Annotated in this window: 107 protein-coding genes and 3 tRNA genes (1 of these 110 only partly in view); 63 read left to right on the top strand and 47 right to left on the bottom strand. The window is 67.0% G+C overall.

Annotated features, from left to right (window positions below; translation table 11 throughout):
• Positions 1 to 36 precede the first annotated feature (36 nt).
• The 3 genes from ILP92_RS01675 to leuC form a co-directional block, all read right to left on the bottom strand.
• Positions 37 to 831 (bottom strand): hypothetical protein, encoded by a 795-nt coding sequence (locus tag ILP92_RS01675; RefSeq protein WP_214649914.1) that lies wholly within the window; start codon positions 829 to 831, stop codon positions 37 to 39.
• A 323-nt stretch (positions 832 to 1,154) separates the two neighbouring features.
• Positions 1,155 to 1,760: a 3-isopropylmalate dehydratase small subunit gene (leuD, locus tag ILP92_RS01670; RefSeq protein ID WP_198914622.1), complete on the bottom strand. Its 606-nt coding sequence runs from the start codon at positions 1,758 to 1,760 to the stop codon at positions 1,155 to 1,157.
• A gap of 12 nt (positions 1,761 to 1,772) precedes the next feature.
• Positions 1,773 to 3,197, bottom strand: a complete 1,425-nt coding sequence (leuC, locus tag ILP92_RS01665) for a 3-isopropylmalate dehydratase large subunit (RefSeq protein ID WP_198914621.1) — start codon at positions 3,195 to 3,197, stop codon at positions 1,773 to 1,775.
• A 256-nt stretch (positions 3,198 to 3,453) separates the two neighbouring features.
• On the opposite strand from leuC, the gene ILP92_RS01660 reads away from it, so the two are divergent.
• The 3 genes from ILP92_RS01660 (at position 3,454) to tspO (ending at position 5,760) form a co-directional block, all read left to right on the top strand.
• Positions 3,454 to 4,782, top strand: a complete 1,329-nt coding sequence (locus ILP92_RS01660; RefSeq protein ID WP_198914620.1) for a mechanosensitive ion channel family protein — start codon at positions 3,454 to 3,456, stop codon at positions 4,780 to 4,782.
• Positions 4,783 to 4,928: 146 nt separating this feature from the next.
• Entirely contained in the window at positions 4,929 to 5,249 is a 321-nt protein-coding gene (locus tag ILP92_RS01655) for a DnaJ family domain-containing protein (protein ID WP_198914619.1), read from the top strand.
• 43 nt (positions 5,250 to 5,292) lie between these two features.
• Positions 5,293 to 5,760 (top strand): tryptophan-rich sensory protein TspO, encoded by a 468-nt coding sequence (gene tspO, locus ILP92_RS01650; RefSeq protein ID WP_198914618.1) that lies wholly within the window; start codon positions 5,293 to 5,295, stop codon positions 5,758 to 5,760.
• Here the strand turns inward: tspO and crtC are convergent.
• Both crtC and crtD read right to left on the bottom strand, forming a co-directional pair.
• Positions 5,757 to 6,623 carry a carotenoid 1,2-hydratase gene (gene crtC, locus ILP92_RS01645; RefSeq protein ID WP_198914861.1) on the bottom strand — a complete coding sequence of 289 codons (867 nt, stop codon included), beginning with the start codon at positions 6,621 to 6,623 and terminating at the stop codon, positions 5,757 to 5,759. The two genes, tspO and crtC, sit on opposite strands and share 4 nt — an antisense overlap.
• The gene (gene crtD / locus ILP92_RS01640; protein WP_198914617.1) at positions 6,578 to 8,134 is read right to left on the bottom strand and encodes a 1-hydroxycarotenoid 3,4-desaturase CrtD; all 1,557 of its coding nucleotides are present in this window, start codon (positions 8,132 to 8,134) and stop codon (positions 6,578 to 6,580) included. The genes crtC and crtD overlap by 46 nt, the downstream gene beginning before the upstream one ends.
• Positions 8,135 to 8,219: 85 nt before the next feature.
• Between crtD and ILP92_RS01635 the strand changes: the two genes are divergently transcribed.
• The 12 genes from ILP92_RS01635 to pufX all read left to right on the top strand — a co-directional run bounded on the left by ILP92_RS01635 (position 8,220) and on the right by pufX (position 18,313).
• Positions 8,220 to 9,089 (top strand): polyprenyl synthetase family protein, encoded by an 870-nt coding sequence (locus tag ILP92_RS01635; RefSeq protein WP_198914616.1) that lies wholly within the window; start codon positions 8,220 to 8,222, stop codon positions 9,087 to 9,089.
• 34 nt (positions 9,090 to 9,123) lie between these two features.
• On the top strand, positions 9,124 to 10,254 hold the full coding sequence (locus ILP92_RS01630; RefSeq protein WP_198914615.1) for a methyltransferase: 1,131 nt from the start codon (positions 9,124 to 9,126) through the stop codon (positions 10,252 to 10,254).
• A 113-nt stretch (positions 10,255 to 10,367) separates the two neighbouring features.
• Positions 10,368 to 11,309, top strand: coding sequence for a chlorophyll synthesis pathway protein BchC (gene bchC, locus ILP92_RS01625; protein WP_198914614.1), 942 nt, complete (start codon positions 10,368 to 10,370; stop codon positions 11,307 to 11,309).
• On the top strand, positions 11,306 to 12,310 hold the full coding sequence (locus tag ILP92_RS01620) for a chlorophyllide a reductase iron protein subunit X (protein WP_198914613.1): 1,005 nt from the start codon (positions 11,306 to 11,308) through the stop codon (positions 12,308 to 12,310). The genes bchC and ILP92_RS01620 overlap by 4 nt, the downstream gene beginning before the upstream one ends.
• A gap of 70 nt (positions 12,311 to 12,380) precedes the next feature.
• The gene (bchY, locus tag ILP92_RS01615; RefSeq protein WP_198914860.1) at positions 12,381 to 13,958 is read left to right on the top strand and encodes a chlorophyllide a reductase subunit Y; all 1,578 of its coding nucleotides are present in this window, start codon (positions 12,381 to 12,383) and stop codon (positions 13,956 to 13,958) included.
• Positions 13,958 to 15,433, top strand: a complete 1,476-nt coding sequence (gene bchZ / locus ILP92_RS01610; RefSeq protein WP_198914612.1) for a chlorophyllide a reductase subunit Z — start codon at positions 13,958 to 13,960, stop codon at positions 15,431 to 15,433. The genes bchY and bchZ overlap by 1 nt, the downstream gene beginning before the upstream one ends.
• Positions 15,430 to 15,657, top strand: a complete 228-nt coding sequence (gene pufQ, locus ILP92_RS01605) for a cytochrome PufQ (protein WP_198914611.1) — start codon at positions 15,430 to 15,432, stop codon at positions 15,655 to 15,657. Before bchZ ends, pufQ begins: the two co-directional genes overlap by 4 nt.
• Before the next feature lie 148 nt (positions 15,658 to 15,805).
• On the top strand, positions 15,806 to 15,955 hold the full coding sequence (pufB, locus tag ILP92_RS01600) for a light-harvesting antenna LH1, beta subunit (protein WP_127772051.1): 150 nt from the start codon (positions 15,806 to 15,808) through the stop codon (positions 15,953 to 15,955).
• A 14-nt stretch (positions 15,956 to 15,969) separates the two neighbouring features.
• A complete protein-coding gene (gene pufA, locus ILP92_RS01595) occupies positions 15,970 to 16,149 on the top strand; it encodes a light-harvesting antenna LH1, alpha subunit (RefSeq protein WP_198914610.1) in 180 nt (59 codons plus the stop codon).
• Between the two features lie 114 nt (positions 16,150 to 16,263).
• Positions 16,264 to 17,094 carry a photosynthetic reaction center subunit L gene (pufL, locus tag ILP92_RS01590; RefSeq protein ID WP_198914609.1) on the top strand — a complete coding sequence of 277 codons (831 nt, stop codon included), beginning with the start codon at positions 16,264 to 16,266 and terminating at the stop codon, positions 17,092 to 17,094.
• Positions 17,095 to 17,111: 17 nt separating this feature from the next.
• Positions 17,112 to 18,092, top strand: coding sequence for a photosynthetic reaction center subunit M (gene pufM / locus ILP92_RS01585; RefSeq protein WP_198914608.1), 981 nt, complete (start codon positions 17,112 to 17,114; stop codon positions 18,090 to 18,092).
• Positions 18,093 to 18,097: 5 nt separating this feature from the next.
• Positions 18,098 to 18,313 (top strand): RC-LH1 core complex protein PufX, encoded by a 216-nt coding sequence (pufX, locus tag ILP92_RS01580; RefSeq protein ID WP_198914607.1) that lies wholly within the window; start codon positions 18,098 to 18,100, stop codon positions 18,311 to 18,313.
• Positions 18,314 to 18,784: 471 nt separating this feature from the next.
• Here the strand turns inward: pufX and ILP92_RS01575 are convergent, their stop codons facing one another.
• The 10 genes from ILP92_RS01575 to chlG form a co-directional block, all read right to left on the bottom strand.
• Positions 18,785 to 19,534: a lysozyme family protein gene (locus ILP92_RS01575; RefSeq protein ID WP_198914606.1), complete on the bottom strand. Its 750-nt coding sequence runs from the start codon at positions 19,532 to 19,534 to the stop codon at positions 18,785 to 18,787.
• A 63-nt stretch (positions 19,535 to 19,597) separates the two neighbouring features.
• The gene (locus ILP92_RS01570; RefSeq protein WP_198914605.1) at positions 19,598 to 21,133 is read right to left on the bottom strand and encodes a tripartite tricarboxylate transporter permease; all 1,536 of its coding nucleotides are present in this window, start codon (positions 21,131 to 21,133) and stop codon (positions 19,598 to 19,600) included.
• Positions 21,134 to 21,136: 3 nt separating this feature from the next.
• Positions 21,137 to 21,568: a tripartite tricarboxylate transporter TctB family protein gene (locus ILP92_RS01565; protein ID WP_198914604.1), complete on the bottom strand. Its 432-nt coding sequence runs from the start codon at positions 21,566 to 21,568 to the stop codon at positions 21,137 to 21,139.
• The gene (locus tag ILP92_RS01560; protein ID WP_198914603.1) at positions 21,565 to 22,113 is read right to left on the bottom strand and encodes a GNAT family N-acetyltransferase; all 549 of its coding nucleotides are present in this window, start codon (positions 22,111 to 22,113) and stop codon (positions 21,565 to 21,567) included. Before ILP92_RS01560 ends, ILP92_RS01565 begins: the two co-directional genes overlap by 4 nt.
• Before the next feature lie 63 nt (positions 22,114 to 22,176).
• The gene (locus ILP92_RS01555) at positions 22,177 to 23,169 is read right to left on the bottom strand and encodes a Bug family tripartite tricarboxylate transporter substrate binding protein (RefSeq protein ID WP_198914602.1); all 993 of its coding nucleotides are present in this window, start codon (positions 23,167 to 23,169) and stop codon (positions 22,177 to 22,179) included.
• 78 nt (positions 23,170 to 23,247) lie between these two features.
• Positions 23,248 to 23,814: a L,D-transpeptidase gene (locus tag ILP92_RS01550; protein WP_198914601.1), complete on the bottom strand. Its 567-nt coding sequence runs from the start codon at positions 23,812 to 23,814 to the stop codon at positions 23,248 to 23,250.
• A gap of 134 nt (positions 23,815 to 23,948) precedes the next feature.
• Positions 23,949 to 24,506, bottom strand: a complete 558-nt coding sequence (idi, locus tag ILP92_RS01545; protein WP_198914600.1) for an isopentenyl-diphosphate Delta-isomerase — start codon at positions 24,504 to 24,506, stop codon at positions 23,949 to 23,951.
• A 7-nt stretch (positions 24,507 to 24,513) separates the two neighbouring features.
• Positions 24,514 to 25,689 carry a geranylgeranyl diphosphate reductase gene (locus ILP92_RS01540; RefSeq protein WP_198914599.1) on the bottom strand — a complete coding sequence of 392 codons (1,176 nt, stop codon included), beginning with the start codon at positions 25,687 to 25,689 and terminating at the stop codon, positions 24,514 to 24,516.
• A gap of 4 nt (positions 25,690 to 25,693) precedes the next feature.
• Positions 25,694 to 26,974, bottom strand: coding sequence for a BCD family MFS transporter (locus tag ILP92_RS01535; protein WP_198914859.1), 1,281 nt, complete (start codon positions 26,972 to 26,974; stop codon positions 25,694 to 25,696).
• Entirely contained in the window at positions 26,971 to 27,876 is a 906-nt protein-coding gene (gene chlG / locus ILP92_RS01530; protein WP_198914598.1) for a chlorophyll synthase ChlG, read from the bottom strand. The genes ILP92_RS01535 and chlG overlap by 4 nt, the downstream gene beginning before the upstream one ends.
• Before the next feature lie 192 nt (positions 27,877 to 28,068).
• Here chlG and ILP92_RS01525 point away from each other — a divergent pair, with 192 nt between their 5' ends.
• Genes ILP92_RS01525 through ILP92_RS01510 form a run of 4 tightly spaced genes read left to right on the top strand, consistent with a single transcriptional unit; the run spans position 28,069 to position 29,921 of the window.
• The gene (locus tag ILP92_RS01525) at positions 28,069 to 28,503 is read left to right on the top strand and encodes an EF-hand domain-containing protein (protein ID WP_198914597.1); all 435 of its coding nucleotides are present in this window, start codon (positions 28,069 to 28,071) and stop codon (positions 28,501 to 28,503) included.
• A gap of 51 nt (positions 28,504 to 28,554) precedes the next feature.
• Positions 28,555 to 29,124, top strand: a complete 570-nt coding sequence (locus tag ILP92_RS01520) for a sigma-70 family RNA polymerase sigma factor (protein WP_198914596.1) — start codon at positions 28,555 to 28,557, stop codon at positions 29,122 to 29,124.
• Positions 29,117 to 29,485, top strand: a complete 369-nt coding sequence (locus tag ILP92_RS01515) for a hypothetical protein (protein ID WP_198914595.1) — start codon at positions 29,117 to 29,119, stop codon at positions 29,483 to 29,485. Before ILP92_RS01520 ends, ILP92_RS01515 begins: the two co-directional genes overlap by 8 nt.
• 4 nt (positions 29,486 to 29,489) lie before the next feature.
• Positions 29,490 to 29,921, top strand: coding sequence for a periplasmic heavy metal sensor (locus tag ILP92_RS01510; protein ID WP_198914594.1), 432 nt, complete (start codon positions 29,490 to 29,492; stop codon positions 29,919 to 29,921).
• A gap of 97 nt (positions 29,922 to 30,018) precedes the next feature.
• Here the strand turns inward: ILP92_RS01510 and ILP92_RS01505 are convergent, their stop codons facing one another.
• Positions 30,019 to 30,540, bottom strand: coding sequence for a YybH family protein (locus tag ILP92_RS01505; RefSeq protein WP_198914593.1), 522 nt, complete (start codon positions 30,538 to 30,540; stop codon positions 30,019 to 30,021).
• A gap of 98 nt (positions 30,541 to 30,638) precedes the next feature.
• Between ILP92_RS01505 and ILP92_RS01500 the strand changes: the two genes are divergently transcribed.
• The 3 genes from ILP92_RS01500 (at position 30,639) to ILP92_RS01490 (ending at position 33,580) form a co-directional block, all read left to right on the top strand.
• Complete coding sequence (locus tag ILP92_RS01500; protein WP_198914592.1) at positions 30,639 to 31,580, top strand: LysR family transcriptional regulator; 942 nt, start codon at positions 30,639 to 30,641, stop codon at positions 31,578 to 31,580.
• Positions 31,581 to 31,971: 391 nt separating this feature from the next.
• Entirely contained in the window at positions 31,972 to 32,544 is a 573-nt protein-coding gene (locus tag ILP92_RS01495; RefSeq protein WP_198914591.1) for a hypothetical protein, read from the top strand.
• A complete protein-coding gene (locus ILP92_RS01490; RefSeq protein ID WP_198914590.1) occupies positions 32,447 to 33,580 on the top strand; it encodes a calcium-binding protein in 1,134 nt (377 codons plus the stop codon). Before ILP92_RS01495 ends, ILP92_RS01490 begins: the two co-directional genes overlap by 98 nt.
• Before the next feature lie 82 nt (positions 33,581 to 33,662).
• On the opposite strand, the gene ILP92_RS01485 is transcribed toward ILP92_RS01490, so the two are convergent.
• Entirely contained in the window at positions 33,663 to 34,028 is a 366-nt protein-coding gene (locus tag ILP92_RS01485; protein WP_198914589.1) for a hypothetical protein, read from the bottom strand.
• 270 nt (positions 34,029 to 34,298) lie between these two features.
• Between ILP92_RS01485 and ILP92_RS01480 the strand changes: the two genes are divergently transcribed.
• Positions 34,299 to 35,336, top strand: coding sequence for a Hint domain-containing protein (locus ILP92_RS01480; protein WP_198914588.1), 1,038 nt, complete (start codon positions 34,299 to 34,301; stop codon positions 35,334 to 35,336).
• A gap of 119 nt (positions 35,337 to 35,455) precedes the next feature.
• Here ILP92_RS01480 and ILP92_RS01475 read toward each other — a convergent pair whose 3' ends face one another.
• From ILP92_RS01475 to pncB, 4 genes are all read right to left on the bottom strand, one after another.
• Positions 35,456 to 36,871 carry a DUF2252 domain-containing protein gene (locus tag ILP92_RS01475; protein ID WP_198914587.1) on the bottom strand — a complete coding sequence of 472 codons (1,416 nt, stop codon included), beginning with the start codon at positions 36,869 to 36,871 and terminating at the stop codon, positions 35,456 to 35,458.
• 88 nt (positions 36,872 to 36,959) lie between these two features.
• Positions 36,960 to 38,195: a chromate efflux transporter gene (gene chrA / locus ILP92_RS01470; RefSeq protein ID WP_198914586.1), complete on the bottom strand. Its 1,236-nt coding sequence runs from the start codon at positions 38,193 to 38,195 to the stop codon at positions 36,960 to 36,962.
• Positions 38,192 to 38,983: a chromate resistance protein ChrB domain-containing protein gene (locus ILP92_RS01465; protein ID WP_198914585.1), complete on the bottom strand. Its 792-nt coding sequence runs from the start codon at positions 38,981 to 38,983 to the stop codon at positions 38,192 to 38,194. The genes chrA and ILP92_RS01465 overlap by 4 nt, the downstream gene beginning before the upstream one ends.
• A 173-nt stretch (positions 38,984 to 39,156) precedes the next feature.
• Complete coding sequence (pncB, locus tag ILP92_RS01460) at positions 39,157 to 40,449, bottom strand: nicotinate phosphoribosyltransferase (RefSeq protein ID WP_198914584.1); 1,293 nt, start codon at positions 40,447 to 40,449, stop codon at positions 39,157 to 39,159.
• 132 nt (positions 40,450 to 40,581) lie between these two features.
• Between pncB and ILP92_RS01455 the strand changes: the two genes are divergently transcribed.
• Entirely contained in the window at positions 40,582 to 41,760 is a 1,179-nt protein-coding gene (locus tag ILP92_RS01455) for a GAF domain-containing sensor histidine kinase (RefSeq protein ID WP_198914583.1), read from the top strand.
• Here the strand turns inward: ILP92_RS01455 and arfB are convergent.
• The 6 genes from arfB to ILP92_RS01425 all read right to left on the bottom strand — a co-directional run bounded on the left by arfB (position 41,757) and on the right by ILP92_RS01425 (position 46,856).
• A complete protein-coding gene (gene arfB, locus ILP92_RS01450; protein ID WP_198914582.1) occupies positions 41,757 to 42,179 on the bottom strand; it encodes an alternative ribosome rescue aminoacyl-tRNA hydrolase ArfB in 423 nt (140 codons plus the stop codon). The two genes, ILP92_RS01455 and arfB, sit on opposite strands and share 4 nt — an antisense overlap.
• A gap of 260 nt (positions 42,180 to 42,439) precedes the next feature.
• Entirely contained in the window at positions 42,440 to 43,060 is a 621-nt protein-coding gene (locus ILP92_RS01445; protein ID WP_198914581.1) for a queuosine precursor transporter, read from the bottom strand.
• 104 nt (positions 43,061 to 43,164) lie between these two features.
• Positions 43,165 to 44,034, bottom strand: coding sequence for an esterase-like activity of phytase family protein (locus ILP92_RS01440; protein WP_368667819.1), 870 nt, complete (start codon positions 44,032 to 44,034; stop codon positions 43,165 to 43,167).
• Positions 44,010 to 44,924: a penicillin-insensitive murein endopeptidase gene (mepA, locus tag ILP92_RS01435; RefSeq protein ID WP_438361537.1), complete on the bottom strand. Its 915-nt coding sequence runs from the start codon at positions 44,922 to 44,924 to the stop codon at positions 44,010 to 44,012. Before mepA ends, ILP92_RS01440 begins: the two co-directional genes overlap by 25 nt.
• Positions 44,921 to 46,261: an MFS transporter gene (locus tag ILP92_RS01430; protein ID WP_198914580.1), complete on the bottom strand. Its 1,341-nt coding sequence runs from the start codon at positions 46,259 to 46,261 to the stop codon at positions 44,921 to 44,923. The genes mepA and ILP92_RS01430 overlap by 4 nt, the downstream gene beginning before the upstream one ends.
• 58 nt (positions 46,262 to 46,319) lie before the next feature.
• Positions 46,320 to 46,856 (bottom strand): acyl-CoA thioesterase, encoded by a 537-nt coding sequence (locus ILP92_RS01425; RefSeq protein WP_198914579.1) that lies wholly within the window; start codon positions 46,854 to 46,856, stop codon positions 46,320 to 46,322.
• 117 nt (positions 46,857 to 46,973) lie between these two features.
• Between ILP92_RS01425 and ILP92_RS01420 the strand changes: the two genes are divergently transcribed.
• The 4 genes from ILP92_RS01420 to ILP92_RS01405 all read left to right on the top strand — a co-directional run bounded on the left by ILP92_RS01420 (position 46,974) and on the right by ILP92_RS01405 (position 50,790).
• On the top strand, positions 46,974 to 47,261 hold the full coding sequence (locus tag ILP92_RS01420; RefSeq protein ID WP_198914578.1) for a YggT family protein: 288 nt from the start codon (positions 46,974 to 46,976) through the stop codon (positions 47,259 to 47,261).
• 146 nt (positions 47,262 to 47,407) lie between these two features.
• Positions 47,408 to 49,450, top strand: a complete 2,043-nt coding sequence (gene recQ, locus ILP92_RS01415) for a DNA helicase RecQ (protein ID WP_198914577.1) — start codon at positions 47,408 to 47,410, stop codon at positions 49,448 to 49,450.
• Between the two features lie 105 nt (positions 49,451 to 49,555).
• The gene (locus ILP92_RS01410; protein ID WP_198914576.1) at positions 49,556 to 50,311 is read left to right on the top strand and encodes a YaaA family protein; all 756 of its coding nucleotides are present in this window, start codon (positions 49,556 to 49,558) and stop codon (positions 50,309 to 50,311) included.
• Between the two features lie 119 nt (positions 50,312 to 50,430).
• On the top strand, positions 50,431 to 50,790 hold the full coding sequence (locus ILP92_RS01405; RefSeq protein ID WP_198914575.1) for a response regulator: 360 nt from the start codon (positions 50,431 to 50,433) through the stop codon (positions 50,788 to 50,790).
• On the opposite strand, the gene ILP92_RS01400 is transcribed toward ILP92_RS01405, so the two are convergent.
• Together ILP92_RS01400 and ILP92_RS01395 are read right to left on the bottom strand one after the other, a co-directional pair.
• A complete protein-coding gene (locus ILP92_RS01400; RefSeq protein ID WP_198914574.1) occupies positions 50,757 to 54,206 on the bottom strand; it encodes a chemotaxis protein CheB in 3,450 nt (1,149 codons plus the stop codon). The two genes, ILP92_RS01405 and ILP92_RS01400, sit on opposite strands and share 34 nt — an antisense overlap.
• Positions 54,199 to 54,744, bottom strand: coding sequence for a PAS domain-containing protein (locus ILP92_RS01395; protein ID WP_198914573.1), 546 nt, complete (start codon positions 54,742 to 54,744; stop codon positions 54,199 to 54,201). Before ILP92_RS01395 ends, ILP92_RS01400 begins: the two co-directional genes overlap by 8 nt.
• Before the next feature lie 130 nt (positions 54,745 to 54,874).
• Between ILP92_RS01395 and ILP92_RS01390 the strand changes: the two genes are divergently transcribed.
• Entirely contained in the window at positions 54,875 to 56,197 is a 1,323-nt protein-coding gene (locus ILP92_RS01390; protein WP_198914572.1) for an efflux RND transporter periplasmic adaptor subunit, read from the top strand.
• Positions 56,194 to 59,349 carry an efflux RND transporter permease subunit gene (locus ILP92_RS01385; RefSeq protein ID WP_198914571.1) on the top strand — a complete coding sequence of 1,052 codons (3,156 nt, stop codon included), beginning with the start codon at positions 56,194 to 56,196 and terminating at the stop codon, positions 59,347 to 59,349. The genes ILP92_RS01390 and ILP92_RS01385 overlap by 4 nt, the downstream gene beginning before the upstream one ends.
• A 25-nt stretch (positions 59,350 to 59,374) precedes the next feature.
• On the opposite strand, the gene ILP92_RS01380 is transcribed toward ILP92_RS01385, so the two are convergent.
• Positions 59,375 to 59,460, bottom strand: a tRNA-Leu gene (locus ILP92_RS01380).
• 136 nt (positions 59,461 to 59,596) lie between these two features.
• Here ILP92_RS01380 and ILP92_RS01375 point away from each other — a divergent pair.
• Positions 59,597 to 60,574: a complex I NDUFA9 subunit family protein gene (locus ILP92_RS01375; RefSeq protein ID WP_198914570.1), complete on the top strand. Its 978-nt coding sequence runs from the start codon at positions 59,597 to 59,599 to the stop codon at positions 60,572 to 60,574.
• Here ILP92_RS01375 and ILP92_RS01370 read toward each other — a convergent pair.
• A complete protein-coding gene (locus ILP92_RS01370) occupies positions 60,571 to 61,374 on the bottom strand; it encodes an undecaprenyl-diphosphate phosphatase (protein WP_198914569.1) in 804 nt (267 codons plus the stop codon). The two genes, ILP92_RS01375 and ILP92_RS01370, sit on opposite strands and share 4 nt — an antisense overlap.
• 206 nt (positions 61,375 to 61,580) lie before the next feature.
• On the opposite strand from ILP92_RS01370, the gene ILP92_RS01365 reads away from it, so the two are divergent.
• Together ILP92_RS01365 and gltB are read left to right on the top strand one after the other, a co-directional pair.
• Positions 61,581 to 63,014: an NAD(P)-dependent oxidoreductase gene (locus ILP92_RS01365; RefSeq protein ID WP_198914568.1), complete on the top strand. Its 1,434-nt coding sequence runs from the start codon at positions 61,581 to 61,583 to the stop codon at positions 63,012 to 63,014.
• Positions 63,015 to 63,185: 171 nt separating this feature from the next.
• Positions 63,186 to 67,724 carry a glutamate synthase large subunit gene (gene gltB, locus ILP92_RS01360; RefSeq protein WP_198914567.1) on the top strand — a complete coding sequence of 1,513 codons (4,539 nt, stop codon included), beginning with the start codon at positions 63,186 to 63,188 and terminating at the stop codon, positions 67,722 to 67,724.
• Positions 67,725 to 67,821: 97 nt separating this feature from the next.
• Here gltB and ILP92_RS01355 read toward each other — a convergent pair whose 3' ends face one another.
• The 4 genes from ILP92_RS01355 to ILP92_RS01340 form a co-directional block, all read right to left on the bottom strand.
• Complete coding sequence (locus tag ILP92_RS01355) at positions 67,822 to 69,129, bottom strand: cytochrome-c peroxidase (protein WP_198914566.1); 1,308 nt, start codon at positions 69,127 to 69,129, stop codon at positions 67,822 to 67,824.
• Positions 69,130 to 69,309: 180 nt separating this feature from the next.
• A complete protein-coding gene (locus tag ILP92_RS01350) occupies positions 69,310 to 70,401 on the bottom strand; it encodes a site-specific DNA-methyltransferase (protein WP_198914565.1) in 1,092 nt (363 codons plus the stop codon).
• A gap of 104 nt (positions 70,402 to 70,505) precedes the next feature.
• A complete protein-coding gene (rnhB, locus tag ILP92_RS01345) occupies positions 70,506 to 71,126 on the bottom strand; it encodes a ribonuclease HII (protein ID WP_198914564.1) in 621 nt (206 codons plus the stop codon).
• A 219-nt stretch (positions 71,127 to 71,345) separates the two neighbouring features.
• The gene (locus ILP92_RS01340) at positions 71,346 to 71,819 is read right to left on the bottom strand and encodes a hypothetical protein (RefSeq protein WP_198914563.1); all 474 of its coding nucleotides are present in this window, start codon (positions 71,817 to 71,819) and stop codon (positions 71,346 to 71,348) included.
• 206 nt (positions 71,820 to 72,025) lie between these two features.
• On the opposite strand from ILP92_RS01340, the gene ILP92_RS01335 reads away from it, so the two are divergent.
• From ILP92_RS01335 to ILP92_RS01290, 10 genes are all read left to right on the top strand, one after another.
• Entirely contained in the window at positions 72,026 to 72,313 is a 288-nt protein-coding gene (locus ILP92_RS01335; protein ID WP_198914562.1) for a hypothetical protein, read from the top strand.
• Positions 72,285 to 72,986 (top strand): winged helix-turn-helix domain-containing protein, encoded by a 702-nt coding sequence (locus ILP92_RS01330; protein WP_198914561.1) that lies wholly within the window; start codon positions 72,285 to 72,287, stop codon positions 72,984 to 72,986. Before ILP92_RS01335 ends, ILP92_RS01330 begins: the two co-directional genes overlap by 29 nt.
• A gap of 536 nt (positions 72,987 to 73,522) precedes the next feature.
• Positions 73,523 to 74,461, top strand: coding sequence for a transaldolase (tal, locus tag ILP92_RS01325; protein ID WP_198914560.1), 939 nt, complete (start codon positions 73,523 to 73,525; stop codon positions 74,459 to 74,461).
• 174 nt (positions 74,462 to 74,635) lie between these two features.
• Entirely contained in the window at positions 74,636 to 75,670 is a 1,035-nt protein-coding gene (locus ILP92_RS01320) for a LacI family DNA-binding transcriptional regulator (protein WP_198914559.1), read from the top strand.
• 92 nt (positions 75,671 to 75,762) lie between these two features.
• The gene (locus tag ILP92_RS01315) at positions 75,763 to 77,067 is read left to right on the top strand and encodes an ABC transporter substrate-binding protein (RefSeq protein WP_198914558.1); all 1,305 of its coding nucleotides are present in this window, start codon (positions 75,763 to 75,765) and stop codon (positions 77,065 to 77,067) included.
• A gap of 113 nt (positions 77,068 to 77,180) precedes the next feature.
• The gene (locus ILP92_RS01310; protein WP_198914557.1) at positions 77,181 to 78,047 is read left to right on the top strand and encodes a carbohydrate ABC transporter permease; all 867 of its coding nucleotides are present in this window, start codon (positions 77,181 to 77,183) and stop codon (positions 78,045 to 78,047) included.
• A 13-nt stretch (positions 78,048 to 78,060) separates the two neighbouring features.
• The gene (locus ILP92_RS01305; RefSeq protein ID WP_198914556.1) at positions 78,061 to 78,891 is read left to right on the top strand and encodes a carbohydrate ABC transporter permease; all 831 of its coding nucleotides are present in this window, start codon (positions 78,061 to 78,063) and stop codon (positions 78,889 to 78,891) included.
• 11 nt (positions 78,892 to 78,902) lie between these two features.
• Positions 78,903 to 79,907, top strand: coding sequence for an ABC transporter ATP-binding protein (locus tag ILP92_RS01300; protein WP_198914555.1), 1,005 nt, complete (start codon positions 78,903 to 78,905; stop codon positions 79,905 to 79,907).
• Positions 79,904 to 80,671 carry an L-iditol 2-dehydrogenase gene (locus ILP92_RS01295; RefSeq protein ID WP_198914554.1) on the top strand — a complete coding sequence of 256 codons (768 nt, stop codon included), beginning with the start codon at positions 79,904 to 79,906 and terminating at the stop codon, positions 80,669 to 80,671. Before ILP92_RS01300 ends, ILP92_RS01295 begins: the two co-directional genes overlap by 4 nt.
• Before the next feature lie 16 nt (positions 80,672 to 80,687).
• A complete protein-coding gene (locus ILP92_RS01290; RefSeq protein WP_198914553.1) occupies positions 80,688 to 82,160 on the top strand; it encodes a mannitol dehydrogenase family protein in 1,473 nt (490 codons plus the stop codon).
• A gap of 3 nt (positions 82,161 to 82,163) precedes the next feature.
• On the opposite strand, the gene ILP92_RS01285 is transcribed toward ILP92_RS01290, so the two are convergent.
• Positions 82,164 to 82,240 (bottom strand) — tRNA-Arg (locus tag ILP92_RS01285).
• A gap of 42 nt (positions 82,241 to 82,282) precedes the next feature.
• Entirely contained in the window at positions 82,283 to 82,978 is a 696-nt protein-coding gene (pyrF, locus tag ILP92_RS01280; RefSeq protein WP_198914552.1) for an orotidine-5'-phosphate decarboxylase, read from the bottom strand.
• Positions 82,979 to 83,094: 116 nt separating this feature from the next.
• Between pyrF and ILP92_RS01275 the strand changes: the two genes are divergently transcribed.
• Positions 83,095 to 83,805 (top strand): hypothetical protein, encoded by a 711-nt coding sequence (locus ILP92_RS01275; protein WP_198914551.1) that lies wholly within the window; start codon positions 83,095 to 83,097, stop codon positions 83,803 to 83,805.
• Between the two features lie 116 nt (positions 83,806 to 83,921).
• Here ILP92_RS01275 and ILP92_RS01270 read toward each other — a convergent pair whose 3' ends face one another.
• Positions 83,922 to 84,158: a hypothetical protein gene (locus tag ILP92_RS01270; RefSeq protein ID WP_198914550.1), complete on the bottom strand. Its 237-nt coding sequence runs from the start codon at positions 84,156 to 84,158 to the stop codon at positions 83,922 to 83,924.
• Positions 84,155 to 84,355, bottom strand: a complete 201-nt coding sequence (locus tag ILP92_RS01265; RefSeq protein ID WP_198914549.1) for a hypothetical protein — start codon at positions 84,353 to 84,355, stop codon at positions 84,155 to 84,157. The genes ILP92_RS01270 and ILP92_RS01265 overlap by 4 nt, the downstream gene beginning before the upstream one ends.
• A gap of 229 nt (positions 84,356 to 84,584) precedes the next feature.
• Between ILP92_RS01265 and clpB the strand changes: the two genes are divergently transcribed.
• The 6 genes from clpB to ILP92_RS01235 all read left to right on the top strand — a co-directional run bounded on the left by clpB (position 84,585) and on the right by ILP92_RS01235 (position 91,622).
• A complete protein-coding gene (clpB, locus tag ILP92_RS01260; protein WP_198914548.1) occupies positions 84,585 to 87,200 on the top strand; it encodes an ATP-dependent chaperone ClpB in 2,616 nt (871 codons plus the stop codon).
• A gap of 166 nt (positions 87,201 to 87,366) precedes the next feature.
• Positions 87,367 to 88,308 carry an aspartate carbamoyltransferase catalytic subunit gene (locus ILP92_RS01255; RefSeq protein ID WP_198914547.1) on the top strand — a complete coding sequence of 314 codons (942 nt, stop codon included), beginning with the start codon at positions 87,367 to 87,369 and terminating at the stop codon, positions 88,306 to 88,308.
• The gene (locus tag ILP92_RS01250; RefSeq protein ID WP_198914546.1) at positions 88,305 to 88,814 is read left to right on the top strand and encodes a hypothetical protein; all 510 of its coding nucleotides are present in this window, start codon (positions 88,305 to 88,307) and stop codon (positions 88,812 to 88,814) included. The genes ILP92_RS01255 and ILP92_RS01250 overlap by 4 nt, the downstream gene beginning before the upstream one ends.
• An 87-nt stretch (positions 88,815 to 88,901) precedes the next feature.
• The gene (locus ILP92_RS01245; RefSeq protein ID WP_198914545.1) at positions 88,902 to 89,423 is read left to right on the top strand and encodes a hypothetical protein; all 522 of its coding nucleotides are present in this window, start codon (positions 88,902 to 88,904) and stop codon (positions 89,421 to 89,423) included.
• 95 nt (positions 89,424 to 89,518) lie between these two features.
• Entirely contained in the window at positions 89,519 to 90,790 is a 1,272-nt protein-coding gene (pyrC, locus tag ILP92_RS01240; RefSeq protein ID WP_198914544.1) for a dihydroorotase, read from the top strand.
• Between the two features lie 64 nt (positions 90,791 to 90,854).
• Positions 90,855 to 91,622, top strand: a complete 768-nt coding sequence (locus tag ILP92_RS01235; protein ID WP_198914543.1) for a glycoside hydrolase family 25 protein — start codon at positions 90,855 to 90,857, stop codon at positions 91,620 to 91,622.
• Positions 91,623 to 91,633: 11 nt separating this feature from the next.
• Here the strand turns inward: ILP92_RS01235 and ILP92_RS01230 are convergent, their stop codons facing one another.
• Complete coding sequence (locus ILP92_RS01230; RefSeq protein WP_198914542.1) at positions 91,634 to 92,371, bottom strand: M48 family metallopeptidase; 738 nt, start codon at positions 92,369 to 92,371, stop codon at positions 91,634 to 91,636.
• Between the two features lie 159 nt (positions 92,372 to 92,530).
• On the opposite strand from ILP92_RS01230, the gene ILP92_RS01225 reads away from it, so the two are divergent.
• The 6 genes from ILP92_RS01225 (at position 92,531) to ILP92_RS01200 (ending at position 100,382) form a co-directional block, all read left to right on the top strand.
• Complete coding sequence (locus ILP92_RS01225) at positions 92,531 to 93,286, top strand: uracil-DNA glycosylase (protein ID WP_198914856.1); 756 nt, start codon at positions 92,531 to 92,533, stop codon at positions 93,284 to 93,286.
• Complete coding sequence (locus ILP92_RS01220) at positions 93,283 to 93,873, top strand: metallophosphoesterase family protein (RefSeq protein WP_198914541.1); 591 nt, start codon at positions 93,283 to 93,285, stop codon at positions 93,871 to 93,873. Before ILP92_RS01225 ends, ILP92_RS01220 begins: the two co-directional genes overlap by 4 nt.
• Before the next feature lie 111 nt (positions 93,874 to 93,984).
• Entirely contained in the window at positions 93,985 to 94,848 is an 864-nt protein-coding gene (gene yghU, locus ILP92_RS01215) for a glutathione-dependent disulfide-bond oxidoreductase (RefSeq protein ID WP_198914540.1), read from the top strand.
• A complete protein-coding gene (gene moaB, locus ILP92_RS01210) occupies positions 94,845 to 95,387 on the top strand; it encodes a molybdenum cofactor biosynthesis protein B (protein ID WP_198914539.1) in 543 nt (180 codons plus the stop codon). Before yghU ends, moaB begins: the two co-directional genes overlap by 4 nt.
• 95 nt (positions 95,388 to 95,482) lie before the next feature.
• Positions 95,483 to 96,943: an efflux RND transporter periplasmic adaptor subunit gene (locus ILP92_RS01205; RefSeq protein ID WP_198914538.1), complete on the top strand. Its 1,461-nt coding sequence runs from the start codon at positions 95,483 to 95,485 to the stop codon at positions 96,941 to 96,943.
• Positions 96,944 to 97,019: 76 nt separating this feature from the next.
• The gene (locus tag ILP92_RS01200; RefSeq protein WP_198914537.1) at positions 97,020 to 100,382 is read left to right on the top strand and encodes an efflux RND transporter permease subunit; all 3,363 of its coding nucleotides are present in this window, start codon (positions 97,020 to 97,022) and stop codon (positions 100,380 to 100,382) included.
• Here the strand turns inward: ILP92_RS01200 and ILP92_RS01195 are convergent.
• Entirely contained in the window at positions 100,379 to 101,152 is a 774-nt protein-coding gene (locus tag ILP92_RS01195; RefSeq protein ID WP_198914536.1) for a protein-disulfide reductase DsbD domain-containing protein, read from the bottom strand. The two genes, ILP92_RS01200 and ILP92_RS01195, sit on opposite strands and share 4 nt — an antisense overlap.
• 105 nt (positions 101,153 to 101,257) lie before the next feature.
• Here ILP92_RS01195 and ILP92_RS01190 point away from each other — a divergent pair, with 105 nt between their 5' ends.
• Positions 101,258 to 101,818, top strand: a complete 561-nt coding sequence (locus ILP92_RS01190; protein ID WP_235970974.1) for a YqgE/AlgH family protein — start codon at positions 101,258 to 101,260, stop codon at positions 101,816 to 101,818.
• On the opposite strand, the gene ILP92_RS01185 is transcribed toward ILP92_RS01190, so the two are convergent.
• Positions 101,815 to 102,759, bottom strand: a complete 945-nt coding sequence (locus tag ILP92_RS01185) for an L-threonylcarbamoyladenylate synthase (RefSeq protein ID WP_198914534.1) — start codon at positions 102,757 to 102,759, stop codon at positions 101,815 to 101,817. The genes ILP92_RS01190 and ILP92_RS01185 overlap by 4 nt on opposite strands.
• Positions 102,760 to 102,959: 200 nt before the next feature.
• On the opposite strand from ILP92_RS01185, the gene ILP92_RS01180 reads away from it, so the two are divergent.
• Together ILP92_RS01180 and ILP92_RS01175 are read left to right on the top strand one after the other, a co-directional pair.
• Positions 102,960 to 104,663 carry an acyl-CoA dehydrogenase gene (locus tag ILP92_RS01180; protein WP_198914533.1) on the top strand — a complete coding sequence of 568 codons (1,704 nt, stop codon included), beginning with the start codon at positions 102,960 to 102,962 and terminating at the stop codon, positions 104,661 to 104,663.
• A 120-nt stretch (positions 104,664 to 104,783) separates the two neighbouring features.
• Entirely contained in the window at positions 104,784 to 105,803 is a 1,020-nt protein-coding gene (locus tag ILP92_RS01175) for an MBL fold metallo-hydrolase (RefSeq protein ID WP_198914532.1), read from the top strand.
• Positions 105,804 to 105,806: 3 nt separating this feature from the next.
• Here ILP92_RS01175 and ILP92_RS01170 read toward each other — a convergent pair whose 3' ends face one another.
• The 3 genes from ILP92_RS01170 to ILP92_RS01160 form a co-directional block, all read right to left on the bottom strand.
• Positions 105,807 to 106,583 carry an SDR family NAD(P)-dependent oxidoreductase gene (locus ILP92_RS01170; RefSeq protein WP_198914531.1) on the bottom strand — a complete coding sequence of 259 codons (777 nt, stop codon included), beginning with the start codon at positions 106,581 to 106,583 and terminating at the stop codon, positions 105,807 to 105,809.
• Between the two features lie 110 nt (positions 106,584 to 106,693).
• Complete coding sequence (gene ykgO, locus ILP92_RS01165) at positions 106,694 to 106,819, bottom strand: type B 50S ribosomal protein L36 (RefSeq protein WP_005850168.1); 126 nt, start codon at positions 106,817 to 106,819, stop codon at positions 106,694 to 106,696.
• 89 nt (positions 106,820 to 106,908) lie between these two features.
• Positions 106,909 to 106,983, bottom strand: a tRNA-Val gene (locus ILP92_RS01160).
• A gap of 169 nt (positions 106,984 to 107,152) precedes the next feature.
• On the opposite strand from ILP92_RS01160, the gene ILP92_RS01155 reads away from it, so the two are divergent.
• A complete protein-coding gene (locus ILP92_RS01155; RefSeq protein ID WP_198914530.1) occupies positions 107,153 to 108,013 on the top strand; it encodes an N-formylglutamate amidohydrolase in 861 nt (286 codons plus the stop codon).
• A gap of 2 nt (positions 108,014 to 108,015) precedes the next feature.
• On the opposite strand, the gene ILP92_RS01150 is transcribed toward ILP92_RS01155, so the two are convergent.
• Positions 108,016 to 109,269: a DNA polymerase IV gene (locus ILP92_RS01150; RefSeq protein ID WP_198914529.1), complete on the bottom strand. Its 1,254-nt coding sequence runs from the start codon at positions 109,267 to 109,269 to the stop codon at positions 108,016 to 108,018.
• Positions 109,270 to 109,298: 29 nt separating this feature from the next.
• On the opposite strand from ILP92_RS01150, the gene ILP92_RS01145 reads away from it, so the two are divergent.
• Positions 109,299 to 109,727, top strand: coding sequence for an NUDIX domain-containing protein (locus ILP92_RS01145; protein WP_198914528.1), 429 nt, complete (start codon positions 109,299 to 109,301; stop codon positions 109,725 to 109,727).
• 31 nt (positions 109,728 to 109,758) lie between these two features.
• On the top strand, positions 109,759 to 110,793 hold the full coding sequence (locus ILP92_RS01140) for a LacI family DNA-binding transcriptional regulator (RefSeq protein WP_198914527.1): 1,035 nt from the start codon (positions 109,759 to 109,761) through the stop codon (positions 110,791 to 110,793).
• Between the two features lie 69 nt (positions 110,794 to 110,862).
• Here the strand turns inward: ILP92_RS01140 and mnmC2 are convergent, their stop codons facing one another.
• Positions 110,863 to 111,528, bottom strand: a complete 666-nt coding sequence (gene mnmC2 / locus ILP92_RS01135; RefSeq protein WP_198914526.1) for a tRNA (5-methylaminomethyl-2-thiouridine)(34)-methyltransferase MnmC2 — start codon at positions 111,526 to 111,528, stop codon at positions 110,863 to 110,865.
• 70 nt (positions 111,529 to 111,598) lie between these two features.
• Between mnmC2 and ILP92_RS01130 the strand changes: the two genes are divergently transcribed.
• Positions 111,599 to 111,705: the beginning of an NAD(P)/FAD-dependent oxidoreductase gene (locus tag ILP92_RS01130; protein ID WP_198914525.1), read on the top strand. 931 nt of this gene lie beyond the right edge of the window; the window shows 107 of its 1,038 coding nt (coding positions 1-107); its start codon is at positions 111,599 to 111,601; its stop codon lies off the right edge, out of view.

Raw genomic sequence — 111,705 nt, 5'->3', positions numbered from 1 at the left:
GCGCCCACAGCAGGCACGCTATGCAAACGGCGCGGATCAGGCGGTCACCAGGTCCGACCGATTGACCGAGGACAGGCGTCGCCGCTCGTCGATCATCGCCGCGATGCGGGTCATGGCGATGCCGCGCATGAACAGGGATGCGGGCAGGAACGCCCAGGCGGCCACGATCCAGACCATGGTCTGCGGATTGTCCATCGTGACCTGTCCGAAATGCTCGGACGCCTTGTTGATCGCCACCGGCATCAGGAATGGCAGCAGCAGGCCGACCAGCACGTTGATCCGCCCGTCGCGCTCGAGCCGCATCACCACGTCGCCGCCGCCGGTGGGATCGAAGGTCGGCAGGTTCACCCAGACATTGAAGCTGCCGCCCTTCAGCGGCCAGCTGCGGCGGCCCAGCAGAAGCACGAAGACCGACAGCGACAGAAGCGACACGATGATCGAAAGGCCCACCGCGCTGCGCACCAGCAAAAGCTCACGCACGCTTGCGTCCTCGGGCATCATCAGCACCAGCAGGCGGACCGGCGAATAGGGCACGTCGATGGCGCGGCCGATGACATGGCCCACGATTTCAAGCAGCACGGTCAGGGAATTCGGCTCGGTCATCCCGCGCGAGATCAGGCTGGTCGCCAGCACGGTGACGAACAGCATCATGAAGCGGATGCGGTTGAAGGGCGCGGCGTCGCGGAATTCGAACAGGCACGGATAGCTCGAGCCGTATTCGAAGACCGTCAGAAGCCCCGCGCAGATCGCCAGGAACGCCATGGCTTGCGCGGCGTCGGGGCTGATCTGCGGCAGCACCATCGCCGGGGTCGCGATGAGCAACGCGACCATCACACCCCTTAGCAGGGCGCCTGGAATACGTGAGATCACTGTCTCTCTACCTCAACCCGGACGCGCCAGATACGATGCCTGACGCTTGTCCCTTCTTGATCCCGCCTATGCTGACGGTTTGCCTCAATCTTGCCCAATTTTTGCCCCACTTCTTTCACTCAAATCAATCCCCGAGGGCAAATTAACCAATAATTTCGGGCGGTTTCGTGAAGGAAGTGGTGCGACTTTGCATCAAATGCGGCACGAAAAAGGGGCCGCACAATGGTGCGACCCCTCATCTAGTGGTTGATTGCGTCCGGGCTACAATTGCTGGACCAAGCAGCTCAGACCCAGGGACGCGCCTGTTCGGCCTGCTTTTCGAAGCTGCCGATGGCGTCGACCTTGGCCATGGTCAGCCCGATATCGTCCAGACCTTCCATCAGGCAGTGCTTGCGGAAGCTGTCGACCTCGAAGCTTATCGTCTCGCCGTCGGACGTGGTGATGGTCTGCGATGCCAGATCCACCTCCATGCGCGCATTGGCGCCCCGTTCGGCGTCCTGCATCAGCAGATCGACCTGCTCTTGCGGCAGCACGATGGGCAGGATGCCGTTCTTGAAGCAGTTGTTGAAGAAGATGTCGGCGAAGCTGGTGGACACGATGCAGCGGATGCCGAAATCCTTGATCGCCCAGGGCGCGTGCTCGCGGGATGATCCGCAGCCGAAATTGTCCCCCGCGATCAGGATTTCGGCGTCGCGGTAGGCGGGCTGGTTCAGAACGAAATCGGGGTTTTCCGACCCGTCATCCAGATACCGCATCTCGTCGAACAGGTTCACGCCCAGACCCGACCGCTTGATGGTCTTCAGGAACTGCTTGGGGATGATCATGTCGGTGTCGATGTTGATCAGCGGCAGCGGCGCGGCGATCCCCGTGAGCTTTTCGAATTTTTCCATGGGTCTCGCTCCTCAGGCCGGTTCGTTTTCGGGCTGCATCATCTCGCGCACGTCGGTCAGGTGCCCGGTGATCGCGGCGGCGGCGGCCATGGCAGGGCTCATCAAATGGGTGCGTCCGCCGCGGCCCTGGCGGCCTTCGAAGTTGCGGTTCGACGTGGCCGCGCAGCGCTCGCCCGGGGCCAGCTGGTCGGGGTTCATGGCCAGGCACATGGAACAACCCGCCATGCGCCATTCGAACCCGGCCTCCTTGAAGATGTCGGCCAAGCCTTCTTCTTCGGCCTGCGCGCGGACAAGGCCCGAGCCGGGCACGACCATGGCGCGCAGCCCGTCCTTCACCTTCTTGCCCATCAGGATCGCGGCGGCGGCGCGCAGATCCTCGATCCGGCCATTGGTGCAGGACCCGATGAAGACCGTGTCGATCTTGATCTCGGAGAGCGGCGTGCCCGCCTTCAGCCCCATGTAATCGAGCGCGCGCTTCGCCGCGTCGACCTTGCCGCCCTGGAAGCTTTCGGGCGCGGGCACGGAGGCGGTGATCGGCAGCACGTCCTCGGGCGAGGTGCCCCAGGTGACGACCGGCGCGATGTCTTCGCCGCGGATCGTCACGACCTTGTCCCAATGGGCGTCGTCGTCGGACTTCAGCGTCTTCCACCAGTTCAGCGCGGCTTCCCACTGGGCGCCCTTGGGGGCGTGGGGGCGGCCTTTGACATATTCAAAGGTCTTCTCGTCCGGCGCGATCAGGCCCGCGCGCGCGCCGCCTTCGATCGCCATGTTGCAGACGGTCATGCGTCCTTCCATCGACAGATCGCGGATGGCCTCGCCCATGTATTCGATGACGTAGCCGGTGCCGCCCGCGGTGCCGGTCTTGCCGATCACCGACAGGGTGATGTCCTTGGCGGTCACACCGGGCATCAGCTTGCCCGTGATCTCGACCTTCATGTTCTTGCCCTTGCGCTGGATCAGCGTCTGGGTGGCCAGCACATGCTCGACCTCGGACGTGCCGATCCCGTGGGCGAGCGAGCCGAAGGCGCCATGGGTGGCGGTGTGGCTGTCGCCGCAGACCACGGTCATGCCGGGCAGGGTCCAGCCCTGTTCGGGACCGATGATGTGGACGATGCCCTGGCGCACGTCGCTGACGGGATAGTAGTGGATCCCGAAATCCTTGGCGTTCTTGTCCAGCGCCTCGACCTGGATGCGGGATTCCTCGTTCTCGATCCCCTTGGCGCGGTCCAGCGTGGTGGGCACGTTGTGGTCCGGCACGGCGATGGTCTTGTCGGGTGCGCGCACAGTGCGGCCCGTCATGCGCAGCCCTTCGAAGGCCTGCGGGCTGGTGACCTCGTGGACCAGGTGGCGGTCGATATAAAGCAGGCTGGTGCCATCCTCGGCCTCGTGGACCAGGTGGGCATCCCAGATCTTGTCATAAAGCGTCTTGGGGGACATGGCGGTCCTCTCCTTGCGGCTGATGTTCGAATTTGGAGCGGATTTGGGCGCGGCTCAGGCGGATAGGCGCGCCAGCACCGTGAAGCTCGCTCCGAAAAAGCGTTCGCGCAGGCGCGCGTGGTCGCAGATGATGAATTCCGGATCCATGCACGGGCGTATAGCCGATCGCAGGCCGCGATAAAAGGGGATTGGCGCAACCGTGAGCGGGCCAAGGGGGCGCTTGTGCAAGCCCCGGCACCCGGTCCATGCTGCGCCCATGGATACCGAGTTCTCTCTTCTTTTCGACGAAATCATCCAGCTTTGGAACCTGGCCAAGCTGCAATTCCAGAATCTGCTGCTGCCGTCGCGGCTGTGGCAGCTGGCGATCCTGGCGGGTCTGGTCATTCTGGTGGTTCTGCTGAACGCCTGGGCGCAGCCGCGCATGCGCGAATGGATGCGCGGGCTCGAGAACCGGCCGAAATGGCAGTTGCGCCTGTTGCTGACGGTGAACCGGCGGCTGAAGCTGATCTTCTTCACCGCGGGCGTCTGGATCGCGCTGTGGATCATGCGCGGGATCACGTCCTTTCCGTCGCGCAGCTATATCCTGTCGTTGGCCGCGTCGCTGGCGCTGGCGTGGCTGGCGGTGGTCTTCGCGGCGCGGCTGGTGCGCAATCCGATGGTGCGCACGATCGTCCGCTGGGGGCTTTGGATCTACGTCACGCTGTACCTGCTGGGCATCACCGACGAGGTCGGTCGCGCCCTGGACCAGGTCGCGTTCGAGATGGGCAGCTTCCGGCTGAGCGTCCTGACGCTGGTGCAGGCCGCCATCCTGATCGCGGTGCTGTTCACGCTGGCGCGGATCGTGTCGTCGTCCTCGGCCGAGCAGATCCGCCGGAACGAGGCGATCAGCCCGTCCATGCGCGTTCTGGCCGTGAAAGTGATGCAGATCCTGCTCTACGGTGCGGCGTTCTTCATCGGGCTGAAGGCGGTGGGCGTGGACCTGACCGGCCTTGCGGTGCTGTCGGGCGCCATCGGCGTGGGCCTGGGCTTCGGCCTGCAGAAGGTGGTGTCCAACCTGGTGTCGGGCGTCATCATCCTGCTCGACAAGTCGATCAAGCCCGGCGACGTGATCTCGCTTGGCGATACCTTCGGCTGGATCAACACCTTGGGCGCGCGCTATGCGTCGATCACCACGCGCGACGGCAAGGAATACCTGATTCCGAACGAGGACCTGATCACCGGTCAGGTGGTGAACTGGTCGCATTCCAACAATTTCGTGCGGCTCGACATCTATTTCGGCACCGCCTACGGCGACGATCCGCACCTTGTGCGCAAGATCGCCATCGAGGCCGCGTCGGGGGTCGAGCGTGTGCTGACCACGCGGCCCGCCGTCTGTCACATCGTGGGCTTCGGCGACAGCTCGGTGGACTATATCCTGCGTTTCTGGATCACCGATCCCGTCGGCGGGCTGACCAACATCCGCGGCAATGTCTACCTGGCGCTTTGGGATGCGTTCCAGGAGCACGGCATCTCGATCCCGTTCCCCCAGCGCGAGGTCCGGGTGATGAACGACGCCGTCCAGGTCGAGACGCGGGCGCTGGACTGAGGGCACGCGCGAGTGGCGCGGCTGCGCTCAGGTATTTGCAGACCAGTGATGCAGGGGATGGCGCCATGTTCCGAGCGTCCCGCCAGTCCCGCGGCGCGACGTCCGGACGCCTTGCACGGCGTGCGCGGGCGCGGCACAAGTGAAGCATGAGCTGGCTTTCCCGCATCGCCGAACGTATGATCGAGGCCGCCCGCGACGCGGGCGATCTGTCCGGGTTGAAGGGCGAATGCCAGCCGCTGTCGCTCGAGCAGACCGGGCTCGATCCCATGGACGAGGCCGGGATGAAGATGATGAAGTCCGAAGGCGTCGTGCCGCCCGAGGTCACGCTTTACAAGCGCGCGGCCGAGCAGCGCGCAGCACTCGCGGCAGCGGTCACCGAGGACGAGCGCCGCGCGGCCATGTCCGCCTGGTCTGAAACCCAGATGCGCCTGAACATGATGTCCGAGCGCAGGCGCGGATTGCGCTGACGCCGCTCTGGATAAGCGGCGCCGACGGCCTAGCTCAAACGTCATGGACTGGACCCTTTTTCTGATCTTCCTGGCCGCCTGTGGCGGTTCCGCCGCGACCGGCGCGATGTTCCAACCCGGCCAGTGGTACGACGCGCTGGCCAAGCCGTCGTGGAACCCGCCCAACTGGGTCTTCCCGGTGACGTGGACGGTGCTGTACCTGTGCATCGCCAATGCCGGGGCGCGCGTTGCGCAGGAGGACGGCAACGCTTACGCCATGGGCTTTTTCGCCGTGCAGATCGCGTTCAACACGCTCTGGACCCCGGTCTTTTTCGGGCTGCACCGGATGAAGGCCGCGATGGTCGTCATCATCTGCCTGTGGCTGGCCGTGGCGGCCACCACGATCGCGTTCTGGCAGCTGAACCTGATCGCCGGGATCCTGTTCATACCCTATCTGGTCTGGGTCAGCATCGCCGCGGCGCTGAATTTCGAGGTCTGGCGGCTGAACCGTCACACCCCGATCGTTACCTAGAACCGCCAGCCGGGGCGCCTGGGTACCCGCACCGCTAGCATGGGCATGAGCCAGGGGCCGCGGAAGCGGTCGAGATCCAGCGCCTCGTGGACGCCGGTCGTCGGCTCGCCCTCGATCCGGGTCGACACGGCCGTTCGCGTGTAGAACGGCGCGTCCAGCATGGACATTTCCTGTTTCGGCGCGTGTCCCGCATCTGCCCGCGTCTCGCGCCGCACGGCCCAGAGCGAGCGCTTCAGCCGCGCCTTGGGCGGAGCCTGCATCGGCGCGACCTGGCCGTCGCCGTCCATGCGCAGCGCCGTGCCCGTCCCGGACCCATCCCGCAACACCGCATCGTAGAACAGCGCCGCGCCGTCCTTTAGCGGGTAGCGGCCCCAGGTCCAGTAGCTGAAATCGGCCTCGAGCGCGCGGGTGCCGAAATTGGCGTCGAAATACCCGTGACCCGACCAGTGTCCGCGACGGCCCAGATCCACGTCGATCCGGGCGGAGGGGGCGAAGGGCCGCCACACATGGGCGCCATCGGGGGTCAGCGCCACCTCGACCCCGGTCACCGCATCGGGCGTCAGGGTGATCGTGCCGCGCACGCGGCTGACGAGCGGCAGCGACGACACCTCGTCCACGTGGATCACCAGCTTGCCGTCCTGCCAGCGCATGGACGACGGGCCCACGGTGAATTGCGACGGCGTTTGCCTGAGCGCGTCGCGCCCCCGGTCCGTCATCGTGAAGCGCCCGCCGGGGCCGTAGGTCGCCACGTTGATGCAGACGTGGTTGTCGGGCGCGCGGCGGCCGGACCAGCGGTACCAGGGCGAAAAGACCGACCCTATGAACCCGATGACCGAGACGGCGTGCCGACCATTGTCGCTGATCCCGTCGACATACCACCAGGCATATCCGTCCGGCGGGACGGTGAGGTCGAAGTTCGGTCGCTCAGAATCGTCGCGGCCGCGTGCTGGCCGGAGAGCGTCGCCATCGGCACCCCCGCCCCCGGATGCGCCCCGCCCCCCGCCAGATACAGGCCCGGCACCGCCGTGCGCGCCGTCGGCCGCGCGAAGGCCGCCATCGTCGCGTCGGGGGATCGGCCGTACAGCGCACCGGCGCTGGCCGGAAACAGCCGATCGAAGCCCTGCGGCGTCGTCAGGGCGTCCGGTCCCGGCGTCGGCGTGAAGCTCAGGCCGCGATCGGCCAGGGTCTGAAACGTCCTTTGGTGACATGGGGGAAACTCCTGTTCGGCACTGCCCGCGGAGGCGTTGACGATGATCTCGAACCGCTCGGTCTGGGGCGGCGTGCGTCCCGACCCGCGATCCTGTGCGCAGACGTAGATCGTGGGATCAACCGGCACGTCGCCGCGCGCGATCGGGATGAACTCCGTGGTCGGGTCGCGCCCGAAAAACACGTTGTGATGCGCAAGGTCCGCGCCATCGGGTGTCGCGGCGAAGGCCCAGACCTCGGCGGACAGGCTGCGCGGCTCGGTCGCTTGCGGCGGCACGGCGCCCAGCGTGTCGGTTCCCAGGACACCGTGCGACAGCGCGCGCGGATCACCGTTGAACACCACCGTATCGGCCGCGATCCGGCTGCCATCGGCCAGCTCGATACCGCTGACCCGGCCCCCGGTCGTGGCGATCCGGGTCACGGATGCGTCGTAACGCAGGGCCACATCCTTCGATTTGGCCAACTTGGCCAGGCCTTCTGCCAGCGCATGCATGCCGCCTTGCACGCGCCAGACGCCCGCCGCCTCGGCCCGCCAGATCAGCGCGAGCAAGGCGGGCGCCGCATAGGGCGAGCCGCCGACATAGGTGGCGTAGCGACCGAAGAGCTGGCGCAAGCGCGGATCGGTGAAGTCGCGCGCCAGTTGCGCGGCCAGCGTCCGTCCCGGAGCCATCGACGCGATCAGGCGCGGGTTGCGCAACACGACCTTGGCCATGGCCCACGGGGTCGGCGCGACGGACTGCATCATCGGCGCCTCGAAGGCGTCGAAAAGCGCGCGCGCCCGGTCCGAGAATCGCGTGAACTCGTGCGCCGCCCGCGCGCCCGCGAAGGCGCGCACGGCATCGACGCTGGCGTCGTGGTCCGAGAACAGGTCCAACCGGCTGCCGTCGGGCCAGAAGTGCCGCGCCAGAAGCGGCTCGGCCTCGAGCGTGACGTAATCCTGCATCCGCGCGTCCACGTCGCGGAACAGGGCGTCGGACACGCTGCGCATGGTCAGAACCGTCGGCCCGGCATCCACCGGTCCGGCCGCGCTGGGCAGGCAGCGCATTTTCCCGCCAGGGGTGCTTGCGGATTCGTAGAGGGACACCCGAGCGCCGGCATGGGCCAGCCGGATTGCCGCCGCCAATCCGCCGACGCCCGCGCCGATCACGATGATCTGGTTGTCCACCATGGGCGATTGTTGACTCGGTCGGCGCAATGTGTCCAGATAAGTTGACACATTACTGTAGATTATTTCTGACAAGCGCGAGGGATCCATGCCGCTGACCACCCGTATCGAAGCGGCCATCACCGCCGCCATCCGCCAGGGTCAGGGGGGTATCGCGCCCGCCAAGCTGGCCGCCGCCCTGCATTATGCCACCACGCCTGGCGGCGCGCGGATCCGGCCCACCATCTGCACCAGCGTGGCGCTGGCCTGCGGCGACGACCGTCCCGCCCTGACCGACGCCGCGGCGACCGCGCTTGAGCTCATCCATTGCGCGTCGCTGGTCCATGACGATCTGCCCTGTTTCGACGACGCCGAAATCCGGCGCGGCAAGCCGTCGGTCCATCGTGCCTATTCCGAACCTCTGGCGGTCCTTGCCGGTGACAGCCTGATCGTGATGGCATTCGACACGCTGGCCCGCGCAGCACCGCAGGACGCGATGCGCGCCGTCGAGCTGATCCGCATCCTGGCTGCCCGAACCGGCATGCCGCACGGAATCTGCGCGGGGCAGGGATGGGAAAGCGAGCCGAAGATCGACCTGTCGGCCTATCACCGCGCGAAGACCGGCGCACTGTTCATCGCGGCCACGCAGATGGGGGCGGTTGCGGCAGGCCAGGATGCCGAGCCCTGGGAAGAGCTGGGCGCGCGCATCGGCGAAGCGTTCCAGGTCGCCGACGATCTGCGCGACGCGCTGCTGGACGAAGACGCGCTGGGCAAGCCCGCGGGGCAGGACGGCTTGCACGGCCGTCCCAACGCCGTGGCGCAGCTGGGCGTCGATGGCGCGGTGAAGCGGCTGACCGATATCCTGGGCGGTGCGATCGCGTCGATCCCGTCCTGTCCCGGCGAAGCAGCGCTGGCGGCGATGGTGCGCCAATACGCCGAGCGGCTGACGCCGCTCACCCAAACCGCGCGCGCCCGCTGAGCGGTGAGGAACTTGCGTCACACATTCCCGACCGATGGCTGACGTTCCGATGGACAGCCCCCCGCCGCGCGGCCGTCGGGGGCAGGGCTGGCTGAACCGTCTCGCCGCGTCGCCCGGCTTCCAGCGCTGGGCCGCGCGCTTTCCGTTCACCCGCCGCCATGTCCGCGCCGAGGGCGAAGCGATCTTCGACCTGGTCGCCGGTTTTGCCCATAGCCAGGTGCTGCGCGCCCTGATCGAACTCGATCTGCTGGTCTTCCTGCGCGACGACGCGCTGCCCGCCCGCACCATCGCGGCCCGCCTGTCGATGCCCGAGGACCGTGCCGAGATCCTGCTGCGCGCGGGCGTGGCGCTGGGCCTCCTGCGGCTGAAGGGCGGTCGCTACCAGACCTCGACCCGCGGCGCGGCCCTTCTGGGGGTGCCGGGATTGCCGCAGATGATCCGCCACCACGAGATCCTGTATCGCGACCTGTCGGATCCGGTAGCCTTCTTCCGGGGGGATACCGAAACCGAGCTGGCCCGATTCTGGCCCTATGTCTTCGGCGCGGGCACGGGTGCGTCGCCGGACGAAGCGGCGCGCTATTCGCAGCTGATGGCCGACAGCCAGGGGCTTGTGGCGCAGGATGCGCTGGACCAGATCGACCTGCGCCGTGTGGACCACCTGATGGATGTGGGCGGTGGCACCGGCGTTTTCCTGTCGCAAGTGGCCGCCGCCGCGCCCGCCCTGGATCTGACGCTGTTCGATCTGCCCCAGGTCATGCCCGCGGCCCGCGATGCACTGGCCCAGGCGGGCCTTGCCGACCGCATCACGCTGGCCGAGGGCAGCTTCAAGACCGATCCGCTGCCGGGCGGCGCCGACGCCATTTCCCTGATTCGGGTGCTCTACGATCACGACGATGCCCAGGTCGCGCAGCTCCTGTCGAAATGCTTCGACGCGCTGCCGAAGGGCGGACGGCTGATCATCTCGGAGCCCATGACCGGCGGAGAGGCACCGCACCGGGCGGGCGATGTCTATTTCGCGCTCTACTGCATGGCCATGCGCACCGGTCGTGCGCGGTCCCAGCACAGGATCGCCGGACTGGCCCAGGCGGCGGGTTTCATCCAGCCCGCCACGCCGCGCGCGCGACGGCCTTTCGTGACCAGCACGGTGCTGGCCACGCGACCATAGTGCAGAACCTGTCGTGATAGATTGACACGCCCAAGTGTAAGGTTAAACTGACAGTCTAGCGACGAGGTCGGACCAAGCGACCGTGCCCCTCTAACGGGAGAGCCCAAACCACCGTGCCAGATACCGCTGCCATCATCCTTGAAGGGCCCCGCGCCCTGGACATCGGAACCCTTCCGATCGCCGATCCGCAGGACGGGGACGTCGTTGTCGAGATCAGCCATTCCGGCATATCGACCGGCACCGAAAAGCTGTTCTGGACGGGCGAAATGCCGCCCTTTCCGGGCATGGGGTACCCGTTGGTTCCGGGCTACGAATCCTTGGGCGAAGTGGTCGAAGCGCGTCCGGGCGCCAAGCTGAAGCCCGGCACCCATGTCTTCGTGCCCGGCGCCGATTGCTACGGCGACGTGCGCGGCCTGTTCGGTGGCGCGTCCCGGCGAATCGTCACCCCTGCCAAGCGCGTGACACCGGTCGATGCGGCCCTCGGCGCGTCCGGCACGCTGCTGGCGCTGGCCGCGACCGCACGCCACGCCATGGCCGGGCTGCACACCGAGCTGCCCGACCTGATCGTGGGCCACGGTGTCCTGGGCCGTCTGTTGGCGCGCCTGACCGTGGCCGCGGGCGGTCGCCCGACCGTCTGGGAAATCGATCCCGACCGCAGCACGGGCGCGCGCGGCTACGAGGTTCTGCACCCCGACAACGACACGCGTCACGACTACGCCACCATTTTCGACGCCAGCGGCCGCGCCGAGCTGCTGCCGCAGCTGATCGGGCGCATCGCCAAGGGCGGCGAGATCGTGCTGGCCGGCTTCTATACCGACCCGATCAGCTTCGCCTATCCGCCCGCCTTCATGAAGGAAGCGCGGCTGCGGGTCGCCGCGGAATGGACGCCGCTCGACATGGCGGTGACCACCCAGATGACCGCGTCCGGCGCCTTGTCGCTGGACGGACTCGTGACCCACAGCGCGTCGGCGAAAGACGCAAAACAGGCCTATGAAACCGCGTTCAGCGATCCGGCCTGCCTGAAAATGATTCTCGACTGGAAGGACGTGGCATGAGCCTCGACGAAGTCCCCAATCTGAAACGCTACGACGCGGACCTCAAGGCCGAGGCCGCCGAGCCGACGCTGGAAGTCCCGCAGGCCGAGCCCACGTCCAAGACCCAGATTATCGCGATCTACGGCAAGGGCGGGATCGGCAAGTCCTTCACGCTGGCCAATCTCAGCCACATGATGGCCGAGCAGGGCAAGCGCGTGCTGCTGATCGGCTGCGATCCGAAATCCGACACCACGTCGCTGCTGTTCGGCGGCAAGGCGTGCCCGACGATCATCGAGACCTCGACCCAGAAGAAGCTGGCGGGCGAAGAAGTCGCCATCGGCGACGTGTGTTTCAAGCGCGGCGGCGTGTTCGCCATGGAGCTGGGCGGGCCGGAAGTGGGCCGCGGCTGTGGCGGGCGCGGCATCATCCACGGCTTCGAGCTGCTGGAAAAGCTGGGCTTCCACGATTGGGACTTCGACTACGTCCTGCTGGATTTCCTGGGCGACGTGGTCTGCGGCGGCTTCGGCCTGCCCATCGCGCGCGACATGGCGCAGAAGGTGATCCTGGTCGCGTCGAACGATTTGCAAAGCCTCTATGTCGCCAACAACGTCTGCTCGGCGGTAGAGTATTTCCGCAAACTGGGCGGCAACGTGGGCGTCGCGGGCCTGGTCATCAACAAGGACGACGGGTCTGGCGAGGCGCAGGCCTTCGCCAAGGCCGTGGACATCCCCGTGCTGGCCGCGATCCCGCAGGATGACGACCTGCGCAAGAAATCCGCCAACTACCAGATCGTCGGCACGTCCGAATCGCACTGGGGATCGCTGTTCGCCGGTCTGGGCGAAGCGGTGGGCCTCGCCCCCGGCGTGCGCCCCGCGCCGCTGACCCAGGACGAGCTTCTGGCGCTCTTCGACAGCAAGGACACCGGCGGCGATGTGGTGCTGGTGCCCGCGACCGATGTCGACATGCGCGGCAAGAAGGGCACGCCGAAGGCGTCGCTCGAGGTGATCTACGACGACGTGTGACGGCCGACGGCCGGGGGGGCCAGCCCCCCGGACCCCCCGAGGTATTTCTGGAAAGATGAAGACAGGCAGCATGGACCGCGAAGTGACAAATGACCCATCGGACGAGGTCGAGGTGATCGAGGGCCCCGCGCGCGGCGACGCGCCGGAGCTGGCCGTCGATCCGTCGGCGGGAGACGGTCACGGCTGTCACGCGGGCGCGGACGCCATGGAAGCCGCCGCGCGAGCCGCGGGGCAAAGCGAATTGCTGGACGGCTATGCCGCCGACTACCCGCAAGGCCCCCACGACAAGCCGCAAAGCATGTGCCCCGCCTTCGGGTCGCTGCGCGTGGGCCTGCGGATGCGGCGCGTTGGCACGATCCTGTCGGGCTCGGCCTGTTGCGTCTATGGGCTGACCTTCGTGAGCCATTTCTACGGCGCGCGGCGGTCGGTGGGCTACGTGCCGTTCAACTCCGAGTCCCTCGTGACCGGAAAGCTGTTCGAGGACATCCGGGAGTCGGTCCACGACATGGCCGATCCGGACCGCTACGACGCGATCGTTGTGACGAACCTGTGCGTGCCGACGGCGTCGGGCGTGCCGCTGCGGCTGCTGCCCAAGGAAATCAACGGCGTGCGGATCATCGGCATCGACGTGCCGGGCTTCGGCATCCCCACCCATGCCGAGGCCAAGGACGTTCTGGCGGGTGCGATGCTGAACTACGCTCGGGCCGAGGTGGCCGCGGGCCCGGTGCCTGCGCCAGCCACGGGGCGCGACGATCGACCCACGGTAAGCCTGCTGGGCGAGATGTTCCCGGCCGATCCGATGATGATCGGCGCGATGCTGGCGCCCATGGGCCTGGCCGCCGGACCGGTGGTGCCCTGTCGCGAGTGGCGCGAGCTTTACGCCGCACTCGATTGCGGCGCGGTCGCCGCGATCCATCCGTTCTATACCGCCGCCATGCGCGAATTCACCGCCGCGGGCCGTCCCATCGTGGGCAGCGCGCCGGTGGGCCATGACGGCACCGCCGCGTGGCTGGCCGGGATCGGCGACGCGTTCGGGCTGGCCGCCGACAAGGTCGCCGCCGCGCAAAACGCCTTCCTGCCCGCGATCAAGGCCGCGCTGCAGGGCAGCCGGATCGACGGCACCATCACCCTGTCGGGCTACGAGGGCAGCGAGTTGCTGGTCGCGCGGCTGCTGATCGAAAGCGGCGCGCGGGTGCCTTACGTGGGCACCGCCTGCCCCAAGACATTGCAAAGTTCCGCCGACCGCGAGTGGCTGGAAGCCCACGGTGCGAAGGTGAAATTCCGCGCGTCGCTGGAAGACGACCTGGCGGCGATGGAGGCCGTGAAGCCGGACCTCGCCATCGGCACCACGCCCGTCGTCCAGAAGGGCAAGGAGCTGGGCATCCCGTCGCTTTACTTCACCAACCTGATCTCGGCGCGGCCGCTGATGGGCCCCGCCGGGGCCGGATCGTTGCAGCAGGTGGTGAACGCCGCCATGGGCAACCGCGACCGCATGTCGAAGATGAAGGCGTTCTTCGAGGGCGTGGGCGGTGGCGACACGGCGGGCGTCTGGGAAGGCAAGCCGAACATCCGCGAAGATTTCCGGGCGCAGAACCTCAAGAAGCTGGAAAAGCAGGCGCGCGCGAAAAAAGCGCAGGAGATGATCTGATGCTGGTGCAGGATCACGACCGCGCGGGCGGATATTGGGGCGCAATCTACGCCTTCTGCGCCGTGAAGGGCCTGCAGGTCGTCATCGACGGCCCGGTGGGTTGCGAAAACCTGCCGGTCACCTCCGTCCTGCACTACACCGACGCGCTGCCGCCGCACGAGCTGCCCATCGTCGTCACCGGCCTGGGCGAAGGCGAAATGGGTGCGGGCACCGAAGAATCCATGAAACGCGCCTGGGATACGCTGGATCCGGCGCTGCCCGCGGTCGTCGTCACCGGCTCGATCGCCGAGATGATCGGCGGCGGTGTCACGCCGCAGGGCACCAACATCCAGCGGTTCCTGCCGCGCACGATCGATGAAGACCAGTGGGAATGCGCCGACCGGGCGATGACGTGGCTGTTCACCGAGTTCGGCCAGACCAAGGGCCGCATGCCGCCCGAGAAGAAGCGCGCCGAGGGCGACACGCCCCGCGTCAACATCCTTGGCCCCATGTACGGCACCTTCAACATGCCGTCGGACCTGGCCGAGATCCGGCGCCTGGTCGAAGGGATCGGCGCCGAGGTCAACATGGTCATGCCCCTGGGCGCGCACCTGGCCGAAATGCGCAACCTGGTGAATGCCGACGTCAACATCTGCATGTACCGCGAATTCGGGCGCGGCCTGAGCGAGGTGCTGGGCAAGCCCTACTTGCAGGCCCCCATCGGCGTCGAAAGCACGACCACCTTCCTGCGCACGCTGGGCGACCTGCTGGGCCTCGACCCCGAGCCGTTCATCGAGACCGAAAAGCATTCCACGCTGAAGCCCGTCTGGGATCTCTGGCGCTCGGTCACGCAGGATTTCTTCGCCACCGCCGAATTCGCCATCGTGGCCAACGAAACCTATACCCGCGGCATCCGGCACTTCATGGAAGACGAGCTTGGGTTTCCCTGCGCCTTCGCCATCCCGCGGCTGGCGGGCAAGAAGACCGACAACGACGCCGTGCGCGCCCTGATGCACGCCAAGCGGCCGCTGGTCGTCATGGGGTCGATCAACGAAAAGATGTACCTGGCCGAGATGAAATCGGGCCACGGCCCGTCGCCGTCCTTCATCCCAGCGAGCTTCCCCGGCGCCGCCATCCGGCGGGCCACCGGCACGCCCTTCATGGGCTACGCGGGCGCGACCTACCTGCTGCAGGAGGTCTGCAATGGCCTGTTCGACGCGCTGTTCCACATCCTGCCGCTGGGCAGCGAGATGGACGCCGCCGACGCGACGCCCGCGACCCTGAAACACGACTTCCCATGGGACACCGACGCGCAGGCCGAGCTTGACCGCATCGTGTCCGAGCACCCGGTGCTCACCCGCATTTCCGCCGCCCGCACCTTGCGCGACGCCGCCGAAAAGGCAGCGCTCGCGACGGGTGCAGACAGGGTGGTCCGCGAAACCGTCGCGGCATTGCAGCCCGCGACACAGAAATCCAACCCGGAGGACGCCACATGAGCGACATGACCACACAATTCAGTGCCGAGGCGCCGCGCGCACGCGCCAATCCCAAGGCCGAGTTCTACGCCTATTTCGCTCTGATCTTCGCGGCGACGCTGCCGCTGGCGATCCTGACCTGGGCGCTGACCGCCGCGCGGCAGATGACCCTGCCCGAGAAGGGACCGATCAAGCGGGCCTGGAGCCAGGCGCGCATCATCACGCCGATGATCTTCTCGGCGTGACGACCTGATCCCGCCCCGGGCTTGCACCGGGGTGGGAGCCACAGAATTCTTCCGGCAGCCTTAGGGTCGTCGGGCGAAGTCCGGATTGTTCCGGAACCCGGCCGCGGGGCCCCGCGGCGTCAGCTTTACGATCCTAAGGAGAGTAATAATGGCTGATAGAACCGACCTGTCATTCACAGGTCTTACCGACGAGCAGGCGCAGGAATTGCACTCTGTCTACATGAGCGGGCTCTGGCTGTTCTCAGCCGTGGCTGTCGTCGCTCACCTGGCAGTGTTCATCTGGAAGCCCTGGTTCTGAGGAAGGACTGAATAATGGCAAAATTCTACAAAATCTGGCTGGTCTTCGACCCGCGTCGCGTGTTCGTGGCGCAGGGCGTGTTCCTGTTCCTGCTGGCGGCGATGATTCACCTCGTCCTGCTCAGCACGGACCGGTACAACTGGTTCGAGCAATCCGCTGCCAAATACGGCACCGGTGCAGTCGCGGCCGAATAAGACCACTTGCACAGCTGTTGCGGGCGGTCGGACCACCGCCCGCCCGCAACAAACCCCCGAGCGAATTGACAAGACGGCCCGCTAACGGACGCCGCCAGACAACGGAGTAAGAAGATGGCATTGCTCAGCTTCGAACGAAAATACCGCGTGCCGGGCGGCACGCTCATCGGCGGCGACCTGTTCGATTTCTGGGTCGGGCCTTTCTTTGTGGGCTTCTTCGGGATCACGACCGTCTTCTTTGCCGGTCTGGGCACGATCCTGATCTTCTATACCGCCGCGATCCAGGGGGTCTGGAACCCCTGGCTGATCTCGGTCAACCCGCCGCCGATCTCGATGGGATTGGGCGCGGCCCCGCTCGAGATGGGGGGCTTGTGGCAAATCATCACGATCTGCGCGCATGGCGCCTTCATCAGCTGGGCCCTGCGCGAGGTCGAGATCTGCCGCAAGCTGGGCATCGGGTTCCACGTGCCCGTCGCCTTCGGTGCGGCCATCGTCGCCTACACGACGCTTCAGGTGATCCGGCCCGTGCTGATGGGCGCCTGGGGGCATGCGTTTCCCTATGGCATCTGGAGCCACCTCGATTGGGTCAGCTACACCGGCTACCTCTATGGCAACTTCCACTACAACCCGGCCCACATGGTCGCCGTGTCGCTGTTCTTCACCACGACGCTGGCGCTGGCCCTGCACGGATCGCTGATCCTGTCGGCGTCGAACCCCGCCAAGGGCAAGGAAATGCGCAACCCCGAGCATGAGGACACGTTCTTCCGCGACTTCATCGGCTACTCGATCGGGCCGCTCGGCATCCACCGCCTTGGATTGCTTCTGGCGATCAACGCGGGCCTCTGGAGCGCGCTGTGCATCGTGATCTCGGGCACCATCTGGTTCGATCAGTGGATCGCCTGGTGGGATTGGTACATCGAACTGCCCTGGTGGGCAGACCTGTAAGAAGAAAGGGCACGGATATGCCGCATTATCAAAACATCTTCACGCAGGTCCAGGTTCAGGGCCCGCCCGAAATGGGCATGGTCGAGGACACCGATCTGCGTGACCGCACCAACAATGCCAGCTTCAGCCAGCTTGCGGGCTGGCTGGGCAACGCGCAGCTGGGGCCGATCTACCTTGGCCCGTTCGGCGTGGTGTCGCTGCTGACCGGGGGGCTATGGTTCTTCCTGGTGGGCATCAGCTTCTGGGTCCAGGTGGACTTCTCGCCGGGCCTGTTCTTCCGCGACCTCTTCTACCTGGCGCTCGAGCCGCCCGCGCCGGAATACGGCCTGGGCATGGCGCCGATCTGGGACGGCGGGCTGTGGCTGATCTCGTCGTTCTTCCTGCTGGTGGCGGTCATCAGCTGGTGGATCCGGTCCTACGTCCTGGCCGACCAGCTGGGCATGGGCAAGCATGTCTGCTGGGCCTTCGCGTCTGCCATCTGGCTGTTCCTGGTGCTGGGCCTCATCCGCCCGGTCCTGATGGGCAGCTGGTCGGAAGCCGTGCCCTATGGCATCTTCCCGCATCTCGACTGGACCAACCTGTTCTCGCTGACCTACGGCAACCTGTTCTACAACCCGTTCCATGCGCTGAGCATCGTGTTCCTGTATGGCTCGACCCTGCTCTTCGCCATGCATGGCGGCACCATCCTTGCGGTGGGCCGCTACGGCGGCGACCGGGAACTGGAGCAGATCGTCGACCGCGGCACGGCATCCGAGCGGGCGGGCCTGTTCTGGCGCTGGACCATGGGCTTCAACGCCACCATGGAAGGCATCCACCGCTGGGCGTGGTGGTTCGCGGTGCTGACGACCCTCACGGGCGGCATCGGCATCCTGTTGACCGGAACGGTCGTGGATAACTGGTTCGTCTGGGCGCAGGAACACGGTTACGGCGCGGCGCAGAACTACGTCCCCGCCCGCACGCCGGAAGAGTTCATGATCTACAGCCCGTATCAGGAGTGATCGACATGAGTGACGACAAGAAAACCTGGTTCCTGGAAGACAGCATTCAGCCGTCGCTCCGGATGTGGGTATTCACCCAGATGTGCCTGGGGGCGGTCTATGCGGGCGTTGTGTTCTTCGGGGTGATCGGTTTCGTGCTGATCCTGCGGGCGATCAGCTACCTGCTGCCCGAAGATCCCTACGCGGCGATCCAGGTCCTGCAGCTATCGGGCTTCGCCTGATCCAACGAATTGAGCGGCAGCCTTGGTGCCGCCGCTCACGCCAGGTCGCGGCCCCCTGCAGGGGGATGTGACGTCGGGGTCTCCATACCCCGGTTCCCTTCCTGTTGGCTACAGGAACGCACCCCGAAGGCATGCCTTCGGGGTGCACTACTTTCCGGATCCCCCGACCGCCGCCATCCCGCGTCACGCCCGCGCATGTGCTGGTGGCCGACGGCAGGGCCATGGCGGTGAGCCGATCGTCCGGCGCGGCGTTGAAGAGCGTCGGTCGTCCGTGCCGTCGCCGATTGCGCTAGGGAGGGTTCGCACAGCCCAATCTTCGTTGGCCGCGGGGCGTGACCCACGGTCGGTATCGCAGACCCGCAGACTGATGGTGGCGGAGAGGAGTTATAGGTGCATCTGGCTTCCCCCGATTGATTGAGCCCTGCAACCTGAACGGAAACCGGGCCAAAAGCGTGAGCCCGGGGTCGGCCTTTACCCAAGTCCCGGGAACGCGCGGGCCATTTCCGCGTCGAACCGGGCGTAGGTCATGGTGGCCTTGTTGCCCGCGTAACCCTGGTAGTAGGACTTGCCGGACGCCGTGGGCAGCCCGGCCCAGATCTTGGCAAGGTTGTGCATGAAGGTCCGGCGCGGCATCAGGCCGTCGCGAAAGGCCAGAAGCCCGGCTTCCTTCAGCAACTCGTCGGCCAGGCGGTCCTGCAAGGCGGGCGAGAAGCGCATCTCGCCGTGGGCGCCGATCTTGCGGACCAGGCGCGCCAGCGTCTTCGGGATGAACTGGTAGCGGCCGATGGCGTGGGGCTGGCCGGGCGTGGCGCGGATCCACAGCACGATCTCTTCCAGCGTCATCTGCGTGGGCGGCTTGCGCGGCTTCACCTTCGCCCCGTGCTGCACGGCGTCATAGCCCATGCGCCCGGCTTCCGCCGAGGCGATGACCGCGCGCAGATGGGTCAGCGAATCGCCGGACATCGGACCCAGGGCGCGTTGCCCCAGATCCACCGGACGGTCCGGCAGGGGCGCGAACAGGCCGGCCGCGGCCGTGTCCATGAACAGGCTGGCCGCCTGCACCTTTGCCTCGGGCGCATCCGTGGGTGTGCGGGTGTCGAACATGGGCGCGCGCGGCGTGAAGATCGACCCGCGCGGCGCCATCAGCGAGCCGTCCGCGTAAAGACTGCCGGGCAGCATCACGCCCGCAAGCACCATCATCACGCCTTGCCTGAACCGCATCCGTACCTCGCATCTTTCGTTTGGATGCGAAGCTGCCCGATCAGGGTGAAGATTTCGTTGCGATCAGTCGCCCACGCCTTCGGATGTGCCGCGCATCTTGCGGCGCACCACGCCACCCACCAGGATCGGCAGCACGAAGCCGGTGAAGGCGATGATCCACAGCCCGATCGCCAGGGGCGAGCCCAAGAGCACCCAGTAATCGCCGTCCGAGATGTTGACCGCGCGGCGCAGGTTCACCTCCATCTCGTTGCCCAGAAGGGTGCCCAGGATCACCGGCACCAGCGGCACGTCGAGCTTTCGCAGCACCCAGCCCAGCACACCGAAGCCCACCATCACCATCAGGTCGAACGACGACCCCGAGATCCCGTAGATCCCCACGAAGCTGACCATCGCCACAACCGGCATCAGGATGCGCGGCGGCACCAGCAGCACCCGCGTGAACAGCCCCACCAGCGGGATGTTCATGGCCAGCAGCATGAAGTTGCCGATGAAGAGCGCCGCGATCAGGCCCCAGACCACGTCGGGGTTCTGGGTGAAGAGCAGCGGACCGGGCGTGATGTTCAGCGCCAGCAGCACCGCCAGCAGAACGGCCGTGGTGCCAGACCCGGGCACGCCCAGCGCCAGCATCGGCACCAGCGCGCCCCCGGCGGCGGCGTTGTTGCCGGCCTCGGGCGCCGCCACGCCGCGCGGGTCGCCCTTGCCGAAGGTCTCGCCCTTGGGATCGACCATCTTCTTTTCCATGGAATAGCTGATGAACGATCCCAGCGACGCCCCCGCGCCGGGCAGCACGCCCGCGATGAAGCCCAGCACGGTCGTGCGGCCCATGGTCGGGATGCAGGACTTGACCAGCGCCCAGCTTGGAATGATCCGGCCCACCTTGGTCGGCGGCTTTTGCGAGATATCCTTGTCGGTGCCCCGGTGTTCGAGGAAGACGAAAACCTCGCTCAGCGCGAACAATCCGACGATGGCCACCAGGAAGTCGATCCCGTCGTAAAGATGCACCTCGCCGAAGGTGAAGCGCGGCACGCCGGTCTGGGTGTCGACGCCGACCATCGCCAGCGCCAGGCCCAGCGCCGCGGCGAAGGCGGCCTTGGCCTGGTTGTTGGACGCGATGCCGCCCAACGTGGCGAAGGCCAGCGTGAACAGCGCGAAATACTCGGCCGGGCCGAACAGAAGCGCGACCTTCACCAGCTGCGGCGCCAGCAGAACCAGCCCCCAGGTGGCGAAGAAGGCGCCCACGAAGGACGCGATGCCCGACAGCGCCAGCGCTTCGCCCGCGCGGCCGGCCTGCGCCATGGGATAGCCGTCGAGGCACGTCATCATGGCAGGCTCGTCGCCGGGGATGTTCAGCAGGATCGAACTGATGCGCCCGCCATACATCGCCCCGTAATAGACCGATGTCAGCAGGATCAGCGACGGCGTCGCCCCCAGTCCCAGCGTGAAGGCCAGCGGGATCAGAATCGCCACGCCGTTCGACGGGCCAAGGCCGGGCAGGGCGCCCATCACGGTGCCCAGGAAGCAGCCCAGCAGCGCCAGGCCGATATTCTGCCAGGTCAGCGCGACGGCGAAACCGCCCGCAAGGTCGGACATCAGCTCCATCGCTCAGAACCCCCAGGGGCCGCGGGCCAGGCTCAGGCCCAGCACCATGCGGAAGATGACGTAGATGCCCGCCGACGTGCAGACGCCGATCACCACGCTTTGCAGCGGCTTCGATCCCAGCCGCCATGTCAGGTATCCGCTGGCCACGGCGGTCGCGGCGACGAAGCCGACCTCGGGCAAAGCCAGCGCGTAGGCGATCATCACCAGCGCGGCCAGCGCGATCTCGGCCAGGCGACCGGCGCGGGGCCAGGACGGCTCGGGGTCGGGCTTCAGAAGGAAATAGAGGCACGAGGCCGCCATCACGGCGGCGATGATGTAGGGAAAGACCTTGGGGCCGACCACGTCCGACAGGAAGCTTTCCTGGATCACGCTGGCCTGCCACGCAAAGAAGATCGCCAGAAGCAGCCCGATGCCGCCGAAGATGCGGTCGCTCACGCCGTGTCCTCCATCAGGTCGATGCCCGTCGCCGCGCGCCACTGGTCGGGGGTCAGGGTGTAGGCCTTCATCGGCACGCCCATATCCAGCGCCTCGTCGTATTGGTATTCCGCCCCCAGCCGCGTGGTCGCGATCTGCGAGCGCAGGTTGTCCTGCGCGATGTGGAACCAGACCCGCGGCAGTGACGCGAAGGCATGACGCAGCATCAGGGTCTTCATCTCGCGATTCCACGCGCCGCCCCAATGGGCGCGGTCGAGAAACGTGTATCCGATCCCCCATTCGCCGGGATGGGCTGGCACCGGGTAATAGCGCGAACATCCGATCACTGTGCCGTCCGTGCGCACGCATAGCGTGCCCTTCGACGCCAGAAGCTCGTCGAAATAGGGGTCGAACACGTCGCGCTGGTGGCGGGTGCTGGCGGGGTGCTGTTCCCAGACCAAGGGATCACTGGCCGCGTGGTAGAGCCCGTCGCGGTCGCTGGCGCGCAGCGGGCGCAGGCTCAGCCGTTCGCCGGTCAGCACCGGTTGTGGATCGAAATCTAGCATGGACTCCCCGCGATATCGAAAAGCAGACCCCGGCCAGATGGCCGGGGTCACCCGGACGGGGGCTTATTGAAGGATGCCGATTTCCTTCGACAGCGCCGTGATGCTGTCCACCGATTCGGCCACGAAGGCCTGGAACGCGTCGCCCTGCAGGTCCAGCGGCGCCAGGCCGTTGGCTTCCATCACGGCCTTCCATTCGTCGCTGGCGTAGAGCGTGCCGATCTGCTCGACCCAGTAATCATAGGCCATGTCGTCCATGTTGCCGGGCGCGTAGAAGCCACGCCAGTTGGCGCCGATGGCGTCGATGCCCTGCTCGGCGGCGGTCGGGATCTCGCTGAACTCGCCGCCCAGCCGTTCGGGCGCCAAGACGGCCAGGACCTTGATGTCACCGGATTCGACGAAGCCCTTGGCCTCGGACAGGTCGCCCGAAAACGCCTGAAGCGAGCCTGCCAGAAGCTGCGTCACCGCTTCGCCACCGCCCGCGAAGGCGATGTATTTCACGGCGCGCACGTCCTCGATCCCGGCCTCCTGGGCGGCGATCAGGACCTTCAGGTGATCCCAGCCGCCCACGGCCGAGCCGCCGCCGATGGCGATGGAACTGGGGTCCGCCTTCATGGCGTCCATCAGGCCGGTCAGGTCCTGGATCTCGCTGTCGGCGGCCACCGCGATGACGCCATAATCGGCGCCGATGGCGCCCAGCCAGCGGACCTGGTCCATGTTGTTGCCCGGATAGGCGCCCTGCGCCAGCCGCGTCGCCGTCGCGGACGAGGCCGCGACGATCAGGTCGTTGTCGTCGGCGCGCTTGTTGACGACCTCGGCGAAGGCCACGCCACCGCCGCCGCCCGACAGGTTCACGACCTGCATGGTGGACGGGATCAGCCCGAGATCCTGCAGCGACTTGCCCACCTGGCGGCAAGTGAAGTCCCAGCCGCCGCCGGGATTGGCGGGGGCGATGCATTCGGGGTTTTCGGGGGTGAAGCCGTGGCCTTCGGCCAGAAGCGGCCCCGCGGCGAAGACGGCGGCTGCCAGAACGGCGTTCCGAAGCGAAATCAGTTTCATAAGGTATCCTCCCTTGGTCCCGGATTCGTTGCTCCGGGTCCCGCGAAGGCTACGCGCGATGCAAGCGACCGCGCAACCTTACAGATAGGACGTGACGCGCGTGCCCAGTTTCACGTTGGGATAAAGCTCGATCACGTCGGAATTGGTCAGCCGGATGCAGCCCGAGCTGACGGCCTGGCCGATGGTCCAGGGCTGCGGCGTTCCATGGATGCGATAGAGCGTGTCGCGGCCGCCGCGATAAAGATAGAGCGCCCGCGCCCCCAGCGGATTGTCACCGCCGCCGGGCATCCCGCCGGCCCATTCCGCGTAAACCTCGGGCTCGCGCCGGATCATGTTGCTGGTCGGTGTCCAGCGCGGCCATTCTTCCTTGCGCTTGATGACGGTGTTGCCCGACAGGTTGCGGCCCTCGTCGCCCACGGCGATGTGGTATTCGCGGGCGCGGCCCGGCGCACGCACATGGTAAAGCGAGAAATACCCGGGGAAGATGTGGATCGTGTCCACATCCACGTCGGGCCGGATATCCACGTTGCGGGCAGACATGGTCGCGCGCGAGGTGTGCGGAAGGCCGGCGTGGCCCAGAACGGCGGACGGGCAGGCGGCCAGCGCAAGGCCGCTGGCAATGAAATGGCGTCTGGTCAGGGTCATGGCGGTCTCGGGGTTTGGCAGGCTTGGGGTTCGTGCTGTCATCGACGGTCAACCGAGTAAACGCACGGCTGCGTGATTGGTTTCCATTGTGGCAGCAAAACCCCAGATGCGGCGGCGCGCGGGACGGGCCCGGCTCAGATCGCTTCGGACGATCTAAGCTGCGCGGGATCGGACCGGTCCGCCAATTGCCCGAAGATCGAAGTGGCGTGGCGGTCCAGGTAGATCCGCAGCCAGGGCGTGAAGTGATCGGGGTGATCGGCGACCTCGGCCCGCAGGGCAGGCAGCGACACCCAGCGCACGGCCGCAACCTCGTCCGGGTTCAGCGACAGCGTCAGGTCCCGGTCGGCGGGTGCGGTGTAGATCTCGACCACTTCATGCTCGATCAGGCCGCCGCCCACCGGCGCGCGATACTCGGCGGTCAGCTGAAATTCGGGCGTGACACCGACGATCCCCAGTTCCTCGGACAGGCGCCGAACGGCACAATCAAGCCCATCTTCGCCCCAATGCGGGTGGGTGCAGCAGGTGTTCGTCCAAAGCCCCGGCGTGTGGTACTTGCCCAAGGCGCGCTGTTGCAACAGCACCGCGTCGCCATCCATCACGAAGACCGAGATCGCCCGGTGCCGCAGCCCGCGCTGGTGCGCCTTAAGCTTCTCGACCGGTGTCAGGACCCCGTCGATCCATGCCGGGATCATCACCGGCTCAGGCATAGGTTTGCGGCACCAGCCTGAGCAGATGGGCCACGTTCTTCACCCCGATGCGCAGATGCGCCATGGGCCGGGCGCGGACCAGTTTCTTGTTCATGTAAGCCTCGAAGGTCAGGCGTTGCACGTCGATGTCGTGGCACAGCGACACGAACCGTTCGCGCCGCTCGTCGGACTTGTAATAAGCGTCCTGCATGGTGCGCAGAACCCGGAACACCATCTTGTGCTCTTTCATGAAGAGCTTGCGCGCGATCTTCAGGTCGGACGCGCGGCCGGACACCAAGGCGGCCTGCGCCGCCGTCGCGGCCACCCGGCCCCCGGCCATCGCATAATAGATGCCCTCGCCCGAGCTTGGCGCCACGACGCCCGCCGCATCGCCCGCCAGCACCACGTCGCGCCCATTGTCCCAGCGGTCCAGCGGCTTCAGCGGGATCGGCGCGCCTTCCTTGCGGATGGTTTCGCATTCGCTGAGGCCGGAGGCCGCGCGCAGGTCGGCGGTCGCCTTCTTCAGGTCCACCCCGTCGATGCCGGTGCCCATGCCGACGCTGGCCTGGTCGCCGTGCGGGAAAACCCAGCCATAGAAATCTGGCGAGATCGCCCCGTCATAGATCACGTCGCAGCGCAGCGGGTCGTAGTTGCCCCCCTTGGCCGGTGCCTTGATGATCTCGTGATAGGCGATCACGTAGGGGATCTTGTCGCCGCCCGGCACCTCGCCGCGCGCCACGTTCGACCGCGCGCCGTCCGCGCCGACGATCAGCCGCGTGGGCAGGTAACGTTCCTCGCCGCTGGCCTTGTCGCGATAGACAACCGCCGTGGTATCGCCGCGTTCGATTCGCAGGAAGGTGCCGGTCAGCCGCTCGGCCCCGGCCTCGACGGCTCGCGCGCGCAGGAACTCGTCGAAATGCTCGCGGTCGACCATGCCGACGAAGCCGTTCTCGATGGGGATGTCCACCGCCCGCTGCGTGGGCGAGATCATCCGCGCCGTGTTCACCTTTGCCACGATCTGGCTGTCCGGGATGGCGAAATCGGCGATCAGCCGGGGCGGGATCGCGCCGCCGCAGGGCTTGATGCGCCCCGCCTTGTCCAGCATGGCGACCTTGCGGCCCGCCCGGGCCAGATCCTCGGCCGCGGTGGCCCCCGACGGCCCGCCGCCCACGACAACGACATCATACATGCGATTACTCTCCCGGTACGAGGGACGCTGGCATCCGCCGCCGCCCCTCCATGATGCGCGCGGCCATGAGGGCCGCGGCGATGAAGATGCAGGCTTCGCCCGCGAACACTATTCCGAAAGCAGGCGCATCGCCCAGGGCCACGCGCAGCAGGTCCACGCAGGCCGCACCCAGCAGCCCGCCGAAGCCCGCGGCGATGGCTTGCGCCGCGCCCCAAAGACCCATCCGCGTGCCTTCGCGCGCCTCGCGGCCCTCGCCCGCCAGCGCCATCATCGACCCGATGGCGGCGACCGCGAACATGCCGTTGAAAAAGCCCAGCGCGACGGTGGCGGGGACCAGCAGCGGCAGGCCCACCTGGCCCAGCGCCGCGATCGCCAGCAGCGCGCAGGCCGAGCCCATGCAGCCCGCGATCACCCAGTCCCGAAGCGCGCCCAGCCGCAGTCCCGTGGCCGCGATGCCCACCAGCAGCATGCCCACGAACACGCCGCCGTTCTGCGCGCCCGACAGCTGCGTGGACTGGCCGGGTGTGAAGGCGAAGACGAGGCCCGCGTAGGGTTCCAGGATCAGCTCCTGCAGGAAATAGGCGGTCATGCTGAGGAACACGAATATGGTGAAGGCGCGCGCCTTGGGCTCGGCCCAGATCTCGGCCAGACCGTCGCGGAACGGCATCGGCTCGGGGGCCGGGCGGGCAACGACGCCGCGCTCGATCCCCCAGGTGGCCACGACGCTCAGGAGCACGGCGCCGCCGCAGACGATGCCCACCAGCTTCAGCAGCAGCGCGGGCGAATAGGGCTGCAACAGCGCGCCCACGACGCCCGCCGTCACCGCGATCCCGGCGATCATCATCAGCCAGGTGATCGTGGCCGCCGCCGCGCGCCGGTGCTCGGCCGTGGCGGTCGCCAGCAGCGCCAGCAGCGACGTGCCCGAGGCGCCCACGCCCAGCCCGATCAGCGCATAGGCCACCACCGAGATCGCAAGGCCCAGCGCGAAAGCGCCGTCCAGCACCACCACGCCGTAAGCCGCCAGCATCCCGCCTGCCGCCAGCGCCACCATCCCGCCGATGATCCAGCGCGTCCGGTTGCCGCCGCTGTCGCTGAGGAACCCCCAGTTGGGCCGCGTGATCTGGATGCCGTAATGCAGCGCCACCAGCAGCCCGGGCAGCACGGCCAGCAGCCCAAGCTCGACCACCATCAGGCGATTGAGCGTCGACGTCGTCAGCACCACGATCGCGCCCAGCGCCATCTGCACCAGGCCCAACCGCACGATGGAGAGCCACGACAGCATCAGACCGCCATCCCCCGGATCGCGATGGCGGTGACCATCATGCCGCTCACGTAAAGCGACACGCCCACCGCGTTGTACCACGGCGCGAGGCCCTCGGGGTCGCGCAGCAGGACGCGCATTGCGGCGAACTGACCGAGCAGCGCGGCCGTCACGGCCAGCGCGAACCAAGGCTTGCCCCAGACCAGCAGCATCGCGATGACCAGCGCCTGCGGCAGCGCCATGACCACGCAGGCGATCCGGGCCGCGACCTCGGGGCCCTTGACCACGGGCAGGGACTTGATGCCCATGGCCCGGTCGCCCTCGATCGCCTTGAAGTCGTTCAGTGTCATGATCCCGTGCGCACCGATGGCATAAAGCAGCGCTACCAGGATCACGAAGAACGACGGTGCGCCCGCCGACAAAACGGCGGCGCCGGTGAACCACGGCAGGCCCTCGTAACACAGGCCGACCAGCCCCGGCCCCCACCAGCCCGACCGTTTCAGCCGGATCGGCTCGGCCGAGTAGGCCCAGGCGCAGGCCACGGCGACGACCGTCGCGCCGAAGCCCCAGGGCCCCAGCAGCCAGCCTGCGGCCAGCGCCAGCACGCTCATGCCGACCGCCACGCCCAGCGCCAGCCCGGCGGGAACGCGGCCGCTGGGAATGGGCCGCTCGGGCTGGTTGATCGCGTCCACGTGCCGGTCGCACCAGTCGTTGGCGGCCTGGCTCATCCCGCAGACCAGCGGCCCGGCCAGCACGACGCCCAGCACCACCAGCGGCCAGTCCGCGCCGGGCCAGACGCCCGCGGAAACGATGCCGCAGAGATACGCCCACATGGGCGGAAACCAGGTGACCGGCTTCAACAGCTCCAGCAGCGCCGAGGGGGCGGCGCCCACGCGCGAAGGGTGTAAGTCTGAATTGACACTCATCTGTCAACCAAACACTACCCAAGTGAGTCTCGCAAGGGTTGTCGCCGACGGGATGACGCTCAAAGCCCCTTGTTTTCCTTCGGGTGCGCGATTTTTCGCGAAAAATCGGGATGGTGCCGACGGAAATGCCCCGCTCGTCCGTATCACCCCCAGTCGCGACGCCGAACTGACACCCAACCAAAGGACACCACCATGAACAGACCCGTACTTGCAGCGCTCGCCGCCGCCCTGGTTACCGGCCTTGCCGCACCCGTGGCGATGGCGGCAGGCGAACATCGCGGCAAGGCCGACCGCATCCGCATGCTCGACCTGAATGGCGACGGCCAGATCACCCGCGACGAGGCGCAGACGGCAATCTCCGCCCGCTTCGCGGCCGCCGATACCGACGGCAACGGGGCCCTGTCGCAGGCCGAGATGACCGCCCGCGCCCAGGCCAGAGCCGCCGAGCGCGTCGCCCAGCGCTTCGCCCGGCTCGACGCGGACGGTGACGGCCAGCTCACGGAATCCGAGTTGCCCGGCCCGCGCGGCGACCGGATCGAGAGGCTTTTCGACCGGGTGGATGCCAACGGCGACGATGTTCTGTCGGCCGACGAGCTGCAATCCATGCGCGCCCGGCACAGCCGCTGAAATCCGGCGTGGCTCTTCCCCCGGGGGGCCACGCCATGCGACAGGATTGACATGTCCGACACCGATCCCCGCAGCGACGACGCCTTGCTGGCAGCCTATGCTTCGGGCGACCAGACCGCCGCCGCGCCCCTGGCCCAGCGCCACGCGCCGCGCATCCTGGCGATGGCTGCCCGGATGCTGAACGATCGCACCGAGGCCGAGGATGTCACCCAGGACACGCTGCTGCGGTTGTGGCGCAAGGCGCCCGACTGGCAGCCGGGCCGGGCGCAGGTGTCCACCTGGACCTTTCGCGTCGCCGCCAATCTGTGCACGGACCGTCTGCGCAAGCGCGCCCAGCTCCAGCCCCTGGAACCCGAGCAAGACCTGCCCGACACGGCCCCCGGCACGCTGGCCCGCCTTCACGCGTCCCAGCGGCGCACCGCGCTGGAGGATGCGCTGCAGACGCTGCCCGACCGCCAGCGCCTGGCGGTCATCCTGCGCCATATCCACGAGCTTCCGAACCCACAGGTCGCCGAAGCCATGGAGATCAGTGTCGACGCCGTCGAAAGCCTGACCGCCCGCGGCCGCGCCGCCCTTGCCCGCGCGCTTGCCCCCCGCAGAGAGGCGTTGATCCATGACTGACCGCGATACCGACCCGAGCGCCGACCTGGCCGCCGACCTGGCCGCGCTGAAGCCGGACGCGGTCCCGGATGCGCTGATGGCACGCATCGCCGAGGACGCGATGCTCGAACAAGCCTTCCACGCCGCCCGCGCGACCCCGCCGCGGCCGTCGGACCTGCTGATGGCCCGCATCGCCCGCGATGCGAAACGCCACCAGCCCCGCAACCGGTCCGACACCGGCGCGTGGTTGACCCTTGTCGCGGCGGGTGTCGCTGGGTTGATGATCGGCTTCGGCGGCGCGCTGCCTGACACGTTCAGCCTGGCGCAAGCCGATTACGACCTGACCCCGTCCTACGATTTCGAACTTCTGGCCGAGGAGTGAGCGGATGCTCCTATCGACCCTGCCCGCGCGCTGGCGCACGATCCTGGTCCTGTCGCTGGGGTTGAACCTCCTTGTCCTGGGCCTTGTGGCGGGGGCGTGGCTGGACCGCCGCGCCCACCCGTCCGTCCGGGCCGAGCCGCTGATCTGGGCCTTGCCCGACGCCGACCGCGCCGCGATCCGCGCCCAGTTGCCCCGACCCGACCGGGGCGAGCGCCGCCGCCGCTTCCGCGAACTCATCGCGGCCCTCGGCGCCGAACCCTTCGATCCCGCAGCCGCCCGCGCCGCGCTCACCCGCCAGCGCGAGCTGGGCCAAGCGCGCGCCGCCCGCGCCGAAGACGCCCTGGTGGACCGCCTGGGCCAGATGTCCCCCGAAGCGCGCGCCGCCTACGCCCAACGCCTGGCCGATCGGGTCCGCAACGGCGCCCGCCGCCGCTGATACTCATTCTTCGTTTCGCTCCATCTCCGCCGGGCGTCGGATGGGCAGGGCAGCGCCACCTTGCGCTGACCGCACCCGTCATCGGCGGCAAGGTCGCCTATTGTCCCAGCCGCGCCATCAGGTCGATGAGGGGCGGCGAAAGATCGGTGTGGTGATGCACCATACGCCAGCCATCGTCGGTCAGGGTGTAGACATTGGTGACCCTGTATCCCAGCGGGATTTCTTCGCCCGACAAGGTGGCCGTCCCGGTCTCGACACCCGTTTCGACGGCCGTGTCGCCGAAGACCGCGATGGCTTGATCTTCGAGCGTCAGCGTGCCGCCGGAAGCCATGCTTGCCACACCGTCGAAAGCGCCGACCAAGGTGGCAAGGCCGGTATCGCGCCCGCCAAGCGGGTGCTGTGCCGTGACATCCGGCGCGTCCAGCCAGAGCGAAGCGACCCGTTCCGAAATGGGCGTGCCTTGCAACATCTCGTTCAGCGCGCCGTAAAAGGCGTCCGAGACCGCTTTGACCTCGTCCGAGGCGCCCGCGTCCGCCTGCGCGATCTCCCCGGCCAACAATCCCATCAACAGGCCGGTCGTGGCACCCCGCATTGCGACTTTCATTTTGTTCCCAGTCATGCCGTAGTCCTTTCCATGTCCCGGTCCGCGTCGTGCGGGCCTGGTATCAAGGGTAGCGGAGCGAATTCTGGAAGGATAACGAACAGTTTGCATGGCCCATGAGCAAGATTGATCTCAGCAAGATCGACCTGAACCTGCTCGTCACGTTCGAGGCGCTGATGGATACGGGCAGCGTCACGAAGGCTGCCGATCGGGTCGGGCGCACGCAATCCGCCGTCAGCCACGCGCTGGCCAGGTTGCGCGAACAGCTGGACGATCCGATCTTGGTCAAGGTGGGCGGCAAGATGAAGGCGTCGCCCTTCGCGCAGCAGATGATCAAGGACGTGCGTCCGATCCTGCGCCAGATCGAAAAGGTCCTGGCCCCGCCGCGCGAATTCGACCCCGCGACCAGCAATCGAAGGTTTCGAATCGCGGTCCCGGCGATCACGGCGCTGATCGCCGAGGTCTTCGCCCGGATCGACGACGAAGCACCCGGTGTGGCGCTGGAATGGGTGGGATTGGGCGCGCATCTCTACCAGGCCGTCGCAGACGAAGAGATCGATCTGGCGCTGCTCGGCTCGGACACACCGCTGCCGGACGGCGTGATCGAGCAGGTCATGCCGACGCTCAAACGCTATACCTACATGCGCAAGGACCATCCCGCCGCCGGGAACTGGAACAAGCAGGCCTGGCTGGATTGGCCGCACGTGATGGTCGGCCTGTCGAATGCCGGGCGCCAGACCGTGGAGGCAAGCATCTCGCGCGATGGGCTTGAACGGCGCATCGGGGCGCATTTGCCGGAATTCTCGGGCGTCGCACCGCTTCTGGCACGGACGAACATGCTGGGCACGACTGTCGAGTGGTTCATGGTCGAGGACATGCAGACTTACGGGCTGATTGCCAAGCGCCCCCCGATCGACCTGCCGGACATCACCTTCCGCTTCTTCTGGAGCGCCCGCCTGGCGCAGGACCCGGGCGGATTGTGGCTTCGGTCGCTCGTGATCTCGGCTTACGAGGCGATCCAAGCCAGGGCAGAGCGGCTCGCCAAGAGCGCCGACTGAGATGCCTCCGCCATAGAAGGGCTATCTTCGCGCAGGATGCCGCCGTCGGCGTTCCGCGCAATTTTTTCAAAATGCCATCCGTACACCCCGGGACACCTCTCACGTGCGCCGAAACGCATCCTTAAGCGATTTTGCCCATGAACGTCCGCATTCGCGCCAAAGCGGTGGCCTTCGAAGTGACGACGATATCCGTGAACCATGGGGGCGCAGGACCCACTGGAAGCGACGGGGCATGGGCTGCACCCGGTCCTGTCGGCGGTGTCGTCTGCCCGGGTCTCGGATGTGGAAAGGTCGGCCCCCCGCAAAGATCGGGCCCCGCCGACCGGTGCGCGGCCCAGTCACCACCTTCGGTGCGATCTGACCCATGGCGACCTATCGCATCCCCACGGATATGCCGGGCGGCACCATCCTCGTCACCGAGGGCGGTGTCTTCATCTTCAAGCCCACGGCGTCCAACAACATCCGTCTGGAGTCAGCGTCGGGATCGCTCATCAATTTCTCGATCATCTTCGACGACAGCAACCCCAACGCGTTCGACGTCGAGATCAAGGAAAAGCTGAGCCCGGACATCACCATCGCGGACAACGTCGATCTGGGCGGCGTGTTCTTCAAGGCGGACAAGGCCACCTGCGACGTCACCCTGATCGTCGGCGACAACGTCACGAACGACACGTGGAAAAGCGGCAGCGGCAACGACGCGATCATCCTCGGCGACAATTTCGTCATCAACAGCACCTTCGCCACCAACAACGGCGATGACACCATCACCATCGGTGAGAACGCGACCGGCAGTTTCGATACAGGCGGCGGCACCGATACCGTCATCACGCGCGACCCGACGGCGACCATCAACAACGCCGAAAACCGTGCTTCAGCCCGACGGAATCGTGGACGGCACGGCGGGCGACGACGCCATGGGGCCCGGGCATTCCGACGGCGCCACGGATGCCAGCGGCACCGGTGACGACATCCTGCGCGGCTATGCCGGAAACGACACGATGGACGGCGGGTCGGGCAACGACCGGCTGGAAGGCGGCGACGGCAACGACAGCGTCCTGGGCGGAGATGGCAACGACACGCTGTGGGGCGGCAACGACCGCGATACGCTGCTGGGCGGTCTGGGCGACGACGTGTTCCTGGCCTATGCCAGCGACGGCGACAATGGCTTCTTGGGCGGCGACGGGACCGACAGGATCCTGGCGATGGTCGACGGTGCGAATGTCGGGATCGACGGGAATTTCGATGCCACCAACAGCATCGAGGTGATCGACGCGAACGGCTTTGCGAACGTGAGCATCTACAGCGTCGACGCGCAGGCGGCGTTCCTGGATTTCTCCGGCCCGACGCTGATCGACATCGCCGGCATCTACGGCGAAAGCAACAACGACACGATCATCGGCTCGCTTTCGGCGGATGTCATCCATGGCGGGACCGGCGACGACAGCCTTGATGGCGGGGCGGGCGCGGACACGTTCGGGATCGAAGACGGCTTCGGCGCGGACACGATCCTGGGCGGCGAAGGCGGAATCGACGCGGACACCATACACCTGGCCGCGCTTACGAACGCCGTTTCCGTCATCTACAACGGCGACGAGGCGGGCACGATCACCGACGGCGTCGGCACCATCGATTTCTCGGTGATCGAGCGGATCGTCTTTACCGAACTCGACGATATCGCCGACGCAAGTGCGACGACCACGGGCGTCACCATCGACGGGGGCGAAAGCGCAGACAGCATCACCGGCGGTGACGGTGACGACCACCTGATCGGCGACGGCACGGGCCCCGGCGCCGGGCCGCCTTTCTCTGGAGCGACGAGGCCGCTCCGACAGCTCCGATCACCAGCGGATCGCAGACGATCAACGGGGTCACGTTCGACTACGTCAGCACCGGAACCAGCGACCGCTTCGACGAATCGAACCGGGTGGACGGCATCGACACCGGCGACGGCACCGCAAACACGAACAGCTCGTTCGACATGGACAATGCGGGCGTCCTGACCGTCGATTTCTCGGCCAGTGTCCAGAACGTCCATTTCCGGGTCGCGGGCCTGGCAACCACCGGCGGCGCCGAGGTGCGCGCCTACGACGCATTCGGCAGTCTCGTCGCGATCACCACGAGGCCGGGCGGCAATATCTCGGCCCCAGACAACGACGCGGCGGCGGGGGACGAAACCTTTTCGGCGACGACCTTCTGACCACGGGCCTTGGCAACGACACGCTGCTGGGCGGTGCGGGCGGCGACACCATCATCGGCGGCCTTGCCGGTGCGCTGGAATACCTCGACTTGGCCAATGGCGAGGTGGTCGTCGGCACGACCGTCAGGAACTATTTCCGCTGGCAGGCCTTCAACCGGGGCGACTACTAAGAAGCGATCCTGACCTACGCGAACGGCAACACCGAGCAGTTCTTCATCTACACCTACAACCCGTTCTTCGGCGTCGCCCATGTCTTCACCACCGAAACGCCGATCGTCGGTGCCGACAGCCTGTCGGGCGGCGACGACGCCGATACGTTCCTGATCGAAGACGGCTTCGGCGGCGACACCATCGACGGCGGGGCGGGCGGTAACGACGACGACCTGCTGGATTTCTCGGCCCTGAGCACGGGCCTCGCCGTCACCTATTCGGGAGACGAGGCTGGGACCGCGACCGAAGGCAACGACACGCTGAGCTTAACCGAAATCGAGCGTCTGGACCTGACCGAGCAGGCCGACAACATGGATCCCAGGTCGACCGCTCAAGGCATCGCGCTGGACGGCGGTGGCGGCAACGATACGCTGCTGGGCGCCAGCGGTAGTGACACGCTGACCGGCGGGTTGGGCGCCGACTCGCTGCGGGGCGAAGCGGGGGCCGACAGCCTTTATGGCGGGAACGGCAACGACACGATCTTCGGCGGCGAAGGCGTCACCTCGACCAGCGATTTCGACACGATCGACCCGTCCGCGGTGACCGTTCCCGTGTCCGTCACCTATACCGGCGACGAAGCGGGCACGATCACCGACGGCACCGACACCACCACGTTCAGCGGGATCGAGGCGATCATCCTGACCGACCAGGACGACACCCTGGACGGATCTGCCGATACCAGCGGCCTGGACGTCAGCGCGGAATCCGGCGACGACAGCATAATCGGCGGTTCGGGCGGCGACAGCATCCGCGACGCGGACGGCGCGCACACCATCTCGGACGGCGCCGGGCAGGACACGATCGACGGCGGGGGCGGCAATGACAGCCTGACCGGCGGCGACGGCGACGACGTCTTCACCGTGTCGTCCGGGGCCGACACGATCAGCGATTTCAACTTCGGCAACACGGGTGCGCTTTGCGCCCGCCGCGATCTTCTGGTTTCGCGCCAGCACGGCATCCTTCTGGGCGAGAGGGGCTTTGCGCGGGCGGGCCACCTGGCCGACTGCGTGCCCGGGATCCGCATCGCCCAGGGCAAGCGCGCCGTGTCGTATCACCATCTTCTGCTCGGTCGACACCACGTCATCTTTGCCGAAGGCGTCGCCTGCGAAAGTTTCTTCCCGGGCATGATGGCGGTGAGGTCACTGGCGCCTGCCGATCGCGAGCAGCTGTTCTCGGTCGTTCCGGGCCTGGCCGACTGCCGCACCAACGCGCAAGTTCAATGCGTCTTCGGCCCCCCGGCGCTGCGCTTCTTGAAGCGCCAACGCGTCGAGCCCTCCCATGGGCTCTGGTTGCGAAACACATCGGGTGAAGATCGTAGGCGCCTTGCCACCGGGATGCGTGGCCGCTAATAGGCCAACGGAACATCCGCGGCGACACCAAGTCTGCACCGTGATCAGCGAGTGATATCGGTGGCTCGAATGCCCCTCGGGACAGCCATGACCCGAAAGGATCCCATTGGCTCAAGTCTCTAGCGATAGACCATGTCAACCTGGTCGAATGCGCCCAGCTTGTGGTCCTGCTTGAACATCTCGTGATCCCGCTTCAGCCGGTCCGCCACCTCTTCGGTCCAGCGCGCCGTGTCCCGCAGGAACAGGTGCCGGGGCGTTGCCGCCGCGATGATCGACGGCTCGACATCGTAATCCACCTGCCCCAGGTCGTCGGACAGCGCGTGCGCCTGCGCCAGGGCCGCACCGCAGGCGCGGGCGTATTTCTTCCACGATTTGTAGCTCAGATCGTCCAGGTCGATATCGTCGCGATATGGCGCGCGCTCGCGCGACATGAAGCTTTCGCCGTCGATCTCGACCGCGCCGTAGAACACGTCGCCATGGGCCAGCTGCACCGCCTGGCCGTGGGCGATCCGTTCCGCCTTGTCGCCCGCGTTGAACTCGCTGGGCGGCACCAGCCCCTCCAGCGCCGAGCGTCGCGCGGCCTTGAACTCGATGATGATGTCGTCGGTCGCGTCCTTGGACGGGCCTTCCAGCAGGACGTAATAGCGCGGCAGCCCCAGCGACGCCGTGCCCTGTCCGTGGCGCACGCAGACGTCCTTGACCCGCAACTCGGGCGAGCGGTCGGGCACGTCCAGTCCGTTGGATTCCGCCAGCGCATCCACCGCCTTCTGGAACTTCTCGATATCGCCCGAGATCGGCTGCAGCTCGTCATCCGAGCGAAACCCGCGGCCGTTGGGCTTCAGGTAGTCGTCCCACAGCCAGTCCTTGCGCTCTTCCCACGCCTGCTCGAACAGCCGCCGGATGACCTTGGGCGAGTTGTCCATCCGCCAGCTGTCGTTCTTCTCGGTGGCGTGGACGGCGTAATCCTCCATCGCGGCGAGGTAGCCCTTGATGAACGCCTTCACGACCTTGCGCCGCTTCTTGCGCTTCATGTCGGCCACGTTGTCGGCGGCCACCCAGAAGCCGACGGCGCCGCGCTTCAGGTCCCAGGTAAAGGGCGCATATATCACCTCGTCGAAATCGTTGACGCCGAAGATCGGCGCGCCGTGCTTGTCGGGCATGACGCCGAAATTCTCGGGGTGAACGTCGCCCAGCGCCATGACCGTGGGCATATGCTGATCGCTGCCCACCATGTCGCGGTAGAACAGCAGCGCCGTGCCGCGGAAGAACTTGAAAACGTCGCCCGCCAGCGTGTCGAACTTGTCGACGGCACCCTGGGCGCGCTGCTCGATCCTGCTGGCGTGGTCTTCGCGCAGGGTCGAGCGGATGTGCATCCGCCGCGCTTCGCCGCTGAGCATGGCGGGCGGGACCACCTGCGCGCCCCCGGCGATCCGTTCGGCCAGCTCGCGATAGGCATCGACCCGGCCATCGGCGCGGGCCGAGACCGACGCGTCCTGCTCGGCCTCGACGGCCTTGCTCTTCTTCTTGTCGGCCATCGCCACGTCCCCCTGATCCATGCTTCGCTGGGGCAACGCGACCCCGACGCCGTCCGTTCCTTTGGACCAGGCCCGGACGCGCGACCGCCTAGATCAGCGACGCGCCAAGCCCCAGCCCGGCCATGGCCAGCAAGGTCCAGCCCAGCCCCACCCGCAGGCCCAGCAACAGCACCGCGCTCACCGCCGCCAGCGCGACGACAACCGGATCCAATGTCGCGGGATCCGGCACCCACAACACCAGCGGCCCGAAGCCCTGTTGCGTGACCGTCCCGAAGAAGACGTGCAGGCCGAACCACAGCGACAGGTTCGCCACCACGCCCACCACCGCCGCCGTCACGCCCGACAGGGCACCCGACAGGCGCGGCTGGGCCGAGATCCAGTCGATGTAGGGGGCGCCCGCGAAGATCCACAAAAAGCAGGGCACGAAGGTCGCCCAAAGCGCCACGCCCGCCCCCGCCGCACCCAGCCATAATCCGCCCTCGCGGAAGGCGGCCAGGAAGCCCACGAACTGCGTCACCAGGATTAGCGGACCCGGCGTCGTCTCGGCCAGGCCCAGCCCGTCCAGCACCTCGCCCGGCGTCATCCAGCCCAGCGCCGTCACCGCGTCCTGCGCGACCCAGGCCAGAACGGCATAGGCCCCGCCGAAGGTGACGACGGCCAGCTTGGCGAAGAACATCCCGATCTCGGCCAGGATGCCGTCCAGCAGGAAGAGCGGCCCGAGCCACAGTGCCAGGCCCAAAGCCAACACCAGGCCGGTCCGCGCAAGATCAAGCCGTGGCGGTGCGGCCTCGACCCGCGTCCCGCCAAGCACGGCGCCGATCGCCGCCGCCGCCAGGACGATCAGCGGGTAGGGCAGCGCCACGAAGAACAGCGCCACGAAGGCCGCGATGGCCAAGGCCCAATGCGCCCGCCGGGCCAGCGCGCGCGCCGCGATCTTCAGCAGCGCCTGGAAGACGATCACCAGGACCGCCGCCTTGATGCCCAGGAAGACCGCGCTGACCAGCGGCACTTCGCCGTAAGTCGCGTAGCCCGCCGCAAGCGCCAGCATGACCAGCGCGCCGGGCAGCACGAACAGCGCCCCGGCCAGCAACCCGCCCCCGATGCCCGCCAACCGCCAGCCCGCGAAGGTGGCCAGCTGCATCGCTTCGGGGCCGGGCAGCAGCATGCAGAACGACAGCGCGTTCAGGAACTGCCGCTCGGTCAGCCAGCCGCGCTCGTCCACCAGCACCTTGTGCATCAGCGCGATCTGCGCCGCGGGACCGCCGAAGGACATCAGGCCGATGCGTGCGAAGGGCGGCAGCAGCGTGGACAGCGGCACGCTCATGGCGCGGGATCGGCATGAGTTTCGTCCCGCGCGTCGCGCGCCCAGAGATAGAGCGCGTCCAGCACCGGCATCGCCGCGCCCAGCTGGTCGTGATCGTCGCGATGCAACCGCGACAGCCCCAGCAGGATCGCCGTAACCCCGGCGGCCTGCGCATCGTCTTGGGGTCGGCCGGTATCGCAGGCGCGCAGGATGTCGGCCAGCTTTCGCAGGGCGGGCGGCGGCGCGATCACAAGGCCCAGCAGCGCGTCGAACGAGCAGAGATCGCCGTGATGACCGAAACGCGCGCCGGGCATGTCGATGGGCTCGGCCCCGAAACGCTCGGCGACCGCGGCGACGTGCGTCGGCGGCACGAACATCACCCGCGCGCCGGGGTCGATGAAGCGATGCAGCAGCCACGCGCAGGCGATGCGGTCGATCTTGGGCCGTGCCCGCGTGACCCAGGTCCGCGTCGGCGGCAGGGCGGTCGTGTCGATCAGGGGCAGCCCCGCGTCGCGCCAGGCGAACTGGCCGCCCTCCAGCACCTCGGCGGCCACGCCCTCGGCGCGTAGGAGGGCCGCGACGCCGTGGCTGATCTTCTGGCCCTTCTGGCAGATCACCACGCATCTGTGGCCCCGCGCCAGCCCAAGATAGGCGGTCGGATCCTGCCAATCGGCGCGGATGGATCCGGGGACCAGGTGCGGATCCGACGCGAAATCATCGGCGATCCGCATGTCCAGAAGGCGCGGCGCATCGGGTCGGCCGATCAGCCGCGCAAGTTGTGTGGGCGTGATTTCACAGGGTTGGGGCATGGGGCATCCAAGGCTGATGTCAGGGGCTGGATGCGGGTGTTGGGCCGGAGCCTCGCGAGGTGTCCGCGCACCCCGTGGACACCTTTATGGGCGGCGCGGGCGCGCGGATCAAGCGGTGGCCGGAATTTTCAAAAATTCCGTTCACGTTTTCTTCCAAGAAAACGGGCGCGGGCTCAGACGACGACCTCCAGCCGCTCCTGCTCGCCCACGCCGAAGACGTTCTTGTAGCGCTCGATCTGCTCGGGCGGGCCCATGGCCTTTTCGGGATTGTCCGACAGCTTCACGGTGGGACGCCCCTCGGCCGCCACGGCCTTGCAGACCAGCGAGAACGGCGCCAGCGCGTCGCCTTCGGTCAGCCCGCGAAAGTCGTTGGTCAGCAGCGTGCCCCAGCCGAAGCTGACGCGCACCCGCCCCGAGAACTGGCGGTGCAGCTGGACGATCTTGTCCACGTCCAGCCCGTCCGAGAAGATGATCAGCTTTTTCGACGGATCCTCGCCGCGGCGGCGCCACCAGTCGATGGCGATCTCGGCGCCCTTGGCCGGATCGCCGCTGTCGATGCGGATCCCGGTCCATCCCGCCAGCCAGTCCGGTGCCCGCTCCAGGAAACCTTCGGTGCCATAGGTATCGGGCAGGATGATGCGCAGGTTGCCGTCGTGTTCTTGCTGCCAGTCAGCCAGCACGTCGTAGGGCGCGTGCGCCAGGGTCGCGTCATCGTCGGCCAGCGCGGCATAGACCATGGGCATCTCGTGGGCGTTGGTGCCGATCGCCTCCATGTCGCGGCTCTTGGCGATCAGGCAATTCGACGTGCCGGTGAACGCGTCGCCCAACCCTTCCTGCATGGCCTGCACGCACCAGTCCTGCCACAGGAACGAATGCCGCCGCCGGGTGCCGAAATCCGCGATCCGCAACCCGTCGAGCGCGCGCAGCGTCTTCACCTTTTCCCACAGTTTCGTCATCGCCCGGGCATAGAGCACCTGCAGCTCGAACCGGCCCATATCGTCCAGCACGGCGCGGCCGCGCAGCTCCATCAGGATGGCGAGCGCGGGGATTTCCCACAGCATGACCTCGGGCCACGCGCCTTCGAATGTCAGCTCGTACTGGTCGCCCTTTCGCTCCAGGTGGTAGGGCGGCAGGCGCAGCGCCTCGAACCAGTCCATGAATTCGGGCGTGAACATCTGCCGCTTGCCGTAGAACGTGTTGCCGCGCATCCAGGTGGATTCCCCCCGCGCCAGCGACAGCGAGCGCACGTGGTCCAGCTGTTCGCGCAACTCGCCCTCGTCGATCAGCTTGGCCAGCGGCACCGACGTGGTGCGGTTGATCAGCGAAAACGTCACCTGCGTCTGCGGATGGCTGCGGAACACCGACTGGCACATGAGCAGCTTGTAGAAATCGGTGTCGATCAGCGAGCGCACGATCGGGTCGATCTTCCACTTGTGGTTCCAGACGCGGGTAGCGATATCGACCATGAACAGACCTTTCGGTGGGGCGCGACCTGCATAAACGCACGGGCGGCGGCGCGGGGCAAGGCACCGTCCTTTCCCTTGGGTCGGACCCGTGCTAGGCGGCGCGCGGCGTCCACCGACCGGAGGCTCTGTGCCATGAACGATCAATCGGCTTTTCCCACGGATGTGTTCCGCATCCAGTCCATCGAGCAGATCCCGCTGATCCTGGAGCTTTGCGCCCGGTTTTCCGGGATGCGTCTGGTGGCCGTGGCGCGGGTGACGGACAGCGACTGGATCAGCTGCGCCGCGCTGGACCACATGGCCTTCGGGCTGGACGCGGGCGACGCGCTCGCGCTCGAGACGACGCTGTGCCAGGTGGTGCGCCAGACCCGCACGGCGCTGGTGATCGACGACGTGGCACAAAGCGACGCATTCGCGGATCATCCTTCGCCCGCGCTTTACAAGTTTCGCAGCTATATCGGGGTGCCGATCCTGCAGGGCGACGGATCGGTGTTCGGAACGCTGGTGGCCATCGACGGCGAGCCGCGCGATCTGACGGGCAGCAAGACGGTCGAGATGTTCGAGCTTTTCGCCGACCTGATCGGCAAGGCGCTGGACGAACGCGCGCGGCTGGTCAGCGAGCAGACCACCGCCACCTTGCGCGAAGAGTTCATCGGCGTGGTCGGTCACGACCTGCGCAATCCGATCAGCGCGGTGTCGGCAGGCTTGCGGATCATCGAGCGGACCGGCGCCGCGTCGCCCGACCTGCTGGTCGAGATGCGGCGCGCGATGGACCGGTGCTTGACGATGATCGATAACCTGCTGGATCTCACCCGCGGGCGGCTGGGCGACGGCATCGAGACCCGGATCGCCCCGGTCGACCTGGCGGAGGTCATAGGCAATGTCGTGGCCGAGACCCGCCTGGTGGACACGGTTAAGATCGACGTGCAGTGCGATCTGCCCGACGCGGTGGGTTGCGACGCGCAGCGGATGGGGCAGCTGGTGTCGAACATCCTGGCCAATGCCGTGGATCACCATGAACCTGGCACGCCGATCACGCTTGAGGCCGATGTACAGGACGGCGTGCTGCGCGTGGCGATCACCAACCGGGGCCAGACGATCCCCGCCGAAGCCCAGGCGCGGCTGTTCCTGCCGTTCCGGCGTGGTCATTCGGCGTCGCGCAACGGGTTGGGGCTGGGGCTCTATATCGCGTCACAGGTCGCGCAGGCGCATGGCGGGCGGATCGACGTCGTGTCCGACAACGGCATCACGACATTCAGCCTGACGATGCCTGCCGACCTGCAGACATCAGCGTTCGCATCTTCCGACGCCTAGTCCGGATCGACCGATCCGCGCAGGCTCTTGATCTCGGACCGGGCCCGCTTGGCGGCCACGCGCTTGCGCTTCTGGTTGGCGGACACGCGCGTTGGGATGCGGCGCTTGGGCTTGCGGGTCGCCTCGCGCACCAGGTCGACCAACCGGTCGCGGGCGATCTCGCGGTTGCGGGCCTGGTGGCGCGTTTCGCCCACCTGGATCAGCAAGGCGCCTTCCTTGGTCCAGCGGCGACCGGCCAGCCGCTTCAGCCGCGCCTTCACCGGCTCGGGCAGGTTGGGCGAACGCGCGGCTTCGAACCGCAGCTCGACCGCGGTGGCGACCTTGTTGACGTTCTGCCCGCCGGGGCCGCTGGACTGGGTGAACTGCTCGGTCAGTTCCCAATCCTCGATCGTGATCTTGTCGGTGATGCGCAGGCTCATGGGGCATGAGCATAGCCGCGCTTCGGCAAACGAAAAGGGCCGCTGATATCGGATCAGCGGCCCTTCGAATGTTTTGGAGATGGGCCCGGTTAGAGCGGACGCCCAATCATGGTGTGTTGCCTTCGGGTTTGCCCTTAGGCGACGGCCCCCATGACTGTTCCGACCTCTTTCTCCACTATCATTCTAGACACTGGACCACCTCCTTTCGTTGATTTCCGATACTGGGACGTTGGCACATATTTTGCGTTTGTCAAAACTTTTTACGCAACCTGTGGGTCTTTTGCTTTCACGATTGCGCGGAACGGCACCAGTGCGATCACGGCCAGCGCCAGTTTCACGCCCCAGTCGGCGACGGCAAGGCTGACCCACAGCGGCACGGCGGGCCCGACGCCCAGCAGCGGCAGGATCTCGCCCGCCCAAGAGACGTCGTTGGAGGGCTCGATGAAGGCGAGCGTGGCCGAGAAAGCGATCGTGAAGAATAGCGCGGTGTCGACGGCCGAGCCGACGATGGACGAGGCCAGCGGCGCGCGCCACCAGCGGCCCGCCCGCAACCGGTCGAAGATGGCGACGTCCAGCAATTGCGCGGTCAGGAAGGCCAGGCCCGATCCGATGGCGATGCGCCATGTGACGAGCGGGCCGAACTCGCCCATGATCTGGGTGCCGACCAGCGAACAGGCGATGCCGGTGACGAAACCCGCGATGACGACCTTGCGGGCCTCCGACGGACCGTACAGGCGGTTCATCAGGTCGGTGACGAGAAATGCGAGCGGGTAGGTGAACGCGCCCCAGGTCAGCCATTGGCCGAACAGGAACTGCACCAGGATATTCGACGCCACCACGATGGCGGCCATGGCAGCGATGCCGGGAAGAAGACGGGTCATGCGTTGTTTTTCCGTTTTGGCAAGGTGGTCGGAGACTTGTCGTGAAGTGCGCCGCTTAGACCCGTGATGCGATCTTGGCAAGGGCAACGAGAAACGATCCCGGCTCAGCCCGGCACGCGGTATTCGACGATCTCGGTGCGTTGTAGCCAGTTGAAGTTGTCGTCCGAGATCATGGTCAGGCGCAGCTTGCCGTCCGCGTCGCGCCAGACCGCGATGCCTTCCAGGTTGTCGTGCTCACGCAGGCGGGTCTCCAGCAGATCCTCGTCCGCGATCACGTCGGACCCGTTCAACGTGATACGGCGCACGCGAGTGGCAAAGCCGATGGTGCGGAACTTGCGTTCCAGAAGGTAGAGCCGCCCGCGATCGTCGAAATCCGCGCCGACGATGGCATAGCCGCGCGCGGGCAGCGTGAAGGCGCGCGCCCACGCCATGCCGTCGTAGCGCCAGACGGGGAAGGTCTTGGCGTCGGGCGCGCGCTCCGGCAGGGTATAAAGCGCGCCGGTGGCGTCCACGGCCAGCGCCTCGAGCGCGCCGTTCTCGGGCAGACCGGCGAAGTCGGGATGTCGGGGCAGCGGCGCCGGGGGGCGGTCGGCAGCCGGGTAGAACCAGACGCGGGCCCTGCCTTCGAACGAGATGTGCATCCCGCCGCCGCGCGCCAGCGCCAGCCCTTCGCTGTCGCCGAAGGTGCGTCGCATGCGGCGGCCTTCGGAATTGGTCAGAACGGTGGGCGGGTCCGCGTCGATGCCGACGATGCGCCCGTCCGCGCGCTCGAAGCGCCCCTGCACGATCCGTGCGCGGTCCGACAGGGCAGTGAAGCGCGTCCCGTCATCCGAGACCTCGATCCCCGAAAAGCCGCCGTGATCGGCACGGTCGCTCTGCCACGCGAAGGCGCCAAGAAATTCGGCCGCCCCCGTGGGAGCGGCCGTCAGCGCCATCATCGCGGCGAGGATCAGCGCGCCAGGACGGCCTGGCACGCTTGCGGCAGATCGGAGACGCGCAGTTCGCGACGGGGCTGGGCCGGGGCTTCGTCCGGGTCGCGCGGCCTGACGGGGGGCGGGTTCAGGATGTTGTTGACCCATTGCTGGGCGTCGGCGCAGCCATCGCCCGCCGGGATCGCCGCCTGGTTTTCGCACCCCTGGGCGCCGCGCGGGCAGGTCAGGCGCACATGCATGTGATAATGGTGACCGTACCAGGGCCGCACCTTGCGCAGCCAGGACCGGTCGCCGGTGGCGTCATTGCACATCTGCACCTTGGCGCCGGGGAAGATGAAGATCCGCGCCACCCGCGGGTCCGACGCGGCGGCTTTCACCAGTTCGTGCTGGAAGCGGCTCCAGTTGCCGTTGGTATAGGCGCCTTTCGCCCGCTGCATCGACACGGCCGAAATCTCCTCGCGCTGGGGACGCGATAGGCCCAGCGACGCGGGCATCAGCCAGATATCCGCGTCGAGCCCGCTCTGGTGCGACCGGTGGCCGGTCAGCATCGGCCCGCCGCGGGGCTGGCTCATGTCACCCACGTAGATCCCGTTCGATCCCGGCAGCGCCGCCGCCTGGCGCGACAGGTCCTGCACGAAATCGACGGTGACGGGATGCGCCCAGTTGCGGTTGCGGGACAGGCGCATGGCCTGCCAGGTCGGTCCGGTTTCGGCCAGTTGCTCGCCCCCGGCAAGGCAGCCCTTGGAGTAGCTGCCATAGGGCGCGGCGGGCAGTGGGGCCGCCAGGTTCTTGGCGCCGAACAGCGTCTTGGCCATGGCGCTTTGGTTGACCTGGACGCCTTCCATCGAAGGGGCGGGAATGGATTGGTCCGAAGCACCGCCGCAAGCGGTCAGGGCAAGGGCCAGGGTGGCCACGAGAAAGGGAAGTTTCATGCTGCTCGATCTCCGTCGGGTTTCACCCAGAGTAGCAGAAACAACCCCAGGCCGAAAAGCACGATCAGGGGCGAGATGCCCAATTGTTGCGAGCCGGTCATGGTCGTGGCTATTCCGATGGCAAGTGGCGCGATAAACGACGTGGCCTTGCCCGACAATGCGTAAAGCCCGAAGGCTTCGGTCATCCGTTCGGGGTTGCCCTGGTGGACCATCATGGTGCGCGACGCGGCCTGCAACGCGCCGCCCGCCGCCCCGATCAGCGCGCCGATGACCAGGAAGGCGGTGTCGGGCAGGGTCGCGCCCACCCCCTGCGGCATGCCCAGCACGCTTTCGCGCGAGATGAACATCGACGCCAGCACGGTCAGCACCAGCGTCAGGACGCAGGTCACGATCACGGGCATGGGTCCGAAACGCTGGTCCGCGCGCCCGCCGATCCAGGCGAAGACCGCGCCGGTGATGACGGCGATGATGCCGAAGGTGCCGGTCTGCACGACGCTCCAGTCCAGCACGCCCGCCGCGAAGATCGCGCCCAGCGCGTAGGTGCCGTTCAGCCCGTCGCGGTAGAACATGGATGCCGCGAGGAAGCTGAACTGCGATGGCGTCTCGGGCAGGCGGCGCAGCGTGCGTCCCAGTCCCTTCAGCGCAGCGCCGATGTCCGAAACCCCGGCGCCCGCGGTCGGTCGCGGGTCGCGGACCCAGGCGAAGAAAGGCACCATGAAGACGGCGAACCAGATGGCCGTGAGCGGCCCGACGAAGCGGGTGCCTTCGCGCGTGTCGGGATCGAGCCCGAAGATCGGCGGGATGCCTAGCATGGTTGTGCCCGTGTCGGGATCTTCGCCGAAAAACAGCAGCATGATGACCAGCGCGATCAGTCCGCCCACGTAGCCGAAGGCCCAGCCGCTGCCCGAGACGCGGCCAAGCTCGGCGCGCGGGGCCAGGTCGGGCAGCATCGAGTTGGTGAAGATGGTCGCGAACTCCATCCCGATCAGGCCGATCCCGAAGCCGGTCATGATCAACACCAGGTTGAAATTCTCGGGCGATGCGAACCACAGCGACGCCGAGCCGAAGACATAGAGGCCCGAGAACAGCCAGATCCAGCGCATCCGGCTGCCCGAATGGTCCGCCACGGCACCCAGGATCGGCGCGAGCAATGCGATCACGATGCCCGCGGCGGCGATGCCGAAGCCCCAGACGGCCTGCGCCTGCGTGCCGTCGCCCAGGATCGACTTGATGTAGGGCCCGAAGATGAAGGTGATGAGCAAGGTGTTGTAGGGCTGGCTGGCCCAGTCGAAGAAGAACCATCCCCAGATGCGCTTCTTCGCGGCTGTGTCTGACATCGTTGCGCGTATCCCCTGCCCGGTTGCGCCGCATCAAACAGGCAAACGGGCGGGCGCGCTAGGGGGTGGTTTGCATGGGCGGCCAGGGGCGCTTCGCCTCGGCCTCGGTCCAGTGGCGGATCCACTCGGGGATGTGCGGGCGATCGGTGATACCGAGCGCTTCGGCGGCGCGCGCCATGGGAACCAGCCCGTTCTTGTCGGTCACCGCGTTGCGGAACAGACCGTGCGACGTGCAGGTGCCCTTCACCCACATGGATTGCTCAAGATAGACGAAGCGGTCGTCCCAGCCCGCGATGCGCGACTTCATGTCGATCGCATCGAACATCCGCACCCGCTTGCGGTAGCGCACCGAGCTGCCCGCCACGGTGCCCACCCATTTCTGCGCGCGCATGACCTCGACCAGGCCGGTGCGCTGGAACAAGATCAGCCGACCCAGGTCATAAAGCGTGAGCGTCCGGCCGTTGTTCAGTTCAAGCCACAGGTCGATATCGTGCGGCCAGCAGACGTGGCGACTTTCGTGGATGTCGAACAGGCCAAGCCGGGGGGCGTTGCGGAACTTGGCGAATTCCTTGGCCATGCGAAGGACGGGATACATGCGGACGCTCCTGAATGGGTCGCGTGGCAGGTGGCCCGGCCGGGACGCGCGGTCAAGCCTTGCCGCCGCGTCGCGGGGCGCATAGATCGGGGCGAGACCCGAGCAGGAAGGCCCGCCATGACATCGCTTTTCCAGATCCTGATGCTGATCCTCGACGTGGTGTGGTTCATCATGATCGCCCATATCGTCATGTCGTGGTTGATCAATTTCCAGGTGCTGAACCTGCGTCAGCCGCTGGTCGCGCAGCTCTGGGACGGGCTGAACCGCCTTCTCGAGCCGCTTTACGGGCCGATCCGGCGGTTGCTGCCGGCCATGGGGGGGCTGGATCTTGCGCCGCTTGTCGCGCTGATCGGCGTCTACGCCCTGCGCATCGTCCTGATCAACAACGCGTCCGCCTTCTACTGAGCCGCAGCGCCCCCTGGCGGCGTTGCACCGGGATATTTGGAAGAACAAAGATGGGACGGTGCGGCGCGCCGGGTCAGTCTTGTCCACCGAGTTCCGATGTGGGAGTCTGCGCGCCGAACGAGCGGTAATCGAAAAGAGCACAGGCCATGGAGCAAGCGCGCGCGCTGTTGGCGCAGGTCTTCGGGTTCACCGACTTCCGGCCGGGACAGGAAGAAATCGTCGGCGCCGTCGCGGGGGGCGAGGACGTGCTGGCCATCCTGCCCACCGGCGGGGGCAAGTCGCTGTGCTACCAGTTGCCCGCGCTGATGGGGCCCGGCGTGACGCTGGTGATCTCGCCCCTGATCGCGCTGATGCGCGACCAGGTGCGGGCGCTGCAGGCCGTGGGCGTGGCGGCGGGCGCGCTGACGTCCGGCAATCTCGAGGATGAGACCAACGCCGTCTGGGACGGCTTGCGCGACGGGTCGCTGAAACTGCTCTACATGGCGCCCGAGCGCCTGGCGTCGGGCGGAATGGACCGCGCGCTGCGCGAGGCGGGGATCGCCCGGATCGCCGTGGACGAGGCGCATTGCGTGTCCCAGTGGGGCCACGATTTCCGACCCGATTACCTGCGCATCGGCGAGCTGCGCCGCGCGCTGGACGTGCCGCTGGCCGCCTTCACCGCCACGGCGGACCTCGAGACGCGCGAAGAGATCGTGGCGCGGCTGTTCGGGGGGGCCGAGCCGCGGCAATTCCTGGGCGGGTTCGACCGGCCGAACATCCACCTGGCCTTCGGTGCCAAGGACCAGCCGCGCCGCCAGATCCTGGACTTCGCAGAGGCGCGCAAGGGACAGTCGGGCATCGTCTATTGCGGCACCCGCGCCAAGACCGAAGGGCTGGCCCAGGCGCTGGGGCAGGCGGGCCATTCGGCCTGCGCCTATCACGGCGGCATGGAGGCCGACGCCCGCCGCGAGGTCGAGACGCGCTTCACCCGCGAGGACGGCCTGATCGTCTGCGCCACGGTGGCCTTCGGGATGGGCGTCGACAAGCCCGATATCCGCTGGGTCGCCCATGCCGATCTGCCCAAGAGCATCGAGGGTTACTACCAGGAAATCGGCCGCGCGGGCCGCGACGGGGCGCCCGCCGAGACGCTGACGCTTTACGGTCCCGACGACATCCGGCTCAGGCGCACCCAGATCGACGAAGGCCTAGCCCCGTCCGAGCGCAAGGATGCCGATCACGGGCGGCTGAACGCGCTACTGGGCCTGGCCGAGGCGCTGGGTTGCCGTCGCGTGCAGCTTCTGGGCTACTTTGGCGAAGAGGCCGCGCCGTGCGGCAATTGCGACCTGTGCGACCGCCCACCCGAAACCTTCGACGGGACCGAATCCGTGCGCATGGCGCTGTCGGCGATCCTGCGCACGGACGAGCGTTTCGGCACCGGCCACCTGATCGACATCCTGACCGGAAGCGTGACCGACAAGGTGCGCCAGCACGGCCACGACAGCCTGCCGACCTTCGGGGTGGGGCGAGCGCAGGACAAGCGGACGTGGCAGGCGATCTTCCGGCAGATGATGGGCGCCGACCTGGTGCGCCCGGATGCCGAGCGCTACGGCGCGCTGCGGATGACCCACGCGGCGCGGCCGATCCTGCGGGGCGAGGCGTCGATCGACCTGCGCCGCGACGCGCTGCGGCGGCGCGAACGGCCCGCCGCGAAGACGCTGGTGGCCGAAGAAGACGCGCCGCTGCTGTCGGCGCTGAAGGCGCAGCGACGTGCCCTGGCCGAGGCGCAGTCGGTGCCCGCCTATGTCGTGTTCAACGACCGCACCCTGATCGAGATGGCCGAGACCCGGCCCGCATCGCTGGACGACATGATGCGGATCTCGGGCATCGGGGCGGTGAAGCTCGAAAAATACGGGGCCGCGTTCCTGAAGGTCATCACGGGCGACGCGGCCCAAGACATGCACCCCGCCCGGCGCAAGCTGGCCGGGCGCGCGGCGGCCGACGTCTTCGACCAGCTGCACGACGCCCAGTCACGTCTTGCGCGCGGCAGCGACGGGACCGGCAAGCCGATGAGCTGCACCTCGTCCACCCTGCGCTGGATCGCCGAGCGGCGGCCCGCGACGCTGGACGACCTGGCGCGCGCACCGGGCATCAGCGCGCAGAAGATCGACCGGTTCGGCGACGCGTTCCTGGATGTCCTGAACAGCGACTGAAAGTCCGGGCGACATTTCGCCCCCGGTCGCGGGGGTTGAGTTCCGGGCGGGCGCGGGGGATAGCGTGGCGCGATATTGCGCCAGCTTGCCCACGGACCTTGACCCATGTTGATCCTGCTTTCCCCCGCCAAGAACCTGAACGAAGCACGCGCGGCCGGGCGCGCCCGCACGGCACCGCGGTTCCTGGACGAGGCGGAAGAGCTCGTGTCGGTGGCGCGCGGCTGGTCTGCCGGTGACATCGAAGAGATCATGAAAGTGTCCTCGGCGATTGCCGATCTGAACGTGGAGCGCTTCGCGACTTGGGACCGCGACGCCGATCTGGCGGCGGGCGAGATGTTTGATGGCGACGTCTATCGGCACCTTGAATTGGCGACCCTGGACGACGCCGGACGATCCGACGCGCATCGCAGGCTGCGCATCCTGTCGGGCCTTTACGGCCTGTTGCGGCCCGCCGACGCGACGCATCCCTACCGTCTTGAGATGGGGCGCAAGCTGAAGGGGCACGAGGCCGGGACGCTCTATCGCTTCTGGGCCGACAAGATCGCGCGCCAGATCGCAAGCGACGCGCGCGACGCGGGCACCGACACGATCCTGAATCTGGCATCGGCGGAATACGCCAAGGCGGTGGACCGGGACGCGCTGGACGGGCTGAAACTGGTCGAGCCGCGGTTCGAGGAAGACCGCGGCGGCAAGCGCAAGGTGATCGCCGTGATGGCCAAGCGCGCCCGCGGCGCCATGGCGCGCTGGGTGCTGGAGCAGGGCATCGACGACGCGGAAGATCTGCGCGGTTTCTCGGTCGGAGGTTACGGCTTCGACCCGGATGCATCGACCGCCGGACAGCCGGTCTTCGTGCGGAGTTGACGTAAGGTCGCGTGATCCTTTTGCCACTGTTTGACTTGTCGCAAAGTTGCGCTGAACCACTTTCCGCTAATCAGCGTTACAGGGCTGACGAGTGGGGCGGGGCGACAAGATGACAGGCAATGATGACTGAACGCGTGCTGATTCTGGATGACGAGGCCCTGATCGCCTACGATCTGGCGGACACTGTGCAAAGCTCGGGCCGTGAAGTGGTGGGCCCTGCGATTTCGTTGAAGGAAGCGCGACAGCTGTTCGAAGAACGGCATCCCGACGTGGCGCTGCTCGATATCAACATCCGGGGCGAGACGATCTGGCAACTGGCCGGTGAGATGCGCGCGGCCGGATGCCGACTGATCTTTTGCAGCGCGAACAACGCGCCGAGCGACCGGAACGACGCGTTCGCGGATTGCACGTTCATTCCCAAGCCTTCGGCGCCCGAGCGCATCCTTCAGGCGCTGGAAGGTCTGCCCACGTCGGCCTGAGGCTCGGAGACCGGGAAGGTCAGCGTCCGCTTGTAGCCGCCTTCCGTGGCGATCGCGTCCACTTCCGCGCTGAGCTGACGGGCCGTGGCTTCGATCAGAAGCGTGCCGAAGCCTGCCTTGCCACCAGGGACTTCGATGCCACCGGTTTCGGACCATCTGAGTGCCACGCGGTCGCCGTCCACGCTCCAGCCCACGTCAAGCGTGCCGCCATCCACCGCCAGCGCCCCGTATTTCAGGGAATTCGTCGTCCATTCGTGCAGGATCAACGCCAGCGGCGTCAGGCGATCCCGCGCCACCTCGACCTCGGGGCCGTCGATGTTCAGCGCGTGGTCCTGCAGCGCAGGGGCCAGCGCCGCTTCGATCACGTCGCGCAGCGCGAATTCGTCCACGATGTCGAAGCCGGACGACAGCGAATGGGACCGGTCCAGCGCCTGGATACGACCCCTGAGCGTCGCGGCCAGCTGATCGATGTCGTCCACATCCCGCGCCGAGACGCTGACCAGCGCCGAGACGACGGCGAACAGGTTCTTCACCCGGTGGTGCATTTCGCGGATCAGCAACTCGCGCTGGGCCAGCAATTCGCGTTCGCTGGACACGTCGTAGGTCACGCCGATGAACTTGCGCTTGTCCCCGACGGCCACGCGGCGACCCAGCCCGTGCAGCCAGCGTACGCCGCCCGACCGCAGCGGGAGTTTGAACGTCTCGTCGAAGTCGTTCTGGCCGTCCATGGCGCGCCGCAGCGCGCTGTTGATGCGGGTCCGGTCTTCGTCCGACAGCCTGCTCAGGATCGGGTCCATCTGGTCGCCGGGATCGCCCGCGGGAATGTCCAGCAGGTAGCGTTCGGTCACGTCAAGCGTGGTCTTGTCGCTGGACGGCTCGTATTCCCAGATGCCGATGCCCGCGACTTCCAGCGCCAGGCTCAGCCGCTCCTGCTCTTCCTTCAGATCCTGCTCGAGCTGAAGCGCGTTGGTGACGTCGGTGAATATCAGCGTGGCGCCATCGACCGATCCGTCGAAACGGCGATAGGGAATGATGCGGGCGATAAAGCTGCGCGCGCCGGTATGGGCGCGATACTCGGCCGCGTGTCCGTTTCGCGCGGCGTCGGACACGTGGTGCAGGAAATCGTCTTCCCGCAGGCTGGTCTTCAGCGCGCCAAGCGGCTTGCCGATCGACGACTTGTCGAGCTCGAACAGCTGTTCGGCCGCCTCGGTGTAGCTGCGCAGTCTCAGATTGGTGTCGACGACGATAATCATCAGTTCGGTCGAGTCGAAGAAGTTCTTCAGGTCCGAATTGGCCACCGTCAGCTCGTCGAGCTTGCTCTTCAGTTCGTCGTTGACGGTCGTCAGCTCCTCGTTGGTCGACTGAAGCTCTTCGTTCATCGACATCATTTCTTCGTTCGAGCTTTTCAGCTCTTCGTTCGTGGTCTCGAGCTCCTCGACCGTCGAGCTCAGGCGATGGCGCGCCGTCTGAAGCTCGTCTTCCAGGAATTTCAGCTGGCCTTCCTGCTGGTCGAATTCGGTCAGGTCGTCCCCGTCGAACGGTTCCAGCGCGCCGGTTTCGCGGATCACCAGAAGCGTGGCGAACGGCTCGATCGGCTCGCCCACGACCGAGCAGGTGAGCTTGCCGAACTCGGTCAACACCTCGACATCGCGGATGATGCTGCGCCGCTCGGTCTTGCGCACCTCGCGCAGAAGCGCGCCGACGATCTCGCGCAAGCCGGGCTTGGCAAGGGTGGGCACATGCACGTTGCGCTCGAGCCGTTCGGGGAAATCCAGGAAGCGTCCGACCCTGCCCCACCGCTGCAGCAGGTTGCCCTGCTCGTCGACCAGCAGGGACACCGGCGCGTAGTGATTGGCCATGCGCTTCAGCGCGGCGATCTCGATCGGGTTCTCGCGCGGTTGCGTGGACGCTTGATCGGGCTCGGCGCGGCGATAGGGCGTGTCGCGGACGTTGCCCTTGGGCAATTGCAGCGAATACCGGCTCAGCACGTTGCGGCGCTGGAAAATCCGCGCGCTCTGGTCGATGGGGTCGAACAGGTCTTCGAACCGGCCGATCGCCTCGGATGATCCCAGGAACAGGCAGGCGCCGGTGCGCAGCGAGAAGTGGAACAGCGGCATGACCTGCTTCTGGATCGTCTCGTCCAGGTAGATCAGCAGGTTGCGGCACGAGATCAGGTCGATCTTCGAGAACGGCGGATCCCGGATCAGCGAATGCAGGCTGAAGCGCACCATGTCGCGCACCTGCGGCGTCAGCGAAAAGGAGTCCTGGTTCGAGATCGTGTAGCGATCGCGGAACGACGCGGGGATGTCGGACAAAGCCGCCAGCGGATAGGTGCAGGCGCGGCCCAGTGACAGCATCTTTTCGTCGATATCGGTGGCGAAGATCTGGACGTAGGGGCGCACGTCGTATTTCTGCATGGCCTCGCTGAAATACATCGCGAAGGTGTAGGCCTCTTCGCCGCTGGAGCATCCCGCCACCCAGAGACGGATTTCTTCGCCATCCTCGGCATTCGCCACAAGCGGCTCGATCACCTTTTCGTTGAGCTTTGCGAAATGCTCGGGATCGCGGAAGAAGCGCGTGACGTTGATCAGCAGATCGCGGAACAGCAGCTGGCATTCCTTGGCGTTCGAGCGGGTGAAGGCCAGGTAATCCTGGCCCTCCTCGATGCCCAGAACCTGCATCCGCCGGGCGATCCGCCGCACCAGCGTGGCCCGCTTGTAGTTGGAAAAATCGTGGCCGATCGTCTCGCGCAACCGCTCGCACAGCGCTTCGATATAGTCGGCGTTCTCGATGACGTCCGGGTCGGCGGCCTGTGCCGCGTTGGTGGGATCGAAAAAGCGCATCAGGTGGTCGATGATCGCGTTCGGCATCGACACCACGTCCACCAGGCCAGTCTTGATGGCCGAGGTCGGCATCCCGTCATATCGCGCCGTCTTCGGATCCTGGACCAGGCACAGCCCGCCCTGCTCCATGATGGCGCGCATCCCGCGGCTGCCATCGGCGCCGGTGCCCGACAGGATGACGCAAGCCGATTGCGCGCCCTTGTCGTGCGCCAGGCTTTCCAGGAAATCGTCGATGGGCCGCCGCATGCCGCGCGGATCGGTGAATTCGGTCAGCTGCAGCACGCCGTCCTCGATCGCCAGCCCGTGGCCGGGCGGGATCACGTAGACGTGGTTCGGCTCGAGCGTCTCGCCCCCGGCGGCCTGCGACACGGCCATGGTGGTATAGCGCTCGATCAGCTGGGCCATCAGCGATTCGTGGGTCGGGTCCAGGTGCTGGACCACGACGAACGCCATGTCGGCGCCGTCCTCGTGGGCCGAGAACATCTCGCGCAGGGCCTCGAGCCCGCCCGCCGACGCGCCAATGCCCACCACAGGCAGCTCGCGCGGTGCGCCAGCGGGTGCGGAATCATCCATCCAGTTTTGCCTGCACGATCGTTTCGAAACTCGACGCCAGAGTCGAAGTGGATCCCAGCATCGACCAGCCATGGGCGTCGGTCAAGCTGCTGATTTCCCTCAGATCGGCGGCCAGGGCCCGGTCATAGGCGTTCGCGCTGCGCGCCGTGATCGACGTGATGTCGAATTGCGAGCCCAGGAAAAGCTGTGCGCCGGTGCCCGTCCTGAGCTTCGAAATATAGACCAGGTTCAGAAACGGCGTGCCGTCCCGCCGCTGGTTCGGGATCACGAAGCGATCGTGACGGGCCTCGCCGTCTTCGAGGAACGCGCGAACGCGGGCGACCACCGGTCCTGCGCCCTCGGGGGGTTGAAGAAACCGGCAGTTGCGCCCGACCGCGTCATCGAACGCGTAGCCGGTCATCCGCGAGAACGCATCGTTCAGGTAGATCAGCGGCGTGTCCGGCAGGGACGGATCGGAAATGACCACGGGCACCTTGCCGACGGCGATCGCCGTCTTCACGCGGTCCGGAAGGACATGGGGTCGTTGTTCGAGACTCATGACGTCAAAATGCCGCCGATTTCGGGGGCTTTCCAGTCGTGGCGTGGCGTAACAAGACTTTTTGACTACGGCCCGGGGCGGCTTACCTAGGCTGCAACGCCTTTTTCCCTTTTTTGCAGTGGATTGTGCCGTGCACCACCGTCGCCTTTTGTCGTTTCCGATCTGCCTGGTCCTGGCCGCAACGCCGATCGCAGCCCAGCAAGAGGGCGCGCAGCCCAGCGGTCCGACCATCGAGCTGCCCGTCTTTGGGGACGTGCCGGTGCCGGACTTCCTGGCCAACCTTCTTGGGATTGAAGCCGAAGCCAGTGGCGGCGGACAGGGCGGCGGTGGCCAGAGCGCACCGCCAGCCGTCACCTTTGCGACGGCCGAGCGGCGCGCCGTGGCCGAAAGCTACAGCTTTCTGGGTCGGGTCGAGCCGATCGAGCGGGTGTCGGTGCAGACCCGCGTGCCGGGCTTCATCGACGCGGTTGCCTTCTCAGGCGGCGAGACGGTCGAATCGGGCGATCTGCTGTTCCAGATCGAGCAGGCCCAGTACGAAGCCGAACTTCAGGCCGCGCAGGCCAGGGCCGAAAGCGCCCGCGCCCAGGCGGCCAATGCCGAGCGCAGCCTGGCCCGCGCCCAGGAACTGCGCGACAGCGGGACGGTGAGCGCCGCCAACCTGGACGATGCCGCCGCGGCCTTCGAGGCGGCGCAGGGCGACGTGCTGCAAGCGGAATCGGCCGTGCGGCAGGCGCAGCTGAACCTGGATTACACGACCATCAAGGCACCGATCTCGGGCAAGATGTCCCAGCCCTTCAGCACCCGCGGCAATTTCGTCAGCACAGCCACCGGCCCGATCGCCGATCTGACCCAGCTCGACCCGATCTGGGGGGTCTTCGCGTTGGGCGAAAATCGCCTGATCCAGTGGCAGCGGCTCGGCATCGGCGGGACGGACGTGGCTCCGGTCGAGGAGCAGGACGCCGACAGATCGGCGGCCGCGGATGGCCTGTCGATCAGCGGCTACGATCTGAAACTGCTTCTGCCCGACGGCTCGACCTATGCCGAGGCGGGCGAGCTGTCCTTCGTGGGCAACTCCATCGACCCGTCCACCGGGACGGTCCAGGTGCGCGTGGCGTTCCCGAACCCCGACGGGCTGCTTCTGCCCAACCAGAACGTGACGCTAACGGTCGTCGAATCCGATCCGCCCGAATACCCGGTGATCCCGCAGGCCGCGGTTCAGCTGGGCCGCGACGGGCGCGCCGTGTGGATCGTGAAGGACGACGACACGGTCAGCCGCGTTCCGATCGAGGTCCAGTCCATCGACAGCCCCGGCGATGTCGCGGTCACGCGCGGGCTCGAGGGCGGCGAGCGCGTGATCGTGCGCGGCACCATGTCCCTGCAGGACGGCGCGACGGTCGATCCGCGCATGGCGGGCGATGGCGGGGCGGGTGCGTCCGGGGCACCGGGCCAATGATCTCGAAACTGTTCATCGAGCGGCCGCGCCTGTCGGCCGTGATTTCGCTGGTGCTGGTGATCGCGGGCACGATTTCGATCTTCGCGCTTCCGGTCACGCAATATCCCAACATCTCGCCGCCGACCGTGCAGGTCGCGGCCGCCTATCCCGGCGCGGACAGCACCGTGCTGGCCGAAACCGTGGGCGCCCCGCTGGAGCGCGCGATCAACGGCGTGGACGGGATGCTGTATATGTCGTCCTCGTCGTCGAACCAGGGCACCTATTCGCTGTCGATCACCTTCGAGATCGGCACCGACCCGGATATCGCGCAGGTCAATGTCAGCAATCGGGTGCAGCTGGCCACATCGCAGCTGCCCACCTCGGCCGTGGACCAGGGCGTGACCGTCACCACCCAGTCGCCGAGCTTCCTGGCCGCCATCGCCTTCGCGGTGGGCGAGGACACGGATCTCAGCCTGATCGAAGCCGCCAGCTATGTCTCGACCAATGTCACCACCGCGCTGCAGCGGATCAACGGCGTCGGCAATGCGACCGTGCTTGGCCCGTCGAACTACGCGCTGCGGATCTGGACGGATCCGGGCAAGCTGAGCGCGCTGGGCCTCGGCCCGGACGACATCGCCGCCGCCGTGCGCGGGCAGAACCTGGCCGCCGCCTTGGGGCAGGTGGGCGGTGCGCCGTCGGTCGACGGGCAGGCGCTGGTCTATACGGTCACGTCGCAGGGACGCCTGTCCGAGGTCGCGCAGTTCGAAGATATTGTCATCCGCGCGGGCGAGAATGGCGGCGTCGTGCGGCTGCGCGACGTGGCCCGGGTCGAGCTGGGATCAGAGGATTATTCCAGCACCTCCTTCCTCGGCGACCGGCCCAGCCTGACGGTGCAGGTCAACCAGGCGCCGGGTGCAAACGGCCTGAACACCATGGAGCAGATCCGTGCCGAGCTGGCCGATCTGGAGCGCTCGTTCCCCGACGGCCTGAGCTACGACATCGTCTATGACACGACCGATTTCGTCCGCGTGACGATCGAAGAGATCATCAAGACCTTGCTGATCACCGCGGCGATCATCGTCGTGGTCGTGTTCATGTTCCTGCAGGGCGTGCGCTCGACCATCATCCCGCTGATCGCGATCCCCGTGTCGATCATCGGCACCTTCGCCTTCCTGCTGGCGATCGGCTTCTCGATCAACGTGATCACGCTTCTGGCGATGATCCTGGCCATCGGACTGGTGGTGGACGACGCGATCCTCGTGGTCGAGAACGCGCGACGGGTCATGGAAGACGAGGGGCTGGAGGGCCGCGAGGCCGTCATCCAGGCGATGGGCGAGATCACGGGGCCGATCATCTCGACCACGCTCGTGTTGCTGGCGGTGTTCGTGCCGACGACGCTTTTGCCGGGGCTGTCCGGCCAGCTTTACCGGCAGTTCGGACTGACCCTGTCCATTGCCGTGGTGCTGTCGTCGGTGGTCGCGCTGACGCTGACCCCAGCGCTGTGCGGGTGGCTGTTGCAGCCGCAGGGCAAGTCGGGCGGATTCTTCCGCCTGTTCAACTGGGGACTGGAAAAGGCGCGCAACGGCTATGCGCGCGTGGTCAAGTTCTTCGTCACCAAGGGCATCGTGACGCTCGCGGCCCTGGGTGGGGCCATCGCAGTGGCGGTCTGGTCCTACACGTCGCTTTCGGGCGAGCTGGTGCCGTCGGAAGACCAGGGCGCGATCCTGGTGGACGTGTCGCTGCCCGATGGCGCGTCGCTGGAACGCACGACCGAGGCGATGCGCGAAATCGGCGACATCATTCAGAACACCGACGGGGTGGACGCGGTGATCCAGGTGGCGGGTTTCAGCTTTCTGGGCGGCTCGCGCTCGTCTGTGGGCATCGCCATCGCGACGCTGACGCCCTGGGGCGAGCGGCGCGACCTGTTCGCGATCCTCGGCCAGTTGAACGCGCAGTTCCAGACCATTCCCGGCGTGCAGATCGCCGCCTTCCCGCCGCCCGCCATCCCCGGCACCGGCAGCGTCGGCGGGATCAGCTTCGAGGTGCTGGCGACCCAGGGCCAGCCCGCCGAAGAGGTCGCGCAGGTGGCACGGTCCTTCGTGCAGGCGGCCAACCAGCGTCCCGAGATCGGTGGCGTGCGCTCGTCCTTCTCGGCGGGCGTGCCGCGGATCTTCGTCGATGTGGACGCCGACCGCGCGTCCCAGCTGGGTCTGAGCGTGGCGGATGTCTACAACACGCTGGGTCAGACGCTGGGCGCGGGGTTCGTCAACCAGTTCGTGTACCAGGGCCGGGTGTACCAGGTGCGGATCCAGGCCGACGCGCCGTTCCGCTCCCAGCCCGAGGATATCACGGGGCTCTACGTCCAGAACGCATCGGGTCGACAAGTCGCGCTGGGGGATCTGGTCGAGCTGCGGACCGAGTTCGGACCCTATATCCTGCCGCGCTACAACCTGTTCACCACCGCCTCGATCAGCGGCAATCCGGCGCCGGGCGCGTCCACCGGCGATGCGCTGGCCGCGCTCGAAGAAGTGGCGCAGGAGACGCTGCCCGACGGCTACACCTACGCGTTTTCGGGCGCGTCCTACCAGCAGCAGCAGGCTGGCAACTCGACGATCTATGCCTTCGCCTTCGCCTTCGTTTTCGCCTATCTGTTCCTGGTCGCGCAGTTCGAAAGCTGGCTGCAACCGCTGGCGGTGATGCTGTCGGTTCTGGTCGCGATGGCGGGTGCGGCGACGACCCTGTTGGCGCTGGGTTATTCCGCCAATCTCTATGCGCAGATCGGCATGGTGATGCTGGTGGGGCTGGCCGCGAAGAACGCGATCCTGATCGTCGAGTTTTCCTCGGCGCGCCACCGCGAGGGGATGCCGATCACCGAGGCCGCGGTAATGGGGGCGCGGCAGCGCTACCGCGCGGTGATGATGACCGCGCTGGCCTTTGTCTTCGGGATGATCCCGCTGGTCATCGCCACCGGCGCAGGCGCGTCCGCGCGCAACGCCATCGGCACCGCGGCGCTGGGCGGCATGGCGGCGGCGACCTTCCTTGGCATCCTGATCGTTCCCGCGCTCTACGCCCTGTTGGAACGCGCCGGCGAAGGCGCGCGCGGCGTGTTCTGGGGCCGGGAGGACTACAGCGAAGAAGAGATGAAGAACGTGCCCGACAGCGCGCGGATGTAGGGGGTCGCCGGTGAATTCGGGGAATTGGTGCCCAGGAGAGGACTCGAACCTCCACGTCCATACGGACACTAGCACCTGAAGCTAGCGCGTCTACCATTCCGCCACCTGGGCAGGTGTCGTGGGGGGCGATTTAGCGACGGCCCCGAGGGGTGTCAACGCCAATCCGGGCAATGATTTCGATTTGCGCCTTGTGCGGTCTATCTTAGCGTCTTACACCCGATGACGTTTCCCGACGAAAGGCTCAGCGATGACGAAGCTTGTCACGATTTTCGGCGGTTCCGGCTTTGTCGGACGCTATGTGGCGCAACGCATGGCGGCCCAGGGGTGGCGTGTGCGGGTGGCCTGCCGTCACATCAACGATGCCCACTGGGTCCGGCTTTACGGGGTGGTCGGACAGGTCGAGCCCGTGTTCTGCAACATCCGCGACGACGCATCCGTGCGCACCGTCACGGCCGCCGCGGATGCGGTGGTGAACTGCGTGGGCATCCTGGCCGAATCCGGTCGGCAATCCTTCGAGCAGCTGCAGCACCAGGGCGCCGCCCGGATCGCGCGCATCGCCAAGGAGGAAGGTGTCGCGCGGCTGGTGCAGATCTCGGCCATCGGCGCGGATGCGAACAGCAAAAGCGCCTATGCGCGCACCAAGGCGCTGGGCGAAAAGGCGGTTCTGGAGGCTTTCCCCGAGGCCGTCATCCTGCGTCCGTCCATCGTCTTCGGGACCGAGGACGAGTTCTTCAACCGCTTCGCCGCCATGACGATCCTGTCGCCGGTCATCCCCTTGGTGAATGCCAGCGTGAAGTTCCAGCCCGTCTGGGTCTCGGACGTGGCCCATGCCGCCGAGCTGGGTGCGCTGGGCAGGGCGAAGCCGGGCATTTACGAACTGGGCGGCCCCGACGTGCAGACCTTCCGTGGTCTGATGCAGGACATGCTGGGCGTGATCCGGCGCCGTCGCCTGATCCTGTCCGCGCCGCTCTGGCTGGCGCGGATCATGGGCAGCGCGTTCGACCTGCTCGGCAAGCTTACCTTCGGGCTGATCAAGGGACCGCTGACGCGTGACCAGGTGGAAAACCTGGCGCATGACAACGTGGTGCACGACGGCGTGATGACGTTCCAGGATCTCGGCATCGAGCCGACCGCGAAAGAGGCGGTGCTGCCCGCCTATCTGTGGCAATACCGTCCGTCGGGGCAATACGCCGAGATCACGGAAAGCGCGCGGAACCTGCGTTAGCCGTAGGCCAGCCAAAGAAGCACGGATCCCAAGAACAGACGGTAGATCACGTAGGGCGTGAAGCTGACCGACTGGAGCAGGCGGAACATCAGCTTCAGCGCCGCCAACGCCGCGAAGAACGAAAAGAGCGCCACCAGGGCCATGTCGCGCGCGGCGCCGAAATCCCCGGCCATGGCCACCTGGAAGCCCAGCAGAAGGCCGGATGCGGCGATCACCGGCACCGACATCAGCATCGACAGGCGGGCCGCGTCTTCGCGTGCGTAGCCCAGCTGGCGCGCGGCGGTGATGGTGATGCCCGAGCGTGAGGTGCCGGGGATCAGGGCCAGCATCTGCGCCAGTCCCATGCCAAGGGCGTCTCGCAGGCTCCAGCGGTCGGCGGTGCGGGTCGTCGCACCGCGCTGGTCGCTGAAATAGAGCAGCAGGCCGAAGATGATCGTGGCCCACCCGATCAGCGCGACCGAGCGCACCAGCTCGCTCAGCCCGGTCAGCGCCAGCACGCATCCGGCGACCAGCACCGGCACGGTTGCGGTGGCCAGGCACAGCGCCAGCCACGCGCCCTGGCTGTCGACCCTGCCGCGCAGAAGCGCGGGCACACCGCTGAGCGCAAGTCCCACATCCTTGCGGAACATCGCGATGACGGCGCCAAGCGTGCCCAGATGGGCCGCCACGTCGACGGCAAGCCCCTGGTCCGCCAGGCCCGTAAGGGACGGCAAAAGGATCAGGTGCCCCGACGACGACACGGGCAGGAACTCGGTCAGGCCCTGGATGATGGCGACGAGGAGAAGGTGAAACACTGGCATGAAGGGCTATTTCGCGTTCCGTGACATATGCAACGCTTCTGGTCACATAGGCATTTTTCAGTTTATTTCCGATTCGGACCTATATTTCGCTGTCATATGGTCGCACTCGGCAGATTGGCGCCTGATTTTCTCGCAATAGGTCAGCCATTATGCCTTTTATTTTCTGCTCCATCCCTGTATGCGCGTCGGGTGACAGGAGATGTGCCATGGCAAAACAATCAATGCTCAAGTTTGTCAATGTCGGACGCGACATGCCCGAGAAGCGGCCGCCCGATCTGCGGCGCGAGGATTTCCACGAGATCTATGGCGAATACGCGCGCGACAAGGCCGCCGAGCAGGCCGGGCGGTGCTCGCAATGCGGTGTTCCCTATTGCCAGACCCATTGCCCGCTGCACAACAACATTCCCGACTGGCTGCGCCTGACCGCCGAAGGGCGGCTGCAAGAGGCTTACGAGGTCAGCCAGGCGACCAACACCTTCCCCGAGATCTGCGGACGGATCTGCCCCCAGGACCGCCTGTGCGAGGGCAATTGCGTGATCGAGCAGTCCGGCCACGGGACGGTCACCATCGGCTCGATCGAGAAATACATCACCGACACCGCGTTCGAGGAAGGCTGGGTAAAGCCCATCGCGCCCCACGCCGAGCGCGACGAGCGGGTGGCGATCATCGGCGCGGGGCCCGGCGGACTAGCCTGCGCCGACATGCTGCGGCGCGAGGGCGTGCAGGTCACCGTCTATGACCGCTACGACCGCGCGGGCGGCCTGCTGACCTACGGCATCCCCGGCTTCAAGCTGGAAAAGGACATCGTGATGAAGCGGATCGACCAGCTGGAAGCGGGCGGCGTGGTCTTCAAGCTGAACACCGATGTGGGCGTCGACGTGACCTTCGAAGAAATCCGCGCAGGCCATGACGCGGTGCTGATCGCGACGGGCGTCTACAAGACCCGCGACCTGCAGGCGCCCGGCGTGGGGGCCAAGGGGATCGTGAACGCGATCGACTTCCTGACCGCGAGCAACCGCAAGAGCTTCGGCGACGCGGTGGAAGAGTTCGACAACGGCGATCTGAACGCGGAAGGCAAGCGCGTGGTCGTGATCGGCGGCGGCGACACGGCCATGGACTGCGTGCGCACATCGATCCGGCAGGGCGCCAAATCGGTGAAGTGCCTGTACCGCCGGGATCGCGACAACATGCCCGGCTCTCAGCGCGAGGTGAAGAACGCCGAGGAAGAGGGCGTCGAGTTCGTGTGGCTGAGCGCGCCCAAGGGCTTCACCGGTGACAGCGTCGAGGGCGTGATGGTGTCCAAGATGCGCCTGGGCCAACCCGATGCGACCGGACGCCAGATGCCCGAGGTGATCTCGGGCGCCGATTACGTGGAAGAGGCCGATCTGGTCATCAAGGCGCTGGGCTTCGAGCCCGAGGATCTGCCGAAGCTCTGGGGCGTGGACGGGCTGGAAGTGACACGCTGGGGCACGGTGATGGCCGATTTCCAAACCCACGAGACGTCGCTGCCGGGCGTCTATGCCTGCGGCGACATCCAGCGCGGCGCGTCGCTGGTGGTCTGGGCGATCCGCGACGGGCGCGAGGCCGCGCAGGCGATCCTGGCACAGCTGGGCCGCACGACGGCGATGGCCGCCGAGTAATCGCACCGCCGGACCGGGGGCCAGCCCCCGGACCCCCGAGGTATTTCGGGAAAGATGAAGCAGGGGCGCGGACGTGCCCTTCGTCGGGAACACGGGCGGGCCGCGCAAGGCGCTCGCAGGATCGGGACCGCATTTCGCAACAAACGGTCCCGCCACGACAGGAGATTGAGAATGACCAAGTTCGACACCGACTGGACGGCACGCGAAGAGGCCAAGCGCGCCTGGATGGCCGAGAACTCGCTTTATCGCGACGACGACGAGCACGCGTCCTGCGGCGTGGGCCTGGTGGTCAATACCGACGGACGCAAGTCCCGCGCGGTGGTCGAAGCGGGCATCGACGCGCTGAAGGCGATCTGGCACCGCGGTGCCGTGGATGCCGACGGCAAGACCGGCGACGGCGCAGGGATCCACGTGCAGATCCCGTTCGGGTTCTTCGGCGAGCAGGTCGAGCGGACCGGCCACACGCTGCGCGACGAATTGCTGGCCGTGGGCCAGGTGTTCCTTCCGCGCACCGATTTCGGCGCGCAGGAAACCTGCCGGACGATCGTTGAAACCGAAGTGCTGCGCATGGGCCATTACATCTATGGCTGGCGGCACGTGCCGGTGAACATCTCGGTCCTGGGCGAAAAGGCCAATGCCACCCGCCCCGAGATCGAGCAGATCCTGATCTCGAACGCCAAAGGCGTCGACGAAGAGACCTTCGAGCGCGAGCTTTACGTCATCCGTCGCCGGATCGAGAAAGCCAGCGCCGCAGCGGGCATCCGCGAGCTTTACATGGCGTCGTTTTCCTGCCGGTCGATCATCTACAAGGGCATGATGCTGGCCGAACAGGTGGCCGAGTTCTACCCGGACCTGAAGGACGAGCGTTTTGAGTCGGCCTTCGCCATCTACCACCAGCGCTATTCGACCAACACGTTCCCGCAGTGGTGGCTGGCGCAGCCCTTCCGCATGCTGGCCCATAACGGCGAGATCAACACGCTGAAGGGCAACCTGAATTGGATGAAGAGCCACGAGATCCGCATGGCGTCGTCCGCCTTCGGGGACATGGCCGAAGACATCAAGCCCATCGTGGCGCAGGGCTCGTCTGATTCCGCCGCGCTGGATTCGGTCTTCGAAGTCTTGGTGCGCGCGGGCCGCAACGCGCCCATGGCCAAGACCATGCTGGTGCCCGAAACCTGGTCCAAGCAGGCCGAAGAGCTGCCCGACGCCTGGCGCGACATGTATTCCTACTGCAACAGCGTGATGGAGCCGTGGGACGGCCCGGCCGCGCTGGCCATGACCGACGGGCGCTGGGTCTGCGCGGGCCTGGATCGCAACGGCCTGCGCCCCATGCGCTATGTCGTGATGAACGACGGCATGGTGATCGCGGGATCCGAGGCCGGAATGGTCCCGATGGACGAAGCGAATGTCGTGGAAAAGGGCGCGCTCGGACCCGGCCAGATGCTGGCCGTGGACATGCAGGAAGGCGGCCTGTTTCACGACCGCGAGATAAAGGACAAGCTGGCCGCGGCACAGCCCTTCGGCGACTGGGTCGGCAAGATCGTCGAGTTGGACGACGAGCTGGCCAAGGTGACGGAAGCGCCCGTCTTCAGCGGATCCGAGCTGCGGCGGCGGCAGATCGCGGCCGGCTACACGATGGAAGAGCTCGAGCAGATCCTGGCGCCCATGGCCGAGGACGGCAAGGAAGTGCTGGCATCCATGGGCGACGATACGCCCAGCGCGGTCCTGAGCGAAAAGTACCGCCCGCTCAGCCATTTCTTCCGGCAGAATTTCAGCCAGGTCACCAACCCGCCCATCGACAGCTTGCGCGAGTTCCGGGTGATGAGCCTGAAGACCAGGTTCGGCAACCTCAAGAATGTGCTGGACGAAAGCAGCGCCCAGACCGAGATCATCGTCCTGGACAGCCCCTTCGTGGGCAACGCCCAGTTCGACCGGATGGTGAAGGCGTTCAATGCGCCGAGCGTCGAGATCGATTGTACCTTCGATGCGGGTAAAGGGCTTGGCATACTGTCGGCGGGGCTGAAGCGGATCCGGGCCGAGGCGGAAGAAGCCGTTCGTTCGGGCACCGGGCATATCGTGCTGACCGATGCGGGTGCGTCCGGGGATCGCGTCGGCATGCCGATGATCCTGGCCACCAGTGCCGTGCACAGCTGGCTGACCAAGCAGGGGCTGCGCACCTTCTGTTCGATCAACGTGCGGTCGGCCGAGTGCATCGATCCGCATTACTTCGCGGTGCTGATCGGCTGCGGGGCCACCACGGTGAACGCGTATCTGGCCGAAGACAGCTTGGCCGACCGGGTCGAGCGTGGCTTGCTGGATTGCAGCCTGACCGAAGCCGTCGCGCGCTATCGCAAGGCCATCGACGCGGGGCTTCTGAAGATCATGGCGAAGATGGGGATCAGCGTGATTTCCAGCTATCGCGGCGGTCTGAACTTCGAGGCCGTGGGCCTGAGCCGCGCCATGTGCGCCGAGTATTTCCCGGGCATGCATTCCCGGATTTCCGGCATCGGCGTCAACGGCATCCAGCGCAAGGTGGAAGAGGTCCACGCCCGCGGCTTCCGCGGCGGACAGGACGTGCTGCCCATCGGCGGCTTCTACAAGGCGCGCCGCTCGGGCGAGACGCACGCCTGGGAAGCGACGTCCATGCACATGCTGCAAATGGCCTGCAACAAGGCCAGCTACCAGATGTGGAAGCAGTATTCGAAGAAGATGCAATCGGCCCCGCCGATCCACCTGCGCGACCTGATGGACTTCAAGGCGCTGGGCAAGGCCGTGCCCATCGAGGAGGTCGAATCGATCACGTCGATCCGCAAGCGGTTCGTCACGCCGGGCATGTCGCTGGGCGCGCTGTCGCCCGAGGCGCACCGGACCCTGTCCATCGCCATGAACCGGATCGGCGCCAAGTCGGATTCGGGTGAGGGTGGCGAAAGCCCCGAGGATTTCACCCCCGAGCCCAACGGCGACAATGCGTCGGCGAAGATCAAGCAGGTGGCGTCGGGGCGTTTCGGGGTCACGGCGGAATACCTGCTGGCCTGCGAAGAGCTGGAAATCAAGGTGGCGCAGGGCGCCAAGCCCGGCGAGGGCGGTCAGCTGCCCGGCATGAAGGTCACCGACCTGATCGCCAAGCTGCGCCATTCGACCAAGGGGGTCACGCTGATCTCGCCGCCGCCGCACCACGATATCTACAGCATCGAGGACCTGGCGCAGCTGATCTATGACCTCAAGCAGATCAACCCGCGCGCCAAGGTGACGGTGAAGCTGGTGGCGTCGTCGGGCGTCGGCACCATCGCCGCCGGTGTGGCCAAGGCCAAGGCCGACATCATCCTGATCTCGGGGCACAATGGCGGCACCGGTGCGTCGCCCGCCACGTCGATCAAATACGCAGGCCTGCCGTGGGAGATGGGCTTGACCGAGGCGCACCAGGTGCTGGCCATGAACAACCTGCGGTCGCGCGTGACCCTGCGCACCGATGGGGGCTTGCGCACCGGCCGCGACATCGTCATGGCCGCGATGATGGGGGCCGAGGAATACGGCATCGGCACCGCCGCGCTGATCGCCATGGGCTGCATCATGGTGCGCCAGTGCCAGTCCAACACCTGCCCCGTGGGCGTCTGCACCCAGGATTCCGCGCTGCGTGCCAAGTTCACCGGCAACGCCGAGAAGGTGGTGAACCTGATCACTTTCTACGCCACAGAGGTGCGCGAGATCCTCGCCTCGATCGGGGCGCGGTCGCTGGACGACGTGATCGGTCGCGCGGACCTGCTGAGCCAGGTCAGCCGCGGCAGCGCGCATCTGGACGATTTGGACCTGAACCCGCTGCTCATCACGGTCGATGGCGCCGAGAAGATCCGTTACGACCGGGACCAGCCCCGCAACGCGGTCCTGGACACGCTGGACGCCGAGATCGTGCGCGACGCCGCGCGGTTCCTGGACGACGGCGAGAAGATGCAGCTGAGCTACGCGGTGCGCAACACCCACCGCACGGTCGGCACGCGCACCTCGTCGCACATGGTCAAGCGGTTCGGGATGCGCAACCACGGTCTTCAGCCCGACCACCTGCACGTGAAGCTGACGGGCAGCGCCGGGCAGTCGCTGGGCGCCTTCGCCGCACCCGGCCTGAAGATCGAGGTGTCGGGCGATGCCAACGACTACGTGGGCAAGGGCCTGTCGGGCGGCACCATCGTGGTGCGCCCGCCGATGGTCAGCCCGCTGGTCGCCGCCGACAACACGATCATCGGCAACACGGTGCTTTACGGCGCCACCGACGGTTATCTCTTCGCGGCGGGCCGCGCGGGCGAGCGTTTCGCGGTGCGCAACTCGGGTGCGACCACGGTGATCGAGGGCTGCGGCTCGAACGGGTGCGAATACATGACCGGCGGCGTCGCGGTGATCCTGGGATCCATCGGCGCGAACTTCGGGGCCGGGATGACGGGGGGCATGGCCTTCCTGCACGACCCCAAGGGCGCGTCGGACGTGATGCTGAACCGCGAAACGCTGGTGACTTGCCCCGTGACCACGGATCACTGGGTGGGCCTGCTGGAAGGCCTGGTCAAGCGGCACCACGCCGAGACCGGCAGCCGCCGCGCGGCCGACATCCTGCAGCACTGGGACACCGAGCTTGCGAACTTCGTGCAGGTCTGCCCGAAGGAGATGCTCGACAAGCTGGAGCATCCGCTGGGGATCGAGAAGCAGGCCGTGCCCGCGCAGTAGTGCGGCGGCGTCGCGACGGCTTCATCGGCGCGAATGGATATTTAGAAGAACAAAGATGGGGGCGTGCCTTGCGGTGCGCCCCCAAACTCGTTGGGGATCAGCGCGCGACGGGCAGCCCGGAGGGGACGCTGTCCGGAACCCCGAGACGCCCCGAGATCGACGCGGGATCGGTCAGCGCGTCCAGGAAGGCCAAAAGCGCGTCCAGCTCGGGCTCGGTCAGGGCGCGGCCTTCGGGGGCCGCGTCGGCAATCGCGGCGCGCTCGTCGCTGTCCAGTGCCCAGCGGTCGTCGACGATCCCGTCCATTTGCGGCAAGGGCGGCAGATCTTCGTAGCGCGCCAGGCCGGCGCGCGGCTCCGCGTGGTCGCGCAGGAAGGCGCGCAGATCGGCGTGGGCGCCTGCGTGTCCCCACGGGCCCGTCCGGGTCACGTTGCGCAGCATCGGTGTGCGGAAGGCATAGGCGTCTTCGGTCCGCCCGGTCACGCGCATCCGGCCGGTGTCGCGCTGGTGGTCTTCGAAAGCGGCGGCCTTTCCCGGCCCGATCTGTGGCGCGCCCATGGCATGAAAGCCCATGTCGCTGAGCAGCGGGCCCGCATGGCACGTCGCGCATCCGGCGTCGCCGTAGAAGAGCCGAAGGCCGTCGGACTGCGCTTCGGACAGCGCGGCTTCCCCGCGCAGGTATCGGTCGAAGGGGCTGTCGGTGGCCTGCCATTCGTGCGCCATGAAGGCGGCGATGGCGTTCGAGATGTCGGTGAATCCAATCGGTTTGCCATCAGCGATGGCGGGATAGGCTGTCGTGAAGCGCGCCTTGTATTCGGGGATCGCGGCAACGCGGCTTGCGATGGCGTCCCATGCGCCGCCCGGCCCGGTCAGCCGACCCTGGCGGACCAGTTTCGCGATCTCGTTTTCCTGGTAATGGCCGGCCATCTCGTCCGGACTGAGCACAGGGAACATGGTCTGCGCCGACAGAAGGCTGGCAAAGCCTTGCTCCATGTCCGCGTCCAGCGGGGTGCGGATGCCCGAGGGGCGGGATTCGTCGACCTCGATCCGGCCGTCGTGGAACAGGACGGTCACGCCGCGATGGCTCAGGTTGAACAGCGGCGGCGCGTTGCGCGGGATCCGCGCTTCGGGCGGGTTGTCGGGATCGGCGACGCGCTTTGGCCCAAGCCCCTTGCCGCCATCGCCGACCCCCAGCGCAAGGCCATCCCCGGTGGCGAAGCGCGGATGGTGGCAGGTGGCGCAGGACACCTCGCGATTGCCTGACAGGATGGGATCGTAGAACAGCAGCTGACCCAGGGTGATTTCGCTCTCGGAGTGCTTGGCGAAATCGTCCTGCTCCAGCGGCGGCGGAAGCTCGGCGGCCAGGCAGGGTGTGGCAAGCAGGATCAGGAGGGCGGCGCGAAACATGGAAAAAACCGTGAGGCGTCGGAGGGGTATCGTCAAGCGATGTGCCCAATGGTCATCCGGGATGATCCTTTCCGACGGAAGGAAAAAAGCCCCGCCAGATCAAATCCGGCGGGGCAAGGTTGTGCCGCGTGGCGCGGACGCGAACGTCCGGCTGGCCCGCAGCACTGGCGGTAACGCCGGTCAGCGCATTTCTGCGCGGATCTGTTGTCTGAGGATGTCGATGGGCACTTTCTGCCCCTCGCGCGTGAAGCTCCAGTAGGTCCAGCCGTTGCAGGACGGGGCGCCGTCCAGCGCGGCACCGACCTGGTGGATCGACCCGGTCAGCTGATCTGCCACCAGCGTTCCGTCGGCGCGCACCTTGGCGATCTGGCCGCGGGCATTCACCAGCTTCTCGCCCGGGCGCAGCATCCCGCGCTCGACCAGCTGGCCGAAGGGAACCCGCGGCTCGGCGCGCTTGGACTGGGTGACTTCCAGGGCGGATTTGTCCAACTTGCGCACGCGGGCCAGCCGCCGCTCGGCCACCGTGATGTAGCTCTCGTCCCGCTCGCAGCCGATGAAGTCGCGTCCCAGCATCTTGGCGACGGCGCCGGTGGTACCCGAGCCGAAGAACGGGTCCAGCACCACGTCGCCGGGCCTGGTCGTGCCAACCAGCACGCGGTGCAGCAGGCTTTGCGGCTTCTGCGTCGGATGCGCCTTGTTGCCGTCCTTGTCCTTTTCGCGCTCGTGGCCCGAACAGATCGGCAGCGTCCAGTCGCTGCGCATCTGCACGCCCTCGTTCAGCGCCTTCAGGGCGTCGTAGTTGAAGGTGTATTTCGACCCCTCGTCGCGCCCCGCCCAGATCATCGTCTCGTGCGCGTTGGTCAGTCGCTTGCCCTTGAAGTTGGGCATGGGGTTCGTCTTGCGCCAGACGACGTCGTTGAGGATCCAGAAGCCCGCATCCTGCAACGCGGTGCCGACGCGGAAGATGTTGTGGTAGCTGCCGATCACCCAGATCGCGCCGTCGGGCTTCAGCACACGGCGCGCGGCCTTCAGCCACGCCCGGGTGAACTGGTCGTAGGCGGAAAAGCTGGAAAACTGGTCCCAGGCGTCGTCGACGGCATCGACCTGGCTGTTGTCGGGGCGGTGCAACGCGCCCTTCAACTGAAGGTTGTAGGGCGGATCGGCAAAGATCAGATCGATGGAGGCCGCGGGCAGGCTGTCCATCGCGTCGATGCAATCGCCGCGCAAAATCTGGTTCAGCGGCAGCGAGGCTGCGCCTTGGGTCTTCGTCATCCGGTTTCACTGCCTCGTGTGCCACGCCTTTTGCGGCGCTTGCGTTTTGTTGTGGCAAGGATGATCGGCGCCGTGAGCGCGGTCAAAATCTTTTTCGAATCAATCTATTGGGATTTTTCTTGATACAAGATGTTGTGGATGGGCTTGAATGAGCGCCTATGATGTAGGGTCACACCGTGGCTTTTGAGTCCCACCTGGTGTTGCGGCGCGCCGTAACCCATGTTGCTGTCCCACCCGTAATGCGGGTGCTGTTGCGCCAGCGTCACCATGATCCGGTCGCGCGTGACCTTCGCGATGATGGACGCCGCGGCGATCGACAGACTCAGCCCGTCGCCCTTCACGATCGCCTGCGATCCGCAGGGCAGATCGGACGGGATCTTGTTGCCATCGATCAGCAGGTGGTCGGGACGGATCGGCAGGGCGTCGACCGCGCGCCGCATGGCCAGGAAACTGGCCTGAAGGATGTTCACCGCGTCGATCTCGGCCACGCTGGCCTGCCCCACGCCGATCCGCGCGCAGTCCTGCAGGATGTCGAACAGCGCGTCGCGGCGCTTGGGCGTCAGCTTCTTGCTGTCGTTCAGTCCCGGCGGGATCGCACCCGGCTCAAGCATGACGGCGGCCGCGATCACCGGCCCGGCCCAGGGGCCGCGGCCCACCTCGTCGACGCCTGCGATCAGGGTCGCGCCACGGGCGCGCGCGGCGGTCTCGAAGGAAAAATCCGGCATGTCAGGTGTGTCCCGCGTTCGCCTGTCTCGCGCAAGTCCGCTGTTTCACCGGTCTGCAAATACCTGAAGACCGGCACCCGCCACGCAGAGCGCCGGTCCGAACATAAGGCGGGGCAGGGTCCTTCGTGGTTAGCGAAGGGATCCCTGCCCCTTGTCACGGCCTGCCGGGCCAAGATGTGCGGAGATTTATTCCGGCAGACCGTGAAGACGGGGTCGCACTCAGCGGTGCCGCGCCACCGTCCATCCGTATCTTTCAAGGCAGCGCGTGCCGTAGACCGTGCGGTAGCGGCCGAAGGCGTAGACGTCGCGCTCGCAGCGGTGGGGCAGGTGGCGCACCGCGTTGGTGGTGTCCTTCAGGCAGCGCTTGCTCAACACCTGGCGGATGCCGCCGCGGGGGCCTTCGACGATATCCACGCAGCGCGCGGGCAGGGCGCGCGAGCGGCCGCCCCGTCCGTCGCGGACCGGCGCGGCGACGTTCTTGTTCTTCGCGTTCCGCAAGGTTTCGCGCGCCTTGCGCGCCTTCTCTTCCTTGCGGTCCTTCGCCTTGTCGATGGCCAGCCCGATGGCGCCGACGGCTGCGGCCCCCAGAAGGATCTTGGTCAGCTCGTCATTGGACATCTGCGCCTGGGCAGGTGCGATGGGGGACAGGGCCAGCGTGGCCGAGAGCAGGGCGGTCGATATCAGGCGGATCATGGGTGGCTCCTCCGAAGTCAGTGTCATGGGACAGGCGGGCTGCCTTGCGATGGATCGGATTTGGGGCCGGGATGCCGGGACAGGCAATATCGACGCGCTGCCATCCGATAACGGGATGAATTCGGCGCGTGGTCATTGTATATCAACGACCGTGTGGTCAGATTGGGGCCACTCGATTTCCCTTCAAAGAAAAGGCGTTGCGCCCCGTGACCGCATTATCCCGCACTCTCGCCCTGTCGCTGCTGGCCCTGACGTTGGGCTCGGCCGCCCAAGCCGCCTGCTTCGCCGATTACAAGGCCAAGCGCACCAATCCGCTGAAGCTGCATTACGGGGTCATCGAACTCAGTGATGCCGAATGCGAAGCGCCCGCCGCCGCCGTCGCGGCGCGCATCGCCGCCGAGGGGTGGGAACTTCTGACCGTCATGGACGTGTTTGACAAGGCGGACGCTGAGAAAAGGAAGTCGGATGCTGGCACGTATTACCTCCGCTACTGACAGTCGGCAGGCGGGGCGTGTCGCGGTCCTGGGGACCGTCGCGATCGTGGTCATCCTGGCCGTCGCGGCGGTCTTCCTGTTTCTCAGCCTGCCCGACGCGAATGCGTTCAACGCGCGGGTCGAGCGGATCTTCGTCGAGAATTCCGATCTGATCTCGGGCGAAAACATCCGCCTTCTCGAGATCCTGGCCCAGTCGGGCACCGCATTTTCCGAGGTGCTGACCAGTTACCGGGTCATCATCTTCGTGCTCTTGATCTTCGCCACGGCGCTGTTGATCGCCGCGTTGATCTTCCTGGTGATGATCGTGGCGCTGAACCGCCGCATGGGCGAGATCGAGCGCGCGGGCATCAAGGTGTCGTCGCTGCTGATCAGCCGCGAAGAGCGGACGGTATACCTGAACAACATGGAATTCGCGCTGACCGAGGCCGCGATCGAAACGCTGAGCGTTCTGGCCGAGGCGCGCATGGACGATGATGTGCTGTCGGGCGCCGAGCTGGAAGCGATGGTATCGGGCCGTCGCGCGGTCGATTGCGACGAGGCGGCGGGTGCGACCCGGATCAAGCGCTTGCGCGATGCGCTGGGCAACCAGATGGTCAGCGAATTGCTGGTCAAGACCATCGCGCGGCGCGGCTACATGCTGTCGATCGACAAGGACGTCATCCGCATGGTGTGAGCGCCGGTCCGGCGCAGCCGGTGATCGCTCCGGTGGAGCGATCAAGGCGCGAGCGGGCGGAGCCCCACCTTGCGCCGGTCCGGCGCAGCCGGTGATCGCGCCGGTGGAGCGATCAAGGCGCGAGCGGGCGGAGCCCCACCTTGCGCCGGTCCGGCGCAGCCGGTGATCGCTCCGGTGGAGCGATCAAGGCGCGAACGGGCGGAGCCCCACCTTGCGCCGGTCCGGCGCAGCCGGTGATCGCTCCGGTGGAGCGATCAAGGCGCGAGCGGGCGGAGCCCCACCTTGCGCCGGTCCGGCGCAGCCGGTGAGCGCTCCGGTGGAGCGATCGAGGCGCGAACGGGCGGAGCCCCACCGTGCGCCGGTCCGGCGCAGCCGGTGATCGCTCCGGTGGAGCGATCGAGGCGCGAACGGGCGGAGCCCCACCTTGCGCCGGTCCTACGAAGCCAGTGATCGCTCCAAATCCCCGGCGGGGCGTGGGAAATCCGCGTCCGACCTGCTATATCAATGGCAATGCGAACCTTGGGGAGGATCAGACAATGACCAGCGTTTTGGACCAATTGCGTGACATGACGACCGTCGTCGCCGACACGGGCGAGGTCGCTTCGGTGAAGAAATACAAGCCCGTCGACTGCACCACCAACCCGTCACTGGTGCTGGGCGCGCTGAAGGACGATGCGTCGAAGGACCTGATCGCCCGCGAGATCGAAAAGGGCCGCAAGAACGGCCTGTCGCCCGACGAGATCACCGCCACCCTGACGGTCGCCGTCGGCGCGCAGCTGACCGAGCTGGTGCCCGGGCGCGTCTCGACCGAGGTGGATGCCAGGCTGTCCTTCGATACGGACGCGTCCGTCACCCGGGCGCGGGCGATCATCGAGGATTACGCCGCACGGGGGATCGGCAAGGACCGCATCCTGATCAAGCTGGCCTCGACCTGGGAAGGCATCCGCGCCTGCGAAATCCTGCAGGGCGAAGGCATCGACTGCAACCTGACGCTGCTCTTCGCCAAGGCGCAGGCGGTGGCCTGTGCGGATGCCAATGCCTTCCTGATCTCGCCTTTCGTCGGGCGGATCACCGACTGGTACAAGGCGAAGAACGGCGTCGACAACTACGCCCCCGAGGAAGATCCGGGTGTCGCGTCGGTTCGCGAGATCTACGACTACTACAAGTCGAACGGGATCGGCACGGTCGTCATGGGCGCGTCGTTCCGCAATACCGGCCAGATCAAGGCGCTGGCGGGCTGCGATAACCTGACCATTGCGCCCAAGCTGCTGGACGAGCTCGACAGCGAAGAGGCCCCGCTCGAGCGGAAACTGTCGCCCGACAATGCCAGCGGCGCCGCGCGGATCGAGATGGACGAGCCCAAGTTCCGCTGGGAAATGAACTCGGACGCCATGGCGACCGAAAAGCTGGCCGAAGGCATCCGTAACTTCGACGCCGACCACCGCAAGCTGATCCAGCTCGTCGCCGATTACTGAGCGCCACGGACAGGCCGCGCCGGTCGACCGAAAACAGGCGGATGCCACCCGGCATCCGCCTTTTTTGTCACGACAGCTTGCGAAACTTGCCCGCGATCCTCTATTGTGTTTCCGCGCGTAAAGATTTTGGGGGAACAATCGCGAAGATCGACGCGGAAGGGCGGCGCAACGGCTATGAAGCACATCAAACTGCGCAACATGGAAGAGTTCGCGACCGCCAGCGGCATCTCGCGGCCAACGCTTTCCAAGTATTTCAACGATCCCGATTCGGTGCGGCCGTCGACGCGCGCGCGCATCGAGGCGGCGCTGAAGACCTACGACTACCGGCCCAACATGTTCGCGGTGAACCAGAACCGCAAGCTGACCAAGAATGTCGGCATCGTGGTCCCCTACCTCGCCGATCCCTTCTTTGCCGAGATCGCCCGCAACATCGAGGAACGCTGCATCGAGGCCGGGTTTCACCCGTCGCTGTTCAGCGCACATGGCAAGGCCGACCTGGAAAACGACATTCTGAACAACCTGCGTGCCATGAAACCCGCGGGTGTCCTTCTGGCGCCCCTGGGGCGACGCAGTTCTGATCGCAAGACGATCGAAGACTTCTGCCGCGATGTGCCAACCATCCTGTTCGACAGCAATATCGAAGGCGTGGGCGAAGCGTTCATCGGCTCGGACAACGCCAGTTTCGTGAACCAGACGGTGGATTACCTGCATCGTACCGGCGATGCGCCCTGCTTTTTCGAGATGGCCGAACCCGCCAATCCCAACGCGATCCGGCGGCGCGATGCCTATCTGGCGAAGATGGGCGCGCTGGGGCTTGAGCCGCATGTCCTGAGCGTCGCGGGCTCTGGCTGGGCTTTCGAGGAGATCGGGCGCCAGGGCGCCTTGCGGCTTCTGGCTAAGGACGCGCTGCCGACGCGCACGGTTCTGTGCAGCAACGATCGCCTGGCCATCGGCTTTCTTGCGGCGTGTTTCGAAAAAGGCGTGCGCGTCGGTCACGGTCCGGGCTTCGACCTGCGCGTGGCGTCGCACGATGACCATCCCTACGCGCGCTTCACCTGCCCGCCCCTGACCACGGCGGCGCATGATTACGACGCCGTGTCGCGGCTGGCGGTCGAGACGTTGCTGAAGCTGATCCAGTCCGACGGCTCCCTTGGGGGGCGGTTCGAACGGCTGGTCCCGGCGCGATTGATCCTGCGCGCCTCGGCTTGACGCGCGTCAATAGTTTCCGCGCGTAAAACTTCTGTTGACGGAACGTCACGGATCACTCATGATCAAGATACATCCAACAGGGAGGAAATCGGATGCCCCTAAAGAACGCACTTTGTGCGGCAAGCGCGCTTGCGCTGCTGACCGCCACAGGCGCCACCGCCGAGACCATCACTATCGCGACCGTCAACAACGGCGACATGATCCGCATGCAGGGTCTGACCGACGATTTCACGTCCGCGAATCCCGACATCGAGCTGGAATGGGTCACGCTGGAAGAGAACGTGCTGCGCCAGCGCGTCACCCAGGACATCGCCGCCAATGGCGGTCAGTTCGACGTGATGACCATCGGCATGTACGAAACACCGATCTGGGCCGCGCAGGGCTGGCTGGTCCCGCTCGAGGACATGGGCGAGGATTACGACGTCGATGACATCCTGCCCGCCATGCGCGCAGGCCTGAGCTACGAAGACACGCTCTATGCCGCGCCGTTCTACGGCGAATCGTCCATGGTCATGTACCGCACCGACCTGATGGAGCAGGCCGGTCTGGAAATGCCGGACGAGCCCACCTGGGAATTCATCGCCGAGGCCGCCGAGGCGATGACCGACAAGGACAACGAAATCTACGGCATCTGCCTGCGCGGCAAGGCCGGCTGGGGCGAGAACATGGCGTTCCTGACCACCGTGGCCAACAGCTTCGGCGCGCGCTGGTTCAACGAGGACTGGGAGCCGCAGCTCGACAGCCGCGAATGGTCGGAAGCGATCAACTTCTACTACGACCTGATGACCAATTACGGCCCCCCGGGCGCGTCGACCAACGGTTTCAACGAAAACCTGGCGCTGTTCCAGCAGGGCAAGTGCGGCATGTGGATCGACGCCACCGTCGCGGCGTCCTTCGTGACCAACCCCAACGACTCGACGGTCGCCGACAGCGTGGGCTTCGCGCTGGCGCCGGACACGGGCAAGGGCAAGCGCGCCAACTGGCTCTGGGCCTGGGCCCTGGCCGTACCGGCAGGCTCGGACGCCAAGGATGCGGCCAAGAAGTTCGTCGCCTGGGCCACGTCCAAGGACTACCTGGAGCTGGTGGCCGAGAACGAAGGCTGGGCCAACGTCCCGCCGGGCTCGCGCACCTCGCTCTACGAGAACGAGAACTATCAGGACGTGCCGTTCGCCGAGATGACGCTGCAGTCGATCAACGCGGCCGATCCCAACAATCCGACCGTGGATGACGTGCCCTATGTGGGCATCCAGTATGTCGCGATCCCCGAATGGGCCGGTATCGGCACGTCGGCGGGCCAGGAATTCTCGGCCATGCTGGCCGGCCAGCAGTCGCCCGAAGAGGCGTTGCAGAAAGCCCAGACGCTGGTCGCCGACGAAATGGAAGCGGCCGGCTACTGAGCCGGGACTGATACGATCGGGGGGCCTTGGGGTCCCCCGATCCCTTCAAGCGACCCACGACACCACCTTGTCCGCGCGCGGCACGGCCCGTGTGCCCAGGAAAGGAACATCGCATGTCCACCCAGCATTCCCGATCCGCCGCCCGCCTGATGATGGCGCCCGCCGTTATCGTGCTTCTGGCCTGGATGCTTGTTCCGCTGACGATGACCTTGTGGTTTTCTTTCAAGAATTACCTGCCGCTCAGGGGCGGCGACCTGGGATGGACGGGTTTCGACAACTACGCCCGCTTCGTCACCAGCTCGGCCTTCTGGCCATCGGTCTATGCCACGCTGGTCATCGTGGGCGGCGTGCTGGTAATCACGATCTTCTTCGGCGTCCTGCTGGCGCTGCTTCTGGACCAGCCGTTCTGGGGCCAGGGCGTCGTGCGGATCCTGGTGATCGCGCCCTTCTTCGTCATGCCCACCGTGTCGGCGCTGGTCTGGAAGAACATGTTCATGGATCCCGTGAACGGCCTCTTCGCGCATCTATGGAGGTTCTTCGGGGCCGAGCCCGTGTCGTGGCTGTCCGAGGCGCCGCTGTTCTCGATTATCCTGATCGTGTCTTGGCAATGGCTGCCCTTCGCCACGCTGATTCTGCTGACCGCCACCCAGTCCCTGGACAGCGAGCAGCTGGAGGCCGCCGAGATGGACGGCGCGCCGCCGCTCAAGCGGTTCTGGCACATCATCCTGCCCCACCTGAGCCGCGCCATCACGGTCGTGCTGCTGATCCAGACGATCTTCCTGCTGGCCATCTTCGCCGAGATCTTCGTGACCACCCAGGGCAGCTTCGGCACCCGGACGCTGACCTACCTGATCTACCAGCGCGTGCTGGAAAGCCAGAACGTGGGGCTCGGCTCGGCCGGGGGTGTCTATGCCATCATCCTGGCCAATATCGTGGCGATCTTCCTGATGCGGATCGTCGGCAAGAACCTGGACACCTGAGGAGGGACCGAGCATGGCACGCGCCGTATCCACCCGCCGCAAGACCCTGACCACCGTCGCCGCCTGGGCCGTCGGTCTGCTGATCTTCTTCCCGATCCTGTGGACCTTCCTGACCAGCTTCAAGACGGAGGCCACCGCGATCGCCGATCCGCCCGTGTTCCTGTTCTTCGACTGGACGACCGAGAATTATTCGGTGGTGCAGGAACGCTCGGACTACATGCGGTTCCTGTGGAACTCGGTCATCATCGCGGGCGGCTCGACCCTGCTGGGGATCATCATCGCGGTGCCCGCCGCCTGGGCCATGGCCTTCGTGCCGTCGCGCTGGACCAAGGACATCCTGCTGTGGATGCTGTCCACCAAGATGCTGCCCGCCGTGGGCGTGCTCTATCCGATGTACCTGATCTTCATCCAGCTGGGCCTGCTGGACACCCGCATCGGCCTGACCATCGTGCTGATGCTGGTGAACCTGCCGATCATCGTCTGGATGCTCTACACCTATTTCAAGGAAATCCCGGGTGAGATCCTGGAAGCCGCGCGCATGGATGGCGCCGGGCTGAAGGAAGAGCTTCTCTACGTGCTGACGCCCATGGCCATCCCGGGCATCGCGTCCACGGTGCTGCTGAACGTGATCCTGGCCTGGAACGAAGCGTTCTGGACGCTGAACCTGACCGCCGCGAGCGCCGCGCCGCTGACCGCCTTCATCGCCAGCTATTCCAGCCCCGAGGGCCTGTTCTACGCCAAGCTCAGCGCGGCCTCGACCATGGCCATCGCGCCGATCCTGATCCTGGGCTGGTTCAGCCAGAAACAACTCGTCCGAGGCCTGACCTTCGGCGCCGTCAAATAAGGAGCGATCTCATGGGACGCATCACATTGGACAAAGTGGTCAAGCGATTCGGCGATGTCGAAGTCATCCCGCCGCTGGACCTGACCATCGAAGACGGCGAATTCACGGTCTTCGTCGGCCCGTCGGGCTGCGGCAAGTCCACGCTGCTGCGCCTGATCGCGGGGCTGGAAGACGTGAGCGCGGGCGAGATCCGCATCGACGGCAAGCCCGCCACCGACCTGCCGCCCGCCAAGCGGGGCCTGGCGATGGTGTTCCAGAGCTACGCGCTTTACCCGCACATGACGGTGCGCAAGAACATCGCGTTTCCGATGAAGATGGCGGGGCTCAGCCAGGAAGAGCAGGACGCGCGCATCAAGAAGGCGGCCGACGCGCTGAACCTGACCGACTACCTGGATCGCCGACCCGGACAGCTGTCGGGCGGCCAGCGCCAGCGCGTCGCCATCGGCCGCGCCATCGTGCGCGAACCCGCCGCGTTCCTGTTCGACGAGCCGCTGTCGAACCTGGACGCCGCCCTGCGCGTGGGGATGCGGCTGGAGATTTCCGAGCTGCACGAGCGGCTGAAGACCACGATGATCTACGTCACCCACGACCAGGTCGAGGCCATGACCATGGCCGACAAGATCGTGGTTCTGCGCGCGGGCATCGTCGAGCAGGTCGGCTCGCCCTTGGAGCTGTACAAGAACCCGCGCAACCTGTTCGTGGCGGGCTTCATCGGCTCGCCCAAGATGAACCTGATCGACGGCGAGCGCGCGAAGGCCCATGACGCGACGCATATCGGCATCCGGCCCGAGCACCTGAAGATCGTCGAAAGCGGCGGCACCTTCACCGGCAAGGTGCTGGTGTCCGAGCACCTGGGGTCCGACACGTTCTTCCACGTGAAGGTCGACGGGCTGGACGAGCCGATGACCGTCCGCGCGGGCGGCGAGGTCAACATGCGCCACGGCGACACGATCCACCTGGAACCCGTATCCGAGCACCTGCACCGCTTCGGGCCCGACGGCCTGCGCATCGCATGAAGCGGCTGGACGGGAAAACCGCGCTCATCACCGGTGCGGCGCGGGGGATCGGCCGCGCCTTCGCCGAAGCCTATCTCCGCGAAGGTGCCCGCGTGGCGATCGGCGATATCGACATCGACCGCGCGCAGGAAACCGCGGACGAGATCGGCGCCTTCGCCGTGCGGATGGACGTGACCGACCAGGCCAGCATCGACGATGCGGTGGCGAAGACGGTCGCGCAACTGGGCCAGATCGACATACTGGTGAACAACGCCGCCATCTTCACCGCCGCCCCCATCGTCGAGATCACGCGCGACGATTACCAGCGCGCCTTTGACATCAACGTGTCGGGGACGCTCTTCACGATGCAGGCCGTGGCGAAGCACATGATCGATCACGGCGTGCGCGGCCGGATCATCAACATGGCGTCCCAGGCCGGACGGCGCGGCGAGCCGCTGGTGGCTGTCTATTGCGCGACCAAGGCGGCCGTGATCTCGCTCACGCAATCGGCGGGGCTGAACCTGATCAAGCACGACATCAACGTGAACGCGATCTCGCCCGGCGTGGTGGATGGCGAGCATTGGGACGGCGTGGACGCGTTCTTCGCCAAGTACGAAGGCAAGAAGCCGGGCCAGAAGAAGCGCGAGGTGGGCGAGGCCGTCCCCTACGGGCGCATGGGCACCGCCGAGGATCTGACCGGCATGGCGATCTTCCTGGCCTCGGACGAGGCGGAATACATCGTCGCGCAGACCTACAATGTCGATGGCGGACAATGGATGAGCTGACAGCGGGGACCGGGCGATGAAGCTGAGCAACGACACCTTGAGCGATCTGCCCGAGGGCATCGAGCGGCCGCGCTACGACCGTGCGACGCTGACGCCCGGAATCGTGCATATCGGGCTGGGCAATTTTCACCGCGCGCACCAGGCGTGGTACCTGCATCGGCTGATGCAGCAGGGCAAGGCCTTGGACTGGGCGATCGTCGGCGCGGGCGTGCGCGCGCCCGACGCGCAGATGCGCGAGCGGCTTCTGGCCCAGGACTGCCTGACGACGCTGATCGAGCTGGACCCCAAGGGGATCAGTGCCGAGGTGACCGGCAGCATGATCGACTTCGTCCCGGTGGAAGAGGGCAACGGCCCGCTCATCGCGCAGATGTCCGATCCCGCCATCCGCATCGTGTCGCTGACGGTCACCGAAGGCGGCTATTACCGCGATCCGTCCGATGGCAGCTTTGCCGCCGACCATGACGACATCCGCCACGATGCCACGAACCCCGATGCCCCGCGCACGGCGTTCGGCGCGATCATCGCGGCGCAGAAGGCCCGGCGGGCGGCAGGCACCGGGCCCTTCACCGTGCAAAGCTGCGACAACCTGCAGGGCAATGGCGATATCGCGCGCGATACCGTGGTGTCCCTGGCGCGGCTGTCGGATGCGGACCTGGCCGACTGGATCGACGCGAAAGTCAGTTTCCCGAACGCGATGGTCGATTGCATCGTGCCCGCCACCGGCCCGTCCGAGATCGCGAAGGTCAAGGAATTGGGCATCGACGACGCGGCGCCCGTCACGCACGAGAATTTCCGCCAATGGGTGATCCAGGACGACTTCTGCGCCGGGCGACCGCCCTGGGAAGAGGTCGGCGCGACGATGACCGATGACGTGCATACCTACGAATCGATGAAGCTGCGGCTGCTGAACGCGGGCCACCAGGTGCTGGCGACGCCGGGCGAAATCCTGGGCGTCGAGACGATCCACGGCTGCATGGAGCACCCCCTGATCGGCCCGTTCTTCCGCAAAGTCCTGAGCGACGAGGTCGCGCCCCACGTGGACGCGGTGCCGGGCATGAGCGCGCAGGACTATATCGACCTGATCTCGACGCGGTTTGCCAATCCCAAGATCCGCGACACGGTGCGGCGGGTGGCCTTCGACGGCGCGTCGCGGCATCCCGGCTTCCTGTTGCCCACCGTGCGCGACGCGGTGCAGGCGAACACCCCGATCGCGGGGCTGGCGCTGGTCGAAGCCCTGTGGGCGCGGATGTGCGGGGGCACGCGCGCGGATGGCAGCCGGATCGAGCCGAACGATCCGAACTGGGATGCGCTGAACAAGGTCGCGCTGGCGGCGAAAGACAACCCGATGGCCTGGCTGGAGCAGTCGCAATATTACGGCAAGCTGGCATCGGACCGGCGCTTCGCGGACGCATTCACGGCGGCGCTGTCGGACCTTTGGGATCGCGGCTGCGAGGCGGTCCTGGCCGATTACCTGTCACGCGACGGCTGAGACTGGTGATCCCGGCAGGATTCGAACCTGCAACCTGCCCCTTAGGAGGGGGCTGCTCTATCCAGTTGAGCCACGGGACCGCTCGGGGGCAGGTGTAAAAGCCCGCGCCGCGCGCGTCCAGCCTATTGGCGCGGCAGCGTGTCCAAGATCGCACGCGCGGCGGCCGCGGGATCTGCGTGCTGCCAGATCGGTCGGCCGACCACGATGTGATCGGCCCCGGCGGAAATCGCGGCGGCCGGGGTCGCGATGCGTTTCTGATCGTCTGCGTCGCTGCCTGCGGGACGCACGCCCGGGGTCACGATCAGGCGGCCTTCGGCATCCGGCAGCGCGCGGATTTGCGCGGCTTCGTGGGGCGAGGCGATGACGCCGTCCGCGCCCGCGTCGAACGCCGCGGCGGCGCGGTCCAGCACCATCTGGTCCATGGCGCCCGCCCGCATCAGCCCGGCATCCAGGTCGGCGCGGTCCAGCGACGTCAGGATCGTGACCGCCAGGATCTTCAGGTCCGATCCCGCAGCGCCCTCCATCGCGGCGCGGACCACGTGCGGGTCGCCATGGACGGTCAGGAAATCCAGGTCGAACTGCGCCAGGCCGCGCACGGCGGCCTCGACCGTTGCGCCGATATCGAACAGCTTCATGTCCAGGAAGATCCGCTTCCCGTGCTCGCCTTTCAGCTCTTGCGCCAGGGCCAGGCCGCCGCCGGTGAGCATGCCCAAGCCGATCTTGTAGAAGCCCACATCCGGTCCGATACGGGCCGCAAGCTCCAGCCCCGCAACGGCGTGGGGCACATCGAGGGCGACGATCAGGCGGGTATCGGTCACGGGGGCGGCGTCCTTTCGTGGATGTCCGCTTCGTGGCGGATTGACGCGGGGATGGCAAGCTGCGGGAACCCATGTGGACGCAACCCGTTGCCACGGTGACATTCAAGGAGAACACCATGGCAAATTCAGCCAAAGGCGCAGGAAATATCCTGGGGCCTCTTTTCATCGTTGCGGCCCTCGTGGTGGCAGCCCTGGCGATCACCTTCACGCTGAGCTCCGAAGAGATCCCCAACGAGGCGACGATCATCGCCGATGACGATGTCGAGGCGCGGCCCACGGGTGCCGGGACGAGGCCGGAAGGCGAGGCCGACGAGACGATGGAAGGCATTACCGATCAACTGGATGACGTGACCCCCGCAGCGCCCGGCGAAGACAGCGTGCCGCCCGCCGAGATGGCGGACGACGGCCCCGACGCGCAGACCGAGGGCGAGACGGACGCCGACGAGACGACCGCTGGAACGGACGGCGAAGGTGTGGTGCGCGACGCGGAAGGTGGCACGGAGACGAACGGGAACGCCGACGCCGAGATGTCGACCGAGCAAGACGGCGCGTCGAACGGCACCGGCACCGACGGAACCCAAAGCCAGGCGGCTACGGCCGAAGGCTCGGACGCGTTCCTGATCGAGCAGAACGGGGGCGACGGTGTCGCAGGGGACGGGGTCGAAAACGCCAGCGACGCGGACCTGCCCGCTGGCCGCGACACCCAGGTCGAGTTGAACCCGGAAGACGGCCAAGAGGTGGTGCGCGATACGGATGACGGCGGCTCGGGCTTCGTGCCGACGCCTTCGGGTCCCGAAGGTCGCGACGGCCAGACGATCGCCGACTGATCGCGATACGATAATCGCCAAGAAAAAAGGTGCCGCGCTGTATGCAGCGTGGCACCTTGAAGTTGGTCTTCGAGGCAGGTGCTCCGGCCGGGACGGGCCGGAGCGATATCGTCAGGCTAGGCCACCCGTGGCAAAACGGCGGGCGTTGTGACGATACGGTCGACCAGCCGTGCCGCATCCTGGATCAGGCGCAGGCGCAACGGGTCATGTCCCCGCACCGGGACGTTGGTGCGGATCGTGGCGGGGCGCACCGGCTGGCCGGGGCGCTTTATCCAAAGGGTGACGTTCGCTTCCACGCGGCCGAAGTCGCGGTCCCGGTGAACGTCACCGATCTTGCTGTCGAGAACGATCATATCAAACCCTTCCTTTTGACGTAGCGGGCGCCTTCGCCGATCAGAGCGTCGACGATTCGGGCGTGGCTCCAAGCCTGAAGCCCCGGCGCTGCGACGCGAATCGCTGCGGATAAGTCAGTGTGAGAAAGCCTGATCTGCCCGCGGAATTTCCGCGCGCGGGCGTCGTAGATCACGTCTGTCACGTGTGGGATGCCCATTTTCGGGACCTCCATACTGCTCGGGTGCGGTTCGATTCCGCATTGTCAACCAAACTTAAGACCTGTGGATAAGTTCCGCGAAATCTGCGGCCAAGCTGTGACATTCTGGCACAGTCGTCTCTTGATCGTGCGGCTGCTGCTTCCCATCTGTGTGAACGAAGGCCTCCGACCCGCGCTGCGCCGCTTTCCGGGCAGCGATCCATGAGGCGCTTATGACAGGAGAAGACACATGAACTTGGAGCAGTTCACCGAACGCGCGCGCGGTTTCATCCAGGCGGCCCAGACCATCGCCATGCGCGAAGGCCACCAGCGCCTTGTCCCCGAACATCTACTGAAGGCACTTCTTGACGACGACCAGGGACTGGCCAGCAACCTGATCAACGCGGCGGGCGGCAATTCGGCCCGCGTCACCGAACAGCTGACCCTGAGCCTGGGCAAGCTGCCCAAGGTGTCGGGTGACGGCGCGCAGATCTACATGGACCAGTCCGTCGCCAAGGTCCTGGACCAGGCGCAGCAGCTGGCCAAGAAGGCGGGCGACAGCTTCACCCCGGTCGAGCGGATCCTGTGCGCGCTGGCCATGGTGAAGTCCAAGGCCAAGGACGCGCTGGATGCCGGTGGCGTGAACGCCCAGGCGCTGAACGCCGCGATCAACGACATCCGCAAGGGCCGCACCGCCGACACCGCGTCGGCCGAGGAAGGATACGACGCGCTGAAGAAGTACAGCATGGACCTGACCGAGCGGGCGCGCGAAGGCCGGATCGACCCGATCATCGGCCGCGACGACGAGATCCGGCGCACCATGCAGGTCCTGAGCCGCCGCACCAAGAACAACCCCGTCCTGATCGGTGAGCCCGGCGTCGGCAAGACCGCCATCGCCGAAGGACTCGCGCTGCGTATCGTCAACGGCGACGTGCCCGAAAGCCTGCGCAACAAGCGTCTTCTGGCGCTCGACATGGGCGCGCTGATCGCCGGTGCGAAATACCGCGGTGACTTCGAAGAGCGGCTGAAGGCCGTGCTGTCGGAAGTCACCGCGGCCGCGGGCGAAATCATCCTGTTCATCGACGAGATGCATACGCTGGTGGGCGCGGGCAAGGCCGACGGCGCCATGGATGCGTCGAACCTGCTGAAACCCGCGCTGGCCCGGGGCGAGCTGCATTGCGTCGGTGCCACCACGTTGGACGAATACCGCAAGCACGTGGAAAAGGACGCGGCCCTGGCCCGGCGGTTCCAGCCCCTGCTGGTGGAAGAGCCGACCGAGGCCGACACCGTGTCGATCCTGCGCGGCATCAAGGAAAAGTACGAACTGCACCACGGCGTGCGGATCAGCGATGCCGCCCTGGTGGCCGCCGCGACCCTGTCGCACCGCTACATCACCGACCGCTTCCTGCCCGACAAGGCCATCGACCTGATGGACGAGGCCGCGTCGCGCCTGCGCATGGAAGTGGACAGCAAGCCCGAGGAGCTGGACGCGCTGGACCGTGACATCCTGCAAAAGCAGATCGAAGCCGAGGCTTTGCGGAAAGAGGACGACCAGGCATCGAAGGACCGGCTGGAGAACCTCGAGCGTGAGCTGGCCGACCTGCAGGAGCGCGCGGACGAGATGACCGCCAAGTGGCAGGCCGAGCGCGACAAGCTGGAAGGCGCGCGCGAGCTGAAGGAAAAGCTGGACCGCGCCCGCGCCGAGCTGGACATCGCCAAGCGCGAGGGCAACCTGGCCCGCGCCGGTGAGCTGTCCTACGGCATCATCCCGCAGCTGGAAAAGGACCTGGGCGAGGCCGAGGACCGCGAGGACACGCTGATGGTCGAAGAGGCCGTGCGCCCCGAGCAGATCGCGCAAGTGGTCGAACGCTGGACCGGCATCCCGACCTCGAAGATGCTGGAAGGCGAGCGCGAGAAGCTGCTGAAGATGGAAGAAGAGCTGGGCAAGCGGATCATCGGCCAGCGCACGGCCGTCACGGCCGTGTCCAACGCGGTGCGCCGGGCGCGCGCGGGGCTGAACGACGAAAACCGCCCCCTGGGCAGCTTCCTGTTCCTCGGCCCCACCGGCGTCGGCAAGACCGAGCTCACCAAGGCCGTCGCGGAATACCTGTTCGACGACGACCAGGCCATGGTGCGCATCGACATGTCCGAGTTCATGGAAAAGCACGCGGTCGCCCGCCTGATCGGCGCGCCTCCGGGCTACGTGGGCTACGACGAAGGCGGTGTGCTGACCGAAGCCGTGCGGCGCCGCCCCTACCAGGTGCTGCTGTTCGACGAGGTCGAAAAGGCGCATCCGGACGTGTTCAACGTGCTGCTGCAGGTTCTGGACGACGGCGTTCTGACCGACGGTCAGGGGCGTCACGTGGACTTCAAGCAGACGCTCATCGTGCTGACCTCGAACCTCGGGTCGCAGGCGCTGTCGCAACTGCCCGACGGCGCGGATCCGGCGCAGGCCCGGCGGGACGTGATGGATGCGGTGCGCGGCCATTTCCGCCCTGAATTCCTGAACCGCCTGGACGAGACGGTGATCTTCGACCGCCTGACGCGCGAGGACATGAACGGAATCGTCGATATCCAGCTCGACCGGCTGGAGCGGAGGCTGGCGCAGCGCAAGATCAAGCTCGATCTGAACGACGCGGCGCGCAAGTGGCTGGCCGACGAAGGCTACGACCCGGTCTTCGGTGCGCGGCCGCTGAAGCGGGTGATCCAGCGCAGCCTGCAGGACCAGCTGGCCGAGATGATCCTGGCGGGCGACGTGACCGACGGCGCCACGATCCATGTGAGCGCGGGCGCCGACGGGCTGATCGTGGGCGACCGCATCAGCAGCTCGAACCGCGCCAAGCCCGACGACGCTGTGGTGCACTGACGCCCCGGAACGGCCCCGAGGCGATCGCTTCGGGGCCCTTCGCCCAAGCCCCCATCTTTGTTCTCATAAATATCCCGGCGCGCGTTCAGCCGCGCGCGCGTCGGCTGCCTTGTTCGGCCCGTCCCGGCCACCTATACCCTTCGGCGACAGGACAAGGACGCGGCCCATGACCTTCCGCCACCGGCATCTTCTGGGGATCGAGCAGCTGTCCCCGCCCGAGATCACGACGATCCTCGACCTGGCCCAGCATTATGCCGAACTGAACCGCTCGGCCGACAAGCACGCCCAGGCCCTGCAGGGGCTCACCCAGATCAACATGTTCTTCGAGAACTCGACCCGAACGCTGGCGTCCTTCGAGGTCGCGGGATTGCGGCTGGGCGCTGACGTGATGAACATGCCGATGCAGGCCTCGTCCATCAAGAAGGGCGAGACGCTGATCGACACCGCGCTGACGCTGAACGCCATGCATCCCGACCTGCTGGTCGTCCGCCATCCCCATTCGGGCGCGGTCAACCTGCTGGCCGAAAAGGTGGCCTGCTCGGTGCTGAACGCGGGCGACGGCCGGCACGAGCATCCCACCCAGGCGCTGCTGGACGCGCTGACGATCCGCCGCAAGAAGGGCCGCCTGCACCGGCTGACCGTGGCGATCTGCGGCGACATCGCCCATTCCCGCGTGGCGCGGTCCAATATCTGGCTGTTGGGCAAGATGGAAAGCCGCATCCGCCTGGTGGGCCCGCCGACCCTGATCCCGGCGGGGGCTGCCGATTGGGGGGTCGAGGTCTATCACGACATGGAAAAGGGCCTGAAAGGCGCCGACGTGGTGATGATGTTGCGGCTGCAAAAGGAGCGCATGGATGGCGGCTTCATCCCGTCCGAGCGGGAATATTACCACCGCTACGGGCTGGATGCCGAAAAGCTGGCGCTGGCGCAGCCCGACGCCATCGTCATGCATCCCGGCCCCATGAACCGCGGGGTCGAGATCGACGGCACCATCGCCGACGACATCAACCGCTCGGTGATCCAGGAGCAGGTCGAGATGGGCGTGGCGGTGCGTATGGCGGCGATGGACCTGCTGGCCCAGAACCTGCGGGCGGCGCGCGCGGCATGAGCGGTTGGGACGCCCATCTGGATCCCGACGAGACGATCCTGTGGGAAGGTCGCCCGACGCAGCGATTGTTCGACCTGCGGGTACAAGACCTCTATCTGGTGCCATTCTCAGTCCTGTGGCTCGGATTTGTGCTAATGGCATTCGCATCCGGTGGTTTTCAGCCGCTTTTACTGATCTTCGTTCTGGTCGGCCTGTATTTCGCCGTCGGGCGATTCCTTGTGGACGCCCTGCGCAGGCGCTCCACGACTTATGCCCTATCGGATCGTCGCGCCTTCATCGCCGTGTCGTGGCCCCGCCGGTCGCTGCGCGAGCGTCCCATTTTCGCGCAGACCGAGCTGCATTTCGAGCCCGGCGATCCGGGCAGCTTGACGCTCGGGCCGAAGGGGTCCTTCAGAAATGGGCTAGGGGTATGGTCCGGTGACGACGGCAGCTTCACCTTTCGAAAGGCTGAGGGGATCGAAGAGGTCTACAGGCAGGTGCGGGCGATACAGCGCGGCGTCGCCTGACCCGCCGATCGAACTCCGTGTGCCGCGCTTTGGAACACCTCGCGACAGCGGGTCGTTATCTTCCAAGCATCGAAAGGAAAATCTCCCATGCCGATCGACCCCGCCAGCTACATCCAGGTCTTCCGCGTCGATCTGCCGCCCGACAAGGCCGCCGAAATGGCGAACGATCCCGCCGCACTGGAAGCGGCGCTGGGCGTCGTGCCGGACCTGGACAAGCTGCACCTGATCGATCCCAAGGCGCTGGCCGATATCGGGCTGTCGGGCTACCTGGCCGAAGGCGAAGGCGCCAAGGCCGAAGCCGTCGCGGTGGACAAGACCCGTCTGGACATGGTGCGCACGCCCGTCCTGCTGCTGCTGCCCGGCGCCACCCGGCCGGACGATGCGCTGGTGGTGCGCGACCCGTTGGTGCACCTGGGCGACTATCCCCTGGAAGAGGCGCGTCCGGCAGACGGTGACCTTCTGACACCCAGCGCCGAGGGCCTGATCGCGGGCACGCCCCCGCGCCCGGTGAAGACCGTCAACGACAAGCGCGTCAGCGGCATGGTCGCCATGGTGGCGCTGGCCGTGGCGTTTCTGGTCGCGTTCGTGATGTATCTGGTGGCCAGCTGAGCGGACCGGTCGCGCCCGATCGCGGGCCCCTTGCGGACGATTGACCGGGCAGGGACCAGTGCCTACACCGGCGCGACCTGATCCCGGATGCGCCCATGACCCTGATCCATTTCGCGAATGCCCGCCTGATCGATCCCGAAACGCTGTCCGACAGCGCGGGGTCGCTGACGGTCCGCGACGGGATCATCATCGCGCGCGACGGCGCGGCCCCCGCCTCGGCCGAATTGGTCGATTGCGGGGCCAAGTGCCTTGCCCCCGGCATCGTGGATCTGGGGGTGAAGGTGTCCGAGCCGGGCGAGCGGCACAAGGAATCGTTCCGCTCGGCGGGACGGGCCGCGGCGCGGGGCGGTGTCACCACGATGATCACCCGTCCCGACACCGATCCCGCCATCGACACGCCCGAGGTGCTGGAATTCGTCGCCCGGCGTGCCGCGTCCGACAGTATCGTGCACGTGCACCCCATGGCGGCCCTGACCAAGGGCCGCGCGGGCCGCGAGATGGTCGAGATCGGGTTCCTGCGGGACGCGGGCGCGGTGGCCTTCACCGATTGCGACCGCGTGGTGGCGGACAACAAGGTTTTTTCCCGCGCGCTCAGCTATGCCGCAGGGCTCGGCGCGCTGGTCATCGCGCATCCGCAGGATCCCGGCCTGTCGGCGGGTGCTGCTGCGACCAGCGGTAAGTTCAGCGCGCTGAAGGGCCTGCCCGGCGTGTCGCCCATGGCCGAGCGCATGGCGCTGGACCGCGACATGGCGCTGATCGAGATGACCGGCGCGCGCTACCACGCCGACCAGATCACCAGCGCCCGCGCGCTGCCCGCGCTGGAACGGGCCAAGCGCAACGGGCTGGACGTGACGGCGGGCGTGGGCATCCACCACCTGACCCTGAACGAGCTCGACGTGGGCGATTTCCGCACCTTCTTCAAGCTGAAGCCCCCGCTGCGCTGCGAAGACGACCGGCTGGCGGTGGTCGAAGCGGTGGCGTCGGGGCTCATCGACGTGGTGTGCTCGATGCACACGCCGCAGGACGAGGAAAGCAAGCGCCTGCCCTTCGAGGAAGCGGCCAGCGGCGCCGTGGGGCTGGAGACGCTGCTGCCCGCCGCCCTCAGGCTGGTGCATGGCGGGCACATGGATCTGCCCACGCTGTGGCGCGCGCTGTCGCTGAACCCGGCGCGGCGGCTGGGATTGGATGCGGGGCGGCTGACCGAAGGCGCACCGGCGGACCTGGTGCTGTTCGATCCCGACGCGCCCTTCGTGCTGGACCGCTTTGCCTTGGCGTCGAAGTCGAAGAACACGCCCTTCGACGGCGCCCGGATGGAAGGCCGTGTTCTGGGCACATGGGTTGCGGGAAATCGCGTCCACGGTGATTGACCGGCTTCCCAGGGCTGAAAAACCGACCTAGTCTCCGCGCAGATCGCCTTCAGGAGTTGTGCGCATGCGGATCTGGCTGGCCGTGGTCCTTTCCCTGATCCTTGTCGCGTCCTGCGGACGCTCGTCCGCGCCGCCCGCGCAGGGGCCGGGCACCATCTATCCCAGTTTCAAGGATTTCGATCCGACCGAGTGGTCGGGGCGCAGGCCGGAAAGCTACGCGATCCACGGCATCGACATCTCGCGCTGGCAGGACGGTATCGACTGGCCGCGCGCCCGCGACGCCGGGATCAGCTTCGCCTTCATCAAGGCGACCGAGGGCGGCGACCGGGTGGATCCGGGCTTTGCCGGTCATTGGGACGGCGCGGCCCGCGCCGGTGTGCGCCGCGGGGCGTATCATTTCTTCTATTTCTGCCGCCCGGCCGAAGAGCAGGCGCGCTGGTTCATCCAGAACGTCCCGCGCGAAGCGGACGCGCTGCCGCCGGTGCTGGACATGGAATGGAACCACCTGTCGCCCACCTGCAAAACGCGCCCCCCGGCGGCGCAGGTCCAGTCCGAAGCCCGCAAGTTCATCGCGATCCTGGCGCGCCATTACGGCAAGCGGCCGATCATCTACACCACGCCTGACTTCTACGAGCAGACCGGGATCGGCGCGGTGGACGCGACGTTCTGGCTACGCTCGGTCGCCGATCACCCGACCGTGGTCTATCCGCGGCAGGACTGGGCGTTCTGGCAATATACCGGGACGGGCGAGGTGCCGGGGATTTCGGGCAAGGTCGACATCAACGCGTTTCGCGGCGGCCCGGACGACTGGGCACGGTTCGTGCGGGGCTGAGATCCCCCGGCTCAGAGCGTTTGCAGGATGTCCTCGATCTGGCGGATGCGGCTGTCGGGGGCGGGATGGGTGGCCAGGAATTCGGGTCCGCGTGCGCCCTGGGCGGCCTGCATCCGCTGCCACAGGCTGACCGCCTCGCGCGGGTCGTAATTCGCGGCGGCCATGGTCTGCAGTCCCAGCGCATCGGCTTCCAGTTCCTGGTCGCGCGAATAGGGCAGCAGCAGGCCGACCTCGACCCCGAGACCCAGCGCGGCCGCGATTTCGTTTGCATATTGCACGTCGCCCACGTTCAGGATCCAAGCCAGAAGCCGGATTCCCGCGTTCTTGGCCACCTGCGCCGACATGCGCTTCTGGGCGTGTTCGGCGCCCAGGTGGCCGATCTCGTGGCCGACGATGGCGGCCAGCTGGTCTTCGTTGGCGAAGACGTCGAACATGCCTTCGTACACGCCGATCTTGCCGCCGGGCAGGGCGAAGGCGTTGATCTGGTCGGAGGCGAAGACGAGGATTTCCCAATTATCGAGTGACGCGCCCTGGGCGCTCAACAACCGGCGCGACACCTGGTCCAGTGCGCCCTGGTAGTCACGGTTCCGGCTGGGCGCGGTCTGCGCGCGCAGCTCTTCCCAGGCCTGCAGTCCCATGGCCTCGACCTGTTCGTCGGACACCAGGTCCGGCGGTCCATCGCAGCCCGTCACCGTGCCCGCCGCGGCAAGGGTCAGAAAGGATCGTCGGCTGAGGCAGGTGTGGCACATAAGGGGATCCCTGGTGGTTGGTCTGGGGCGAAACGCCGCGCGCAACGCGGACGTTCCGCTGCGCGTCGAGGTCATGCCGGGATATTTGAAAGAACAAAGATGCAGGGCGCGGCGCGCCGGGGGCTGGTGCCGGGCGCGGGCGGCGTCGTAGAAGGACGCATGGAGACATGGGAATCCTTCGAGGCCGCACGCGCGGCACTGGCCTGGCAGGTGGAACTGGGCGCGGACGAGGCCATTTGCGACGCCCCGGTCGATCGCTACGCGGCCTCGGCGGCACCCAAGCCCAAGGCCGAGCCGCGATCCGCCCCACAGCCCAAGGCCGCGCACGACCCGGTGGCCGATGCCAGGGCCGCCGCGGCGGCGGCGCAGGATCTGACGGGCTTGCGCGCGGCGATGGCGGCCTTCGAAGGCTGCGACCTGAAGCGCGGGGCGCGGAACCTGGTCTTTTCCGACGGCGATCCGGCGGCACGGGTGATGATCGTGGGCGAAGCGCCCGGCCGGGACGAGGACCTGGAAGGGCGGCCCTTCGTGGGCCGCGCCGGGCAGCTTCTGGACCGGATGCTGGGCGCGATCGGGCTGGATCGCACGGCGCCCGCGTCCGTCTATATTACCAACGTCCTGCCGTGGCGGCCACCGTCCAATCGCGAGCCGAAGCCCGACGAGATCGCGTTGATGCTGCCGTTCGTCGAGCGGCATATCGCCCTTGCCGATCCCGAGATCCTGGTGCTCATGGGCAATATCTCGTGCCAGGCGCTTCTGGGGCGGCGGGGGATCACGAAGATGCGGGGGCAATGGGCCAAGCTCGGCGCGCGGCCGGTGCTGCCGATGCTGCATCCGGCCTACCTTCTGCGCACGCCCACGGCGAAGCGCGACGCTTGGTCCGATCTGCTGGCGCTCAAGGCGCGACTGGGGTGAGGATCGTCGCGGTCTCGGACCTGCACCTCGATGCGGAGGCCGCGGACGCGGTGGTGGCGGCGTCCGAAGGCGCCGATTTGGTGCTCGGGGCGGGGGATTTCGCGCAGGGACACCGGGAGCTCGAGACCTACATGCAGCGTCTTGCGCCGATCGCCGACAAGATGATCGTCGTGCCCGGCAATAACGAAACGCTCGAGACGTTGAGCCTGGCGACCGAGGCGACCGTTCTGCATGGCACCTGGGTCTACTGGCAAGGTCTGATCGTCGCGGGCCTGGGCGGTGGCGTCCCGCCGATCCCGAAGCAGCCCTGGGGGTCATGGGATCTGAGCGAAGACGCGGCGGGCGCCCTGCTGGACATGATCCCGGCCGCGGACGTGTTGATCAGTCATTCGCCGCCCTACGGAATGGGCGACGATCACGGGGCCGAGGGTCGCATCGGCTCGCGCGCCGTGAAGGCTGCGATCCTGCACCTGAAGCCGCGCCTGTGCGTCTTCGGCCACGTGCACGATTGCTGGGGCGAAAGCGGCCGACTTGGACCGACGCGTTGGTGCAACCTGGGCCCGGCACCCGTGTGGTTCGACCTGTAACGTCGCGGGCGGCCTGCTAGCGACCGGCGCGATTGACGGAAAGGTGACCCATGGTGGCGGGCGCGGACGGATGGCTTACATCCCGGGTGCACGCAGAAGTTGGAGAACGCGATGAGCGATACCTACGAGCCCCCGGAAGTCTGGGAATGGGACCAGGAAAGCGGCGGCAAATTCGCCAGCATCAATCGCCCCATCGCCGGGCCCACCCATGACCGCAACCTGCCCGTGGGCAACCACCCGTTCCAGCTTTATTCCCTGGCGACGCCCAACGGCGTCAAGGCGACGGTGATGCTGGAAGAGCTTCTGGCGGAAGGCCACGCGGGCGCGGAATACGACGCCTGGCTCATCGATATCAGCGAGGGTGACCAGTTCGGTTCGGGCTTCGTCGAGGTCAATCCGAACTCGAAGATCCCGGCGCTGCTGGACCGCTCGGGCGAAAGCCCGATCCGGGTGTTCGAATCGGGCGCGATCCTGTTGCACCTGGCAGAGAAGTTCCAGGCGTTCCTGGGCACCGACCGCCCCGAAATGCTGTCGTGGCTCATGTGGCAGATGGGCAGCGCGCCGTATCTGGGCGGCGGCTTTGGCCATTTCTACGCCTATGCCCCGGAGAAATACGAATATCCAATCAATCGCTTCGCGATGGAGACGAAGCGCCAGCTGGATGTGCTGGACCGCAACCTTGCTGAGCGTGAATTCCTGGCGGGCGACACCTACACGATCGCCGATATCGCGAACTGGGCCTGGTACGGGCAACTGGCGCTGGGCCGTTTGTACGATGCGGGCACGTTCCTGCAGGTGGACAGCTACGCGAACGTGCAGCGCTGGGCCAAGCAGATCGACGCGCGCCCGGCGGTGCAGAGGGGGCGCATGGTCAACCGGACCTTCGGTGCGCCCGAGATGCAGCTGCACGAGCGGCATGACGCGTCGGATTTCGACACCCGGACGCAGGACAAGATCGGTGACGCCGCCGAATGAGCCGGATCGACGACAGCCGCGACTTCATCCCCGTCCGCATCGCCGTGCTGACGGTCAGCGACACGCGCGACGCGGCTGACGACCGCTCGGGCGACACGCTGGTGGCGCGGCTGGAATCGGCGGGCCATACGCTGGCCGCGCGCGACATCGTGCGCGACGACCGCACGACGATCGCGGGCAAGCTGCGCGAATGGTGCGCCGATCCGGACGTGGACGTGGTGATCTCGACCGGGGGGACCGGCCTGACGGGCCGCGATGTCACGGTCGAGGCGCATCGCGATGTCTATGAGAAGGAGATCGACGCCTTCGGTGTCGTCTTCACCCATGTCTCCATGGCCAAGATCGGCACCAGCGCGGTGCAAAGCCGGGCCACGGGCGGCGTGGCACAAGGAACGTATCTGTTCGCGCTGCCCGGCAGCCCCGGCGCCTGCAAGGACGCGTGGGACGAGATCCTGAAACTGCAGCTCGATTACCGTCACCGCCCCTGCAATTTCGTCGAAATTTTTCCGCGCCTGGAAGAGCATCGCCGCCGGAAGTGACCGCGCAACGTGCGCCACGGTCACAGCTTCGTGCCTGTGCTTTGGGGCCGGGCCGTTTCAGGCTATATTCCGGTGTGACGTAAAGGGATGATCCCATGAGATTTTTCACCCGCGCGCTGTCGGGTCTGTTCCTGCTTGCCCTGACCGTCGGTTTTCTGGCCACCGCGGGTGGCATCCTGCGCGGTGCGATGACCGAGCGGGCCGCGCGCGAAGCACCCGTCCGGGAGGCTCGCGAGCAGGTGTTCGCAGCGCCCGTGGTGACGTTGGAGCCGTCGACAATCGTGCCGGTGCTGGACGCTTTCGGTGAAATCGCCAGTCGGCGCACGCTTGAAGTGCGCGCGGTCACGGGCGGGCGCGTCGTGGGCCTTGGGGACGGGGTCGAGGATGGCGGCCGGGTTACCGAAGGGCAACTTCTGTTCCAGATCGACCCGCGCGAGGCCGAGCGCGCCCGCGCGGTGCGCGCCGCCGATCTGCAGGATGCCGAGGCGGCGCTGGACGACGCCGAGCGCGCGGCCGAACTGGCGATCGAGGACGTGACCAATGCGCGCGACCAGTTGGAGTTGCGCGAGCGCGCCGCCGAGCGTCAGCGCGATCTCGCGGATCGGGGGATCGGCAGCACCGCCGCGGTCGAGACCGGCGAGCTTGCGGCTGCCGCCGCCGACCAGGCGCTGTTGTCGCGGCGCCAGGCCCTGGCCGGATCGCAGGCAGAGGTGGCGCAGGCACGCACCGCGCTGGAGCGGGCCAGGATCGCCATGTCCGAGGCCGAGCGCGTGCTGGCCGATACGCGCGTGACGGCCGCGTTTTCGGGCGTCCTGTCCGATGTCACGGTCGTGGAAGGCGGTGTCGTCACCTCGAACGAAAAGCTGGCCTTGCTGCTGGATCCCGATGCGCTGGAAGTCGCGTTCCGGGTGTCGGCCGGGGAATATACGCGATTGCTCGACGCGGCGGGCAGGCTCACCACGCGGGATGTGACGGTGCAGCTCGAGGCCGGGGGCTATACGCTGGCGTCGCCCGCCACGATCAGCCGCGAAAGCGCGCAGGTCGGCGAGGGCCGGACCGGCCGTCAGCTTTTCGCCCGTCTTGCCCAGCCCGAAGGTTTCCGGGCGGGCGATTTCGTGCTGGTCGCGGTGCAGGAGCCCGCGCTCGACGCCGCGGCGCGGCTTCCAGTCGAGGCCGTGACGACGGACGGACGCGTGCTGGTGCTCGGCGACGAGGATCGCCTTGAGGAAGGGCAGCTCGAAATCCTGCGCCGACAGGGCGACAGTGTCATCGTGCGCGTGGGCGACCTGGCGGGGCGCGAGGTCGTGACCGAGCGCAGCCCGTCGCTGGGTGTCGGGATCAAGGTCCGGCCCCTGCGCGAGGCGCAGTCGGACGCGCCCGACGAGGCCGCGGAGTTCCTGGAGCTCAGCGACGCGCGGCGGGCCCGCCTGGTGGCCTTCGTCGAGGGCAACGAGCGGATGCCGGAAGCGGCCAAGCAGCGCGTGCTGGCGCAACTGAAGGCCCAGAAGGTGCCAGCCGGGGTCGTCGCCCGGATCGAAGGGCGGATGGGCGGATGACGGGCGCACGGATTTTTCGAAAAATCCGGGCCGGAAAATTCGAATTTTCCGCCCCCGGCTGCACGCGGCGCGCGCCATGAGACGGATGGACCGGGCCGCGGGCATCATCAGCTATTTCACACGCCATCGCACCGCGGCCAACCTGTTGCTGGTCCTGATGATCGCGTTGGGCGTGGCCGCCGCGCCGCGGATGCGGACGCAATTCTTCCCCGACGTGGTGTCCGACGACATCGACATCGCGGTGACCTGGACCGGAGCGGGCGCCGAGGCGGTGGACGATACCATCGTCGGCACGCTCGAGCCGGTGTTGCTGGCGATCGAAGGCGTCACCGACAGTTCGGCCCGGTCCACCGAGGGGCGCGCCAGCATCGAGCTGCAGTTCGAGCCTGGCTGGGACATGGGGCGCGCGGCCGATGACGTGGAAACCGCGTTGGACAGCGTCACAGATCTGCCCGACGCGGCCGAGGATCCCGAGATCCGGCGCAGCACCTGGCGCGATCGCGTCACGGACGTCGTCATCACCGGCCCCGTCGGTGTCGACCAGCTGGCGCGGATCGCCGATGAGTTCACCGCGCGGCTGTTCCAGGCGGGCGTCACGCGCACGTCGATCCAGGGCGTCGCGGACGGCGAGATCCGGGTCGAGGTGCCGCAGCGGGCGATCGTCCAGTACCAGACCAGCTTGCGCGACGTGGCCAACGCCATCGCGGCCGAATCCGATTCCGCGCAGGCGGGCGATGTCGGTGGCACCGCGCGCATCCGCGCGGGCACGGGCAGGCGCACGGTCGAAGATATCGGCCAGATCGTGCTGCGGGTGGACGAAGACGGCACCGCGCTGCGCATCGGGGACATCGCCCGGATCGAACGGCTGGGCGTCGATCGGGACCAGGCCTTTTTCGTGGGCGACGATCCCGCCATCAGCCTGCGGGTCGAACGCAGTGCCAGCGGCGACGCAATCGACATCCAGCGGCAGGTGGAAGAAACCGCCGACCGCATGGCGCCCAGCCTGCCGAAAGGGGTCACCATCGAGCTGATCCGCACGCGGGCCGAATATATCTCGGGGCGGTTGGAGATCCTGCTCGACAACGCTGTCCTGGGGCTGGCCCTGGTGGTCGGCTTGCTCTTCCTGTTTCTCAACGCGCGCACCGCGTTCTGGGTCGCCGCGGGCATCCCCGTCGCGCTGACGGCAGCGATCGCGCTGATGTATGCCGCGGGGCTCACGTTCAACATGATCTCGCTGTTCGCCCTGATCATCACCCTCGGCATCGTCGTGGACGACGCGATAGTGGTCGGCGAGCACGCGGATTTCAGGGCGCGTCGGCTGGGCGAAGATCCGGCCACCGCGGCCGAGAACGCGGCGCTGCGGATGTTCACGCCGGTGCTGTCGGCGACACTGACGACCGTGATCGCCTTCTTCGGGCTGGTCGCCATCGGCGGCACCTTCGGCACGCTGATCGACGATATCCCGTTCACCGTGATCGTCGTGCTGCTGGCGTCGCTGGTCGAATGCTTCCTGATCCTGCCCAACCACATGGCCCACGCGATCGGGGCGCGCGACGCCCGGCACTGGTACGACGCGCCCAGCCGCGTGGTGAACCGCGGCTTTTCGTGGGTGCGCGAGCGCGCGTTTCGCCCGCTCATGCGGCTGGTGATCCTGGCGCGCTATCCGGTGGTCGCGGCCGTGGTGCTGCTGCTGGCGACCCAGGCGGCGCTGTTTCTGAAGGGCGACGTGACCTGGCGCTTCTTCAACGCGCCCGAACGGGGCAGCGTGACCGGCAATTTCGCCATGGCGGCGGGGGCGTCGCGCGCGGACACCTTGGCGCAGATAGCACTTCTGCAGGACGCCGTGGACGAAGTCGCCGCCGGTTTCGAGGCCGAGCATGGACTGAACCCGGTCGACTACGCCATGGCGCAGGTGGGCGGGACCAGCGGGCGGGGCCTGTCGGGAACCGAGAACACCGACACCGATCTGCTGGGCGCGATTTCCATCGAGCTGATCGAGGCGGATCTGCGCCCCTATTCCAGCTTCGAATTCGTGGCCGCGCTGCAGGACGCCGTGCCCCGCCATCCGCGGCTGGAACAGATCAGCTTCCGCGGCTGGCGCTCGGGGCCGGGCGGCGATGCGCTGGACGTGCAGCTGTTCGGCGCGACGCCGGACCGCCTGAAAGAAGCGGCCGAGGCGCTGAAAAGCGCGCTGCGCCAATTCCCGGAAGTCAGCGCACTGGAAGACAGCCTGGCCTACGACAAGCAGGAGTTCACGCTGACCTTGACCCCCCAGGGCGACGCATTGGGGGTCGGTATCGAAGATCTGGGGGCGACCCTGCGCGACCGGCTGTCGGGGATCGAGGCGGCGTCGTTCCCGGACGGCCAGCGCTCGGCCACGATCCGGGTCGAGCTGCCCGAGACCGAGCGCACGGCCGATTTCCTGGACCGCGCGGTGATCCAGACCGAAAGCGGGCTGGCGCGGCTCAGCGACCTGGTGCGGATCGAGGTCAGCGAAGGCTTCTCGACGATCCGGCGCGAGAACGGCATCCGGCTGGCCAGCGTGACGGGCGATATCAGCGAAGACGACCCGGCCCGCGCGTCCGAGATCATGTTCGCGCTGGAAACCGAGATCCTGCCGAAGCTCGAGCAGGATTACGGCGTCTCGACCCAGCTTTCGGGTCTTGCCGAGGACGAAGAAGCCTTCCTGAACGACGCCGCCGTGGGCTTCGGGCTATGCCTGCTGGGCATCTACCTGGTACTGTCGTGGATCTTCGCGTCCTGGACACGGCCCATGGTGGTCATGGCGATCATACCCTTCGGATTGATCGGCGCGATCTGGGGCCATTACATCTGGGACGTTCCGCTCAGCATCTTCACGGTCGTGGGCATGATCGGGATGACGGGGATCATCATCAACGACTCGATCGTGCTCGTCACCACGGTGGACGAGTATTCCCAGACCCGCGGCCTCGTGCCCGCCATCATCGACGCTGCCTGCGACCGGCTGCGGCCCGTCCTGCTGACGACGTTGACGACCGTGCTGGGCCTGGCGCCGCTGCTCTACGAAGGCTCAAGCCAGGCGCAGTTCTTGAAACCCACGGTCATCACGCTGGTCTACGGGCTGGGCTTCGGGATGGTTCTGGTGCTGCTGCTCGTGCCCGCGGTGCTGGCCATTGGGCAGGATTTCGGGCGACACGTCCGGGCGCTGCGCCGCCTCGGCCGGGGCGGACGCGCGACGGGCGGCGCAAGGGCGGCACTGGGTCTGGCCGCGATCGCGGTCGTCGGTCTTTTCGCCGCGACCATCGGCGCGTGGCTCTGGACGGGACAGATGGCGCTGCCGCTAGGCCTGCCCGGTGCGTGGGGCGCCTTCGCGGCATTCGTGTCGGGCGTCGCGATAGTCCTGCTTGCGCTGGGGCTGGGTGCGACGCTCTTCCTGCGCGGCCGGGCCGCGCGCTAGTCGCAGCCGACGATTTCGACCGCGCCGTTACGGCCCATCACCGTCAGGCGCAGGGCATCGCGGTCCACGACGGCCGCGACGTTGCGCGGCGGATGAACGTCCGCCCGGATCCTCAGCGTGTCGCCGTCGCGCGTAAGCTCGGGAGCGCTGACCCAAAGGCGGGGATCGGCAAGTTCGATCACCGCGTGCTCGGTGCCGCCCATGGGCGACAGGCGCAGGGAGGCGGCGATGCCGATCCCGCGCGCACCGGGGCGCAGGTCGCAGTCAAGCTGTCCGGCCCCCGCTTCGGCACCGCTGAGCGGACGGTCGGACAGCGCGGCCCGGATGCGCGCATCGGGACGCGCGGCGGCAGCGCCCAGCTCGGCCGCGACCCGTGACGAGACCGGCACGCAGACATCCCTGCAAACGCCCATGTCCAGCGCCAGCCGCAGGCTGACCGGCTGGGACGGATCGCGCGGCGTCACGATCAGGGGCAACACGACGCCGCCTTCGTAGCCGACCGAGCGTAGGCCGCCCTGCGAAAAGACATGCGGGGTCGGCCAGGCGATGCGCAGCTCGGCCAGGTTGCGCGAGCCGGACCAGTTGAAGCTCGGCGGGATGCCGGCATCGCCGGGACTGCGCCAATACGTCTTCCATCCCGGCTGAAGCGAAATCTGAACGCCCGCGAAATGCTGCCCACCGTCGCGCCAGCCCGGAAGGATCTGGACGGACGCCACGTCGGCACGCAGGGGCGTGGCCAGAAGAAGCAAAAGAAGGACAAGACGCAGCATGGCACCTTCTTGCGGCAAACCGCGACCAAGGGAAATCACGTTCCGGCGAAGGCTTGTTAAGCGTGTCCCCCTTGCGACGCCTTCGATCCGCGCCATGTCATGGGGATGGAGACGACCAACCTGACCGGAAAACTTCTGGTGGCCATGCCCGGCATGGGCGATCCGCGCTTCGAGCGCGCGGTGCTGCTGATCTGCACGCATGATGGCGAGGGGGCCATGGGCCTGATGGTCAACAAGCCCGCGCCGCAGCTGTCCTTCCACGACTTGCTGACCCAATTGCAATTGCCGTGCGAAACGGCCGCGCCCCGACAGGTCCATTTCGGCGGTCCGGTGGAAGGACAGCGCGGGTTCGTCCTGCACAGCCGCGACTATGCCGGGGACGCTTCGACCCTTGCGGTGGACGAGACGACTGCGATGACGGCGACGCTGGATATCCTGCGCGACATTGCCGGGGGGACCGGCCCGGCCCACGCGCTGGTGGCGCTGGGATACGCGGGATGGTCGCCGGGGCAGGTGGAAGGCGAAATCGCCGCGAACGGCTGGCTGGTGGTCGATCCCACGCCCGAGCTGGTCTTCGGTGCCGATAACGACGCGAAGTGGATGGCGGCGATCCGCGCGCTGGGCATCGACCCGCTTTTGCTGTCGGGCGCGGGCGGTCGCGCCTAGCCGCGCGGTGCGGCGGCGCGGGCCAGCCGGTCGTTGATCGCGCGGCCCAGCCCGTGATCGGGGATCGGCGACACGGCGATGGCCGTGACCCCCATGGCGTCGAGCCGGTGCAGATGTCCGAACAGGTTCGCCGCGGCCTCCACAAGGTCGCCCGCGGGCGACAGGTTCAGCGCACAGGCGACCGGGCCGAAGCCCAGAAGCGTCTCGCCATCGCGCGGGTGCTCGACGTTCAGGCGCACGCGGCCCTTGGGCGCGTAGTGCGATGCAAGCGCTCCGGGCGCTGTCGGCCGCTCCGACACCTCGGGGGCCAGAAGCGGCCTGCCCAGGCAGTCCTCGACCGCCTCGGCGGGCAATCCGCCAGGGCGCAGCAGGCGGGTGCCGTCCGGCCCCGGCTGCAGGATCGTCGATTCGACCCCCACATCGCAGGGACCGCCATCCAGGACCGCATCGATCCGGTCGCCCAGATGCTCGAGCACGTGGTCCGCGGTCGTGGCGCTGACCCGCCCCGAGGGATTGGCCGATGGTGCCGCGACCGGGCAGTCAGCTTCAGTCAGTAGCGCGCGCGCCAGCGCGGCATCGGGCACGCGGATCGCCACGGTGGACAGCCCGGCCGTGACCAGCGGCGACAGCCCCGCGCCCGCGCGCATCGGCAACACAAGCGTCATGGGACCGGGCCAGAAGGCCTGGGCCAGTCGCAGCGCGTCGCCCTTTAATACGGCATATGCGCTGACCGCATCGACGTCCGGAAAATGCACGATCAGCGGGTTGAACGCGGGACGCGCCTTGGCCGCGAAGATCGCGGCCACCGCCCGACCGTCGCAGGCATTGCCGCCCAGCCCGTAGACCGTCTCGGTCGGGAAGGCGACCAGACGCCCCGCATGCAACAGCTGGGCCGCCCGCGCGATGCCGCGGGCGTCGGGGGCGAGGCGTTCGGCTGTCACGCGCCGATCCCCGGGCGCTGGGCTGTTGCAGAGACCCATCGCGCAGCGACGGAATCGCGCGCGCCGGTGACGCTGGGGAAGTGACGCCGCGTTTTCATTGCCGATGGGGTGCGAGAGCATAAGTCTTGGTGCATTGATCAACGCCATATAGCGGTCCTTGGTCTTATACCATGCCGCGGAAATCCTTGACGAGGCCGCACATGCCCTATCGCGCTCCCACCACCGACTTCACCTTCCTGTTCGATCACGTGGTCGGACTCGACCAGGTCACCGCCACCGATCGGTTCGAAGAAGCGACGCCCGAGATGATCGAGGCGATCCTGACCGAAGCCGCGAAGATGTGCGAAGAGGTGCTGGCCCCGCTGCAGCGTCCGGGCGACACCCATCCGGCCAAGCTGGAGAACGGCGTCGTGCGCACGTCGCCCGGCTTCGCCGAGGGCTACCGCGCCATTGCCGAGGGCGGCTGGATCGGCATGTCTGCAGATCCCGAGAACGGCGGCATGGGCCTGCCGATGACGGTGACCACGGCGGTGAACGAGATGATGTCGTCGGCCTGCCTGTCGCTGCAGCTGAACCCGCTGATGACCCAGGGCCAGATCGAGGCGCTGGAACACCATGCCAGCGACGAGTTGAAGGCGCTTTACCTGCCCAAGCTGATCTCGGGCGAATGGTGCGGCACCATGAATCTGACCGAACCGCAAGCGGGCAGCGACGTGGGGGCGCTGAAGACCAAGGCCGTGCCGAACGGCGACGGCACCTACGCCATCTCGGGTCAGAAGATCTATATCTCGTGGGGCGACAACGATTTCACCGAGAACGTCTGCCACCTGGTACTGGCGCGCCTGCCCGACGCGGTCGAAGGCACCAAGGGCATCAGCCTTTTCATGGTGCCGAAATTCCTGCCCAACGACGACGGCTCGGTCGGCGCGCGCAACGACCTGCGCGTCGTGTCGCTCGAGCACAAGATGGGCCTGCATGGCAGTCCCACCGCGGTGATGGAATATTCCGGCGCGACCGGCTGGATGGTCGGCGCCGAGAATGGCGGCATGGCAGCCATGTTCACGATGATGAACAACGCGCGGCTGGGCGTGGGCGTGCAGGGCATCGGCGTGGCCGAAGGCGCCTATCAGCACGCGCTGGCCTATGCGCTGGACCGCAAGCAGGGCAAGGCGGGCGGCTCGGGGTCGATCGTGGAGCACGCCGACGTACGCCGGATGCTGACCGCGATGAAGGCCGACACCATGGCCGCGCGCGCCATCGGCCTGTCCTGCGCCGTGGCGATCGACATGGCGACGGCCACCGGCGACAGCGCGTGGAAGTCCCGCGCGGCGTTCCTGACGCCCATCGCCAAGGCGTTCGGCACCGACGTGGGCATGGCCGTCGCGCAAGAGGGCGTGCAGGTGCATGGCGGCATGGGCTTCGTCGAGGAAACCGGCGCCGCGCAATATTCCCGCGACGTGCGGGTGACCGCGATCTACGAAGGGACCAACGGCATCCAGGCGATGGACCTGGTGGCGCGCAAGATGATGGACGGGGGCGAGATGGCCATCGCCATCCTCGACGAGGTCATGAACGACACCAAGGCCGCGCAGGAAACCATGCCCGAGCTGGCCCAAGAGGTCTGGGACGCGGCCAACACCCTGTGCGAGACGACCGAATGGCTGGTCGCGCAGGACATGCAGGACCGTTTCGCGGGCGCGGTACCCTACTTGCGGGCCTACGCGCGGGTGCTGGGGGCGGGCTTCCACCTGCGCGCGGCGCTGAAGGGCGACGACGCCCGCAAGGCGCTGGCCCGGTTCTATATCGAACGCCTGCTGCCCGAGCACGAGGGCCTGCTGGCCCAGGTGCGCCGCGGCGCGCAGGGGCTTTACGATCTGAGCCTGGACGACCTGGCCGCGGCGTAACGCTCCCGCGGCGTCGCGCGGGGCGGGCCATTGCCGGTCCGGGATATTTGTGAGAACAAAGATGGGACAGGGCGCGCACCGGGACGGTGGCGCGCCCTTTCCTTTGGCCGGGGGCGGCGCATGGCTGCGAAATTGATCTATCCGTGGGGCGAGGCGCCCGAACATGGTGTGCCGCGCGAGGTCGCGCCGGGCATCGAATGGCTGCGGCTGCCGCTGCCCATGGCGCTGGACCACGTGAATTGCTGGATCCTGGCTGAACGGGATGGATCGGTCAGCGTGGTGGACACGGGCTTCGCGACGAAGCTGACGCGCAAGCTGTGGGACAAGGCGCTGGGCGGGCGCCGGGTCAGCCGCGTCTTCGTAACCCATCATCATCCCGACCATGTCGGCCTGGCGGGCTGGTTTCAGCAGGATGGGGCCGAGTTGTGGATGACGCGCGTGTCGTGGCTGATGGCGCGGATGCTGCGCCTGGACGAGCAGGAGCGACCCACCGACGAGACGGTGGCGTTCTGGCGCGCGGGCGGCATGGACGCGGATGTGCTGGAAAAGCGGCTGGGCGAGCGTCCCTTCAACTTCGCCGATGTCGTGGCGGACATGCCGCTGGGCTACAGGCGCCTGGACGAGGGCGCGCGCGTGACGATCGGCGGGCGCGACTGGGTGGTGCGGCTGGGCGCGGGCCACGCGCCGGATCACGCGACCTTCTGGTGCGCTGCGGACGGGCTTGTTCTGGGGGGCGATCAGCTGCTGCCGTCGATCTCGCCGAACCTGGGGCTTTACGCGACCGAGCCGGGCGCAGATCCGGTGGCCGACTGGCTGGCCGCCTGCGCGCGACTGATGGCCTTCGCCCATGACGACCAGCTTGTGCTGCCCGGCCACAAGCTGCCGTTCCGCGGTCTGCCGTTCCGCCTGCGGCAATTGATCGACAACCACCACGGCGCGTTGGAGCGGTTGCTGGAGCACCTGTCGCGACCGCAGACCGCCGGGGAGTGTTTCGCGCCGCTCTTCAAACGCAATATCGGCGCAGGCGAATACGGCCTGGCGCTGGTCGAGGCGATGGCTCATTGCCAGCACCTGCATCACAAGGGGGTGGTCAGCCGCGAGACCCGCGACGACGGCGCCTGGGTCTATCGCGCGCTCTAGCCGCTATTTCGACTGCATCCGCGCCATCAGCGACATGACCATGCGGCGCGGCAGGAACGGAAAGATCCACTGGATCGGCAGCGACAGCGACGTCCGGTCGAAGGCCACCAGCTTGCCAGCCATCATCGCGTCGTGGCCGATCTTCGCGACCTCGGCCGCCGTCATCCCGCCGCCCTTGGTCAGCGGTGTGCCCGTCAGGTCGCTGCGTTCGGCGAACTCGGTTTCCACATAGCCCGGGACGAGCACCGTGGAGGTGACGCCATCCTCGCGCAATTCGTGGTCGAGAGCTTGCGAGAACGAGTTCACGAAGGCTTTGGTCGCGAAATAGATGGCCTGCTGGGGGCCGGGCATGAAGCCCGCAGTCGAGCCCACGTTCAGGATGCGGCCCCCGCCGCGGCGGGCCATCCGGCCGCCGATCGCGTGGCTCAGGGACACCAGCGCCTTGACGTTCAGGTCGATCATCTCGAGCTCGTCTTCCAGGGCGCGCTCGACATGGATGCCACGGCCGCCGAAGCCTGCATTGTTGATGAGGATGCCGACCTCGAGTCCCGACTGGTCCAGGCGCGCAACCAGATCCTGGACCGCCCCGGGCCGGGTGAGGTCCGCGGCCATGACATGCGCCGTGATGCCGTGCGCGGCTTGCAAGTCATCGGCCAGGGATCGCAGCGAGTCTTCGCGCCGTGCCACGAGGACCACGTCGCCACCCTGTGCCGCGTGGTAGGTGGCCAATGCGCGGCCGATGCCGGACGAGGCGCCGGTGACGAGGGCGAGTTCGGTCATGGGAAGCTCCTGTCGATGCGGTCGCGGTCAAATGGGACCCGTCGCGGCCAAGGAAAAGGGCCGCCCCGGATCCCCGGCGCGGCCCTGATCTGTCTGCTGCTGGCGAAGCCTCAGCCCTGGCGGGCCTTGAAGCGGCGCTGCGTCTTGTTGATGACGTAGACGCGGCCCTTGCGGCGCACCACGCGGCAATCCCGGTGGCGGTTCTTCAGCGAACGAAGCGAGTTGCGAACTTTCATCCGTTCTCTCCCTTTCTCGCGGCGCGGGGCTCGCGCCTTGGTTGTCATCTGCCGGACCCGGCGGGTCCGACGGCGAAATCTCGTGCACATGGTGGGCGATACTGGGATCGAACCAGTGACCCCTTCGATGTCAACGAAGTGCTCTACCGCTGAGCTAATCACCCTTCATGTGCTGTCACCGGCACGCGTAAGCGGGCAGACCCACCGGCGTGGGCCCCTGATCCGGTGCGCGGTCTATAAAAGGTCGTCTGCCCCTGTTCAAGTGCAAAGAAAGACCCATTTCCATTCCAAGCGACGCGCTTATTCTGGGTGGATCGCTGAAAGGAGCACCGCTTGAGCATACGCGCCTACGACTTGCATCTGCCCGAGCGGACCGACAGCGCCGTGATCTTCGCGTCCCCCCATTCCGGGCGTCACTACAGCGACGCGTTCCTGCGCGATTCGGTCCTGTCTCCGCTGGCGCTGCGCTCGTCCGAGGATGCGTTCGTGGACCGGCTGTTCAGCGCGGCCCCCGCCGCGGGGGCGCCGTTGCTTTGCGCGCATCTGCCGCGCGCCTGGATCGACCTGAACCGCGCCACGACCGAGCTGGATCCGGCCCTGATCGACGGGCTGCCGCGCGGGCCCCACAATCCGCGCGTGGCGTCTGGACTGGGCGTGGTACCGCGCGTGGTTGCAGGGGGGCGGTCGATCTATCGCGGCAAGATCGGGCTGGACGCCGCGCGATCGCGGATCCGCACCGTCTGGCGGCCCTATCACGACCAGCTGCGCAAGCTGATCGACGCGGCCCATGACCAATTCGGCCAGGCCATCCTGATCGACTGCCATTCCATGCCGCACGAGGCCCTGGACACATCGGTGTCGGTCGGGCGCAGGCCGAACGTCGTGTTGGGCGACCGCTTCGGTGCGGCCGCGGCGACCGGCCTGGTGTCGCGCCTGGAAGAAATCTTCACCGATCTCGGGCTGACCTGCGTGCGCAACGCGCCCTTCGCGGGCGCCTTCACCGCGCAGCAATACGGTCGTCCCGGTCGCGGGCAGCACGTGGTGCAGGTAGAGATCGACCGCGCGCTTTACATGGACGAAGCGACCGTCACGCCGCATTCCGGGTTCGACGATTTCAAGGCGCTGATGGATCGGGCCGTCGAGCGGATCACCGACCTGGGCCGCGCGCGCGACAAGGCGCTGGCCGCGGAATAAGCCTAGCGCAGCGACCGTCCCTTCAGGATCGCCCCTTCCCCCCAACGCGCCCGGATCGCGTCCGTCGCGCGCTCGGCCCGGGCCCGCGCGCCCGCATCCGGGTCCAGCAGGTCGCCCAAATTGTCGGCGCCATCCGCCGCGCAGAGCTGCGAGATACCGACACCCAGCAGCCGGAACGGGCCTTCGCCTGCCACCGGATCGTAAAGCGCGCGCGCGGTGCGATAGATGCGGTCGGCGATCTGCGTCGGGTCGGTCAGCGTCAGGCGGCGCGTCAGGATCTTGTGGTTCGCCTTTTTCAACTTCAGCGTGACGACATGGCCCGCGATGCCCTTGGCCTTGGCGCGGCCCGAGACCTTTTCGGCCAGCCGCCAGATATGTCCGTCCAGGATGTCCGGGTCGGCGGTGTCGTCGCGGAAGGTCGTCTCGTTGCTGATGCCCTTCACCGGTGCGTTGGCCGACACGCGGCGGCGGTCCTGGCCGCGGGCCAGATACCACAGCCGCGTGCCCATGCCGCCGAACCTTGCCTGCAGGTCACGCTCGTCCCAACGCTTGAGGTCCGCGAAGGTGCGGATGCCCGCCCGGTCTAGCGCGTCCTTCGTGACCTGGCCCACGCCCCAGATCAGGCTGACGGGCTTGTCGTGCAGGAACTCCACCGTCTCGGCCGCGCCGATCACGGAAAACCCGCGCGGCTTGTCCAGGTCGGACGCGATCTTGGCCAGGAACTTGTTGTGGCTGAGGCCGATCGAGCCGGTGATGCCGATCTCGGTCCGCATCCGCTTGACCAGACGCGACAGCATCACGGCGGGCGGATGGCCATGCAGCCGCGCCGTGCCGGTCAGGTCCATGAAGGCCTCGTCCAGCGACAGCGGCTCGACCACCGGCGTCAACTCGTCCATCAGCGCGCGGACCTGCCGCGAGACCTCGGAATAGACGTCGAAGCGGGGCTTCACGATCTCGGCCTCGGGGCAGAGCTTCAGGGCCTGGAACATGGGCATGGCGCTGCGCACGCCCTTGATCCGCGCGATGTAGCAGGCGGTGGTGACGACGCCGCGCCGCCCGCCGCCGACGATCACCGGCTTGTCGCGCAGATCGGGATTGTCGCGCTTCTCGACGCTGGCGTAGAACGCGTCGCAATCCATGTGGGCGATGCCCAGATCCCACAGTTCGGGATGCGACAGCACGCGTGGGCTGGCGCAGGACGGACAGCGTTTGGCTGTCTCGAAAGGGGTCAGGCAATCGCGGCAGAGGCTGGGCATAGGTGCAATGTAGTCAAGGGGGCGGCCCGGTGACAGGGGGTTTCAACGGGGCGAAGGGGGCCATTATCGCGCGGGGCGGCGTCGTGACCCTGCTGCGCGACGCGCAGCCCGGCCTGGCGTGGTCGGGCTGCTGGGACCTGCCCGGCGGGGCGCGCGAGGGCGGTGAAAGCGCATGGGCCTGCTTCGCACGCGAGACACTGGAAGAGACGGGCCTGGTGCTGGACCGCCGGGCCCTTCGTTGGTGCCGCGCGCACATGGTCGCAGGTCGCCATGTCGTCTTCTTCGGCGTGGTAATGCCGGGCCTGCGCGCAGGCGATCTGCGCCTGGGCGATGAAGGGCAGGCGCTGGCGCTTATGCCGCTGGGCCGGTTCCTGGCCCATCCCAAGGCCATAGCCGCGCTGAAGCCACGGGTGGGGGCCTTTTGTCGCGCCTTGGCGCGGCGGGGCATTTGCGTGTAAGTATCCCGGCAACGCAAGGAAGCCGAACCGCATGTCCGACACCATTCCCCCCCGCCGCCCGCTGACCCTGCGCGACGTTTCAGAAGCCTCGGGGGTCAGCGAGATGACCGTCAGCCGCGTGTTGCGCAATCGCGGCGATGTCAGCGCAAGCACCCGTCAAAAGGTTCTGAACGCCGCGCGCGACCTGGGCTACGTGCCCAACAAGATCGCGGGTGCGCTGGCCTCCAGCCGGGTCAACCTGGTGGCGGTCATCATCCCCAGCCTGTCGAACATGGTGTTTCCCGAAGTGCTGGCGGGCGTGGCCGAGGCGCTCGAGGGCACGGACCTTCAACCGGTGGTGGGGGTCACCAGCTACCGGCCCGAGAAGGAAGAGAAAGTCCTTTACGAAATGCTGTCCTGGCGGCCGTCGGGGGTCATCGTGGCCGGGATCGAACATTCCGAAACCGCGCGCCAGATGCTGCGCGCCGCCGATATCCCCGTGGTCGAGATCATGGACGTCGACGGCGAGCCGGTGGACGCGGTCGTGGGCATTTCCCATCGCAAGGCGGGCCGCAGGATGGCCGAGGCGATCCTGAAGCAGGGCTTCGAGCAGATCGGTTTCCTGGGCACCCAGATGCCGCTGGATCACCGGGCCCGCAAGCGGTTCGAGGGCTTCACCGAAACGCTGGCCAAGGCCGGGCTGGAAGTGATCGACCAGGAATTCTATTCCGGCGGCTCGGCGCTTCTTAAAGGGCGCGAGATGACGCAGGCGATGCTGGACCGCTCGCCCGATATCGATTTCCTGTATTACTCGAACGACCTGATCGGCGCGGGCGGGCTGCTTTATTGCATGGAGCAGGGCTACGACATTCCCGGCCGCCTGGGTCTGGCCGGGTTCAACGGGGTCGAGCTGTTGCAGGGGCTGCCGCGCCAATTGGCGACCATGGACACCGAGCGCAAGCAGATCGGCCGCGAGGCTGCGGGCATCGTCGCCGCGCGCGCGGGCGGCGCGGTCGGCGGTGGCGAGCGGGTCGAGCTCGAGCCGAAGATCTCGATCGGCGACACCTTGCGGCGCTACAAGCCCTAGGGCGCCGTGGCGCGCGGGGCAGGCGGCGCGCCGTGGATATTTTCAAGAACAAAGATGGGGATGGTCCGCTCAGCCCGGCAGGCGGGCGCGCGTCATGTGACGTTTGCGTCCGAAGCCGGGATGGCGGGTGACGGTGAAGCCCGCGGCGGCGAGGGCGCGGCGGACATGTCCCGCGGCGGTGTAGGTGGCCGCGGTTCCGCCCGGATTCGTGTGCTGGGCGACGTGCTGCAGCAGTTCGGGCGACCAGAGCGCGGGGTTCTTGGCGGGCGAGAAGCCGTCGAGAAACCAGGCATCCGCCCGCCCCGGCCAGGCGGGCAGCGTGTCCTCGGCGGGGCCTTCGACGACGCTGAGATGCAGGCCGGGAAGATGGATCTCGCGCGCGCCGTTGGCCCAGGCGTCGGTCAGCTGGGCTGCGGAGTCTTGCAGCTTGGGAAAGGCCGATAGCGCGCGGGCCATGGCGTTGGCGGGGATCGGGTGGGCCTCGAAGCTGGTGAAGCGCAGCGGCTTGGTTTGGCCCGACGCGCGCCATGCCTCCCATGCTGCGAGGGCGTTGAGCCCGGTGCCGAAGCCCAGTTCGGCGATCTGGAAGCCCGGCGTGAAGCGGGCGGGCAGGTCGTTGCCGTCCAGAAAGACGTGGCGCGTCTCGTCCAGCCCGCCCGCAAGCGAGAAATAGGGATCGTCGTAGCGCGTCGACACGGGCACGTCGTCGCGCCAGTCGAGGTCTGGATCGGGCATGGTCGCGGCCTTGCTGGCGGTTGCCGATCCGGCGTAGCTGAGGTTGCGGGATCGTGGAAGGGGCCATGCCATGGATGTGACGGTGCGCGGAGCGGGGGTGTTCGGACTGGGCATCGCCTGGGCCTGCGCGCAGCGCGGCGCGCGGGTGCAGGTGATCGATCCGCACGGGCCGGGCGC

This window comes from Palleronia pontilimi, assembly GCF_016412875.1.
Lineage (GTDB): Bacteria > Pseudomonadota > Alphaproteobacteria > Rhodobacterales > Rhodobacteraceae > Palleronia > Palleronia pontilimi.
The sequence above is the reverse complement of the archived record's forward strand: the minus strand, read 5'-3'. Positions and strand labels throughout refer to the sequence as shown.

Bases quoted from the DNA above. Each gene is read 5' to 3' on its own strand.
- ILP92_RS01405 (WP_198914575.1), top strand. From the start codon at position 50,431: ATGATGACTGAACGCGTGCTGATTCTGGATGACGAGGCCCTGATCGCC.
- ILP92_RS01655 (WP_198914619.1), top strand. From the start codon at position 4,929: ATGAGCTGGCTTTCCCGCATCGCCGAACGTATGATCGAGGCCGCCCGC.
- ILP92_RS01355 (WP_198914566.1), bottom strand. From the start codon at position 69,129: ATGTTTCGCGCCGCCCTCCTGATCCTGCTTGCCACACCCTGCCTGGCC.
- mepA (WP_438361537.1), bottom strand. From the start codon at position 44,924: ATGAAACTTCCCTTTCTCGTGGCCACCCTGGCCCTTGCCCTGACCGCT.
- ILP92_RS01190 (WP_235970974.1), top strand. From the start codon at position 101,258: ATGGAGACGACCAACCTGACCGGAAAACTTCTGGTGGCCATGCCCGGC.
- ILP92_RS01305 (WP_198914556.1), top strand. From the start codon at position 78,061: ATGGCACGCGCCGTATCCACCCGCCGCAAGACCCTGACCACCGTCGCC.
- ILP92_RS01430 (WP_198914580.1), bottom strand. From the start codon at position 46,261: ATGTCAGACACAGCCGCGAAGAAGCGCATCTGGGGATGGTTCTTCTTC.
- ILP92_RS01195 (WP_198914536.1), bottom strand. From the start codon at position 101,152: ATGCTGCGTCTTGTCCTTCTTTTGCTTCTTCTGGCCACGCCCCTGCGT.
- bchZ (WP_198914612.1), top strand. From the start codon at position 13,958: ATGCTGGTGCAGGATCACGACCGCGCGGGCGGATATTGGGGCGCAATC.
- ILP92_RS01550 (WP_198914601.1), bottom strand. From the start codon at position 23,814: ATGACCCTGACCAGACGCCATTTCATTGCCAGCGGCCTTGCGCTGGCC.
- ILP92_RS01420 (WP_198914578.1), top strand. From the start codon at position 46,974: ATGACATCGCTTTTCCAGATCCTGATGCTGATCCTCGACGTGGTGTGG.
- ILP92_RS01250 (WP_198914546.1), top strand. From the start codon at position 88,305: ATGAGCGGTTGGGACGCCCATCTGGATCCCGACGAGACGATCCTGTGG.
- ILP92_RS01375 (WP_198914570.1), top strand. From the start codon at position 59,597: ATGACGAAGCTTGTCACGATTTTCGGCGGTTCCGGCTTTGTCGGACGC.
- ILP92_RS01365 (WP_198914568.1), top strand. From the start codon at position 61,581: ATGGCAAAACAATCAATGCTCAAGTTTGTCAATGTCGGACGCGACATG.
- ILP92_RS01495 (WP_198914591.1), top strand. From the start codon at position 31,972: ATGCCGGGCGGCACCATCCTCGTCACCGAGGGCGGTGTCTTCATCTTC.
- ILP92_RS01515 (WP_198914595.1), top strand. From the start codon at position 29,117: ATGACTGACCGCGATACCGACCCGAGCGCCGACCTGGCCGCCGACCTG.
- ILP92_RS01400 (WP_198914574.1), bottom strand. From the start codon at position 54,206: ATGGATGATTCCGCACCCGCTGGCGCACCGCGCGAGCTGCCTGTGGTG.
- chrA (WP_198914586.1), bottom strand. From the start codon at position 38,195: ATGAGCGTGCCGCTGTCCACGCTGCTGCCGCCCTTCGCACGCATCGGC.
- ILP92_RS01620 (WP_198914613.1), top strand. From the start codon at position 11,306: ATGAGCCTCGACGAAGTCCCCAATCTGAAACGCTACGACGCGGACCTC.
- pufL (WP_198914609.1), top strand. From the start codon at position 16,264: ATGGCATTGCTCAGCTTCGAACGAAAATACCGCGTGCCGGGCGGCACG.
- ILP92_RS01630 (WP_198914615.1), top strand. From the start codon at position 9,124: ATGGCTGACGTTCCGATGGACAGCCCCCCGCCGCGCGGCCGTCGGGGG.
- ILP92_RS01230 (WP_198914542.1), bottom strand. From the start codon at position 92,371: ATGTGCCACACCTGCCTCAGCCGACGATCCTTTCTGACCCTTGCCGCG.
- ILP92_RS01300 (WP_198914555.1), top strand. From the start codon at position 78,903: ATGGGACGCATCACATTGGACAAAGTGGTCAAGCGATTCGGCGATGTC.
- crtD (WP_198914617.1), bottom strand. From the start codon at position 8,134: ATGGTGGACAACCAGATCATCGTGATCGGCGCGGGCGTCGGCGGATTG.
- ILP92_RS01510 (WP_198914594.1), top strand. From the start codon at position 29,490: ATGCTCCTATCGACCCTGCCCGCGCGCTGGCGCACGATCCTGGTCCTG.
- tspO (WP_198914618.1), top strand. From the start codon at position 5,293: ATGGACTGGACCCTTTTTCTGATCTTCCTGGCCGCCTGTGGCGGTTCC.
- leuD (WP_198914622.1), bottom strand. From the start codon at position 1,760: ATGGAAAAATTCGAAAAGCTCACGGGGATCGCCGCGCCGCTGCCGCTG.
- ILP92_RS01675 (WP_214649914.1), bottom strand. From the start codon at position 831: ATGGTCGCGTTGCTCATCGCGACCCCGGCGATGGTGCTGCCGCAGATC.
- tal (WP_198914560.1), top strand. From the start codon at position 73,523: ATGACCAGCGTTTTGGACCAATTGCGTGACATGACGACCGTCGTCGCC.
- pufQ (WP_198914611.1), top strand. From the start codon at position 15,430: ATGAGCGACATGACCACACAATTCAGTGCCGAGGCGCCGCGCGCACGC.
- ILP92_RS01445 (WP_198914581.1), bottom strand. From the start codon at position 43,060: ATGACCCGTCTTCTTCCCGGCATCGCTGCCATGGCCGCCATCGTGGTG.
- idi (WP_198914600.1), bottom strand. From the start codon at position 24,506: ATGATCCCGGCATGGATCGACGGGGTCCTGACACCGGTCGAGAAGCTT.
- ILP92_RS01385 (WP_198914571.1), top strand. From the start codon at position 56,194: ATGATCTCGAAACTGTTCATCGAGCGGCCGCGCCTGTCGGCCGTGATT.
- bchY (WP_198914860.1), top strand. From the start codon at position 12,381: ATGGACCGCGAAGTGACAAATGACCCATCGGACGAGGTCGAGGTGATC.
- leuC (WP_198914621.1), bottom strand. From the start codon at position 3,197: ATGTCCCCCAAGACGCTTTATGACAAGATCTGGGATGCCCACCTGGTC.
- ILP92_RS01520 (WP_198914596.1), top strand. From the start codon at position 28,555: ATGTCCGACACCGATCCCCGCAGCGACGACGCCTTGCTGGCAGCCTAT.
- ILP92_RS01410 (WP_198914576.1), top strand. From the start codon at position 49,556: ATGTTGATCCTGCTTTCCCCCGCCAAGAACCTGAACGAAGCACGCGCG.
- ILP92_RS01635 (WP_198914616.1), top strand. From the start codon at position 8,220: ATGCCGCTGACCACCCGTATCGAAGCGGCCATCACCGCCGCCATCCGC.
- ILP92_RS01235 (WP_198914543.1), top strand. From the start codon at position 90,855: ATGCGGATCTGGCTGGCCGTGGTCCTTTCCCTGATCCTTGTCGCGTCC.
- pyrC (WP_198914544.1), top strand. From the start codon at position 89,519: ATGACCCTGATCCATTTCGCGAATGCCCGCCTGATCGATCCCGAAACG.
- ILP92_RS01140 (WP_198914527.1), top strand. From the start codon at position 109,759: ATGTCCGACACCATTCCCCCCCGCCGCCCGCTGACCCTGCGCGACGTT.
- ILP92_RS01575 (WP_198914606.1), bottom strand. From the start codon at position 19,534: ATGCGGTTCAGGCAAGGCGTGATGATGGTGCTTGCGGGCGTGATGCTG.
- pncB (WP_198914584.1), bottom strand. From the start codon at position 40,449: ATGGTCGATATCGCTACCCGCGTCTGGAACCACAAGTGGAAGATCGAC.
- ILP92_RS01555 (WP_198914602.1), bottom strand. From the start codon at position 23,169: ATGAAACTGATTTCGCTTCGGAACGCCGTTCTGGCAGCCGCCGTCTTC.
- moaB (WP_198914539.1), top strand. From the start codon at position 94,845: ATGAGCCGGATCGACGACAGCCGCGACTTCATCCCCGTCCGCATCGCC.
- pufA (WP_198914610.1), top strand. From the start codon at position 15,970: ATGGCAAAATTCTACAAAATCTGGCTGGTCTTCGACCCGCGTCGCGTG.
- ILP92_RS01425 (WP_198914579.1), bottom strand. From the start codon at position 46,856: ATGTATCCCGTCCTTCGCATGGCCAAGGAATTCGCCAAGTTCCGCAAC.
- ILP92_RS01350 (WP_198914565.1), bottom strand. From the start codon at position 70,401: ATGACGAAGACCCAAGGCGCAGCCTCGCTGCCGCTGAACCAGATTTTG.
- ILP92_RS01225 (WP_198914856.1), top strand. From the start codon at position 92,531: ATGGAGACATGGGAATCCTTCGAGGCCGCACGCGCGGCACTGGCCTGG.
- ILP92_RS01270 (WP_198914550.1), bottom strand. From the start codon at position 84,158: ATGATCGTTCTCGACAGCAAGATCGGTGACGTTCACCGGGACCGCGAC.
- ILP92_RS01290 (WP_198914553.1), top strand. From the start codon at position 80,688: ATGAAGCTGAGCAACGACACCTTGAGCGATCTGCCCGAGGGCATCGAG.
- ILP92_RS01315 (WP_198914558.1), top strand. From the start codon at position 75,763: ATGCCCCTAAAGAACGCACTTTGTGCGGCAAGCGCGCTTGCGCTGCTG.
- ILP92_RS01245 (WP_198914545.1), top strand. From the start codon at position 88,902: ATGCCGATCGACCCCGCCAGCTACATCCAGGTCTTCCGCGTCGATCTG.
- ILP92_RS01330 (WP_198914561.1), top strand. From the start codon at position 72,285: ATGCTGGCACGTATTACCTCCGCTACTGACAGTCGGCAGGCGGGGCGT.
- ILP92_RS01475 (WP_198914587.1), bottom strand. From the start codon at position 36,871: ATGGCCGACAAGAAGAAGAGCAAGGCCGTCGAGGCCGAGCAGGACGCG.
- ILP92_RS01395 (WP_198914573.1), bottom strand. From the start codon at position 54,744: ATGAGTCTCGAACAACGACCCCATGTCCTTCCGGACCGCGTGAAGACG.
- rnhB (WP_198914564.1), bottom strand. From the start codon at position 71,126: ATGCCGGATTTTTCCTTCGAGACCGCCGCGCGCGCCCGTGGCGCGACC.
- ILP92_RS01540 (WP_198914599.1), bottom strand. From the start codon at position 25,689: ATGTATGATGTCGTTGTCGTGGGCGGCGGGCCGTCGGGGGCCACCGCG.
- ykgO (WP_005850168.1), bottom strand. From the start codon at position 106,819: ATGAAAGTTCGCAACTCGCTTCGTTCGCTGAAGAACCGCCACCGGGAT.
- pufM (WP_198914608.1), top strand. From the start codon at position 17,112: ATGCCGCATTATCAAAACATCTTCACGCAGGTCCAGGTTCAGGGCCCG.
- chlG (WP_198914598.1), bottom strand. From the start codon at position 27,876: ATGAGTGTCAATTCAGACTTACACCCTTCGCGCGTGGGCGCCGCCCCC.
- ILP92_RS01310 (WP_198914557.1), top strand. From the start codon at position 77,181: ATGTCCACCCAGCATTCCCGATCCGCCGCCCGCCTGATGATGGCGCCC.
- yghU (WP_198914540.1), top strand. From the start codon at position 93,985: ATGAGCGATACCTACGAGCCCCCGGAAGTCTGGGAATGGGACCAGGAA.
- ILP92_RS01660 (WP_198914620.1), top strand. From the start codon at position 3,454: ATGGATACCGAGTTCTCTCTTCTTTTCGACGAAATCATCCAGCTTTGG.
- ILP92_RS01340 (WP_198914563.1), bottom strand. From the start codon at position 71,819: ATGATCCGCCTGATATCGACCGCCCTGCTCTCGGCCACGCTGGCCCTG.
- ILP92_RS01175 (WP_198914532.1), top strand. From the start codon at position 104,784: ATGGCTGCGAAATTGATCTATCCGTGGGGCGAGGCGCCCGAACATGGT.
- pufX (WP_198914607.1), top strand. From the start codon at position 18,098: ATGAGTGACGACAAGAAAACCTGGTTCCTGGAAGACAGCATTCAGCCG.
- ILP92_RS01465 (WP_198914585.1), bottom strand. From the start codon at position 38,983: ATGCCCCAACCCTGTGAAATCACGCCCACACAACTTGCGCGGCTGATC.
- ILP92_RS01255 (WP_198914547.1), top strand. From the start codon at position 87,367: ATGACCTTCCGCCACCGGCATCTTCTGGGGATCGAGCAGCTGTCCCCG.
- ILP92_RS01455 (WP_198914583.1), top strand. From the start codon at position 40,582: ATGAACGATCAATCGGCTTTTCCCACGGATGTGTTCCGCATCCAGTCC.
- ILP92_RS01370 (WP_198914569.1), bottom strand. From the start codon at position 61,374: ATGCCAGTGTTTCACCTTCTCCTCGTCGCCATCATCCAGGGCCTGACC.
- ILP92_RS01170 (WP_198914531.1), bottom strand. From the start codon at position 106,583: ATGACCGAACTCGCCCTCGTCACCGGCGCCTCGTCCGGCATCGGCCGC.
- ILP92_RS01525 (WP_198914597.1), top strand. From the start codon at position 28,069: ATGAACAGACCCGTACTTGCAGCGCTCGCCGCCGCCCTGGTTACCGGC.
- ILP92_RS01500 (WP_198914592.1), top strand. From the start codon at position 30,639: ATGAGCAAGATTGATCTCAGCAAGATCGACCTGAACCTGCTCGTCACG.
- ILP92_RS01200 (WP_198914537.1), top strand. From the start codon at position 97,020: ATGAGACGGATGGACCGGGCCGCGGGCATCATCAGCTATTTCACACGC.
- ILP92_RS01560 (WP_198914603.1), bottom strand. From the start codon at position 22,113: ATGCTAGATTTCGATCCACAACCGGTGCTGACCGGCGAACGGCTGAGC.
- ILP92_RS01275 (WP_198914551.1), top strand. From the start codon at position 83,095: ATGGCAAATTCAGCCAAAGGCGCAGGAAATATCCTGGGGCCTCTTTTC.
- ILP92_RS01480 (WP_198914588.1), top strand. From the start codon at position 34,299: ATGGATCCCAGGTCGACCGCTCAAGGCATCGCGCTGGACGGCGGTGGC.
- clpB (WP_198914548.1), top strand. From the start codon at position 84,585: ATGAACTTGGAGCAGTTCACCGAACGCGCGCGCGGTTTCATCCAGGCG.
- mnmC2 (WP_198914526.1), bottom strand. From the start codon at position 111,528: ATGCCCGATCCAGACCTCGACTGGCGCGACGACGTGCCCGTGTCGACG.
- ILP92_RS01150 (WP_198914529.1), bottom strand. From the start codon at position 109,269: ATGCCCAGCCTCTGCCGCGATTGCCTGACCCCTTTCGAGACAGCCAAA.
- ILP92_RS01205 (WP_198914538.1), top strand. From the start codon at position 95,483: ATGAGATTTTTCACCCGCGCGCTGTCGGGTCTGTTCCTGCTTGCCCTG.
- recQ (WP_198914577.1), top strand. From the start codon at position 47,408: ATGGAGCAAGCGCGCGCGCTGTTGGCGCAGGTCTTCGGGTTCACCGAC.
- gltB (WP_198914567.1), top strand. From the start codon at position 63,186: ATGACCAAGTTCGACACCGACTGGACGGCACGCGAAGAGGCCAAGCGC.
- ILP92_RS01485 (WP_198914589.1), bottom strand. From the start codon at position 34,028: ATGGGCGACGCCGAAGAACGGGTTGTAGGTGTAGATGAAGAACTGCTC.
- ILP92_RS01295 (WP_198914554.1), top strand. From the start codon at position 79,904: ATGAAGCGGCTGGACGGGAAAACCGCGCTCATCACCGGTGCGGCGCGG.
- arfB (WP_198914582.1), bottom strand. From the start codon at position 42,179: ATGAGCCTGCGCATCACCGACAAGATCACGATCGAGGATTGGGAACTG.
- ILP92_RS01570 (WP_198914605.1), bottom strand. From the start codon at position 21,133: ATGGAGCTGATGTCCGACCTTGCGGGCGGTTTCGCCGTCGCGCTGACC.
- ILP92_RS01180 (WP_198914533.1), top strand. From the start codon at position 102,960: ATGCCCTATCGCGCTCCCACCACCGACTTCACCTTCCTGTTCGATCAC.
- ILP92_RS01265 (WP_198914549.1), bottom strand. From the start codon at position 84,355: ATGGGCATCCCACACGTGACAGACGTGATCTACGACGCCCGCGCGCGG.
- pufB (WP_127772051.1), top strand. From the start codon at position 15,806: ATGGCTGATAGAACCGACCTGTCATTCACAGGTCTTACCGACGAGCAG.
- ILP92_RS01505 (WP_198914593.1), bottom strand. From the start codon at position 30,540: ATGACTGGGAACAAAATGAAAGTCGCAATGCGGGGTGCCACGACCGGC.
- ILP92_RS01320 (WP_198914559.1), top strand. From the start codon at position 74,636: ATGAAGCACATCAAACTGCGCAACATGGAAGAGTTCGCGACCGCCAGC.